Source organism: Flavobacterium tegetincola DSM 22377 (assembly GCF_000425485.1).
Classification (GTDB): Bacteria; Bacteroidota; Bacteroidia; order Flavobacteriales; family Flavobacteriaceae; genus Flavobacterium; species Flavobacterium tegetincola.
This window is the reverse complement of the sequence record NZ_KE384388.1, coordinates 1-115,343: the sequence shown is the minus strand read 5'-3', so window position 1 is coordinate 115,343 and position 115,343 is coordinate 1. Positions and strand designations below refer to the sequence as shown.

Below are 115,343 nucleotides of genomic sequence, written 5' to 3'. Positions count from 1 at the left end.
TTCAAAACAAGCTAAGTTTCCACAATCCGCAAAGATAGGAGATTAGACCTTAACTTGAAACGCTTGTAATCAAATAGTAAAAGATAATTTTTGAGGAGAATTTTTAATAGATTTCTTTATATTTGTCTACTTACATGTAATGAGTCAATAATGGAATTTGGATATAAGAAAAGTAAAATATTAGGAGATTTATTGTTTGGATTTCTTTTTTTAATCTTTACCATTTTTATTTCTATTATGATTTTACAAACCATGATTATTAATTGGAATAAATCTGACACACAGCAAATTTTGTTTTCAATAATTTCAATAATTTTGTTTTCGTTTTTAACTTATCTTATATTAAGAACTGCATTTATTCGCAATAGTTACTACAGACACAATTTAAAAGTAGAAATAAAAATCGATGCTCAAAAAAAGAAAATAGTAGTAATCAATAAATTGAATTTATCTGAAACCGAAATACAATTTGATGAAATAGAATCAGTCGAATTGTATTATTCTTGGAACACTAATACTTTTTCTTCTGATTTAGGATACAGTAAATTGAATCTCTTTAATAATGAACGCTCAATAATTATTACTCAAAATAATTTGAATCAAAGTATAATTCATAAAATACTGAAAAATAAAGTAGTTAAAAATAAATCGAACTTTACGAATTCTTTAAAACTGTAAAATACACTTTTAAAAAATACTAATTATTATTCTGTTACAATACCCTTCACAACCCCTTTGCGTCTTCGCGACTTTGCGAGAAAACTAATCTTCTTTCCACAAAGAAATAAGCATCCCAAATAAAAGCTTAAACAACTATTAAAGTTCTAAAAACTATAGATCACAACCATTTAATTCGCGTATTTTTACACACCCAAATTTATTTCAACACGTGGATTACGATAGAGTTAAAGAAAAATTAGAAATTCTTGCAGATGCTGCAAAGTACGACGTGTCTTGCTCTTCGAGTGGTAGTAACCGTAAGAATAAAGACAAAGGTTTAGGCGATGCTTCTTCGTCAGGAATTTGCCACACTTATACTGAAGACGGAAGATGTGTCTCTTTACTCAAAATTTTACTCACTAATTTCTGCATTTACGACTGTGCTTATTGCGTCACCCGAAAAAGCAATGACATTCAACGCGCTGCTTTTACCGTGGAGGAAGTCGTAGATTTAACCATGAATTTCTACCGTAGAAATTATATCGAAGGATTGTTCCTAAGTTCCGGTATTTTCAAAAATGCCGATTATACGATGGAACGTTTGGTTCGAGTGGCAAAAAAGTTGCGTTTGGAACATAATTTTAATGGTTACATTCATTTGAAAAGTATTCCCGGAGCTAGTGACGAATTAATGCGTGAAGCCGGATTGTATGCCGACAGATTAAGCATGAATCTAGAAATCCCCACGGAAAGTGGTTTAAAATTATTGGCTCCCGACAAAGACCACCAACAAATGATTAAACCAATGGGTTTTGTCAAAAATGAAATCAGTTTATACAAAGACGAACGGAAGAAGTTCAAGTCGACCCCAAAGTTTGCACCAGCTGGGCAAAGTACCCAAATGATTGTGGGTGCCAGTCCCGAAACCGATTTGCAAATTATTCAAGTCGCCGACCATTTTTACAAAAACTTCAGCATGAAACGCGTGTATTATTCGGGCTATGTTCCCGTTTCTAATGACGCAAGATTACCTGGATTGGGGTCGCAAGTTCCGCTTGTTCGAGAAAACCGTTTGTACCAAGCCGATTGGTTGATGCGTTTTTATGGATTCAAAGCCAATGAAATTTTAGCCAAGAACAATCCATTTCTTGACTTGGAAGTCGACCCGAAATTAGGTTGGGCTTTACGAAACATCACTGATTTTCCTGTAACGTTGCAAACCGCTTCTTTAGAAATGATTCTTCGTGTTCCCGGAATTGGTGTAAAATCAGCTTACAAAATTGTGAATGCTAGAAAGTTTCAAAACCTAACTTTAGAGCATTTGCAAAAAATGGGCGTTGCAACTAATCGGGCAAAATATTTTATTGTTGTGGCAAATTCCAACAAGAACTTGGTCCACTTAGATTCCGTGCATTTGAAAAGTCTGATTGTTGGCGATACCAAAAGCAAATTCGAAAATCCATTCAGCAACCAAACTTCCCTTTTGAATGACGATACTTTTTTACGATAAAACATTCGAAGGATTTTTGACGGCGGTTTTTGAAGTTTTTGAATTCAAGTACCAAGACGTTCAGATTGTCCATGAAGGGACTTTTCAAAACTCCTTCTTTGCCGAACCTATTGAAATCATCACCAATCCCGAGAAATCCGACCGCGTTTTAAAGAAGTTGGAAAATCAATTGGGGAAAAGTGGTATTCAGCAAATGCTGTATACTTTTCTCTCCGAAGATGCTTCTCGCGAGATGATTTTATTGCAAGTCATTACGTATGCTGTAGAAAATCCAAGTAAAGACATTCTTAAAGATTATGCGAATCCTTTCGTGATGCAACTCTCAAAATGGGTCAAAAGCGTCAACCGCGAACGCCACAGAATGAAAGCGTTCATTCGTTTTGAACTATTGAAAGACGGCATTTACTTTGCTGAAATTTTTCCAGACTTTGACGTGTTGACTTTAATCATTACCCATTTCAAAAACCGTTACCAAGACCAAAAATGGTTGATTTATGATTCCAAAAGAGGTTATGGCGTGTATTATGATTTGAATGTAGTGGAAATTATAACTTTAGATGATACGAGTGTTTTTGGCGGAAGCCAAAAGAACGATATGTTGCACGACATCGAAATCAATTACCAAAAATTATGGATTGAATATTTTGACCACACCAATATTAAGGAACGCAAAAACGACAAATTGCATAAGCAACATGTACCAAAAAGGTATTGGAAGTATTTGACGGAGAAGAAAATATTGTAGGCGTCGGTTTTGAACCATTAAGGAATTAAGAAATTTAAGTGGGTTTTAAATACAAGACTGGTTTTGTATAATGATTTCTATTAGTTTCAAACGCTTTGCGAACTTTTAAATACTTTCCACAACTATCATTCTAATAAACTTTGCGAACCTTGCGGTAAAACTTAATGAGACTTAATATCTTAATGGTTCAAAGAATTAAACGGTGATGAAACTTATAAATTTTAAAATTGTAAATTTGCACCCAAAATGCACTAAATGGTCAAGATAGGCAACATAGAATTACCGGATTTCCCTTTATTATTAGCTCCAATGGAAGACGTAAGCGACCCGCCGTTTCGCAGGTTGTGCAAACAGCATGGAGCTGATTTGATGTATTCGGAATTTATTTCTTCAGAAGGATTGATTCGGGATGCGATAAAAAGTCGGCAGAAGTTGGACATTTTTGATTACGAAAGACCTGTTGGAATTCAGATTTTTGGTGGTGATGAAGAAGCGATGGCGATGTCGGCAAAAATTGTGGAAACGGTTAATCCCGATTTGATTGATATTAATTTTGGTTGTCCTGTTAAAAAAGTGGTTTGCAAAGGAGCTGGAGCGGGCGTTTTAAAAGACGTAGACTTAATGGTTCGTTTGACAAAAGCAGTTATTCGAAGTACTTCTCTACCCGTAACTGTAAAAACCCGATTGGGTTGGGATGAAAATTCTATTAATATTGATGAGGTTGCCGAACGTTTGCAAGATATTGGAGTGCAAGCTTTAACGGTTCATGCAAGAACGAGAGCTCAAATGTACAAAGGACATTCGGATTGGAGTCACGTGGAACGAATCAAAAATAATCCTCGAATTACGATGCCAATTTTTGGAAACGGCGATATTGATTCTGCTGAAAAAGCATTGGAATACAAAAACAAATACGGTTTGGACGGCATGATGATAGGTCGTGCAGCAATTGGGTATCCATGGATTTTTAATGAAATCAAGCATTTCTTTGAAACGGGAACGCACTTGCCAAAACCTACAATTAGTCAACGTGTAGAAGCTGCAAAAAATCATTTGCAATGGGCTATGGATTGGAAAGGCGAGAAACTAGGAATTTTAGAAACACGTCGTCATTATACAAATTACTTTAAAGGACTTCCCAACTTTAAGGAGCATCGAATGAAAATGGTTTCAAGTGAAGACCCTGAATTTATCTTTGAAACTTTTGCTGAGGTATTAGGGATTTACGAAGGAATCGAATTGGTATAGAAACTGAAATAAATTCAGTTTGACAAATTTTTCTCCCGCAGCTTTCGGTTTATTAAACAATAAATGAAATTGCTTCGTTCCTCGCAATGACTTATGCACGTCATTGCGAGGAACGAAGCAATCTCATAAAATATACTTTTATAAATTATGAAACCAGGCTTTATTTATATCATAACCAACTCTAATAATACTACATTATATATTGGTGTAACTTCAAATTTGCCCCAGAGAATTTTAGAGCATAAGGAAAAACTTTATCCAAATTCATTTTCAGCAAGATACAATTTAAATAAATTGGTGTATTTCGATCAGTTCCAAATGATTGGAGATGCTATTGCTAGAGAAAAGCAATTAAAAGGTGGTTCGCGACTTGCAAAATTCACGCTGATTGAAAAGACAAATCCTTTATGGAATGATTTGTTTGATGAAATAAAAGATATAATGATTATATAAGACACCACGATAGTTTAGCAATCAGCAATTGAGATTGCTTCGTTCCTCGCAATGACGTACACACGATTTGCAAAATTCACGTTGATTGAAAATACAAATCCTTTATGGAATGATTTGTTTGATGAAATAAAAGATATAATGATTATATAAGACACCACGATAGTTTAGCAATCAGCAATTGAGATTGCTTCGTTCCTCGCAATGACGTACACACGACTTGCAAAATTCACGTTGATTGAAAAGACAAATCCTTTATGGAATGATTTGTTTGATGAAATAAAAAATATAATGATTATATAAGACACCACGATAGTTTAGCAATCAGCAATTGAGATTGATTCGTACCTCGCAATGACTATTATAGCGTTCTTTCTTGTATTAGGGATGGAAGCGGAGCTCTTAATTGCTTTGTAGAAAGCAATTAAAGCGGGAGTGTACAGCCCGGGTCCGGAGTTTTTACGAAGGACAACACCCAAAAAATGACGCAGAGAAGCTGAAATAAATTCAGCGTGACAAATAAAAGGTTTCGGACTTTTATAAAATAAAAAAGGCGGAAATGAATCCACCTTTTTTGCCCCAAATCTACCATAAACTTAACCTACTAATATTATGGTAGTGTAAATATATACTGTTGTATTTCATTCTACAACAAAATCAGATGAACTGCTCATTTATCCGATGAATTGTCCATTTAGTGTTAATAAGCTCTAGCGTCGTTACCTTCATAGAAATTAATAAACGCACGATTCACCACTCTGTTTCCACCTGGCGTTGGATAGTCTCCTGTAAAATACCAGTCGCCCAGATTTTTTGGACAAGCAACGTGCAAGTTTTCAACTGTTTGAAAAATAATCTTAATTTTTGCATTAACTTCTGGCGAACCTAACATTTCTGCAATTTTATCTGAAATTTCCTGAGGCTCAAATGGCGCATAAATTTCGGTAACAAAATTCACTACTTCACTGTCTTGCAAACCTTCTTGGCTTTTACATTTTTTATACACTTCGTCCACGATGTGAAACATATCACGTTCCTTAAGTAATGCTAAAGTTGCTTTGAATGCTACCAATCCTTCCAATTTTGCCATGTCAATTCCGTAACAATCTGGGTAACGAATTTGTGGTGCTGAAGAAACAATTACGATACTTTTGGGCTTCAAACGGTCCATCATTTTGATGATACTCATTTTTAAAGTCGTTCCACGAACAATACTATCGTCAATAATAACTAAATTATCTTCGGGCTTAATTACGCCATATGTTACATCGTAAACGTGCGCCACTAAGTCATCACGACTACTATCTTCCGTAATAAATGTACGAAGTTTGGCATCTTTAATAGCCACTTTCTCTGTACGGATTTTAACTTCAAGAAGTTCTTGTAAAGACTCTTTCGTAAGTTTATTTCTGTTTTTTAGTATGTAATTATTCTTTCTTTGGTTTAAAAAGTCTTGAGCCGCTTCGACTAATCCGTAAAAAGAAGTTTCTGCTGTATTTGGAATATAAGAGAAAACTGTGTTATCTGTATCGCTGTCAATAGCTTCTAAAACGGCTGGAAGAATTAGTCTTCCTAGCATTTTACGTTCTTGGTATATTTCGGCATCACTTCCTCTTGAGAAATAAATGCGTTCAAAAGAACACGCTTTTTTGGCAACAGGAGTTATGATTTCCTCTTCGGTAACCGTTCCATTTTTCTTGATAATTAAAGCATGACCGGGTTGCAATTCCTTTATTTGCTCAAAATCAAGATTAAACGCCGTCTGAATAACTGGGCGTTCCGAAGCTACCACTACAATTTCGTCATCTTCGTAGAAATAGGCTGGTCGAATTCCTGCCGGATCTCTAAAGACAAATGCATCACCGTGACCAAAAAGTCCCGCCATAGCATAACCGCCGTCCCAACCTTTGGATGCTCGTTTTAAAATTTTCTTTACGTCCAATCGTTCTGCAATAACAGGCGAAGCTTCTCTTTTGGAAAGTCCTTCGTTCTTGCACTGAAAGTACAAATCCGTCACCTCATCGTCCAAGAAATGTCCAATTTTTTCCATAACAGTTACGGTATCGGCCAACTCTTTTGGATGTTGCCCCAACTCCACTAAACTGTTGAAAAGTTCGTTAACGTTGGTCATGTTAAAGTTTCCAGCAACAATAAGATTTCTGTGCATCCAATTGTTCTGACGTAAAAATGGATGTACGCTTTCAATACTATTTTTACCAAAAGTACCGTAACGCACATGACCTAAAAACAGCTCTCCCACATAAGGAAGGTGTTTTTTTTGCAAAGCAATATCGTTTGCATACTCTGGATGTTCTTTTAATTCTTCACTGATTCGTCCGTTTATTTGGGTAAAAACATCTTGAATGGCGTGTTGGTCGTTGGATCGCACCCGGCTGATGTAGCGTTCTCCAGGTTCAACATCCAATTTGATGCTTGCAAAACCGGCTCCGTCTTGTCCACGGTTGTGCTGCTTTTCCATCAACAAATACATTTTCTGTATCGCGTAGAACGCCGTCCCGTATTTTTCCTTATAAAACTCGAGTGGTTTTTTTAATCGTAAAAGTGCAATTCCACATTCGTGTTTAATTGAGTCGCTCATTGTAATGTTGTTGTGTTGTTGTGTTGTTGTTGTTGTTGTCGGGACAAGTGGCGACTTGTCCGTACTGTTGTTTATTCTATAAAAAACGCCCCGTTTCCGAGGCGTATTTATTTATTGTAATTCTATATCAAACTGCGTTAATGCTTTGAATTGTTTCAAGCGGTCAATCACTTCATCATGTTTCAAGTGTTCCATTCGTTCTGTTCCAAATTTCTCTACACAGAACGAAGCTAGATTTGAACCATAGATTACTGCATTTTTCATGTTTTCAAACGAAATGTTTTCGCTTTGCGTAATAAATCCTGCAAAACCTCCTGCAAAAGTATCTCCCGCTCCAGTTGGATCAAAGACTTCTTCCAACGGTAAAGCTGGTGCAAAGAACACTTCTTTTCCTTGGAAAATTAACGCTCCGTGTTCTCCTTTTTTAATCACCACATATTTTGGTCCCATGGTATGGATTTTAGCAGCCGCTTTCACTAACGAATATTCGCCTGATAATTGACGGGCTTCTTCATCATTAATCGTGATGACATCCACTCTTTTAATAACGTCCATTAATTCAGGTAAAGCACAATCCATCCAGAAATTCATCGTGTCTAAAACTACTAGTTTAGGCTGCGTTGTCATTTGGTCTAACACACTGCTTTGAACCATTGGGTGTAAATTTCCCAACATAACTACGTCAGCATCTTTGAAATCCTGAGGTACTTTAGGTTGAAAATCAGCTAAAACATTAAGCTCTGTAGCCAATGTATCGCGAGAATTTAAATCGTTATGGTATTTTCCACTCCAAAAGAATGTCTTTCCACCTTCAACAATTTCCAAACCAGAAATATCGATGTTTTTACTAGTCAATAAATCCAAATGTTCTTGAGGAAAATCATCACCAACAACCGATACGATTGCTGATTTCAAATTAAAAAAGGAAGCGGAAAGTCCGATGTAAGTAGCAGCTCCACCTAATATTTTATCTGTTTTTCCAAAAGGTGTTTCGATGGCATCGAAAGCAACTGTACCGACAATCAACAATTTATTCATTTGTGTAATTTTGAATTAAGTTGCAAAGATACTTTATAAGTTATAAAGTTGCAAAATTTTAGAATTGTAAAATACAAATCGGTTTGCGTGCAAAAGTAATAAGTCGAATTTGTAAATTTGTACCTATGAGCAAACTTTTAACTCTTATAATTATTCTATATACAATCACTTCTTGTCAAAAGAAAGAACAAAATTTTTCTGATACGATGTTAGAAAAATTAAATATTGACACCAATGAAATTCCTTCACAATATGGTATTGACTTATACTTGAAAACTGATGATAATCGAATATTTCTGACTAATAACAACTACCTCTTTACGATGTATCAAAAACATTATAAGAAGGAATTTCCCACATTTAAAGCATTCTTAACCGAAATATTGAACAATGATTACATTATCAATACCCCTGAAATAAAAAATTTTATTTATGATAGTTCTAAATTGAATTCAAAGATAAATGAAGAATATGCAGAACTTGGTTTTGAAGCTTTATTTAAAAAATACGCTAGTGAAATTAGTAGCGGAAATATTAGACTCAACAAGTCTTTAATATCAGAAGATGAATATTTGACTGTTGGTTATCTCTTTTATATAAATAATTTTGACATCTCGAGAGATGATTACATTGGAATAGATTACGTCGTGAGACGAGAAAAGACGTTTGAATAATCAAAACAACTTCCCTTGCTCCTTTTCATAAAAAGCATCTACGTTCAAGTTCTTGGATTCTGCAGCAAAAACGGCCAATTGATCACATCGCTCGTTTTGCGGATGACTGTTATGTCCTTTTACCCATTTAAAATCGACTTGATGCTGGCGGTAAATTTTCAAAAAACGTTTCCATAAGTCTGGATTTTTTTTTCCCACAAAGCCTTTTTTTTCCCAACCGAATACCCATTTTTTTACCACCGAATCTATGACGTACTTGGAATCAGAAGTAACTAAAACACTCATGTTTGGATTTTTAAGCTTTTCCAAAGCTACAATAACAGCCAGAAGTTCCATTCGATTGTTAGTTGTATACCGGAAACCTTCATAAAATTCTTTTTTATGAGGCGTTCCTACCAGTTCCATGACCACGCCATAACCGCCGTTTCCGGGATTCCCTTTTGCCGCTCCATCGGTATAGATATGTACTTGATATGTTTTCAACTTATAACTTTTGAAGAAGTTGTGCTATAACCTGTGGAAAATATTCTTGTTCCAACTGGTGGACTTTATCGGCCACTTCTTCGGGAGTACTGCATTTTTCGATAGAAGTTGTTTTTTGAAAAATTATTTGTCCTTCATCATAATTCGCTGTAACATAATGAATTGTGATACCTGTTTCCGCCTCCTTATTTTCCAAAATCGTTCGATGCACGTTCATACCGTACATTCCTTTGCCACCGTACTTTGGCAACAATGCGGGATGAATGTTAACGGTGTTGGGAAATTCCTGAATTATGCGTGTTGGAAATTGCAATAGAAAACCTGCTAAGACAATCAGATCAGGCTCATAGAATTTAATTTTATCTAAGACTACATCTGAATGAAGTGCTTCTTTTGAAAAGACATAAGTGGCCACATTTAAACCTTTCGACCGCTCTAAAACTTTAGCATTAGGGTTGTTACAAAAAACTGCTGTAATTTCAGCGGTGTTTTGATCTTGAAAATAACGAATAATATTTTCAACATTAGTACCCGAACCCGAAGCAAAAAGAAGTATTTTTTTCATCATGAATAGTATTGTCACGCAAAAAAAAGAATAATATTTGAGAATAAGTCGATTTTGAACTGCTTTATAGAATAAATTTTATAATTTAGTATTTATATTTACAAACAAATGGATGGTTATAAGATAAAGTTTTTTATTTTTGCCAATCAATTAAATTTAAAATTAAAGATTATGTCAGACATTGCATCAAGAGTAAAAGCGATTATCGTAGACAAATTAGGCGTTGACGAGAACGAAGTTGTATTAGAAGCAAGCTTCACAAATGATTTAGGAGCTGATTCATTAGACACTGTTGAGCTTATTATGGAGTTCGAAAAAGAATTTGACATTCAAATTCCAGACGACCAAGCAGAAAACATCGCTACTGTTGGTCAAGCTATTTCTTACATTGAAGAAGCTAAAAAATAATAATTTACGTCTGGATTACTAGTAGTCCAGACGTTTTTTATTTTTCTGTGAAAAATTAAGCATAGGTAAAGCAATTTGCCATTTGCAACTATAAAAGTAGCGTTTAATACCTTTGTCTTTTTTATGATTTCCATAGAAGAACACAGGTATTATTTGTTTTAGTACAAAATTAAATAATTACGTATGGAATTAAAGCGCGTTGTGGTTACGGGTTTAGGTGCTCTTACTCCGATAGGAAATTCAGTAGAAGAATACTGGGATGCCTTATTGAGTGGTAAAAGCGGTGCTGCTCCAATAACTTATTATGATACTGAAAAGCATAAAACGAAATTTGCTTGTGAAGTGAAAAACTTCAATATTGAGGACTACATGGATCGTAAAGAATCACGTAGGCTTGATAAATTTGCACAATATGCAATTGCAGCAAGTGACGAAGCTATTAAAGACGCTGGATTGACACTTGAAAATGCTGATAAGGAACGTATTGGTGTTATTTGGGGTGCGGGAATCGGTGGATTAGAAACTTTCCAAAATGAAGTGATGTATTACGCTCAAGGCGATGGTACACCAAGATTTAATCCGTTTTTTATCCCTAAAATGATTGCCGATATTGCTCCAGCTCATATTTCTATGAGAAATGGTTATATGGGACCCAATTATACAACAGTTTCAGCGTGTGCCTCATCGGCAAATGCTTTAATTGACGCATTTAACTACATTCGTTTAGGTATGTGTGATGTAATTGTTTCAGGAGGTTCTGAAGCAGCGGTTACTATAGCAGGTATGGGTGGATTTAATTCTATGCATGCTTTATCCACTAGAAACGAAAGTCCAGAAACGGCTTCTAGACCATTTGACGCCAATCGCGACGGATTTGTTTTAGGAGAAGGTGCTGGTGCATTGGTTTTAGAAGAATATGAACATGCAAAAGCGCGTGGTGCAAAAATATATTGTGAAGTTGGAGGTGGCGGAATGTCATCAGATGCTTACCATTTAACTGCTCCACATCCGGAAGGAATTGGCGTAATTGCGGTAATGAAAAACACGTTGCGTGATGCGGGAATGACTCCTGATCAAATTGATCACATCAATACACACGGAACTTCAACTCCATTAGGAGATGTAGCAGAATTGAAAGCAATCACAGCTGTTTTTGGCGATCATGCAAAGAAAATCAATATCAATTCTACGAAATCGATGACTGGACATTTACTTGGTGCTGCAGGTGCGATTGAAGCAATTGCTTCCATTCTTGCTATGAAACACAGTATTGTTCCTCCAACGATTAACCATACTACCGTAGATCCAAACATTGATCCTACTTTGAATTTGACTTTGAACACACCTCAAAAAAGAGAAGTTAATGTTGCCATGAGTAACACTTTTGGTTTTGGAGGACATAATGCGTGCGTTTTATTTAAAAAATTAGTAGACTAATTTAGCATGAGCATTTTTAAAAAAATATTTTCAAAATCCCGTGCTCAAGAAGGCGGGATTTTTTTTGATACTATATCAAAAATGGTTGGATTCAAACCTGACGTGCTCGACTATTACGAAAGAGCTTTTACACATCGTTCATTGAACAAAATGGATGCTAATGGAAATCCTATAAGTTATGAACGTTTAGAATTTCTTGGCGATGCCATGCTGAGTTCTGTTATTGCTGCGTATTTATTTTTAGAAGTTCCAGCAGGCGACGAAGGCTACTTGACTAAAATGCGCTCAAAAATTGTGAGCAGAGAGCACCTGAACGAGTTGGGTCGGGATTTGAATTTAATTCAATTTGTAGAAAGTAAAGTTCCCGTACAGCATTTTGGCGACAATATCCATGGAAATATCTTTGAAGCGCTAGTAGGTGCTATTTATTTGGACAAAGGCTATTTGACTTGCGAAAAATTTATTCAGAAAAAAGTCATTACTCCTTATGTAGACATTTCAAGATTGGAAGGAAAAGTAATCAGCTATAAAAGTTTGATTATTGAATGGTGCCAGAAAGAAAAAAAGTCTTTCAACTTTGATATTTTTGAAGACAATGACAGTTCAGGCGAACGTTTATTTGGCGTCAAGCTGAGTATAGATGACAAAGTAATTTCAAAAGCGCGCGCCAGTTCGAAGAAAAAAGCTGAGGAAAAAGCGTCCCAAAGAGCCTACTTTGCTTTGCAAGAAAAAATGTTAGTAAAGTAAGTCAGTTGACGAGCCTATAACGTTTTCGTTAATAAATTATCGTTAAGATACCGCTTGAAACTATTATTTCAAGTCTATAAATCTTATATTTACATCTTATTTGGAAAAATAATGACGGTCCGTAAATTGTCTTTGAGTGATTTTGATGCGATTGATTATGAATTAATTGCCCTCCATACTTCTTTAGAAGATTATCGCTTAGCGTATTTCCTTAATCGAAATCTCCCCATTCTTTTAAGCAAAAGCAATGAATTTGTTGAATTTAAAACTTCAAATGGTGTAGCTTTTTTTTCAAAGTTTTCTTACGTAAAAGAAGAGGCCGATGAGGCATGGACTTTAATTGAAAATAAAGATGAAGTAGAAGCACTTGATCGTAATTCTGTTACTGATTTATTTTCCGAGAAACATGAAAAAATAACGACTCATATTTATTTGCTGCCTGAGTTAAAGAAAGTCAATTATTTTCTAAAAATAAAAAATAGTCTTTTAGACGCACAAGAGATCGTATCACAATTAAATGCGATAACACAAATTTCTACCGCTTATTTGGTAGATGTAACTCCATTAAAATCAAAAAACAATTTAATTTTTTAACCCTATGCCGACGAATAAAAAAACCAAAATTGTAGCCACGTTAGGACCTGCATGCAGTACAAGAGAAGTCTTGAAAAACATGATTGATGCAGGTGTAAATGTTTTTAGAATAAACTTTTCACATGCCGATTATACAGACGTTACAGAAAAAATTAACCTCATTCGAGGTCTAAACGAAGAATTTGGTTACACCACTGCTATTTTAGCCGATTTACAAGGACCAAAACTCCGTGTTGGTGTAATGAAAGAAGATGTGGTAGTACATCCTGGTGATTTAATTACCTTTCAAACGGCCGAAGACATTCCGGGAACTGCCAAGCGTGTTTACATGAATTACAAAGAATTTCCAAAAGATGTAAATCCAGGGGAATTGATATTGCTTGACGATGGAAAATTAATGTTTGAAGCCATTGAAACCAATCGTACCACCGAAGTGCTTTGTAAAGTAATTCAAGGTGGACCTTTGCGTTCTAAAAAAGGTGTAAATTTACCAAACACAAAAGTTTCACTTCCTGCTTTGACAGAAAAAGACATTAGAGATGCTATTTTTGCCATTGGTCATAATGTGGATTGGATTGCACTTTCTTTTGTAAGAACTTCAAAAGATTTAGAGGAATTGCAAGACTTAATTGCAGAGCATTCTGATCATAAAATTCCTATTATTGCAAAAATTGAAAAGCCAGAAGGTGTTGAAAACATTGATAAAATTGTTGCTTTCTGCGACGGTTTAATGGTGGCTCGTGGTGATTTAGGAGTAGAAGTTCCAGCGCATGAAGTTCCATTGATTCAAAAGAAATTAATTCATAGAGCAAAAACGGCTCGAATTCCAGTAATTGTGGCGACACAGATGATGGAAACAATGATAACAAGTTTGACACCGACTCGTGCAGAAGTAAATGACGTGGCCAACTCTGTAATGGATGGAGCGGACGCGGTAATGCTTTCCGGAGAAACTTCTGTTGGAAATTATCCTGTTCAGGTTATTGAGAAAATGACACAAATTATTGAAGCAGTAGAAGATAGTCCACTGATTCAAGTGCCACAAAATACACCACAGATTCGCACTAAACGTTTTATTACCAAAACCGTTTGTTATCATGCCTCATTAATGGCCAATGCTATAAAAGCTAAAGCAATTTGTACTTTAACAAATAGTGGTTACACTGCGTTTCAAATTTCGGCATGGCGACCAAAAGCACATATTTTAGTATTTACTTCGAACAAGAGGATGTTGACGCAACTGAATTTACTTTGGGGTGTGAAATCATTTTACTACGACAAATTTGTCAGCACGGATGATACCGTAACGGATGTAAATCAAATTGCACAAGACAAAGGTTTCGTTGAAAAAGGTGATTTCCTTATCAATCTTGCCGCAATGCCGGTTACAGAAAAAGGAATGGTGAATACATTGAGAGTTTCTGAGATAGAATAACAACATTTCTTTTTATAAAAAAAGGCGATTTGAAATTCAAATCGCCTTTTTTTTATGAGATAAAGTTCTAACTTCTTCCCTCCCATTCTTCATAAAATTGCTCTAAAAACAACTCCATATATTCGTGTCTTTTGTTTGCGATTTTTTTTCCAGACTCGGTATTCATTTTATCTTTTAACAACAACAACTTTTCATAAAAATGATTAATTGTTGGTGAGTCAGAATTTTTATACTCTTCTTTTGACATAGTCAAACTAGGCTTGATTTCTGGATTGTAAATGGTTCTATTTTTAAATCCTCCGTAATTGAAACACCTTGCAATTCCAATCGCTCCAATAGCATCTAAACGGTCTGCATCTTGAACTACTTGCAATTCAATTGAATTGAATTGCTTTTCAAAATTACCTCCTTTAAATGAAATATTTTTGATGATTTTTATAACGTGCTCAATCACTTCTTCGGAAACCTTTTCACTTATCAAAAAATCCCGTGCCGTTTTTGGTCCGATTTCTTCATCTCCATCGTGAAATTTACTATCGGCAATGTCGTGCAATAAAGCTCCAAGTTGGCATATCAATAAATCGCATTGCTCTTCTTTGGCAATAGCCAAAGTGTTTTTATACACGCGTTCAATATGAAACCAGTCATGACCTCCTTCAGCGTTTAGTAGTTGTTGCTTTACGAATACTATTGTATTTTGAATTAATTTATCGTTTTCCATTTTGTTGAAATAAAAAATGTTGGATGCAAAATTCACTTTTACATCCAACATTATATAAAATACTTATGTTACTTAAATTCGAGCAGGATTCACCCATTTAAAGATATAGGATTCTTGTGGAATTACCAACCTTTCAGAAATTCGTGTCATCCTTGCAGGCAATTTCATCAAGAAATCACGCGCTTTTTCTGCTTCATCAGTCAGATTAGTCACTTTATCAATTTCCCATTTGTCGTTCAACTTTTGCAGAATATCAACATAATCTGCAGCTGTATATACTCCAATTCGTTGTGCAGAATCAGAGAAGTTTTCAAATGCTGAACTGATAGTTTGCCCAGACTCTCTCAAAAAGTGAGCTGGCATAACAATTTTTTGCTTCATCATGTAAGCGAAAGCCAACATCATTTCACTTGGGTCTACTTTAAAAATTTGCGTTACAAATTCGCTGTAAGCCATGTGATGACGCATTTCATCTCCAGCAATTAATTTACATATTTTTGCAAGTTTTCCATCACCGTGCTTTTTCGCAAGTTGAGAAACGCGGTTGTGCGAAACGTAAGTTGCTAACTCCTGAAAACTGGTATAAACAAAGTTTTTATAAGGATCACGACCTGTTCCAATGTCAAAACCATCGGCAATTAAATGCTGTGTTGTCATTTCAATTTCCTTCATATTGACGCGACCTGATAAATACAAATATTTGTTTAACAAATCTCCGTGACGATTTTCTTCCGCAGTCCATTGACGCACCCATTTTGACCAAGCATTTGGCTGCATTTGATCTACACCTTCCACGTCCATCAACCAAGATTCGTATGTTGGTAACGCTTCTTCTGTAATGGTGTCTCCAACTAAAGTTACCCAAAAATCATAAGGTAAATCTTTAGCAATTTCACGTAACTCTCTTACTTCCTCAAAGAAATTCTCTCCTTCCGAATTGGGTAACAAATCGGATGGTTGCCAAATTTTCTCAACAGGAATCAAAAAATCATCAACAAAACCGTTGACTTTTTTCTCCAAAAATTGCATTACTTCTAATCTCACGTTGTGTATTGACATTTTTGTTTGTTTTAAAATTTAAAAATAGAATTTTTTGCAAAAATACAAATTATTACAATTCAATTGAATTGACAATTGTTTGCTCTGTTTTCTGCATTAATTCATCAAAAGTATAGTCTTTTACTGCTAAAGCAGGGTGTATTGTAAAGGTAAGGCGATTTCCCAAACCAAAGGGTAAAAATCCGTATTTAACAAACTTCCAAGAGTTGTTAATCGTTATTGGAACTACATAAGCCGAAGGTGCTGCTTTACACAAAATCTTCAAACCTGTTTGTGCAAATTCTTTTGGCTTACCTGTTTTACTTCTGGTTCCTTCAGGAAAAATAACTGCCGAACGGTTATTTTTTTCAATGTACTTTCCTAATTTCGTAATTGTCGGAATGGCCTGTTTTGGGTCTTTACGGTCAATTAAAACAGAACCTCCGTGCCTTAAATTATATGAAATACTTGGAATTCCTTTTCCCAATTCTTTCTTACTGACAAATTTTGGGTGCGATTTTCGTAAAAACCAGATGATTCCGGCAATATCATATAAACTTTGATGATTGGCTACAAAGATAATCGGCACTCCTTTGGGTACCAATTCACGACCTGTAACCTTGTAAGTATTGCCTAAAAGATGTCCAATTCGCAATAAAACCCAATTCAGATAATCTACACTTTTTTTATGTGCCTGATAACCAAAAACATTGAAGCAAATCCATTGTATGGGATGAAAAATCACCAAAGCAAGCAAGAATAACATCATGCTGAATAATGAAATGGGATACGATATGATTTTCTCCATGAAACGAAATTAATAGACAAAAATACAAAATTCCTGAACTATTTCTAACTAAAAAACTTTAGAAAATACATACATTTTTGTCAAGACATGCATGAATATTCACTATTTTAATATTTCATACTTTAATCAGGGCAAATTCTTATATAATAATTTGTGCTAATTAGTGTCGAGAATTTTCTAGAGTTTCTAACCTTATGTTATTTTCCCGTAAAAACTGGTTTTCTTTTTTCTAAAAATGCGGTGGTTCCTTCTTTGAAATCTTCGGTACCAAATGATTTTCCGAAATTCTTAATCTCGGTTTCAAAACCATTTACTCCATCTTTAAAATTCGCATTAATCGACTTAATCGCTTTTGAAATTGCAATCGGCGAATTTCTTAAAATTTTAGTCGCAATTTCAGTGCAAAAAGGAATTAATTCAGCAGAAGAAACTACATGATTTACTAATTTCCAATCCAAAGCTTCTTCTGCATTTAGCATTCCGGCAGTCATAATCAATTCCATAGCTTTTCCTTTGCCAATAAGTTGAGGCAAACGTTGTGTTCCTCCATAACCAGGAATTACACCTAATGAAACTTCAGGCAAACCCATTTTAGCATTTTCAGAAGCGACTCTAAAATGACATGACATTGCCAATTCTAATCCGCCACCCAGAGCAAATCCATTAATTGCAGCAATCACAGGCGTTTTTAAATTCTCTACAAAGTCAAATAGTAACTCCTGTCCTTGTGCAGAAAGTTGAGCGCCTTCTTCCACTGAAAAATGTGCAAATTCAGAAATATCAGCTCCGGCTACAAAAGCTTTTTCGCCTGAACCTGTTAACAAAATTACATTTACATTTTCATCCGATTCGGCATTTTTAAATGCTTCGTGCAGTTCATGAATCGTTGCTTTATTCAACGCATTCAGTTTTGTTGGACGGTTTATAGTTATAGTTGTGATTTTATTATCGGTTGCCACTAAAATATTTTCGTAATTCATGATCTTGATTTTTAAATTTAATTTTTAATTAGAGGAAGCGTAACGGTAAATGTAGTTCCTAATCCAATTTCGCTTTCAAAAGTAATCGTTCCTTTATAATTTTCGATGATATTTTTGATAATTCCTAGTCCCAGACCCATTCCGCTTGTCTTGGTGGTAAATTTCGGTTCAAAAATTCGCGGGATATTTTGGCCATCAATTCCGCTTCCATTATCAATTACTTTTATTAAAACGAAATGGGAATCTTTCTTTACACTAATTTTTACTCGTTTTTCTTTGTAATCTTCAGGAATGGCTTGAATGGCATTTTTAACTAAATTGGTAATGATTCGGATGAGTTGTGTTCGGTCCATCAACGTGATAATTTCCTTTTCATCTGCTTCGAAAAGTATAAAATCTTCATTAAAAATTTCCAGCGCCAATTCAATTACAGACACCACATTTAAAGTTTCATTTTGTTGGGCTGGCATGGACGCAAAATTAGAAAAAGCCGAAGCCACTGAACTCATGGTATCTATTTGCTGAATCAAAGTATCCGAATAATCCTTAATTTTCTGCTTGATTTCCGGGTCATTTGCGTCAAATTTTCGTTCGAAACTTTGAACCGTCAATCGCATGGGAGTTAATGGATTTTTAATTTCGTGTGCCACTTGCTTTGCCATTTCGCGCCAAGCTTGTTCACGTTCGCTTTGTGCCAAAAGTAAGGCGCTTTCCTCCAATTGATCCACCATTCCGTTATAAGCGTCAATCAAGAGACTTACTTCACGACTGCTATCATCCGTTTCAATTTTTTCATTCTTTTTGTTCAAAGTAGTTGAAATAATCTTCATTGAAATGGACTTCAACGACTTTGTAATGTAACTGGATAGAAAATAGGCCAAAGCAAAAGCAATCAGCAACATAAAACTGTAAACCTGTCCTAATCGGATCAAGAAATTGCGCAATTCTCGCTCATAAAAACCATCGTCTTGAATGTACGGCAAATTCAAAATCCCCAACGGTTTAAATTTTAAATCTTTAATTTGACTGAACGATGCACGGTATTTTTTATCGTCAATAGTTTTTACATCCACATATCGTTTATCAATCGAAGATTGAATCAATCCTAAAATGTATTTTGGAATGGGTGGCGCGACGGTATCAATTGAAAAAGAAGCCTTTGACGACTTTAGCAATTTGCCTTCAAGGCTGAAAATATTAATTTGAAGACTGTGAATATCCGATAATTCATGGATTTTATCTTTAAAAATTAAAGGTAAATTTTTCTCCGTCAAAGGATAAGTAGTAGTCGCTAAAACGAAATTTATGTGTTCCTTAATCGCGTTTTCCTTACGTTCCAAACGTTCTTGGTGGTAATCTTTGGCTTCCCGTTTGAACTGGTAAATGGAAATGGAAGCAATTAATATCGAGGCAATTAGGGTCAACAAAATCATCGAAAGGAAAATTCTATTTCGAAGTGAAATTGTTCTTATTTTGACTCTTTTAAGCATACTTTACGATTGATTTCGCTCCCGAATTTTCTTGTAGAATTTGAATCCCAACATTATTATTATTGAAAACAAAAAGATTCCGACAACACCATAAATCCAATTTACGGCATTTTTTAAGATTACCAAAAAGACTACGGCAAATAAAATAATTGTAGCACCTTCATTCCAAAGTCGCATCCAAGTATTGGAATATTTCACGGTATCTTTTTGCAATTCATTGAAGATAATTTGGCATTTCCAATGGTATAAATAAAGTACAAAAACGAAGCCAAGTTTGACATGCATCCAAGGTTGATGCAACCAAGCTCCACCTCTTTCTGTAAAAAACAGTAGCCAAAATGCAAATATACTTGCCAAAACTGCCGATGGCCAAGTGATAATGTACCACAATCGGTACGTCATTATTTTATATTGCTTCTGTAAAATTTCCTTTTCTGGAGATTCCTTTTTAGAAGCCTCAATTTGATACACAAATAAGCGAACGATATAAAACAAACCTGCAAACCAAGTAATTACAAAAATCAAATGTAACGATTTTAAGTAGTCGTAATAGTAATCCATTTAGTGTGTCTTTAAATGCGTTTTCATTTCTCGGTTTAGAAAATAATAGGTAATTGTGGTGGACAAAACATCAGAAATAGGAAATGCAATCCAAACGCCAAAAATACCAAAAAAATTGGGCAATAGTAAAACTAATGGAATTAAGAAAAAACCTTGCTTGGTCAACGTCAAAAATAATGCTTTTTTCGCCTTTCCTGCAGCCTGAAAATAAGCGGAACCAATCAATTGAATAGCAATAATTGGCGACGCTGCAAAAACCCATCGCAACGCATTTGGTGTTTCGGCTAATACAGTAGTGTCATTTGTAAAAATAGCGACAATTTCTTGTGTAAATATTAAAATGCCAACATAAATAATCGTAGCTAAAATTGCGGCATATTTGATGGAAATAAAAATGGCTTCCTTCACCCGTTTATGGTTATTTGCTCCGTAATTATATCCCGCAATTGGAATAAATCCTTGGGTTATTCCTAAAACAGGAAACAAAGCAAACATCAACATCCGACTGATAATTCCGTAAATTATCACCGAATGTTCGCCTCCAAAAGTATACAAAGTGTGGTTCAGAATAATGGCCAAAATACTTACCACGCCTTGTCTAGAAAACGTCACAAAGCTTAAAGAAGTTATTTCTTTAACCAAAGGAAAATCGAACTTGAGATGGTGCCATTTGAGACGCAATTCACTTTTGTAAATAAAAAACCAAACTATAAATACGAAGCATGTAAAATAGGAAATGGCTGTAGCCAAAGCTGCTCCAAACATTCCCAAATCCAAATACTTTATGAATAAAATGTCTAGCAAAATATTGGCGAATGCCGGAATAATCATGGCAAACATGGCAAACTTCGCTCTTCCTTCTGCCCGAATTACAGTATTTCCCATCATTGACAGTGCCAAAAATGGTACAGAAACAATAATTGGAAAAAAGAATTCCTTTGCCGGTTTGACAATATCGCCTTGAGCACCAAAAAGTAGCAACATCTCGTCACTAAAAAAAATACCCAAAAGCACAAATACCGAAGCCAAAACGAACGTCATCAAAATTTGATTCCCAAAAGTTTTTTCAGCTTTTTCTTTATTTCCTGAACCTAAAGCTCTCGAAAGTACAGAGCTTCCTCCAATTCCAACCGCCATTCCTAAAGAGGAAATGAAAAAAGTCATAGGCAAAACTACGGTAACTGCAGCAATTGCTAACGAACCAATCCATTGTCCAACGAAAATAGTATCCACCAAAATATTGACCGACATAAACAAAATTCCGATTGATGCCGGAACCGCTTGTTTTATCAGTAATGATTTAATGTCCTTATTTCCTAACTCTTCGGAAGTAACCGCCATTGATTAGTTGGTTTTTTGGAAATCAGAAATCCAATTGGTTACCGTTTGAATCCAAGCATCGTCGTCATTTAAACAAGGAATTGCCAAGAATTCCTCTCCGCCTTTTTCTTCAAAATCTTCTTTAGCTCTCATTGCAATTTCTTCTAATGTTTCTAAACAATCCGTAACAAAAGCAGGAGTTACCACAGCGATTTTCTTAATTCCTTTACTTGGCATTTTGTCAATTTCGGTATCGGTGTAAGGTGTAAGCCATTTATCTCCAGCCAATCTTGATTGAAAAGTTTGCATGTATTTTCCTTCTGGAATTTGCAATTGCTCCACCACTAATCGGGTTGTTTCGTAACATTGGTGACGGTAGCAAAATTCATGAGCTGGTGAAGGTGTGTTGCAGCAAGAACCGTCAATTTTACAATGTGATTTAGTTACATCCGTTTTGCGAATGTGTCGTTCTGGAATTCCATGGTACGAAAACACCAGTTGGTCGTACTCGTAACCTTCTAAACTTGCTTTAATTTTATCTGACAAATTCTTGATGTAATCCGGTTTATTATAAAACGCTGGAACATCGGTAAATTTCATATTTGGATATTTTTCGGCTCTGATTTTTTCGGCTAAAACCAAAATTGTCAGCGTCGAAGCCATTGCATATTGTGGATATAATGGAAAAAGCATCACATTAGTAACGCCTTGGTCGTGCAATTCTTTTAATCCTTTTTCAATAGACATTTCGCCATATCGCATCGCTAAAGCAACGGGAATATTCACTTTTGCCTGCACTTTTTTATGCATTCTTTCAGAAAGTACGATTAATGGAGAACCTTCGTCCCACCAAATTTGCTTATAAGCGTGAGCCGAAGCTTTTGGTCGGGTTCTTAAAATAATTCCTCGAACCAGCAAAGCTCTTAACAAATAGGGAACGTCAATTACGTATTTATCCATTAAAAACTCGTCCAAATATGGCTTAACATCTTTAGGTTCTGGACTTTTTGGCGAACCAAGATTTACTAATAATACTCCTTTCATTATGGTAATTGATTTTTACAAAAGTAACAAAGTCAAATTTTGTCAGCCTTTGGATTAACTATATTTTGTTTATTGTTTAATTACGAAAAACTATCGATTATGTATTTGGATTTATCGACATTAAGTATTTTTTGGGTGTTGTGGCATATTTTTTCTTAAAAGCAGCGATGAAATGACTTCCGGTGCTGTAGCCAATTTTCAAGCCTACCTCATTGACATTATACGAACCAGAATCGAGCAACTTTCGGGCATAATCCATTTTATAATCAAATAGAAAACCGTAAACCGTATCGCCATAAATTTGCTTAAAACCCATTTTAAGTTTCTTTAAATTCAAACCTACTTTATCTGCTAATTCTTGTAATCCAGGAGGTTCAGCTATATTACTTAGAATAATTTCTTTCGCTTGGCGAATTTTCATCACATTTTCTTCGTCAATCAAAAACGGACATTGTTCTGCATTTGGGTCTTCAGTTCGGTTGAAATACAAACTTAGCAATTCATATCCTTTTCCTCGGTAATATAAATTCTTAATTGAAGGATTTAAGTTGAAATGAAAAATTTGACTCAAAACAATCGACATCGACGGACTGATTTTTCCATCGTTGTAATATTTTTTATCTTGATTTTCACTACTTAAAAACGGAATGTATTCAGCTTCTGTAGAAAATAAAGTGTGAAATTTTTTAATAGAAATAATCACGGAAATTACCCAAGTATTTGGTGCCAATTCCAAGTTTAGAGGCAGTTCTTTTTGAGGATTATAGAGTAGTAAAGATTGTTCTTCCTTTAAATCTAAAGCATAAGTCCCTTGATTAAACACAAATTTTGCTTTTCCTTTAATACCAAAATGAAACTGTATTAACCCTTGATCAACAGGCCTTTTAACCAACATATTATCATTTTCATCATTCTGAAAACGGATTAAAATAAAATCTTCTTCAATTTTTATTACTTCTTGAGAACCCATAGCGATATTTTTTCGTAAATGTTCTAGAGTACTTACTTCGAATTTATTTAGAATTGTTCTACATAAGACAGTTGCAAGGACTTGATTTCAGTGCAAATTTATAAGAAATAACGCTGAAATCCGCATTTTATAATAAAATATCTCAAAGCGACACAAATAGTCCTTTAAGCGTTACTTTTATAAAAAGCTTAGTGATAATTTTGTCGAACATTTTGGAAGAATGTATATTATGGAAAACAACAATACTTTAAAGCCTCAATATTTTTACTCCGTAGGATTGAGTTACAAGAAAGCAGATGCAGTGGTAAGAGGGAAATTTAGCCTAGATGCTAAAGCCCAAAACAACTTATTACTTCAAGCCAAAGAGGAAGGAATTCCAAGTTTGACTATTACTTCAACTTGCAACCGAACTGAAATTTACGGTTTTGCTGAACATCCTTTTCAATTGATTAAATTGATTTGTGAAAACAGTAATGGAACGGTTGAAGAGTTTCAAAAAGTAGGTTTTGTCTATAAAAATCAAGAAGCCGTAAACCACATGTTTCGTGTAGGAACTGGTTTAGACAGTCAGATTTTAGGTGATTTTGAAATTATTAGTCAACTAAAAAACAGTTATGCTGAATCAAAAAGTCACGGTTTAATCAACACGTATTTAGACCGATTGATTAACACGGTAATTCAAACTAGCAAAAAAATCAAAAACGAAACCGAAATTAGTAGTGGTGCAACTTCCGTATCTTTTGCAGCCGTTCGATACATTATGAATAATGTAGAAAACATTTCGGATAAAAACATTTTACTTTTCGGAACAGGAAAAATCGGTAGAAATACATGTGAAAATTTAGTAAAACATACTAAAAATGAGCATATTACTTTAATTAACCGTACGAAAGATAAAGCAGAAAAATTAGCAAGCAAACTGAATCTAATTGTTAAAGATTATTCAGAATTGCATGTTGAACTTCAAAAAGCAGATGTTGTTGTTGTTGCAACTGGAGCTCAAAACCCTACAATTGACAACGCTATTTTAAACTTAAAAAAGCCTTTGTTGATTTTAGATTTGTCCATTCCTAAAAACGTGCATGAAAATGTATGCGAGAATGAATTTGTCACTCTTATTCACATGGACCATTTGGCAGAAATGACGGATGAGACTTTAGAAAATAGAAAATTACAAATTCCAGCAGCTGAACTTATCATTGAAACGTATAAAGAGGAATTCATGACTTGGACGAAAGCACGCAAATTTGCTCCAACGATTCATGCCTTGAAAGAAAAACTCAATGCAATTAAGTTATCTGAAATGGATTATCAAAGTAAGAAAATTGCTGATTTTAACGAAGCTCAAGCGGAAATCATCAGTAACAGAATTATCCAGAAAATCACTACTCACTTTGCCAATCATTTGAAACACGATGATACAATGGTCGATGAAAGTATTGGTTGGATTGAAAAAGTGTTTCAGATAGAAGCACGATAATTTAAATATACAATCAATTTTCAAACTTCTGAAAATTGACATAAAAACACGTATTTGTGGTAGAAAAAGTAATTAGAATTGGGACTCGCGATAGCGAATTAGCATTATGGCAAGCCCATACCGTTCAAAAGAAAATAAATGATTTAGGTTACAAAACAGAAATTGTCGCGGTGAAAGCTCAAGGCGATATCATGTTAGACAAACCGCTTTATGAACTGGGAATTACTGGAATTTTCACAAAAACATTAGACATCGCAATGCTTAACGGCACGATTGATATCGCAGTGCATTCCATGAAAGACGTTCCAACAGCTTTACCTCACGGAATTGTTCAAGCAGCCGTTTTAGAACGTGCCAACTCGTTAGATTTATTGATTCACAAAGGAAGTTTAGACTTTTTAAGTCAAGATGGAATTATTGCAACTGGAAGTTTGCGTCGTCAAGCCCAATGGTTCAATAAATATCCTTCGCATAAAGTGGTGGATTTACGTGGAAATGTAAATACAAGAATGCAAAAACTACACGACAATCCTTGGAACGGAGCTATTTTTGCCGCTGCCGGATTAGAACGCATCAATTTAAAACCAGAGAATTTCTTGAATTTAGATTGGATGATTCCAGCACCTGCTCAAGGAGCTATGGTAGTTGTTGCAATGGAAAATGATTCGTTTTGCAGAGAAGTTATTGGGAAATTAAATCACGAAGCTACAGATATTTGTACAAAAGTAGAACGCGATTTTCTTCGGACTTTAGAAGGTGGTTGTACAGCACCAATTGGCGCTTTTGCAACGATTAAAGATGACACCATCGAATTAGAAGGAATCTTGCTTTCTATTGACGGACAAACGAAAATTGAAATAAAAAAACAAACTACACTCTCCAATCATAAAAATTTTGGCGTTCTTTGTGCGAAAGAAGTTTTAGAAAATGGCGGTACCGAATTAATGCTTTCCATTAAAATAGCTTTGGGTACTCAAAATAAGTAAAATCATTTCCCGTGGAAAAAGATTCTATCCTAAAATTCATCTATCGATTTTTCGATATCTTCGTCTTGGCCTTCTTGGTTTTTGACTTTGGATATAGTGTAACTGAAATTTACAAAACACCTAAATTTATAGGGTTAGTCAGTATTACTATAGCAATACTAGTCTTTAATATTTTTAAATTTTATTATTACACCACCACAGGCAAAAAGCGAATTGCCTTCTTCAATTCCGCTATTTTAGCGCTACTCTTATTAATATCTGCTGTTGTAGCTTTGGTCAATTTAGACCTTTATTACATTGATGTTTTCAAGAAAATAACGACTATTATAGAAGCAGGTTTGTTTTTGTACTTCATTATCAGGCTAATGCTTTTGGTACGGTACATTTACCAAGTCTATTACAATCCCGCAATTGTTTTTATAGGAAGTTTCTTCGTGATTATTCTCGTAGGGACGATTTTATTATTACTTCCTACAGCAACTACAGGAAGCATTACCTTCACCGACGCTTTGTTTACGGCTACAAGTGGTGTTTGCGTCACGGGTTTAACCGTAATCAATGTTTCAAAAGAGCTGACAATTGTTGGCCAAACCATTTTACTTTCACTTATACAAATTGGTGGTCTGGGAATTTTAACTTTTACCTCTTTCTTTTCATTCTTTTTTAGAGGAAGTTCTAGCTTTCGCGAAGGCTTGAATGTAAAGGATTTTACAGCACAAGAAAACTTAAAAGACGTTTTAAAAGCAGCATTAAATATTGTTGCATTTACTGTTTTTATTGAAGCAATTGGAGCACTATTTATCTATACATCTATCATGGATAAGCCTGAAATAGTTGACAAAGTATATTTCTCCATCTTCCACTCAATTTCGGCATTTTGTAATGCAGGATTTTCAACTGCAGCAAATGGCTTTGGCGAAAGCTATATAAAATTTGACTACTATTTGCAATGGATTGTAATGCTTCTTATCATTTTTGGAGGTTTAGGATATACCATTATCTTTAATTTTGCGCAGTTTGTTAAAACATCTGTGGTGCAGTTTTTCCAGCAAGCATCTGTTCCTAAAAAAGTGCGATTATTATCCGTAAATGCTAAAATTGTATTGATTACGACACTCGTTTTGCTTGTTACAGGTTTTGCATTTTTCTACATTGCAGAACAGAATAATTTGCTACTTGAACATAGAACGTATTTTGGAAAAATTACTTCAGCTGCCTTTCATTCTGTAACACCTCGTACAGCAGGTTTTAACACCGTTGATTACAGCGACATGAAAGTGCCTTCCTTATTATTTATGATTTTCCTAATGTGGGTTGGAGCTTCTCCAGCATCAACGGGTGGTGGTATAAAAACAAGTACCTTTGCATTAGCAACTTTGAACATTGTTGCCGTAGCTAGAGGTAAAAATAAGATTCAAATTTTTGGACGCCGCATTTCAAGCGAATCTACACATCGAGCTTTCGCTATTTTGTGTATATCATTAATGGTTATTGGAGCAGCAATCATTGCAGTTTTGACTTTTGAACCTGCAGGAACTGATGTTCTTAAAGTAGTATTTGAATGTTTTTCAGCCTATAGCACCGTTGGATTGACACTTAATTTTACAGATACGATGACCGAGCCGAGTAAATATGTAATTATTGCTACAATGTTCATCGGACGAATCGGAATGCTCAATTTAATGATTGGTTTGCTGCGTGAAGTCAACCATCAATTTTATGAGTATCCAAAAGAAAATATTTTGATTAATTAAAATCGAAAAAGCATGAAAATTATAGTTTTTGGTTTGGGAAACTTCGGAATGTCATTGGCGATAAGCCTTACTGAAACAGGAAACGAAGTGATTGGGGTGGACAAACAGATGGATAAAGTGAATTTAATTAAAGATAAAATTTCACACGCCATTTGTATGGATTCCACTAACGAATTAGCATACAGTGCACTTCCTTTGAACGATTCAGACAAAGTTGTAGTGGCGATTGGTGAAAATGAAGGTGCTGCAATCATTACAACGGCAATTATCAAGAAATTATCGGATGTAAAAATCATCAGTCGGGCCTTATCTCCTATTCACGATACGGTTTTAGAGGCGATGGGAATTTACAGCATCGTCCATCCAGAACAGGAATCAGCAGACCGATTGACGAAGCAAATCAACTTCAAAACTACTTTAGAAAATTATCAATTAGACAATAATTATACGATTTCTGAAGTAAAATCAAAGCCCGAATTTCACGGAAAAACACTTGCCGAACTGAACTCAATTGACAAATACCATTTGAATTTAATTACGATTATTCGCAAGAAAGAGAAGACAAATTTGATAGGAAAAAAATCGATTATTAAGGAAACTATTGGACTTCCTAAACCCGATACCATTTTACTAGAAGACGATATTCTCGTTGTTTATGGTGAAAATAAGAACATCTCATTTTATTGTGATTGCAAAATATAAGCAGAATGAAAGAACCCATCCGCATCCTTTCCACTAAAAAATTACTGGTCAATCAAAAACAGTTTTTGCTTAACGCCAATATTTCCCTCGTGGAAGCTGATTTTATTTCAATTAAGCAGCAGAAAGTAGCCGTTGAAACTATAAATGAAAACCTGATTTTTACCAGTCAAAATGCTGTTTTAAGTTTGGTTGAAAATTTAAAAGATTCTGAAACGCTAGACGTGCTTCGGAAGAAAAATGTATTTTGCGTAGGCATGAAAACCAAAGGCCTTTTAGAGGAAAATGGTTTTAATGTCATTGCCTATACAGGTTATGCTGAAGATTTAGCCGAAATTATCACGCTCATTTATCGCAGTGAAAAGTTTACCTTTTTCACCGGGAATTTAAGACGTGATACACTTCCTGAAGCATTATCAGAAGCTAAAGTTGTGTTCAATGAAATTCAAGTGTATGAAACAAGCCTTACGCCACAAAAGGTAACGAGTAAATTTGATGGAATTTTATTTTACAGCCCTTCTGGAATTCAGAGTTATTTGAAAAACAACAAAATAACCAATGAAACTTGCTTCTGTATTGGCACAACCACGGCAGACGCGTTAGAAAATATAACAAATAATGTAGTAATTGCGAACCAACCTACGGTAGAAAACGTAATTATTCAATGTATAAATTTTTTTGCCCCCTAACCCCCAAAGGGGGTATTTAGAAAAGCTAAAATAGAAGACACACCAGTTTTCATAAAAAATATTAAGAAACATAATTATGATTAAGAACGACCTATTTTTAAGAGCATTAAAAGGTGAAACGGTTCAACGTCCGCCTGTTTGGATGATGCGTCAAGCCGGAAGATATTTACCTGAATTTATTGCTTTACGTGATAAATACGATTTTTTTACGCGTTGTCAAACGCCAGAATTAGCTGCTGAAATCACGGTTCAACCGATAAGAAGAATTGCTCCCGATGCCGCAATTTTGTTCTCTGACATCTTAGTAATTCCACAAGCAATGGGAATTGATGTAATAATGAAACCTAATTTTGGTCCTTTTGTTCCTCATCCAATTCGCACCATTCAAGACGTAGAAAAAGTAATCGTACCAGATGTGCACGAAACTCTAGGATACGTTTTTGACGCTATTAAGTTGACTAAAGAAATGTTGAACGACGAAGTTCCATTAATTGGTTTTGCAGGTTCGCCATGGACCATTATGTGTTATGCTGTAGAAGGACAAGGTTCTAAAAGTTTTGATAAAGCCAAAGGATTTTGTTTTGAATATCCAGAAGCAGCTCACGTTTTATTGCAAAAAATCACAGACACAACAATTTTATATTTGAAAGAAAAAGTAAAATCGGGTGTGAATGCAGTTCAGATTTTTGACTCTTGGGGCGGAATGCTTTCTCCAGTTGACTATCAAGAATTTTCTTGGAAGTACATCAACCAAATCATCGAAGCTTTGGCAGACGACGCTCCAGTTATCGTTTTTGGAAAAGGTTGCTGGTTTGCCCTTGGAGAAATGGGAAAAAGTAGAGCTTCGGCAATTGGAGTAGATTGGACTTGTTCGCCAAGAAATGCTAGATATTTGTCAGGTGGAAACATCACTCTGCAAGGAAATTTTGACCCATCAAGATTGTTGTCGCCAATTCCTGTGATTAAGAAAATGGTACACGAAATGATTGATGAATTCGGCAAAGACAAATACATCGTGAATTTAGGACACGGAATTTTACCTAATATTCCTGTGGATCATGCAAAAGCGTTCATTGATGCGGTAAAAGAATACAATCAATAAATTACAATTGAATCGCAGTTTTCATACTATTGGAAACTGCGATTTTATTTTAAACACTACGTAAATGCCTTTAAATAAAAGTTTACGCGACGAAGAAAAAGAACGCATTAATGCCATTTTAAAAAAATTGGTAGAACTGCTTTATGTTCCTGATTTTGAAAAAACAACAATAGACGAACAACTAAAAAGTCTTGGTTTAACAACTGAAATTCTTTTGACTTCATCGGGAACTGACTTAATTGCACATTTAGGAAAACTAAATTTTGATTGGGAAAACACAGAGAAGTTCGCGGATTATTTAATAAATTTAGCAGAGAAACTTCCCGCTGAAAAAGCGAATCTAATTGAAAAAGCATTGTTGATTTACAATTATATTCAGAGTGAGAGTAAGACGTTTTCGTTTGAGATATTTGGGAAGATTTCTTCCATAAAATAAATTTAATCTATTAAAGTGGGATGAATTTATAGGCAAATTATATTTTAAAAAATTATTCTAAATTAGCATATGTGGTAAAGCATTTTATATGACAGAACAAGAATTACATAATTATTTACAAATTAACTATCCAGTCGAAAATGAAAAATGCGAGTGGAAAGAGTTTAAGTCGCTTAAAAATGCTGTTGCTGGAAATGAAAGAAATGATATAATTTCATATATATCTGCTATTTCTAATATGCAGGGAGGTAATTTAATTATTGGAATTCAAGATAAAACTTTAAATATCATAGGAATTCAAGATTTTTCAGGATACAATATTGACAACATTAGATATCGTATTAATGGAAATTGCACAAATTTAGATATTGAGAATTTCCATGTAAAAGAATTTCAAGCGTCCGACACAAATAAAACGATTTGGGTTTTCAATATTCCTAAACATCAATTTAGATTGCCCGTTTATGCACATAAAAAAACCTGGCAAAGAATAGACGATAATTTAGTTGAAATGACTAAAGCAAGATTAGATGCCATTTTAACACAAATTCAAATAAATGAGGATTGGTCTAAAGTTATCATTAATGAAGCAACTATTGAAGATTTAGATAAAGATGCAATTGAGAAAGCTAGAGTTGAATTTAAAAAAAGAAATCCTAAATACGCAACAGAAGCAGATAATTGGAATAATTATGATTTTTTAAATAAAGCCAAACTGACTATAAAAGGGAAGATAACTAGAACTGCTCTCATACTTCTCGGCAAAGATGAATCGGAACATTTTTTAGATTCATCAGTAAAAATTCGATGGAATTTAAAAACAGTAGATAATCAAGATAAAGATTTTGAAATTTTTTCCATACCGTTGTTACTTTCGGTAGATGAAGTCTATAAAAAAATAAGGAATTTAAAATATCGGTATTTGCGTGATGGAACTCTCTTTCCTGATGAAGTACTTCGTTACGAACCGTTCAACATAAGAGAATCCTTAAATAATGCGATTGCACATCAGGACTATTCTAAAGGAGCTAGAATTAATGTCGTAGAGTTTGAAGATGACCATTTAGTTTTTTCAAATTATGGTTCTTTCCTGCCTAAATCTGTTGAAGATGTAGTTTTGAACGACACACCTGAAGAAGTTTATCGTAATCCATTTTTAGTAGAAGCTATGAAAAACCTTGATATGATTGAAACTCAAGGTGGAGGTATTCGAAAAATATTTAACTTTCAAAAACAGCGTTTTTTTCCCTTACCAGATTATAACTTTAACGATAATAGGGTTAAAGTAACTATCATAGGGAAGATTTTAGATGAAAATTTTGCTAAAATTTTAATTAAAAATTCATCTCTTGGTTTGGATGAAATCATTCTTCTAGATAAGGTTCAAAAACAAAAAGAAATTACAGACGAGGAATTCAAACATTTAAAAAAATTAAATTGTATTGAAGGCAGGAGGCCTAATATTTACTTGTCTTATAATATAGTCGGAACTACAAATGATGAAAGTTTACAAGCAGAATATTTAGCTAATCGCAGTTTTGATGATGCACACTTTAAAGAAATGATTATTGAATATCTTAAAAAGTGGGGGAAAACTAAACGAAATAAAATTGACAATTTAATTATTCCCAAATTATCCACTGCACTTACTGCGGAAAAGAAGAAAAACAAAGTAACTAACTACTTATCAGCATTAAGAATTGAAGGCAAAATTGTAAATGTCCCAGGATATTATTGGGAAATAGTTTAAACACTTTTAAACGCTTTTAAACGCTTTTTAAACACCTATATCAATTATGAAAAATAAATTTTACACCTACATACAAAAACTACAAGACCAAATTGTAGCCGGATTAGAAGCCGTTGACGGCCAAGCTAAATTCAAAGAAGACATTTGGGAACGACCAGAAGGCGGTGGCGGACGAACTCGCGTAATTGAAAACGGAAATGTTTTTGAAAAAGGCGGTGTTAATATTTCTGCGGTTCATGGAAAACTACCCGATTCGATGCAAAAACTTTTCAACGTGGGAGAAGCTGATTTTTTTGCGTGTGGATTGAGTTTAGTAATTCATCCCAAAAGTCCAATGGTTCCAACGGTTCACGCGAATTGGCGCTACTTTGAGATGTATGATGACAACGGAAATGTTATCAACTCCTGGTTTGGTGGTGGACAAGATTTAACACCTTATTATTTGTTTGAAGAAGATGCAACCCACTTTCATCAAACCTGTAAAACAGCGTGCGACATACACAATCCCGAATTTTATCCGAAATACAAAAAGCAATGTGACGCCTATTTCTGGAATGCACACCGTTTTGAAGCACGAGGAATTGGCGGATTATTCTTTGATTATTGCAAAGCAACCGAAGACATGCAAATGGAAGATTGGTTCAACTTTGTTTCCGAAGTTGGGAATAGTTTTCTTGAAGCCTATGTTCCAATTGTAGAAAAAAGAAAAGAATTACCTTACACAACCGAGCAAAAAACATGGCAAGAAATTCGCCGTGGTCGTTATGTGGAATTTAATTTGGTACACGATAAAGGAACGCTTTTCGGACTAAAAACAAACGGTAGAATCGAAAGTATATTAATGAGTTTGCCACCACATGTTCAGTGGGTTTACGACCATCATCCTGAAAAAGGAAGTGAAGAAGAAAAATTAATTCAAGTATTAGAAAATCCGATTGATTGGATATAAGCTATATCAAAACTTCGCTTTGCGTCTTTGCGTCTTTGCGAGAAAAACCTATAAAACTATGTTCCCATTACACCGAGGTCGTCGTTTAAGAGTAAACGAATCCATCAGAAGTTTAGTTCGCGAAACCAGTTTGAGTCCAAGCGACTTCATGTTTCCCATGTTTATTGCTGAAGGCGAAAACTATAAAACAGAAATTCCATCGATGCCCGGTATTTTCCGTCGTTCGATAGATTTGACTGTGATTGAAGTACAAGAACTTTTCGAACTTGGCATTCGTGCCATCAATATTTACGTAAAAGTCAGCGAAGATTTAAAAGACAATACCGGGAAAGAAGCTTGGAACGACAATGGATTGATGCAACAAGCCATTCGCGAAATCAAGAAAGCCTGTCCCGAAATGATTGTCATGCCCGACGTAGCTTTAGACCCGTATTCGATTTACGGACACGACGGAATCATTGCCAATGGCGATATTGAAAACGATTCAACGAATGCCGCTTTAGTTAAAATGGCCGTTTCTCACGCAAAAGCCGGAGCCGATTTTGTAGCTCCAAGCGACATGATGGACGGAAGAATCCTGCGTTTGCGTCAAGGCCTAGACGAAGCTGGATTTCCACACGTGGGAATCATGAGCTATTCGGCAAAGTATGCTTCGGCATTTTACGGTCCTTTTCGCGATGCTTTAGATTCGGCACCCGTCGATAATCAGGAAATTCCAAAAGATAAAAAAACCTACCAAATGGACTATGCCAACCGCATCGAAGCCATCAAAGAAGCCGTTTGGGATGTAGAAGAAGGTGCCGACATGGTGATGGTTAAACCAGGATTGGCGTATCTCGATATCGTTCGTGAGGTAAAAAATGCGGTCAATGTTCCCGTAACGGTTTTCCATGTTTCGGGTGAATATGCAATGGTAAAAGCCGCTGCCGAAAGAGGTTGGCTCGACCACGACAAGATCATGATGGAACAATTAATGTGCATCAAACGGGCTGGAGCGAGTTTAATTTCGACTTATTTTGCCAAAGAAGCAGCAATTTATTTGAAGAATAATAATTAGAAGCGAATGGCTTGGGCTTTTTCAGCGTTCCATGTTCCCGCCATCCTTCCGCATCTCCCGTAGATTGCTTCGTACCTCGCAATGACTACGGGAGGATGCTCCTTCCTGTCGGGGCTATTAAGTTTTTCATGTTACCTTTTGCAATGATTCAAAATTAAAAATACTACATCCAAATGCTTTATACCGGACAAATAAACGAGTTTCTGCGATTGGACGAAGTCGGTGCTCAAAACTGTGCACTTTTAAAAGAGTCCATTTCAGAAGGATTAAGCATTATTTGGACCATTGATGAATTCATCATAAAGGTAGACGGTATAGAGAAAAAGTTTCAACCCAACGAGATTATTTTCCTAACCGAATTTCACAACATCGAAATCATTAAAATTGAAAAGGTGAGAGTCATCCGATTTAACCGTGCTTTTTATTGCATTTCTGACCACGATAACGAAGTGGGTTGTAAAGGAATTCTCTTCTTTGGTGCTTCACAATTACCCAAAATCGCGATTCCCGAAATTGAGTTTGAGAAATTTGAAACCTTGTGGAAAATGTTTTCCATAGAAATGGAATCCATTGACGACTTGAAAAACGAAATGCTTCAGATGATGCTGAAACGGATGCTCATTCTTTGCACCCGACTTTATAAAGAACAAACCGAGCTTACTACTTTTGATAGAAATCAATTGGATGTGATTCGGGAATACAATTATTTGGTAGAAAAACATTTCAAGACAAAGCATCAAGTGGCGGATTATGCCGAATTGCTTCATAAGAGTCCTAAAACACTTTCCAATCTCTTCAAAAAATATGGAAACAAATCTCCTTTACAGATTATCCAAGACCGAAAAATACTAGAAGCCCGTCGTCTTTTGCAATATTCAGATAAGTCAATAAAGGAAATCGCTTATGAAATTGGCTACGAAGACCTGCAAACCTTCAGCCGATTTTTCAAGAAAATAGAAGGCATTTCGCCCTCTAATTTCAAAAAATAAGGCCCTCGGGAAATATTACCTACTCATCAGGAAAAACAGTCTATAAAGTACCTCTTGTTTTATTACACCTTTGTACCGTCAAGTAATCGCAACGACTAAGTTGGATTTTAGCGACACAAATTTTAATAATAATAAAACAATTTAGACATGGAAAATTTTTCAGTACCTACAAAAAACGAAGTTTCAGAAAACAATCAAGCTATTTTTAACAACCTTGAAAAAGGCTTGGGATTCGTACCCAATTTATACGCTTACTTTGCAAAAAGCGATACTGCATTAGCTGATTATCTAGCCTTACAAAACAGAAAAAGTTCGCTTAAAGCAAAAGAAAGAGAAGTGGTTAATCTGATTACAAGTCAAATTAACGGTTGTAAATATTGCCAATCGGCTCATACAGTTTTAGGAAAAATGAATGGTTTCTCTGACGAGCAAGTACTTGAACTGCGAAAAGGAACGGCTACTTTTGATGAAAAATTAGATGCCTTAGTAAAGTTTACCGCTTCCGTTGTTGAGAATAAAGGAAATGCATCACAAGTTGCGAAAGATAAATTTTTCGCTGCAGGTTACACAGAAATCAACATGATTGACGTGGTAGTTATCATTGGCGATAAAATCATCAGCAACTACATTCATAATTTGACTGGATTTGCTATCGACTTTCCATTAGCACCAGAATTGTAAAAACCAATAACCTTTAAAATATAATTTATGAAAATAGGAAGCATTATTATCAGAATTGGTTTTGGACTTTTATTTGTTTGGGGCGGATTAGAGAAGTTAATCGAAGGCTTTTTAGGAGGCGTGGGCTTAGACAATATGGCGGCATTATTAAAATCCACCGGGTTGGGGTTTCTTGGAGACTCAGGAACTTACGTTCTAGGTGCTGTTTTAGCACTAGTAGAATTGGCTGCTGGACTACTTTTATTTGCCAATAAACAACTGTTTTACGCATACGGAATTTTAGCAATCATCATGTTAGTGGCTTTACTTTCGGTACATATTCCTTCAGGAAACTGGATGTATATCATGATTCATCTGGCGTTATTCACCACTTTATTAGGTCTCGCTTTGGAACAAAAAGAGGAAATCAGTTTAAAATAAACGGCTTCCATTTATAATAAGTACAGAAAAACCCTTCCGTTAAAATTTTTAATTGAAGGTTTTTTTGCGTTCTATAATTGTATTTTTGGCAAAAAACTTATGAAATATTTGCTTCCACTCTTTTTAGTATTCTCGACGAGTTGCATTGCTCAAAATGCCACCACTGATGCTTTTTTAGAAAAATGGAACAACTCTAAAACCTATCTTTTAGAGGTTGCCAATGCCATGCCCGAAAATTTATACGCTTATAAACCTACGGAACGCGAAATGACTTTTGGCGAGCAACTGTTGCACATCAAAGACAATATGGATTGGTTAGGCAACACGTATTTCACAGATAAAGAATACAAAAAAGCGAAGCTAGACAAGCACCTTTCAAAGAAAGAAACGATTGCTTTACTAGAAAAATCATTCGATGCAGTGTATGAAATAATCAAGAATTCCGACCCGAAATTATTGGATTCAAAGGTAGAATTCTTTGCAGGACCTAAGACTAAAATTCAAATCCTGAACTTACTCCAAGACCATGTGACCCATCATCGCGGCCAACTTTTAGTGTATCTGAATTTGAATGAAATCAAACCGCCAAGCTATGTAGGTTGGTAATATAATTTTCCTAAAATGCAAACCATTTACATCAAAACACCTCTTGGAACTGCCGAAATTACCGGCGATGTAAACGGGGTTTCTGCTATTTCAATTTTAGATGTTGAACGAGAAATTTCAAATGAGATTCCTGATTTCCTAATGCTTGCCGTTTCTGAACTCAACGAATATTTCGATGATAAACGAACCCATTTCACATTTAAATTACAACCGCAAGGAACTGCATTTCAACAAAAGGTGTGGCACGAACTTCAAAATATTCCTTTTGGAAAAACCGTTTCTTATTTGGATTTGGCCAAGAAATTAGGCGATGCAAAAGTCATTCGTGCCGCCGCTTCTGCTAATGGTAAAAACCCGTTGTGGATCGTAATCCCGTGCCATCGCGTGATAGGTAAAGACGGCTCGCTCACAGGATATGCTGGAGGATTGTGGCGAAAAAAATGGTTATTGGAGCATGAAAACCCGTCAAATCAGCAAACATTGTTCTAGCACTTAAACTTTTATTTTTGAAAAATTTTTCCAAAGGTCTGCTAGTGATTCAATAGTCTCGATAAAAGAGAAAATCCTCCCGAAGTCATTGCAAGGCACGAAACATGAACTATGATAGTTTGCAACGCTAGCGGAAACATGAATTGGTCAATTACAACTGTGATTCGCTGCTGAAAATAGAACGCCACTTGGCATTCGAAATGTATTTTTATGTAATTTAGCATACACCCAAAAATATTTTTCATGCGTTTTATTAAAAATTTTCTAATCTGGTTTGTAGGTATTTTAGTTTTACTTGTTGTTTTGATGTATGTTTTTAATGTTGATTATTTGCTAAAAGCGGTTCGGACGATTTACTTAAACGGCCATACCACTGCTTTTCTTGAGGATTACAAACATTTTGACAACCGAGAAATCAAGACAGGCGTTGCACAGCCTTGGAATGTTTCCAAGGAATATAATGCTGCGAAACCTACTGCAGAATTGGAAGCTTTGCACAAAAAAATAGGTACGGTGGCGTTTTTAATCATCAAGAACGACAGTATTTGGAACGAAAGTTATTACGATAATTATACGAAAGATTCAAAATCCAACTCGTTTTCGATGGCTAAAAGTATGGTTTCGGCATCTTTGGGTAAAGCGATTATGGAGGGAATAATTAAGAGTTTAGACCAAAAGGTGTCTGATTTTTTTCCTACCTTTAATGATGCGTTTTCGGCTCAATTAACGGTGGGCGATTTATCGTCAATGTCGTCAGGATTGAATTGGGACGAGAATTATTACAGTCCGTTTTCCATCACGACACGTGCTTATTTTGATACCAATTTGAAGTCGGTAATCTTAGGTTTAAAAGGGATTACTACTCCCGGAAAATCCTACAAATACTTGAGTGGCGACACACAATTGCTAGCCATGTGTATTGAAAAAGCCACAGGAATGAGTCTGGCAGATTATGTTTCTGAATCGTTTTGGAAACCTATGGGAGCCGAAAATGAAGCGCTCTGGCAAACGGATTCTGAAGATGGAATGGTAAAAGCGTATTGCTGTGTGGCAAGTAATGCAAGGGATTTTGCCCGTTTTGGAAAGCTGTACAAACAACACGGAAAGTGGAATGGCGTTCAAATTTTAGACAGTGCCTTTGTGGCAAAATCTACACAACCACGTTTTGCCGATGCACCACAATACGGGTATGGATGGTGGTTGGGCGATTATAAAGGCAAGAAAATTTTCTATATGCGAGGACATTTAGGGCAATATGTAATCGTGATTCCCGAGGACGATTTAATCATCGTGCGATTGGGCCATCAAAACGCGCCAAAGACGAACGGAACGGCACATAGCGATGATTTTTATGTGTATATTGAGGAAGCGTACAAGATGCTTGAATAATTTTGTAGTATTTTTGACTACTTTTTCTAGTTCACTTTTCAAATGAAGCATTTACATCACATTCTTGCAGCCATTATAGTATTGGCTTTTTCCAATTCCTATGGTCAATTGGGCTTTTGTTCTGGCAGTAAGGGAGATCCGATTTTTACAGAAACTTTTGGCAGTGGAACTGATTATGGGCCCGCTCTAGCCGCTGGAATTACAACATATCCTTTTGTAAGCGGAGCTCCTCAAGATGGTTTATATACTTTATATCATCGTACTAATTTACTTCAATCGTGGCATAATTCACCCGACCACACACCTGATGAAATTGATGGACCCTACGGAAAATCGCTGATCGTAAACGCCAATAACAACGTGTCTGGTGCTTTTTATAAGCGAACCGTAACAGGATTATGTATAAACACTACATTTGAATTTTCAGCTTGGGTTTTAAATGTCTTTAATAGAAATTCTAGTGCTTGTACAACAAATGAAATTCCAATTAATGTAAAATTTGAAATTTGGAATGCCAATCAAACTGTTCTTTTAGGTTCTGGAGATACTGGAGATATTTTCAGCGAAACTTCAGCAGTTTGGAAACAATTTGCTTTGGTTTTTACCACCACAAATCAAACTTCTGTTGTTCTAATCATGAAAAATAATGGTATTGGAGGTTGCGGAAACGACTTAGCAATTGACGATATTTCCTTTAAATCCTGTGGCGATTTAACCACGGTTTCAAATCCTAGTTATCCTACCAATATGTTTATCACTTGTAATTCGCCAACGTCTATCGTACTTAATGCGTCAACTAGCGGAGGTTCAACTTACTTTTACCAATGGCAATCGAGTACCGATAACGTGAACTGGACAAACATTGCTGGACAAAATAATGCTACATTTACGAGTGTTCCTGTTACAACCACTACCTATTACAGAACGAGAATTGCACAAGATGTCGCTAATATTAATTCGGCGTTTTGTTCGACAGTTTCCAATGTTTTTACGGTTGAAATTTCAAATGGATTACCTCCTGCCACAAGTAATGGCAATCAAAATAGTTGCACCAATCAACCCAATCCAGCACTTTCTGTAACTACAGATGCTACGAATTCTGTAAGCTGGTACGACCAAGCAACCAGTGGAAATTTATTGCTTGCGAATTCAAACAGCTATACTCCTACAACTTCTGGAACGTATTATGCGGAAGTTTACAATGCATCAAGCAACTGTTATAGCACAAGTAGAACGCCTGTAACTTTGACCATTGCTCAAGTACCAACGGCAACTTTTACTGGAAATACAACGTATTGTTCAGGCGAAGACACGAACATTACTTTGCAATCGAATGTTGCAGGAGCTATCTTTTCTTGGACTGTAATTGCTACTGATGTTGATGGTGCGGTTGCTGGAACAGGAAATACAATTGCACAAAACCTTACTGCAAATGGTGTTTCGGGAAGTGTAACTTATGTTGTAACTCCAGCATTTGGTGGTTGTGATGGGAATCCAATTAATATTGTGGTTACTGTTTCACCAACTCCAGTGCCACTTATTCAAGACGGTCAAATTTGCGTTTTGGGTTCAGGGATTTTTGGAATTCCACCGTATGTATTGCAAACGGAATTGAGCAGTACCAATCATACTTTCGAATGGTTTTACAATGGGAATCCGATTGCAGATGCTTCTGGAGCTACTTTTTCTGCCAATCAACTTGGAGCATATGGCGTTATTGCAACAGATATTAATTCAGGATGTGTTTCCGATTTAACAGTTGCAACAGTAAGTGAAATCCCAAAAGCACAGAGTTTGACCATCACGCAGTCGCAAGATTTTAGTTCTAATTCTTTTATTAACATAGAAGTTTTGGGAGGTCAGCCGCCGTTTTTATATCAAATTAATGATGGTGGATTTCAACCTTCGAATACATTTAGCAATTTAAGTCCCGGGATTTATGAAGTTGAAGTGACTGATGGTTTCAGTTGTTCCAATTTAAAATCACTAGTTACCATTATTAATTATCCCAAATATTTCACGCCAAATGGCGATGGTTACAACGATACTTGGACGGTTTTAAATCTTGATGACAAAGCAAAAATCAGAATTTTTGACCGCTACGGGAAATTTATAATTGAAATTAATTCAAAAAGCGAAAGTTGGGACGGAACATTTAACGGACAACAATTACCTGCTGATGATTATTGGTTTACCGTAAATTACAGCCTCAAAGGCATAACACACGAATATAAAAATCACTTTTCGTTGAAGAGATAAATTTTTTATTGTGTAGTTTATTTGAATGTGAAATTAATTATCTTTAACATTAATTCTTGTAAAGAAAAATTATAATCCATTTAAAAAATTCAACATGATAGAAAAAATCAACCTCGCCAACATCCTCTTTTTAGATATTGAAACCGTTCCTGAAACGGACGATTACCGCTTACTCGACAATGATGTGCAAAGCTTGTGGGAACACAAAACGCAATACCAACGAAAGGAAGATGTTTCGGGCGAAGACTTTTACGACCGAGCGGGCATCTGGGCAGAATTTGGTAAAATCGTTTGTATTTCAGTGGGCTATTTTACGTTTAAAAGCGACATTCGGCATTTTAGGGTGACTTCTTTTTTTGGTGAAGAATCTAAAATACTGCATGATTTTAGCAACCTTATTAACAATCATTTCAATTTACCGCAACATGTTTTGTGTGGACATAATTCCAAAGAATTCGATTTGCCCTTTATCGCAAGACGAATGATTATCAACCAAATAAAACTTCCTGAAAAGCTGAATCTATTTGGCAAAAAACCTTGGGAAGTCCCTCATTTAGATACGTTGGAGTTGTGGAAGTTTGGCGATTACAAACATTTCACTTCCCTAAAATTATTAACAAAAGTCTTGGGAATTCCTTCTCCAAAAGACGATATCGACGGAAGTCAAGTCGGACACGTTTATTATGTTGAAAAAGACATCGACCGAATTGTAACCTATTGCGAAAAAGATACGATTGCGGTTGCACAAATATTTCTGCGTTTGCGACGAGAAGATTTATTGGTAGACGATGAAATAATACACATATAATACCATTCATTTTTCTAAATTAAACATTCATATCTGGTATAATGCCGATATAGTATGAAAAGAGTCCAATTTTTATTGGACTTTATTGAATACATAATCGGTGTAAAATTCCTATTTTTACGCAATGAGCGAACCGTTGTTGAAAATAGAAAACTTAGAAATTTCTTTTCAGAAAGAGAAAGTCTTTGCACCCGTAATTCACAAAATCAGTTACGAATTATTTCCCAACGAAATTCTCGGAATCGTAGGCGAATCAGGTTCAGGGAAATCGGTTTCTTCCTTGGCAATTATGGGTTTGCTTCCAAAAAATATCTCAAAGATTTCCAACGGTTCGATTGTTTTAGAAGGGGTAAACATCACACAATTCGACACAAAAGCGTTCCGAAAAATCCGTGGAAAGCAAATTGCGATGATTTTTCAAGAACCCATGAGTTCCTTAAATCCATCGATGAAATGTGGTGCTCAAGTGGCTGAAATGCTAGAACAACACACTAAATTATCTAAGAAACAAATTACTACAGAAGTACTTTCTTTATTCGAAAAAGTAAAATTACCCGAACCCGAAGTAATTTTCAATAAATACCCACACGAAATCTCGGGCGGACAAAAACAGCGGGTAATGATTGCAATGGCGATTGCCTGCAAACCACAAATCTTAATTGCCGACGAACCTACAACTGCTTTAGATGTTACGGTTCAGAAAGAAATCATTTTGTTGTTGAAAGAGATTCAGCAAGAAAATCAGATGAGTATTATTTTTATTTCGCATGATTTGGCTTTGGTTTCTGAAATTGCAAACCGAGTAATGGTGATGTACAAAGGCGAAATTGTAGAACAAGGAACGGTTGAAACTATTTTCAACAATCCAAAACACATTTATACCCAAGCTTTAATTAATTCCAGACCTTCCTTAGATACTCGACTTGTACGCTTACCCACTATCCAAGATTTTTTGCAAGAAAAGGTGTCGAAGGAAATTGTTACTTCTGCTGAACGAGAAGCTTTTCATAAAGATTTATATGCGAAAGAACCGCTTTTGGAAGTCAAAAATGTCGAGAAAGAATACCTTTCATCTGCTGGACTTTTCGGTAAAAAAAATAGTTTTAAAGCGGTAAATGATGTGAGTTTCAAATTATACGAAGGCGAAACTTTGGGATTAGTAGGCGAATCCGGTTGCGGAAAATCGACTTTAGGAAACGCCATTTTGCAATTGGACAAAGCTACGGCGGGAACAATTTTATACCGTGGACAAGACATCACAAAATTAGAAGGAAACGATTTACGAAAACTGCGTCGTGAAATTCAGATTATTTTTCAAGACCCTTATTCTTCATTGAATCCGAGAATTCCGGTTGGACAAGCAATAATGGAACCCATGCAAGTGCATAAATTATATGCTTCTGACAAAGAATGCAAAGCGAAAACTATTGAGATTCTAGAACGTGTTGGTTTAAGTGAAGAACATTTCAATCGATATCCTCACGAGTTTTCAGGCGGTCAACGGCAACGAATTGGCATTGCCAGAACTATTGCATTACAACCAAAATTAATCGTTTGTGACGAATCGGTTTCGGCATTGGATATTTCGGTTCAAGCACAAGTGTTGAATTTGTTGAATGAGTTGAAAGAGAATTTCGGTTTTACTTATATATTTATTTCGCATGATTTGGCAGTTGTGAAATACATGAGCGACCAAGTTTTAGTGATGAATAAAGGCAAGATTGAAGAAATTGATGATGCTGATGAAATTTATGCGAATCCAAAAACAGAATATACGAAGAAGTTGATTGCAGCGATTCCGGTGAAAGATTAGTATATACTAATTTTATAATGAATAGGTAAGTCCCACCGTAATTTGTCTAGGACGTAGTTCAAATTGAGTTAAATTGATACCGTTTCCACTACTATAAGTTGTGGCAAAAGTGGAGGTATTAAAAACATTAGCAACCCCTGCTTTCAAAAAAAGTTTTTTAGAAGGTTTGTAAAAAAAACTCATGTTGAATATTGTATTTCTATTTTTTTTGGAAGTAGAAATCGAAGCTTGTGTAGATTCAGCTCCCAAATGAAGTCGGGTAGAAGAGCTGGTATAAAAATCTAAATTAGCTGTATGAAATAAAAAGGGGTTGGTTATTTTATCCTTTTCTATAACAGTACTGCTGAAATTATAATCTGCTTTATATTCTAGCGAATACCAACTCCCATTGTCCCAAGTAAAACCTAGATCGATTCTATGACTGCGATTAATTGCTTTAATAAAATCATTGTTAAAATACATGTCACTATCTGTAAAATTTACCGTGTAGGATAATTTAGCATTAATAGAACCCAAAATACCTTTAGAAAGGTTTAAAGACACGTTTTTATTCTCAATGGTATTAGATTGATTTAGAACATTTATTATTGTAAAACCAGCATTGTTGAGTTGGTAAGAAAAAGTTACATCAGATTGTGTTTTGTTAATGCTTCCTTTAAATGTAAAATAAAAACTGTTAATAATATCGCTATATGAGACAAAGGGAGTAATTGATTCATCGGTTGTTTGGTTAATAATGGGAGGATTTTGAACAAGAGAATTATAACTTTTTAAGATTACCGCTTGATATAGTTGATTAAAATCAGAAATACTTTTTGTGCAAGTGTAACTCACTCCCGAATCCCACTTTCTATTAAATTTATATTTTGCCACAATCATAGGTTGTAGAAATAAAAATGAGTCATCGGAAACAGCATTTTCTGCATCCCTTTCCTTCGTATGTACGGAACTATAATTCGCTGATAAACGCCAAGTAATTTGCATTTTACCTAAAGTCAATTTAGAAGAGATTGTTGATAATGAAGTTAATTTTTGAAAGTTCAAGTCACTAAAAAAAGGGAAATTATCTAAACTTGGTGACGGAACCTGATTTAGTTGGCTTTTAAATTTAAAATAATTGTACTGTAGTGTTTGATTTAAGTTCCATTTTAAGCGTAACCAATTAAACGTATATTCGCTAAAACCACCAATATTAAACTTGCTTAGTTCTACATTTTGTTGGGTTGCAATACTTGAATCATCATTACCTAGAAATTGTTCGTAAACGGGTGGCGTGACTTTTAATTCTTCGAACTGTTTTTCATATTCAAGTAATATACCGCTTTGTAGAATGTTATTTTTACCGAAAACAGATTTAAGAAGAGTACTGTTATTGAATTTTGTTTCAAAGTTTAAATAATTTGCTTGGATTGGATTTTGGTTAAGAATACTATATTCAATTCCTTTGTCATCCGAATATTGAAAGTTAGTTTTGTTTTTAAGATAAAAATTACGTTTGTTAATTTCTTGATTTACACCTATTTCAAAACGTTGGGATCGTAAGCTATTTCTGTTGATATTAGTTACAACTGTTGAATCATTTTCTAAAATATAAGTATTGGTAGTGCTTTTATTTATCTTACTTAACTCGTTTGCATAATTAACATTCCATTTTACCAAAGTACTATCATTAATTTTATGCAAGGCATCATTTGTTACCGCATAAGATTCATTGTCAAGCCAATACTTATTCGATAACATGGTTCCATTCACATTTGTTGGCTGTATGACACTGGTCTCATTCATCTTTAGTCTAAAAAGATTATAGTCATCCACCGTCAACGAACTAGCATTATCTATTACTGTTTCGCCTATGTTATTGAATTTAACGCTACTAATATTCTGAAAATTATTCTTTAAATAAATTGGGGTGGTTTCCATAAGTCCGGTAATAAGCGGTGTCCCCGCCTCGTTTTTACTGCTTCCAAAAACTACGCTCTGGTTTTCTTTAATTTTTAAGTTAAGGGAAACTTTATCACTCTCTGTTCGTCCTATATCAATACGTTCATGATTGTGCCGTGTCAATACATCAATGTCTTTTACTGCATCAGCGGGAATACCTCGTGTAGCAATTGAATATCTGCCTTCAAGTAAATCTACACCATTGATATATAAATGACTTATTGCTTTTTCTTTATATTGAATTTGTCCGTTATCCTTGATGGTAATGCCGGGTATTCTGCTAATAACTTCCTCTATTGTGTAGTCCTTTTGTGCTTTCAATCCCGCAACATTATAAGTAATTGTATCCCCTCGTACCTTAACAATCTTTTGAGACTCAATGAGCACTTCTTTCAACTGTTCTACTCTTGGATATAGTATTACATTTTTTATACCATTTTGCAATGCTATTTTTATGTGAAAGCTACTATAAGCCATGTGTCGTACATTCAGAAATATACTATCTAATCCTGATTCCTTTATGATAAGATTGTAATCTCCAGATGCATTGGAATTTGTATAGGCTAAAATATCATCTGCTGCATCTTGGGTTTTAGTTACTGTAATTATAGTGCTATTTATAGACACCCCTAAAGAATCAGTGATAGTACCGCTGATTTTAAACTCCTGACCCATCGAAAAAAAAGGCATTCCTATAAGAAATGCCCATACTTTTATTTTTTTAATCATCCTAAAGTTTGCTTTAGTCGTATTTTTCAATAAAATTTTTTGTTTTTGGTTTACGATTAGGATTTACTTTTTCACCATTTAGAGTAGTTATCTCCATACTGTAAACACCATCTTCACCTCTATTCATATACTTTATACTCTCGTTCATAGACATTTTATAAAACTTTTTCCTTACATCATGAAAATCTTCTTTTTTAATATCTTGAATTGTATTATCACCGTCTGAAATAAAATAATTACTTGTGTTTGAATCTACTGTAAAATTACCACTTTCCATACTTTCAACAGAGAAATTAAACAAACTTTCGCTATCAGAAATTTCAAGTATTAAGCCAGGCAAACCATAGAATTTATAAGGTCCTGCATTTAACGGAATTTCATCTGAATACCACGCAGTCCATTGTCTTCCTTCGAAATCTACCGTTGCCTTCTTACAGTTATATTCTCTAATAATCTTTTGTCCAGCGACTAATTTCCAATCAAATCCTAATTGTTCACTATACTTAAGCAAATCATTCCCTATAAGTTCAAAATGTGTAACTTTATTACCTTTTCGTTCAATCAAATAATAAAGGGGCGACCTGTATAGCATAATATCTGTAATGTCAAGAGATCTAACCTTTTGAATGCTATCAAGTCCCATCATTGTTTCAAACATAAAGTAAGAAGTCCCATCAGATTTTAAAATTAAAACCTGATTTTCAAGTGCTGTTTTATCACTACTAGCAAATTTTTTGTAGTTTAATCGATATGAAGCTTTAAAATCAATCTTATCAACTCTTGTAGCAGATTGCGCAAAACAAAGTATAGAAAAGAGAACAAATGTAAAAACAAAGAAATTTTTCATAAAGTTAATCACATAATGCTTCTAGTTGATTGAAAGAATTAATGAGCTCTCTTGCATTAGGCTTTCTATACATGGTGCCGCCAGAACTGTCCATAAGTCCATTATCTACTTCCATAAAACCTGTAAGTTGCATTTTAACAGTAACACAATAACTTTGCCCACATGATGTATTAACTTGTGTTGATTGAGCATTACATTGTGCAGCAGCACTAAATGAAAAGGCCATAAATCCAATTGCAAAAATAATTTTTTTCATAATAAAATTGTTTATAATTAGATTATAAAAGTATAAAAGTATAAAAGTATTACGAAATATCCTACAATAATTGCTTGAGATTTATTTTTTCATTTCAGAGTGTTTAATTAACACAAAAGCCCTGATTTCTCAGAGCTTTATATCATTACTTTAAATTAAAATTTATTCAATCACCATCTCAGGAATTTCTCCATCGATAATTAATTCTGCTTCTGTAGAATTAATGATATGTTCGACTGAAACTCCCGGAGCACGTTCTAAAAGTTTAAAACCTTTTGAGGTAACTTCTAAAACGGCGAGTTCGGTAACTACTTTTTTTACACAACCTACACCTGTTAAAGGCAATGTACAACGCTTTAAAATTTTAGATTCTCCGGCTTTATTAACGTGCATCATGGCAACGATAATATTCTCGGCAGAAGCCACTAAATCCATCGCACCACCCATTCCTTTGACCATTTTCCCTGGGATTTTCCAGTTGGCAATGTCGCCATTTTCGGCCACTTCCATGGCTCCAAGGATGGTTAAATCTACTTTTTGAGAACGAATCATTCCAAAACTAAAAGCAGAATCAAAAAAGGAAGCACCTGGTAAAGTGGTAATGGTTTGTTTTCCGGCATTAATAATATCGGCATCTTCTTCTCCTTCAAAAGGAAAAGGTCCCATTCCTAGAACGCCATTTTCACTCTGAAATTCTACTGATATATCGGTACGAACATAGTTTGCCACTAAGGTCGGAATTCCGATTCCTAGGTTAACGTAAAATTTATCTTGTACTTCTTTCGCAATACGTTTTGCAATTTGGTTTTTATCTAATGCCATAATTACTGTCTTTTTCTAGTTGTCCGTTGTTCAATTCTTTTTTCAAATTTTTCTCCTTGAAAAATACGTTGCACCATAATTCCTGGAATGTGAATTTCATTTGGGTCTAAAACTCCTGGAGCTACTAATTCTTCTACCTCAGCAATGGTAATTTTTGCAGCACCTGCCATATTTGCATTGAAATTTCTAGCAGTTCCTTTGAAAATCAAGTTACCAGCTTCGTCGCCTTTCCATGCTTTTACAATGGCAAAATCCGCTTTGAAAGCTTCTTCCAAAATATGCATTTTTCCGTTGTATTCTCTGGATTCTTTTCCTTCGGCTACTTCTGTTCCGTAACCAGCTGGAGTATAAAATGCGGGAATTCCGGCTTGAGCTGCTCGGCATTTTTCGGCTAATGTTCCTTGTGGAGTTAGTTCTACGTCTAATTCTCCAGACAGCATTTGGCGTTCAAATTCGGCGTTTTCTCCTACGTAAGAAGAAATCATTTTTTTGATTTGTTTTTTTTGTAATAATAATCCCAAACCAAAATCATCTACACCTGCATTGTTTGAAATACACGTTAAATCGTTTACATTTTTAGTTACTAGTTCGGCAATTGAGTTTTCTGGAATTCCTGAAAGTCCGAAACCTCCAAGCATTATTGTCATTCCGTCTTCAATTCCTTGAAGTGCTTCTTGAACGTTGTTTACTTTTTTATTAATCATAACTGGTTAAAATTTTAAAAATAAATGATGTTGTTTCCTTGAATCCCTAGCCCAGATAGCAGTGAAAATCCTTTATTTTTTTTCTTTAAAAAAATAAAGATTGCAACGTATAGCTGGAAATAGCTCCTGAAAAAATTACAAATTAAATTCGTCTGTATCTTGTTCTAAATCTACTGCCGTGGTGTCTTTCACTTTTGGCACCCAACAATCGACTTTTATAGCTAAATTGGGTGGACGTTTAAAGGCTTCTTTAGAGACTGTTAACGTTTTATCTTGATAACATTTTTTCATGTACATACCAAAAATTGGCAAAGCCATTGTGGCTCCTTGACCGTAAGTGATGCTTTTAAAATGTGCAGAACGGTCTTCATTTCCTACCCAAACTCCGGTAACCAAATTAGGCACCATTCCCATGAACCAACCGTCAGACTGGTTTTGAGTTGTTCCGGTTTTTCCTGCAATTGGATTGGTCAATGAATAAGGATAGCCCGTTACACGATTGTAACCGTTTCCACCACCTGATGTTCTCAAACGACCTCCTGAACCAATTTCAGTTACACCTTCAAGTAACTTGACTACTGCATAAGCGATATCTTTGTTCAGAACATCATGAGATTCTGGCATGGTTTGATACAGAATATTTCCGTTTTTATCTTCGATTTTGGTAATTACTTCCGGTTTGATGTAGATTCCTTGATTGGCAAATGTTCCGTAAGCGGCCACCATATCGTGTACAGTAATTTCTACCGCTCCTAATGCGATGGAAGGTTGGGCAGGAATACTTGACTTTACGCCCAATTTTTTAGTCAATGCCACTACAGCTTCGGGACCGACACGGTCAATTAACTTAGCCGATACGGTATTTATGGAAAGTGCCAATGCTTGTTTTAAAGTAACCATACCACGATACGAATTACTCGAATTTCGAGGCGTCCAACTTTGCGTTACATTATGACGGCCCTGGGGAATTGTAAACGGAGAATCAATGATGGAATCACAAGGTGAATAACCTTGTTGCTCTATTGCTGTGGCATACACAAAAGGTTTAAATGTGGAACCTACTTGTCTTGCACCTTGATTTACGTGATCGTACTGGAAATGTTTGTAATTAATTCCACCGACCCACGCTTTTACATAGCCCGTTTCAGGATCCATGGACATTACACCACTTTGTAAGAAATGCTTGTAGTATCGGATGGAATCGTTGGGAGTCATAATCGTATCGCGCTCGCCTTTCCATGAAAAAACTTTCATTTTAGTCTTTACGGTAAACGATTTTAAGATGTCTTCTTCACTTTTTCCTTCGGCTTTCATGATGCGGAAGCGCTCTGAATTTTTTCGAGCACGATTCATCAAGCTTGTGGTTTCTGCATCAGAAATATTGACAAAAGGAGCATTTTTATTATTTTTAGATTGAATAAAAAACTCTTCTTGTAAGTTGGCCATGTGTGCATAAACCGCCTCTTCGGCATAGTTTTGCATGCGCGAATCTATTGTAGTATAAATTTTTAAACCATCTCTATAAATATCATAGTCACTACCATCAGGTCGTTTATTTTCTCGAACCCAACCTTTCATAAACTCCCTTAAATATTCACGGAAATACGTTGCGATTCCTTCTTTATGGGTTTGCAATTTAAAATCTAGAGTTATAGGAAGCGCACTTAATTTTTCACGTTGGACTTCTGTTATAATGTCCGACTTAACCATTTGTGAAAGCACTACATTTCGACGGTTTTTAACTCCTTGTGCATTTCTAGTTGGATTGTATAAAGACGAATTTTTAAACATACCAACCAGCATTGCCGATTCATCAATCGTTAAATCCTTGGGCAATTTATTGAAATAAGTTTTTGCTGCAGAACGGATTCCAACCGCGTAATTGTTAAAATCATATACGTTAAAATACATTGCAATGATTTCATTTTTAGTATACTGACGCTCTAAACGAATGGCGATAATCCATTCTTTTATTTTTTGAAGAAGACGTTGAAAGATATTCTTAGAACCTTCCCCGTGAAATAATTGTTTTGCCAACTGTTGCGACAACGTACTGGCTCCTCCACTTGTTCCTAAATTAGTTACCGCACGTAAAGTTCCTCTAGCATCAATTCCAGAATGCTCGTAAAAACGTTCATCTTCAGTTGCAACCAAGGCATCTACAAGATGTTTGGGAAGTTGTTCATAGGTAATTGAACTTCTGTTCTCGTTATAAAACTTTCCAATTGTCTCGCCGTCTGCAGAAATAATTTCGGTAGCCAAATTGGATTCTGGATTTTCCAAATCGTTAAAAGAGGGCATATGTCCTAAAACCCCGAACGAGGCTAAAAGAAAAAGTAGAAATACACTTCCTATTCCTATTCCAAAAATCTGCCAAAAACGTTTTACGTAAAGAGAAAAACCTGCTTGAGCAGATTTATTGTTTTTTTTGACTGCCATATCTTATTCTATTGTTTCAATTCTAAATCCGACTTCTGTAATTCCTTCTAACGCTTGCACTCCTTCAACTTTTCCATTTTGACGAACGGCATGTTGGATATTTACTTTGTAATCTCCGATGGTATCAAACCTTAAATTCTCTTTATAAAATAATTTACTTTCTTTAATATCTGAGAATCCATCCCCTAAAAGCGATCCATCTGGATTGGTCATTTGGTATTGCAAAGTATCTACTTTTGTCAAGCCTCCTGGACGCTCCATTGAAACGATTACGTATAAGTTATTGAACTGATACGCTTGATTTGCCCTTAAGTTTACAAATAAGTTATACAATTTTGTTGTGTCTTCTTGCTTAAAATCGAACGTAACAATACTGTCTTTTACCCAAGCCTTTCCCACCGACTTATAATCGTCAAAGACTCTATTTTTATCACACGAAATGAGACAAAAAAGGATTAAAATAAATAAGAAACTACTCTTTAGATTCATTTTTTTTATTCGGAATTATTCGGTTATCAGGCTTTGGCTCGTTTGGGTTTCTCTCGGCTGGTTTTCTATTTCCAGAAGGTTTCCTCTTGTTCTTTGGACGATTATTTGGCTTTTTGTCCGTTATCGTTTGCTCTTTAACATCATTTGGTAACGCACTTGCTGCTTTCGGCTTAATTAGCACAGGCTTTTTATCCAAAGCAACTGAACTATTTGCTTTTATAATATTGGAACCTGCAGGTTTATTAGCAACAATTGCATTTTCTGTCGGTTTTTTCTTCTTGGTTGGTCGTTTTTTCTTTTTTGGTTGGTCAAAGCGAGTCAAACTTTCTTGTCCCATTGCATTATTGAAATCTTTTTCAGGAAGAGGCGCGTCTTCAATTGCAAAATCTTCTAATGCCGAAACCTTGTTTTTCAACTTGTTTTCTGCAATGATTTCATTTACTTGCTCAATTTTCAGTACGTGCCAATTTGAAAAATTATTAGTGTATGCAAACCACATCAATCCTTTAAAAATATCTTGCTTCTGGCAAATGGCATCTCCTTTTTCAGTTACCAAACGCGTTTCAAATGCTGGAAAATCTTTTAACGCATCCATGTACGTATCTAACTCGTAGTTCAAACAGCATTTTAACTTACCGCATTGCCCGGCTAATTTTTGTGGATTTAAAGACAATTGTTGGTAACGCGCTGCGGAAGTATTTACACTTCTAAAATCCGTTAACCAAGTGGAACAACACAATTCGCGTCCACAAGAACCAATTCCGCCTAAACGGGCTGCTTCTTGACGGAAACCTACTTGTTTCATTTCAATTCGAGTACTGAATTCCTTTGCAAAATCTTTAATCAATGCACGGAAATCAATTCGATCGTTTGCAGTGTAGTAGAACGTTGCTTTTGAACCATCTCCTTGAAATTCAATATCAGAGATTTTCATCTCAAGCTTCTGAGCAATAGCCAATTCACGAGCGCGAATCTTCATTGGCTCTTCACGTTCTCGAGCTGCTGCCCAAATATCAATATCTTTTTGTGACGCTTTGCGATAGATTTTAGTAATTTCATTACTTTGATGATTCACCCCTTTTTTCTTCATCTGAATCCGAACTAATTCACCCGTTAAGGTAATAATTCCGATATCGTGTCCCGGCGAAGCTTCTGTAGCAACGATATCACCGATGCTTAGCGTAAGATTTTCGGTGTTTCTGTAAAACTCTTTTCTACCATTCTTGAATCTAATTTCCGCACAATCAAATGGTTTTTCGCCATTTGGTAAACTCATGTTAGAAAGCCAATCAAAAACTGTCAATTTATTGCAGCTACCTGTGCCGCAATTTCCTTTATTTCCGCAGCCTGCTGGTGCACCACCATCAGACGTTGAACAACTTGTACAAGCCATAATTTTATATAGAATGTTATCTAAGATAACTTAAGATTCGTAAATATATTTGGAGGTAAAGATAGGAAAATTTAATTTGTCGTTTGAAAGCGGAATTGCATAGAAATTCTTAAAAATAAACAAACCCATTTTACGGATGTAAAATGGATTTAGTAGTTGTGTGAATATTTTATTTTTGAATATGTTTGAATAACAATCCCACGTTTAAAACCATGGAAAATATTTGAGGAGAGCAACAAATATAGTTTATAGTTTAGGATTAAATCTCATCTTAAGTTGTAGCTATAAGTAATCATAACATAGACAAGGTTTTAATCTTGGTGTAAAATAATTAATCTTCTAACAATCCATATATCCGAACATAGGTATCAAATTCCTCCTGAAACGATTGTTTCAAATGATGTGCCTTTTGATTCTTTATATACTCAAAAACTTTTTCAACTTGTGATTCACTAACAGAATAAGCTGCGTATCCTGATTGCCATGCAAATTTTTCAAGAATCAAATCATTTCCATTTATTGAATGAGATGAACTTCCTTTTATCTGCTTCATTACGTCTGCAATGGATTTATTTGGGTTCAATAAGAATAATGCATGAACATGATCTGGCATTCCGTTAATGATTCGTACCGGACAACCTAACTCGACTAGCTCTTGATAGATATAATCATATACTATTTTCTCAATAGAGAAGTCAATCAGTTCAGCTCGTAATTTGGTTGCCCAAATAGCATGAATCCAAATTTTACAGTAAGATTGTGGCATATATTTTAAGTTAAGATTATAAATTCAAATATAATTAAATTCTCTCATAGTTTAATGCAAGAGTAATCCTATAGTTCTAAAAAACAACGCTTATTGTAATCAATAATTTAAACATTACCATAACATTGGCCACGGTTTTAACCGTGGTGTATTTTTCTATTTTATATAATAAACGCACGGTTGAAACCGTGGGCGATTTTGATATCATTAAATAGAATTTATGGATTAACTCAAAATACACGGTTGATCTCATGTTTTAAAAATTACCAAAACATTGGCCACGGTTTTAACCGTGGTGTATTTTTCTATTTTATATAATAAACACACGGTTGAAACCGTGGGCGATATTGATATCATTAAATAGAATTTATGGTTTAATTCAAAAAACAAGGTTGATCTAATGCTTTAATTATTATCAAAACATTGGCCACAGTTTTAACCGGTATAATTTTCTATTTTATATAATAAACCCACGGTTGAAACCGTGGGCGATAATGATATCATCTGCTTTGTTTTTTATGAATCAGCTCAAAACCTTATATAACTTATCCGACAACCGCACTCTAAACGGCACTTCAAAGGTAACTTTATCGCCAACTTTTGCATGAGGTGTTGCTACACCATCTACCAGCATTTTTTCAAGAATTAATTCTTCGTTACCGGTGGTTGGTCCTGCAATAAGTATTTTGTCGCCAATGTTTAAGTCGTGGTTTTCAATAACAAAAAGGGCCACTTTCGCTTTAACATAATAGTGAGTTGCATGTGCCAATAAAACTTTCTTAACTTTTACTTTTTGGCGAATGTCTTTCTTTGGTAAAACCGCCGCTAAAGGCTTGTCTGAAAGTTCTCCTGAATGTTTGAATCTTAAATTCTCCGATTTTCCTTTGCGAAACACTTTATTTCCAACGTCTTTTCCGGTACGCAATTTTACTTGTTCGGCTAATGGTAAATGTGTGGTTTCTAAACAAGTAGTCGAACAGCAGTTTTCCATTAATGCTTGGCATTCGTCGCATTGAATGAACAATAAATGGCAACCGTCATTAGCACAATTGGTATGGTTATCGCATGGTTTTCCGCATTGGTGGCATTGCGAAACAACGTCGTCTGTGATTCTTTCTCCCAAACGATTGTCAAAAACAAAGTTCTTTCCGATGAATTTGCTTTCTAAACCTTCCTCCTGGATTTGCTTGGCATAATTAATAATTCCACCTTCCAGTTGGTATACATTTTTAAATCCTTGGTGTTTGTAATAAGCCGACGCCTTTTCGCAACGGATTCCACCGGTACAATACATTACTAGGTTTTTATTTTCTTTAAAATCCTTAAGTTGTTCGTTAATGATGGGCAATGATTCTCTAAACGTTTCCACATCTGGAGTTATGGCGTTTTTGAAATGACCCACTTCACTTTCGTAGTGGTTTCTAAAATCAACCACAATCGTATTTGGGTCGTCTAGGATGGCGTTAAATTCTTTTGCTTTTAAGTGAATTCCTTTTTTGGTCACGTCAAAAGTTTCGTCGTTTAAACCATCCGCTACAATTTTATGGCGAACTTTTATCGTTAGTTTCAAGAAGGAATGGTCGTCTTGGTCTACGGCTACATTGAGGCGAATGCCTTGCATGAAATCGTAAACTTCTAGTGTTTCGCGAAAAGCTTCGATGTTTTCGGCAGGAATACTCATTTGAGCGTTTATTCCTTCATTGGCAACATAAATTCGGCCTAAAGCATCGAGTGCGTTCCAGGCTATGAATAATTCGTCACGGAATTTTTTTGGGTCTTCAATTTTTGCGTACTGATAAAAAGACAACGTAAGGCGTTGTTTGCCGGCTTCGTCAATGAGTTGGGCTCTTTCGTCGGCACTTAAGGTGTTGTACAGTTGCATGCTATAAACTTTTTAAGTCGAGAAATTATTTTCTGCGGCAAAAATACGGATAATTTTACGGGTTTAAAAATGACAATTGTCAGGTTCTTTTGTTTTCACTTTTTCTTTAATGAGCATTTAAAAGATGCCGAAAGATTGTATCTAGCCCCGACAGGAAGGAGCATCCTCGCTTTTTTTAAGCGAGATGCGGGAGGATGGCGGGAATATGGATTAAAAAACACCCAAGCGATGTGCTCCAAAATCTTTTAAATGGCTTGAAATAAAAAACCCTTTTAAAGTTGGAAACTCTAAAAGGATTAATTTATAAATGCTGAAAAATTTTAGCAGTGCTCGTTGTAAGCGTCTTGCAAGTTTTCTGCGATTAGTTCGGCTGGGCGACCTTCAATGTGGTGACGCTCTAGCATGTGAACCAATTCGCCGTTTTTGAACAAGGCCATACAAGGCGATGATGGAGGAAAAGGGAACATGTGTTGACGGGCTGCATCAACGGCTTCCTTGTCTACTCCTGCAAAAACAGTGATTAAATTATCTGGCTTTTTTGCTCCTTCGATACTCATTTTTGCTCCTGGACGTGCGTTTCTTGCTGCACAACCACAAACGGAGTTGATGACTACAAGTGTTGTTCCTTCTGCTTTTAATGCGTTATCTACATCTGCAGCAGTGTGTAAATCTTGGAAACCTGCCGTTGTAAGTTCCGCTTGCATTGGTATTACCATTTCTTCTGGATACATATCTTTATATTTATGAATTATGATTTATGAATTATGAATGGCAAAGTTACGAAGATTATGTGGTGGAAAATCGCTGGGTTTCATAAAGATTTGTTATCGTGGGATAATCAGAATAATCTTTTTAAAACTGCTTTTATAAAAGGCATTTTTGGGCATTGCCAAATCACTTTTAGATCTTCCCATAAGGAAGTTTCCTCGTCTAGAAATTTAAATAGTAATGCCGCTTTTGATTTTCTAAACATAGATGCAAAAATTGTTGAACCTATTTTATTATTATGGTATAAAATATCGATGAGTAACAAATCGTAAAAGTAAAATTTATCCTTTTTATGAAATTTTCTAAAGTCGGAATGATTTTGTAAAAAGCGAATTACTTCCTTTGATTTCTTAGTAGTATTTTTAAACGTATAACCCGTACTTGCTTTTGTCCATCCGCCTGCAGATCCAATATGAAGCACATTTTGAGTATTGTGTTTCCAAAAAGGATAGCACGTCATGGGAATATTCCCGTGTTCTTTCTCAAGAATTTCATATTCTGTAATACCTAGAGCTTTTATGTAGTCTAGAATTCCCTTTTCATACGCTTCTTTCTTGAGCAAATCGGGCGAAAACAATGTATATTCTAATAAAGCTTCTGTTTTTGAGGTTGGCAAGACATACATAAAACGTGTAGTTTCTTGCTGACTGATGGAAAAATCCATGAATGTTGCCGTTTCTGTAGTAAAAATTGGCTCCTTTGTTTTTATAAACCAACCCACAAAGTGCTGTTGTACTAATGGATATTTGGTTTGTAAAGCTACAAGGTTTGGATTGTAAATGCTGTTAAACAATTTTTCGCCATGAAAATTCCCTGCTGAAGTTTGCACTTCTACCCCGTCTTTTGATTCTGAAAATGTGGTGATTTTTGCTTGTAGAAAGGTTACGTTAGATTGTTGACTTATCAAATCAAATACACTTTTGTAAAAATCCACGCCTCGGATGGACTTGTAGGTATAAGGCTGCAACGCTAACTTGCGTGAATATTTTTGACTTTTAAAAAAAGCCGATTCATATTTTTGAGTAACGATTGCATCAAATTCGCCTGACACTTTTTCCCAAAAACTCCAAGTCCGATCATTGGTTTTTTTGGGATCAATATCAATTAAAAGTAGTTGCTGCTCTGAGAACAATCCAGATTGAATCATTTCATAAACCGTCATCAATGACGACAATCCCGCTCCAGCAAAAATAAAGGTGTACTTTTTCATTCATCAAAAATAAAGAATAAAGTGAACACCAATTACACAAATTTGCACAGATTTTTAGTTTGATAAATAGTTTAACAACTCTTTTGCATTAATAAACGACTTAAATTGCGCATCAATTGCATAATTAGGATTTAAAATGATTAGAGTTGGATAGGTTTGATTTGATAACGCTTCTGCCAGTTCGTGAACACCAGAATTTCTTCCTTTTGGCTTGTATTTAAAAGTATGGTTTTTAAACGAAATGTCGTTTTTGTCTTCTGCATCAAACGATATAAAGTAAAAATTATCGTTTAATTTTTGAATGACTTCTTCATTTTTAAAAGTAGAATTTTGCATCATCTTGCAATATTTGCACCACGATGTATGTATGAAAACAACAAACGGCTTTGGATTTTCCTTGGCAAACTTTTCGGCTTGTTCGAAAGTGTGTATTTTCAACTGTGCAAAATTTTGATAAGCTGTTAAAAGAAGAAATAATAAGATGGTTTTTTTCATATAACACCGATTTAAATGATCTATTTATGTCCTTACTATGCCTTATATTTTATTTATTTCAATACAAGACATGTAAGATCCATATAAATTGTTTTACTTTAAAGTATATCGCAATCCAAAAAAGCTTCTAATTCCTTGATTCGGACCGTAAACATAAGCAGGATCAAATGTCAAACCATAAGGATTATCAGGCGTTACCATTGCTTTTCCGCTTGGATCAAATTGCACATTTTTATCAAACGGATCATTGGCTCTGGCAATAATAAACGGATTTCCATTATTTGGCGTCCAATTTAAAAGGTTTTTTATTCCCGCATAAATCTCAAAATTCTTAAACTTATTAAACGTAAATTGAATATTTTGAATACTAAACGTTGGCGAATATTCTTTTCTTGGGTCAAGTTCACCCAACAATGGCAAACGCATTGGTCCATACACATTTCCTGTATAATCTATATCGATAAACAATTTAGGCAAACGATACGAAATAGCCCAAGTTCCTGAGAATTTTTCGGTTAAAATTTGACGTGTTTTAATATCGTCCTCTGTTTTGGAAACATCCATATAGGTCGCTCCTAAAATTAGTTTCAGTCCGTTTTGAAAAGTCATATCCACATTTGTACTAATTCCTTTTGTAACAGCGAAACCATCCAAATTTTTATAGATAATTTGATTCGGATTTGTATCATAATCAGGAATTATCGAATTGGTAAAATACGTGTACCAAGCTGAAGTTTCGATACCAATGAAATTTCCATTTCCTGTATACATTTTCTTCAAATAATTTAAATTCACATTATAGGATTGTTCCGGCTTTAGGTTTTCCAGCACAATAACATCCCTAGCACCAGTTAAAGCCGCATGTTCTTCTGTAAAAAGATTTACAACTCTAAAACCAGTACCTGCATTTAGACGAATAATATCATTGGCAGTCGCTTTATATTTATATGCAAATCGAGGTGTGAAAATCGAACCATGGCTGCTGTTATAATCGTATCTCGCACCAAGCAAAACGCTATTTTTTTCGTTGAATTTGATTTCGTCCTGAACAAAAATACTCGGAATCCAACTCTCATCAGCTGTTACAGTTGCCGTTGTATTATCGTCGTAAAAATTATAGCGAATGGCAGTTCCAAAAAGCAAATCGTGGTTCTTTATTTTCTTGTCCCAAGTGAGTTGCGTGAACCCAATTTTTTGACGAGCTAGATATTTTGTGTTTCCATAAACCGAGTTTTGGTCGTGATCTGTATAAGAAAACGAAAGCAACATTTTTTCTTTTATAGGAAGTTCATAAGCTCCTAACAGTTCGTATCTTTCGGTATAAATACTTTCTCCATACACTTCATCACCACCTCTAAAACTTTTATTCCATTGCATTTCGCCACCCCAACGGTCTTCATAAAAGTAACGTCCGGCGAGTGAGAATAGTTTGTTACTTTTTCTGTTGAAATTCCATTTTTGAAAAACAGAAATACGTTCTTGTAGCGTTACATCCGTAAAATTATCGCCGTTATTATCAATAGGATTATCGTAATTAAAGTAATTTGTTCCGACTAAAACGGTAGCCGTTTTTCCTACATTAGCTTTAAAACCTAAATCTAAATTCGCTTCGCCCCAACTTGTCGTAAAACCATCCGCTGAAAATACAGGTGCACCTTTTGGATTTTTGGTAATAATGTTAATCAAACCACCAACCGCTTCACTTCCGTACAAAGACGAAGCCGGACCTTTCACGATTTCGATTCGTTCCAATAAAGAATTCGGAATTCCCGACAATCCATAAACTGTTGAAAGTCCACTAACGATAGGCATTCCATCTATCAAAACCAATGTATAAGGACCTTCGAGTCCGTTGATGTGAATGTCGCCCGTATTACAAACATTGCAATTGAGTTGTGGTCGAACACCGTTTACATTTTGCAAAGCTTCAAAAATATTTGATGTTGGATTTTTTTTGAAGAAAACAGGTGAATAGGTTTCTACAGGAACTGGACTTTCTGAACGACGGACGGCTTTTAAAGTACCGGTTATTACAACTTCGTCTAAAAAATGGTCTTCATTTTCTAAATAAAAATCTTGTTGAAAATTTACATTTTGAATTAAAACGATATTTTCTTGGATTGTTTTTTTTCCGATGTACGAAACCCGAATTTTATACTTTCCAGGTGTCAATTTTTCAAACATATAATTACCTAAACTGTCTGTAATTGTAGTTCTTGATGTTTCTACAATTTTTATTACAGCTCCATTTACTGATATATCATTTGAGGAAACATTTCCAGAAATACTAGCGTTGTCTTGAGCATTACTAATTTGAGCAATTAAAGCTAGGGCGATATAGATTATTTTTTTCATGTGTGCTAAATTAAAATTTAGACAAAACTAAAAATTATTTTCAGAAAACAGAATTTTTATTCGAAAATAATTAAAACTTTAATTTCTGTCGACCACTGAAATTTAATTTACCTTTGTGTTTCGCTATAAATAAAACAGAAACGCATGACTTTCTCAGAAGAAAATTATCTCAAAACGATTTACCACCTTACGACACATTTGAATACCGAAATAAGCACCAACGCCATTGCTGAAAAAATGGAGACCAAAGCTTCATCGGTTACAGATATGCTGAAGAAACTGGCTGAAAAAGATTTGGTAAATTATAAAAAGTATCAAGGCGTTTCATTAACCGAAAATGGTCAATTGGCTGCAAAAATGATTGTTAGAAAACATCGTTTGTGGGAAGTTTTTTTAGTCGAAAAATTGGATTTTTCTTGGGATGAAGTGCATGATGTAGCCGAGCAATTGGAACACATCAAGTCAGAAAAATTAATCAATAAATTAGATACATTTTTAGGAAACCCAACCGAAGATCCTCATGGTGATCCAATTCCAGATGCAAACGGAAATATTATTAAAGTTGAAAAACAATTACTTTCTGAAATTGGCATTGCCAAAAAAACCATTTGTGTTGGCGTAAGAGATACTTCTACCGAATTTTTACAGTATTTGGACAAACAAAAAATTGCCTTAGGATCAAGTATTGAAATCCTTTCAAAGGAAGAATTTGATGCTTCACTGCATTTAAAAGTAAACAATCAAGAGTTAGTAGTTTCAAGTAAAATTGCCGGAAATCTATATGTACAGTTGATTTAGTGGCAACTTCCACAAGAATCGTCAGTGCCGCAGCCTTTTCCTCCTTTTTTCTTCCAAAAGAAGGTTCGCACTAAGAAAAAGATAGCGGCAAATAAGACCATAAAAGCGAGTATTTCCTGAATATCAACCATATTATTTAAGGATTTGATAGGCGATTAAAGCAACACAATAAGCCAAACCAGTCATAAATACGAGTTGGATAACCGGCCATTTCCATGAATTAGTTTCCTTTTTAGTTATTGCCAATGTTCCTGCACATTGCATGGCAAAAGCATAAAATAAGAGTAAAGAAACTCCTGTGGGAAAGTCAAATATCTTCTTTCCAGTTTCAGCATCTACTTCGGCGTCCATTTTATTTTTGATCGTATCTTCGTTATCCGCATCACCCACACTGTAAATTGTAGCCAAAGTACCAACAAATACTTCTCGAGCTGCAAAGGAAGTGATCAATGCAATTCCAATTTTCCAATCATAACCAAGTGGTGAAATCACTGGTTCAATAGCGTGGCCCATCAATCCAATGTAGGAATTCTCCAATTTTTCTGAACTGATTTTTGAATCGTATTCTTCATCACTGAAATTTTCAAATTGTGGATTGCTTTTTACACTATTTTCCACATCGTTAAAAGCCGCTCCTGGTCCGTAAGAAGCAAGAAACCACAGGATAATAGAGATTGCTAAAATTATTTTTCCAGCACCCAAAACAAATGCTTTGGTTTTTTCTAAAACGTTTATAACTACATTTTTAAAAATGGGTAACTTATAATTTGGCATTTCAATGACAAAAAACGTTTTCCCTTTAATCTTTAAAATTTTATTCAAAATATGAGCAGAAGTAATTGCTGCTGCAAAACCAACTACGTACAAAAACATAAGAGTCAATCCTTGCGAATTAAAAATGCCAAAGATGCGGGTTTTAGGAATAACTAATGCAATTAAAATTGTGTACACGGGTAATCTTGCCGAACATGTAGTAAAAGGCGTAACTAAAATGGTAATCAGACGTTCCTTCCAATTTTCAATATTACGGGTTGCCATGATTGCTGGAATTGCACATGCGGTACCTGAAATTAATGGAACAACGCTTTTTCCGCTTAGGCCAAATTTTCGCATGATTTTGTCCATTAAAAATACAACACGACTCATATAACCACTCTCTTCTAGAATGGAAATGAACAGGAATAGAAATGCAATTTGCGGTATAAAAATAACAACTCCTCCAATTCCTGGAATAATTCCTTGAGATATCAAATCTGTTAAAACTCCGGCCGGCAAATTATTTGAAGCCCATGCACTTAAATTAGCAAAACTTTCGTCAATAAAATCCATTGGATAACTTGACCAGTCAAATATGGATTGGAAAATAAGCAACAAAATTGCAAAGAAAATAACGTAACCCCAGATTTTATGTGTTAAAATTCGGTCTAATTTTCCTTGGAAATCAGTAGCTTTAGCTGTATCAACCGTGCGACCTGTTTTTAAAACATCGTTGATGAACTGATATCTTTTAATCGTTTCCTTTTGCTGCAAACGCTTTAATTCGGAATTGGGTTTCGCAAAATTATTGGTGTCTACAACGTTTTTATCTACTTTGGAAAAATTGACGTCTTGCGTAATTACCAACCATAATTTATATAAAGATTGACTTGGAAATGCTTTTCTCAAACTATCAAAGTAAGGAACATCAATGCTGGAAGCATTCAAACACGGTTGTGTTGAAAGTTTCTGATATTCCACAATCATCATTTTCAGATTGTCAATTCCAATCTTTTTTCTAGAACTAATTAAGGCAATTCGGGTTTTGAACTGTTTTTCCAGGAAAGGAATGTCCAGCGTAATTCCCTTTACATCCATACGATCCGCCATGTTGATGACTAGGATTGTAGGAATTTCTAAATCTTTAATCTGCGTAAAAAGTAATAAATTTCGTTTTAAATTTTCAACATCTGTCACCACAATCGCAACATCTGGAAAAAGCAGGTCATTTTTATTGAGTAAAAGTTCGATGACTACATTTTCATCCAGTGAACTTGCATTCAAACTGTAGGTTCCTGGCAAATCTAATATTGTGGCTTTGCAATTTAAAGGCAAATTCAGCGAACCCATTTTCTTCTCCACGGTAATTCCGGGATAATTTCCAACTTGCTGGTTTAATCCGGTCAATAAATTAAACACAGACGTCTTTCCCGTATTTGGATTTCCGATTAAGGCAACTTTAATATTTTGATTGGACATACCGTTTTATGCTTCAGAAGTTTCAATAAATATATCTTTGGCCATTTCCATCCGGATGGCAAGCAAACTATCGTTAATATTCAAAAATAAGGGATCTCCCAAAGGCGCTTTTTGAATCAAAACAACTGAATTACCAGGCAAACATCCCATCTCAATTAATTTAAGCGGAATTACGTTGCTGTCAAAATCAGAAATTATGGCGTGCTCCCCGATGCGAAGTTGTGCGATGGACTTTTGCAAAGCTTATTTAGATTAAATTTAGATTGCGAAAGTACAAATTATAAACTAAATAATTCGTTAATTTTCATTTTCAGACAACCATTTAACGTCTTCAATGAGTCGTGTTATATCTTCTGTTTTGGTTCCGTCGTAAAATCCACGAACACGGCGTTTGGTATCTATTAAAATGAAATTTTCAGTATGCACCATATCATACAATTCATCTGGACTTCCGGTTTTTACTGCTAAATAGGACTTTCTGGCAATTCCATAAATTTCCTTTTTATCTCCCGTAACAAGATTCCATTTTCCATCAATAACTCCTTTTTCAGTAGCATATTGACGCAAAACGGGAACTGAATCTGTGTCAGGTAAAACGGAGTGGGAAAGCAACATTACTTTAGGATCATTCAAAAAAGCTTTTTGGATCTCAACCATATTTGAAGTCATTCTTGGGCAAATGGTTTGACACGTTGTAAAGAAAAAGTCAGCTACATATATTTTGCCTTCGTACTCTTTTTGGGTAATTGTTTGTCCATTTTGATTGGTAAAAGAGAAATCAGGAATTGTATGGTATTTGCTCACGTGTTGAACAGTGCTGTCCACTAATTCTGGATTTACATCTGCAGGATTCATGATGGGCAAGCGTTTTTTAGGCGTCAAGGCATTCATAAAAAGCGAAACACTTATTGCCGAAAAAATAAAAATGATGAGAAAAAAGACTTTGTATTGTTTTAGTATTTTAAGCATGTGGAGATTTTGGCACAAAAATACAAAATCTTACAATTTTGTTTGACTTACAATTGTTATCTAAATCTTAAAATAACCAATTATTGGACTGAAAATGATATTTTTGTTATACAATCAAACTTAAATTACTTATGAAATATTATTTAAACAAAAAATTGCTTTTTGTACTTCCAGCAATTATTGGATTTACAGAAATGCAAGGCCAAAACCAGCCCACAAAAACGCCTGGAATTGACATTACATTAATGGACAAAAACGTGCGTCCTCAAGACGATTTTTTCAACTTTGTTAACGGCGATTGGTTGAAAAAAACCGAAATTCCTAGCGACAGAACCCGCTGGGGTAGTTTTGATGAATTGCGTCAAAATACAGATAAAGATGCATTAGCAATTTTAAAAGAAGCTGCTCAAAATCCAAAATACACTTCCGACACAGATCAAGGTAAAGCAGTAGGTTTATACCAAACTATTTTGGATACAGTAACCCGAAACAAACAAGGAATTGGTCCATTGAAACCGTATTTGGCAAAAATCAACAGCGTAAAAAACGTAAAAGATCTACAAGCTTTATTGATTGAGATGGAACCTGTTGGTGGTCTGGGATTTTTTGGCGTTGGCGTTGGCGCTGATGCAAAAAACTCGAATCGAAATGTGGTTAATGTTGGTTTAGGTGGACTGGGATTACCAGACCGCGATTACTACCTCTCTGACGATGCAGATTCTAAAGAAAAAAGAGCAAAATATGTGACTCACGTAGCACGAATGTTGCAGTTTTTAGGTGAAAAACCCGCTAAAGCCAAAACGGACGCTGACAAAATTTTAGCATTAGAAGTTGAGATGTCTAAACCACGTTTGGACCGTGTGGAACGTCGCGACAGTAGAAAAACGTACAATCCAATGACCGTTGCAGATTTGCAAAAATTAACACCGTCCATCAATTGGAATACTTTTTTAAGTGAAGTTGGCTTAAAAAACATTGATTCTGTAATTGTTTCGCAACCAAAATACATGACTTCTTTGGAAACGCTTTTTAAAGCAAACAAAGTAGAAGACTGGAAAGCGTTTATGAAATGGAATCTTTTGCGTACATCGGCTTCGCAATTATCCACTGATATTGAAGCTGCCAACTTTGATTTCTACGGAAAAACATTGACGGGTACTATCAAACAAAGACCACGTGATGAAAGAGCTTTGCAAGTAGTAAACGGTGCTACAGGAGAAGCTTTAGGGAAATTATACGTAGAGAAAAAATTTCCAGCTGAAGCGAAAGCAAAGGCTGAAAAGATGATTAAAAATGTATTTCTTGCTTTTGAAAATAGAATCAACAATTTGCCGTGGATGAAAAAAGCGACTAAAGTTGCCGCGGTCGAAAAATTGCATAAATCAAGAGTGAAAATCGGGTATCCAGACAAGTGGAAAGATTATTCAGAATTGACAATCAAAGCGCCAAGTGAAGGCGGAACGTACTTTTCAAACAGTGAAGCAATTGCCAAATGGAGTTTTAAAAAGAACATTGAAGACTTAAATAAACCTGTAGATAAAGACGAATGGTTTATGTCTCCTCAAACAGTAAATGCATATTACAATCCTTCTTATAATGAAATTGTATTTCCAGCAGCGATTTTGCAACCGCCATTTTACAATTATCAAGCCGATGAAGCTGTAAATTATGGTGGAATTGGAGCAGTAATTGGTCACGAAATTTCACATGGGTTTGATGATTCCGGATCGCGCTTTAACGCAGATGGAAATCTAATTAACTGGTGGTCGGACGAAGATTTAACATTATTTACTGGTTTGGGTGGTGCTCTTGCAGACCAATACAGTATGTTGCAACCTTTGCCTGGAACTTATGTGGATGGAAAATTTACCTTAGGTGAAAACATTGGAGATTTAGGTGGTGTAAATGCTGCATATGATGGATTGCAATTGTATTTAAAAGAAAATCCAAACCAACCATTAATTGATGGATTTACGCCAGAACAACGTTTCTTTATCTCTTGGGCCACTATTTGGAGAACGAAGTCACGTGACGAAGCGATTAAAAATCAAGTAAAAACAGATCCGCATTCTCCTGGAATGTATAGAGCTTATGTTCCTTTACAAAATGTAGATGCATTCTATAAAGCATTTGATATCACAAAAGCAGATGGAATGTTTGTTACTCCAGAAAACAGAGTTAAGATCTGGTAGTCAATTAAATATAAGCTGTCTTCATCGCAGTATTTAGAAGAAGCCTCGAAATTCAGTTTTCGGGGCTTTTTTTAGAGATGTATTGGTTCAATATGAATCAAAATATTGGCCAACTCGGGCATTTCTTCCATCAATTTATCTTTTGCTGCATGCGAAATTTCATGGCCTTCAGTTACCGATAAATCTCCATTAACTAACAAATGTAAATCCACTAAATAGGACATGCCTGTTTTTCGTACAAAGCATTTTTCTGTTCCTTCCACACCTTCTACTTGTTCGGAAATGCGTCTGATTTCATTTATCATATCATCGTAAAGATGTTCGTCAAGAATTTCACCTAATGCAGGACGGAAAATTAAATACGCATTGTAAACAATAAAAAACGATGCAAATAATGCAGCCCAATCGTCTGCAGTTTCGTAACCGGGACCCATCAGAATCGCAATTGAAATTCCGATAAAAGCCATAAGCGACGTTATTGCGTCACTTCTATGGTGCCAAGCGTCCGCTTTTAAGGACGAACTGTTTAATTCCTTTCCTTTTTTAGAAACAATACGATAGAAAATTTCTTTTGTAACAATTATAACTGCTAAGACAATTAGCGTATAATGCTCAGGCGTTTCATGCGGCGTTTGGATATTAGCAATACTTTCATAAGCAATGAATGATGCAGAAATCAATAGAAATCCGACTACCAAAAACGTTACTAGTGTTTCTGCCCGACCGTGACCGTATGGATGATTGGAATCGGCTGGACGTGTTGAATATTTGATTCCGAACAATACTAATGCAGATGAAAACACATCCGTCAACGACTCAATTGCATCTGCCACCAAAGCATACGAATTTCCGAAGACTCCCGTAATTCCTTTGGCTATAGCCAAAATTAAATTTCCAAAAATACTTAGGTATGTTGCTTGGATTGCCTTTTGAATTTTGGATTTCATGAAATTTTTTTAGAGTTGCAAAGTTATGCCCTTTTTTCAATGAAGCATAAAAAAAGCGGTCTAATTAAGACCGCTTTACTTTTTTTAACCTCCCATGTATTCTCCATCTTCTCCACCGCTTTCACCTTTTGGGCGTTCACGATCGGTTTTCTTTCTGTTGAAACGGTCAATAAAGAAAAAATGTTCATGCATGATACCGTTTTATATTAATCGCCCTTTTTTAATTTTGCTATTTTTAGTTTTAGATATTTCCGAATTAATACATATAAATCTAAAAGCAAGACTAGCGCCAGGACGCTTAAAATTGTTGGCATCAGCATTATTAAAATCTCTATCATAATACATGTTTTGTAAACTTTTTTAATTTATGAATAATATATTCCTACGTCGTTCTTACTCACTCAAATACAATGCGTTTATTTAATTTTATAATTTTTGCAAAAATATCATCGCTAATTCTAAGCAGACTTTATCTTAAAATTGTTATATTAGATTAATACGAGTTCCGTATACAATACTATTTCTAGCCTTCTGTTTTTATTCCACTGTTTTTAGGTACTAAGCATCTAAAAAAAACCGTATTCCAATTCACTTTCTTTCCAAGTAGTGCACAATTTTTTTATATAATTTCACAAGATAGTAAAGTATAAAAACTAAAAACACTACAGAAAATAATTGTGTTACTACTGAAAACCACCAAGTAGAACTTTCAACGACGGGTGTGACATTTTCCATTTTGAAGAATTTTTAAGGTAATTGAATAGCAGAAATAATATTTCCAGTTGGTTTATCTGTAGCAAGTTGATAATGAAGATCAACTGTAACTGATAAACCATTGAATGTACCAATTGTAACACCGTATGTTAATTTTCCATAAAGATCAATTGTTGCTGTGCTTCCAGAATGTGAAGTTACAAAATTAGTTTGATCCCACGATAATAAAAATGTTATTCCTGTTATGTATGAATTGACTGAAACCACTTTATAAGAAGGTGCTGTTTCTTGCTTTATTTCTGCTTTAATACTATAGGTCCCATACCCAAATTTTGTTGATGCAAGTTTTTCATTTACTTGTTGCAATAATTCAAAATCAGTACCAACTGAATTTTGATTTGTGTTTAAAAAATTTTGAAATTCCTGAACATTATTAAAGTGTAAAACATTAGATGGACTAGCAGAAGTGCCTACAACAAAAGTTAGATTATTTGTAATTCCCAAATTAAACAAGTTTAAAAGAAACTGCTGTGCACTTGGATAAATTAAAGTAGATTGCTGTCCTAAACTTCCTACCAGTGTACTAGAATTATTTCTCAAATAATTATCAAAACTAGATTTGTTAGCATTATAAACAGCTAATTGTGCAGTTGTCAGAGTACTTGTGAAATTATTAATTGCAGCAATTACGACCGGAGAAAATGAATTGCCACTTGTGAGACCTCCACCATTTTGACTAATTAAATTTTGTGGCGTATCCGTAATGCTTAAAAATTCCTTCTCATCTACACCACTTACTACTGTTCCTAAAGAAATACACTGTTCGCAGCTGTCGCAAGGTCCGTCAGCACATAAGCCAGTTTTTGTACAATGAAATAATATCTTCATCTTCCATATGACATCTATTCTTGCACCTACATCAACCATTCCGTTATTAGTTGTTTCATTTAGCAATTCTGTTACTTCAACATTTTCTTCTGTCTTTTCAAACTCTAATATTGACCATTGATAAGCTTCTCCAACTTGATGAAAAACAATGTTGTAGTAAAAATTTGGGTTGTTGGGGTAAGGATTAGGAATTACAGGTAGTGTAAAAGTAGTTTCACCATTTTTTACTAATTGTTTAACCGTAAGTGTGTCTACTGTAAAGCCTATAAATTGCAAATCTTCTGAGGATCTTCCTAGAACATCGCTTTCCACTGCCACAGGTTTAATATTTACATCAAACTTTTTAATTTTAGTCTTCTTTATAAAATCATTAAAACTGATTTTATTGCTGTCTTCGTGTTGGTGCGCTTGCGAATCTTGCGGCACATCATCTGTATCACAGTTTACAAAAAGTAAGAAAGTACAACTTAGTAAAGCTACTTTCAAAAGGACTTTTAATCTTTTCATTTTCATTTGGTTTAAGGTTGGTTAAATGACATACAATAACTATTTATTTTGCATTTTTCAAATTACCAGCATTTACTTGAATAAAATCATAGTGTATTTCCAAGCGATTCGATATTTTTGAGCATGCAAAACCATTAATTAGTTACATCTTAGCAAAAATTATCATTATCTTGCTAAAACAAGTCCAATTTGTCGATAACATTTTTCAATTTGTCGATATTTTTATATATTTGAAAAAAAATACATGACCGCCATTTCAAAAAACTTAAGAAAATTCAGAGAAAGAAATACTAAATATCAACAAAAAGATATTGCAGAATTATTGGGCATTAAGCAGAGTACTTACTCTACATGGGAAAGCGGTGAGTGTGATGTGAAAAGTGAATATATTCCAAAAATTGCAGCACTTTTGCAGGTAGAAATTAGAGAATTATTTGAAAACGCTTCTACTACTGTAAAGATCAATCAGTTTAATAAAGGCAACCGAGATCAATCTATAAATCAGGGAATGGTTTTTATCATAACAGATGAAAATTCAATTGCTAAAATAGTTTCTGCTATAAAAGAGAGCGGGAGTACTTTAGAAAGTAATGGTTTTTAATTACTGTATGATATTTTTTTTGCTGTTGAAAGAGCAGATGTTACTTCAGGAAAAAGCATAAAAAAAGCGGTCTAATTAAGACCGCTTTACTTTTTTTAACCTCCCATGTATTCTCCTTCTTCTCCACCGCTTTCACCCTTAGGGCGTTCACGATCGGTTTTCTTTCTGTTGAAACGGTAGGTAAATGATAGATTTACTTGACGCTCACGCCACTGCATTTCTGATGAAACATTTTGAGAGGGCAATTCGGTATCCATAACTCTTTTTCTAGAATTAAATACGTCGCTCACATTTAAAGCAATGGTACCTTTCTCTTTAAGCACATCTTTACTAAACGACAGATTCATACTTGCAATTCCATCTGAACGTCCTTGAGCACTATCTTGAGGAGCAATGTAAGTACCGTTAGTTTGCCAATCAATTCCGTAAGGTAGTGAAACTTTAGATGTAACTCTAGCAAACCAAGAAAGCGCTGTATTACTAAAATCAATTGTTTCAGGCGTATTATTCAGACCAAGATAAGTGTAATTTCCTTTAGTTTGATTTTTAAAAAAATTGAAATTTCCGTTTAATTTCCACCACTTATATGCATTGTAAGACAACGTAAATTCAAATCCGTATTGATCTTGAGAACCAACATTTATGGGCGAAGTTACTAAAACATTAGTATTATTGATTACTTCCGTACTTCTTACAAACTGTACCGCGTCTTTGGTTCTATTGAAATACATAGACGTGTTAAATGTAAATTTGTTGAATTTCTTCAAATACCCCAAATCATAAGAGTCGGTCAGCGATGGATCTAAGTCTGGATTTCCTCTAAAGATATTAATGTTACTAGATAGGCTAGAAAATGGATTAATAAAACGAGAACGTGGACGCGAAATTCGTTTACTGTAACTTAAAGAAACGTTTTCAAAGTCGCCCAATTCATAGGTTAAGAACGCACTTGGAAATAAATTACTGTAGCTTTTGTTATTAAAGGACGCTTGTGTAAATTGGTTGACGTCAATATTTGAATTTTCATAACGCAAACCAACTAAGTAAGAGAATTTGTCCACTTTAGAGCCAAATTGCGAATATACTGCATGTACTTTTTCTTTGTATTGCAGTGCATTTGTAAATTGTTCGTTATTTACAAATATGCCGCCTTCTAAATCTTCAACCCTGTAATCTGTAGTTAAATCTGTAATATTAAGTCGGTAACCTGCTTCCAATCGGTATTTATCAGCAAATGGCAATACGTAATCGGCTTGGACTAATACTCTTTTCTGCTTTTGAAAGCTTTCCGTAGTTTGCTGATTGAAAATTGTATTATTGGTAATTAAATCATTCGAGGTACTGTTGATCAAAGCATTTTCATCCTCCTTATTTTTGGAATAAGAAGCATCGATTGACAATTGATGACCATCCGTTTTAAACTTCTTGACAAAATTAGTTGCATATTCCATGTCTTCATCATCACTAAATTGATCATTGAAACGAGATGTTTGATTGGTCAAATTAAAGTCAGCGTCGTAGAATTTTTGGGATACATTATCCGGATTGTCACCGTTACTTTTTCTGTACGAAAAGGTGTTGGTCCAACTAATTGAAGGAGTTACGTACCATTCAAAACCTACATTTCCGTTGTATCCTTTATTTAAACGCTCATTGCTTCGTCGTTCATCTAAAAAACTTTCCGTCTCTCCTGAAGGCGAAAAATACTCTGCAAAACTATTTGAATTTCCTGGGCCTTTTCTGTAGCTGTACCCTTGCGTTGTAAAGTAATTTACTTTTTTAGTACGATAATTGAAAGTACCATTTAGACCAAAATTATCTGGATTACCTGTAGTAGCAGTTACTGTTCCATTTATACCAAGATTTTTTCCTTTTTTAAGGACAATATTAATGATTCCTCCTCCACCTTCAGCGTCATAACGAGCAGATGGATTGGTAATTACTTCCACTTTATCAATTGTTTCCGCTGGAATTAATTTTAGCGCTTCTGCAATATTAATTCCACCAAGACCAGAAGGTTTGCCATCAATTAAAATCCTTACGTTATCATTTCCTCTTAAGCTTACGTTTCCTTCCACATCTACGGAAACAGAAGGCACATTGTCTAAAACGTCGCTAACTGTTCCACCTTTAACCATCATATCTTGACCTACATTGTAAACTTTTTTATCTAATTTAATTTCAACTGTAGATTCTTCCTTTCTAATTTCAACAGCTTGAAGCATTGTAGCATCTTCTACCAAAGAAAAAGTGCCCAAATTCACATCATTTTGAATTGAACGATTTTTGATTTCAATAGGTTTGAACGAGATAAACTCAACTCTAATATCATAATTCCCTGTTTTCATTGTGAAATCAAATTCACCTTTAGAATCAGTAATTCCACCAGAAACTCCACTTGGATTTCCTACTTCAATAAATGTGATAGTGGTATATTCTAAAGGTTGCTTAGTAATCTTGTCTAAGACTTTTCCTGAAACTTTCACGTTTTTCACTGTTGGCTGCTGTGCAAAACTGAGGGTTGTAAAAAATAAGGCAAAAACAAAAACGAAGTAATGTGTGAATCGCATGAAAAATAATTTTAAATTCTATTATTAGACTGCAAAAATACCCTTACGTTACAAGCCAATTTCCCAAAGATGTGTTAAAACAATCCTTGGCTAGATTATCTAAAATGAATAAAATTTGTCGAAATACAATCTTATAAATTACGCGATTTATATACTAAAGTGCTACTGAAGCATGGGTGTAACTTATTAAAATGATTACACCAATTTTCTAAGCGTACACTATGACCTATCAAAAACACATTACCAATACTGAATCTATTATTTTACTACCATTATTTAAAATGATTGCCGAAAAAAAAGTAAATTAGTACTAAAATCCAAAATCCAATAGAAGTATGTACATTGAACAATTACAAGATAAAAAAACTAGTTTACTGACTTACCTTCCTATTCCGCTGTGTTTTTTTGCGTTTATGATTTTCAATTATATCTCTACAAAAGATATTGACACGGACGCTGTAATTAAAAACATAATCGAAACCGTAGGAGTAAATACTGCATTCGTTTTATTGGTTGGACCGCTATCAGTGATGTGTATTGGCTTGCTTTTCTGGGTAAAATATGTGCACCAACAAAGTTTGCGAAGCTTAACCACGTCACGAAAGAAAGTAGATTGGAACCGTATCTTTTTCTCCTTCTTCCTTTGGGCTGCATTTCTCATTGGAACAATTTTAATTGCTTACTATTATAACCCCGAAAACTATATCTATAACTTTAAACCCGTTCCCTTTTTTATATTTTTATTTTTAGCAATCATTCTCATTCCGTTGCAAACAAGTTTTGAAGAGTATTTTTTCAGAGGCTACTTAATGCAGGGAATCGGTTTGGCAACAAAAAGTCGGTGGTTTCCATTTGTGTTTTCTTCCCTCGCATTCGGATTGATGCACATCGGGAATCCTGAAGTTGGAAAAATGGGCTACATCATCCTGATTTATTACGTAGGAACCGGTTTCTTTTTAGGAATTTTAACGCTAATGGACGAAGGATTGGAATTAGCATTAGGCTTTCATGCTGCTAATAATCTTGTTGGCGCTTTACTTTTAACATCGGATTGGTCCGCCTTCCAAACGCACTCTGTGCTAAAAGATGTTGCAGCACCTTCTGCCGGTTTTGATGTACTATTACCCGTTTTTATTATATTCCCAATCCTTCTCTTTATCTTTAGTAAAAAGTACAAGTGGAACGATTGGCAACAGAAGCTTTTTGGCAAACTAAAAGATCCACAACCTCTAATTCCATAAATTTTATCCTATGAAAGAACCAACATACCTTGAGATACATCCCAAGTTCAAATTAAACGGACATAACTTGTCTAAAGATGATTTATATATCGTTGCTTACAGCTACATTAAGGAAGGAAACGCTTCCGAAAAAGGTGTAGGTCAGTTTTTATTGGATTGGCTTGACGATCATCCTTACATTGAAATGCATACTTCCGGGAGCACTGGAATTCCGAAATTGATCAGAGTTTCTAAGCAATCTATGGTTAATTCTGCTATAGCTTCAGGTAAATTTTTTGACTTACAGGCTGGTGCAAAGATTTTAAATTGTTTGCCGATGAAATATGTGGCAGGCAAAATGATGTTTGTTCGAAGCTTTGTGCTAGGTTTAGAAATGGATTTTGTTCCGCCATCGCTTCAACCGTTGCTGAAAGTAGTTAAATGCTACGATTTTTGTGCAATGGTTCCGTTACAAGCTCAAAACTCATTGAAAGAATTGCATTTGATTAAGCAACTGATCGTGGGTGGTGCAAAAATTAATGCAAAGCTAGAAAAACAATTGCTGAAACTAAAAAAAACAGCTTGTTATGAGACTTTCGGAATGACTGAAACAGTATCTCATATTGCAGCCAAAAAAGTAGGCGAGAAAAACTTTAGATTAATGCCTAATATTTCCATCACAGCTGACGAAAGAAATTGCCTGATCATTGACGCGCCCAAACTACTTGATTACCCTATAATTACTAATGATGTGGTAGAAATAGTAGAAGGGAATCAATTTCGATTTCTTGGAAGGCTAGACAACGTAATTAATTCGGGTGGAGTTAAAATCAATCCAGAACTAGTAGAAGAAAAGTTGGTCCATAAAATTAGCCCACGTTTCATGATTTATGGCAAACCCGACACCGATCTAGGAGAGAAAGTTGTCTTACTAATTGAATCAGATCCCTTTGCATTGGACGATGTCACTTTTAATGTGCTCGAAAAATATGAAAGGCCTAAAGAAATACATTTTCTAAAGCAATTTAAAGATTCTAGTAATGGTAAATTACTGAGAAAAGAAACCATAACACTTATCTAATGAAAAATTTTGAACACAAAAAAAAACCTGATTCATGTGAATCAGGTTTTTTTAATTTATATATTTCAAAGATTATTTAATCTTGAATGTAACTCTTCTTACGATGCTACGTGCGTCTTTAGATGCTTTATTAACTGAAGCGTCTTCTCCGTTTGCTACGATATTTAATCTTGAAGCACTGATTCCTGCGTCAACTAAAATCTTTTTCACGTTATTAGCACGTGCTTCAGACAATGAATTGTTGTAAGCATTGCTTCCAATTTCATCTGCATATCCAATTACATCTGCACTAGCTGAAGGATTAGCATTTAAGTATCTAACCAAAAAGTTAATACCGTCAACTGATTCCTTGTTTGGCATTTTGTCATTAAAGTCAAAATAAACGTTAACATAACTTTCGTTAATCAACCTCTTGATATCAAACTCTGATCCTGGTTTTCCAGCAAATTTAGAATCAAAATAACGCTCTAATTCATCTGCAACACCATTACCATTACGGTCAATAGTTCTACCTTTTGAATCAGTCATAACTCCAGCCATTGTATTAGGCTCAGCGTCAAACATATCAGCAATACCATCTTGATCAGAATCCATTAAGCCTTCTTCAATACTAGCTACTTTTTTCTCAACTTCATCTAATCTTTCTTCTAATTTAGTATCCATTGCATACCAGTCAGCATGAACATCATGTTTTCCTAAGTAGAATGTCAATCCTAATGAAGTATTGATCATAGAACCAGATAAGTTATTTGAGTCTGCAGAATAAGAACCATCCCAGTTAAAGTGTTGTCTTACATTACCTAAATAAGTAAAATCACCAGTTAATACAATTCTATTAGAAATTCTGAACTGAGGCGTTAAACCTAAAATGATTCCACCATTATCTTCATCTCTTCCTTCGTTCACGCCTAATCTAGCTTCTAAACGAGATACTTGAATACCTGCGTGAGCTAAAATTCCGAAACGACTTGTAAACGTTTCAAATTTCATTATTCTTCCAAGATTGGCTACACCTTGTAAACCAATTCTGAATTGTCTTGTTTCAAAAGGAAGCGACTTAACTCCGTCTTGATTTTCAGCACCAGATTGATTTTTAACGAAATCGTAACCAAAATCTAGTTTTGCTCCAAAATTTGGATTAAACATATATCTAGCTCCTAAATCGAAATGGTTAACATCACTAAAATTAAAATATTTTGAAGGGTCTGCAGAAAAATAACCAGCAGCAAAAGGCTTGTCTGCTTTGTTCTGACCAACATTTAATTCAACGGACCACTTGTTGTATTCGGAACCTTTAGTTTCCGCGTCCTTACTATTTTCATCAGTCTGGGCATATGCCGAACTTAATGCTAGAACACTAGTTAATGTAAGTAAATACTTTCTCATAATTTTAACGATTAATTAGTTTGCAAAATAACGCAATGTTTTTGACTCAAAAAAATATTTTGACATAAATTTTAATAAAATCTATATTGTTGTTTGCGAATAATTTAGTATACCGTCAAAATCGTAGGCTAAATCATAATATTTAAACATAACGTCCTTTCCCCTAACTTACTACCAATGCAAACGCACTCTTCTCCAGATTTTATTTCTAGTCAAATTTATTCAATTTACTCCTATATCCGATTTGCAAACGTGTTATCTTTGCGTAAACAACTAAAAACTTTACGAATATGCGATTTCATACACGGAAATGGGTTAAACCCGAAGACTTAAACCCTAATTTAACTCTCTTTGGAGGCAAATTATTGGCATGGATTGACGAAGAATTAGCACTATATTCGATTATCCAACTGGAAAACGCCCGAGTAGTTACTAAACACATGTCAGAAATCAACTTCAGGAGTTCAGCGAAGCAAGGTGATATCATTGAAATTGGTATTGATGTGGTGAAATTTGGAAACTCATCCTTAACTTTAAAATGCGAAGTGCGTAATATTATGACTTGGGATACCATTATCTCAATCGACACCATCACAATGGTAAGTTTGGGCGAAGATGGAAAACCAAAAGCGCATGGAAAAACCGAAATCGAATTTGTACGCAATCGAATAAAACTGGACAAATAAAAAAACCCATACCTCTAAATAAGGTATGGGTTTTAAATTAAAATAGTTACTCTTTAATTTCCGCCACCTAAGGCACGGTAAAGTGTAATAATTGCGCTATACTGATTGTATTGATTGTCAATCAAATTCAACTCTGTGCTTAACGCTTGATCTTTGGCAGTTAATACTTCTAAGTAATTGACCAATCCATATTCTAACAATTCATCTGAAAAACCAGCCGCAGACTTTAATGATTCCACTTGCTTTTTGCGAATATCAAGCTTTGTCGTTTCATTATTATAATCTTGCAATGCATCAGAAACTTCTCTTCCTGCTATTAACAAAGTTTTCTGAAATTCCAAAAATGCTTTTTCTTGATTGGCTTTCGCTACTTCAAACTTTGTTCTAATTTGACGTTTATTAAACAAAGGCTGGGTCAATCCCGTTACCACATTGGCAAACAAAGAATTCGCACTAAACCATTCTTTTAAGTCAATACTTTGTAAACCTCCGGTTGCTGTAATTTTAAAGGAAGGATAAAATTCACTTCTTGCAACATTGGTCATTTCAAAATTTGAAATCATGTTGTATTCAGCAGCTATCACATCCGGACGTTTTCTTAACAACATTGTAGGTATACCCACTTTTATATCAGCAGAAACATTTTGAGTTTCCAAAGTGGAACGATTTACTTTTTTTGAACCTTCACCTAATAATATGTTGAATGAATTTTCCAAAACCACAATCGAATTTTTCAAATCTTCCTTAATCAATTGGGTTGTGTACAATTGAGCTTCGGTTTGACGAACACCCACTTCCGTTACACTTCCAGCATCTTTCAAGGCTTTAATCACTTCAATACTTTCTGAACGGTTTACTAATGTACTGTCCACCACTTTTAATTGTGCGTCAAGCGACAACAATTGGAAGTAATTTTTAGCAATACTGGCAATCAATTGCGTTTGAACTGCTTGTTTTGCAGCTAAAGTTTGAAGGTAAGATGCACTTGTTGCTCTTTTATTGCTTCGGATTTTTCCCCAAATGTCTGCTTCCCAAGAAAGGTTTCCTGTTAACTGATATTGGTCGGTATTTCTGTCTTGCAACAACGCTCCGAATTGTGAATTCCTTGACAACTCATTGTGAGTCCAATCAGCACCAAGTCCAATAGACGGAAAATAACCTGCTTTTCCTTGTTTCATGTAGGCTTCCGATGCAGCAATATTTTGCATGGCAATGCGAATGTCCAAATTGTTTTGCAAACCATTAGTAATATGCTCTTGCAAAATCGGATCCGTAAATAAATTATTCCAAGCCAAGTCTCCTAAAGAAGTCGTGTCTGTAGAAACGGTTTCCATTCGATACAAATTATCTGTTTGCACTTCTGGACGTTCGTATGTTTTTGCCGTAAAACAAGATTGCATTACAAGAGCAACCAAGACGGGAAGTACGATTTTATATATTCTCTTATTCATTTTCATTGCATTAAAGTATTTCAACATCTGTTTCTTCTGGTTTACCTGAAATTCGTTCTTGCAATCCTTGAAAAATTACAAATAGAATTGGAATTACGAAAACTCCAAAAACAGTTCCTACTAACATTCCTCCTACAGCACCCATTCCGATGGAACGGTTACCAACAGCACCTACTCCTGTAGCCAATGCCAATGGCAAAAGTCCGAAGATAAACGCTAAAGAGGTCATCAAAATTGGTCGCAAACGTGCTTTTGAACCTTCAATCGCAGCTTGCATTAAATCCATTCCATGTCGACGTCTTTGTATTGCAAACTCTACAATCAAAATCGCATTTTTGGCTAATAATCCTATCAGCATGACTAACGCGACTTGGAAGTAAATGTTATTTTCCAATCCGGCGAGTTTCACAAATCCAATCGCTCCAGCAATTCCTACAGGTAATGAAAGAATTACAGAAAGTGGGACCAAGTAACTTTCATATTGAGCACTTAGTAAAAAGTAAACAAATATCAAACTCAACAAGAAAACACCAATAGCTTGATTTCCTGCTAAAATCTCTTCACGTGTCATTCCAGAAAATTCATAAGTATATGATTTTGGCAAATGTTCTGCCGCTACTTCTTGAACTGCTGCAATTGCATCTCCTGAACTAAATCCTGGGTTTGCTTTACCATTTACATTTACCGCTTTTAATAAATTAAATCGGGCAACCGCTTCTGGACCATAAATACGTTTCAAGCTTACAAACTGACTAATTGCCACTTGTTGACCCGAAGCGTTTCTGATGTAAATGTTATTTATAGACGATTCATCCGCTCTATCTTCAGGTTTTGCCTGAATCATTACACGGTATTGTTTACCAAATTTATTAAAATCAGTGGTATACAATCCACCATAATATCCTTGCATCGTGTTGAAAATATCCGTCAAAGAAATACCAGCATCTTTAGCACGTTCTACATTGACATCCATTTCATATTGCGGGAAAGATGGGTTAAAATTCGTCATTGCATATTGAATCTCTGGACGTTGCATTAACGCTCCTAAAAACTCATTAGACACTTGACTTACTTTCTGCCAACTATCATCACCTTTATCCTGAATTTTCATTTCAAAACCATCCGCTGAACCAAAACCTTGTACACTTGGAGGTGTAAAAAACAATGCTTTTGCATCTTTAAAGTGAGCTGTTCGTCCAAATAATTCTTTCACAACCGCATCTACCGATTGATTATCGTCTTTTCGCTCGCTCCAATCTTTCAATTTGATTACTGTAAAAGCGTACGAACCACCATTAACTTGATTTAACAAACTAAATCCAACAACACTCATTCTTGCTTCAACAATATCCATCGAAGCTAAAATAGAATCTAATTCCATTACCGCTTTTTCGGTTTTCTCCAATGTAGTTCCTGGAGGTAGTGTTAAATCGGCCATGATAATCCCTCTATCTTCATTCGGAATAAATCCTGAAGGAGTGGTTTGGAATAAGAAAAAAGTAATTCCACTAAAAACAATTAATCCTGTTACAGCGATCCATTTTTTGCGACCTAAAAATCGTAATGATTGAACGTAACGATTGTTCATTCTATCAAAATTTGTATTGAAGGCGATGAAGAAACGTTCTTTTAAATTTTTCTTGGCATGGACTGAATCTTTGTGCGGTTTCAATAACAAAGCACATAATGCCGGACTTAAAGTCAATGCATTAATTGCCGAAATTAAAATTGCCACTGCCAATGTGATTGCAAACTGCTGATAGAAAACTCCTGATGGTCCACTTAAAAACGAAACCGGAATAAATACCGCCGCCATTACTAATGTAATCGAGATAATGGCACCTGTAATTTCGCTCATCGCTGAAATAGTCGCTTCTTTTCCTGATTTAGCACCTTCATCCAGTTTAGCATGTACCGCTTCAACGACCACAATTGCATCATCGACGACAATACCAATTGCTAGAATCATTGCAAATAGCGTCAACATATTAATCGAGAATCCAAAAATTTGCAAGAAAAAGAACGTACCAACTATGGCTACGGGAACTGCGATTGCAGGAATTAATGTAGACCTAAAATCTTGTAAGAAAATATAAACTACCAAGAAAACCAATAAAAAGGCTTCAATCAATGTTGAAATTACTTTGTCAATGGAAGCATCCAAAAATGTCTTTGTGTTATACGGAATCACATAATCAACTCCCGGAGGAAAACCTGGTTTTGCTTCATTTACGATTTCCAATACTTCCGTAATAATATCTTGTGCATTTGAACCTGACGTTTGAAAAATTCCAATAGCCACACCTTGTTGACCCATTGCAATATTTTTAGTTCCGTAGTTAAATCCACCTAATTCTATTTTTGCAACATCTTTCAAATACAAGAAATTTCCATTTCCTGTGGCTTTGATAATGATGTTTTCGTAATCACTTATTTCTGATAAACGACCTTTGTATTTGATTACATATTCATAAACACCTTCAGCATTTTCTCCAAATTTACCAGGAGCTGCTTCCACATTTTGTTCTACTAAAGCCGCTTGAATGTCTTTTGGCGCAATATTGTAACTCGCCATTTTTTCTGGGTCAATCCAAATTCGCATCGAGTAATCTTTGGCACCAAAAACATTCACTTGTCCAACACCTTTTACACGTTGTAACTTTGGAACCAAATTAATTTTAGCATAATTCTGAATGTACGTTTCATCGTATTCCTTGTTTTTAGAATACAAAGCCATAAACATCAAAGCACTTGTCTGACTTTTTACAGTTGTAACTCCTGTTTGAATAACGGCTTGTGGCAATTTCGAAGTCGCTCTAGCCACACGATTTTGCACATTTACTGCTGCAATATCTGGGTCAACACCTAATTCAAAATAAACTGAGATTTTAGCCGAACCGTCATTTGCTGCAGAAGAAGTCATGTAAGTCATTCCTTCCACACCGTTGATTTCTTCCTCTAATGGAATAACTACACTATTCAAAACCGTTTCGGCATTAGCACCCGTATAAGTGGCACTAACTTGAACCGTTGGTGGTGCAATTTCCGGATATTGCTCTACCGGAAGAGACATGAGCCCTAAAACACCAAGAATGGTAATCAGGATTGAAATTACGGTCGATAAAACCGGTCTTTCGATAAACATTTTTAACATCTTGAATTATTTTTTAATTGGAGTTTCTGTTTTAGCTACTGAATCTGTAGCAGTTTGAGGCTGTGGTGTTTTTCCTTGAGGTACAATTTCCATATCGTCTTTCAATTTCGAAGCACCTTCTACAACAACAACGTCACCTTCCGAAAGTCCGTCGGTTACAATAAAGTTCATCCCTGAAACTCCATTTGTTGTAATGATGGTCGATTTTACTTTGTTACCTTCACCAACCACGTAAATAAGTTGTTTCCCTTGTACTTCAAAAACAGCATTTTGTGGTACAATAATTACATCTTTTTGTACAATTGGTAAACGAATAATTCCCGTACTTCCGCTACGCAAAAGTCCTTCTGGATTATTGAATTCCGCTCTAAATTCTGTAGTTCCCGTCTGTGGATTTACTAATCCGTTTATGGTTGCAATTTTTCCTTTAATGCTATATTCTGAATCATCAACTAACAAAAGAGAAACTTCAGGAACATTTTTTAATTTTTCAACTGTATTTGCACCTTTAAAAATTCTATTGAAAGAAAGCAATTGCTTCTCATTCATTGTGAAATAAGCTCTCATCACTTTCGAATCTGAGACTGTAGTCAAAGGCATTTCGCTTGTTGCACTAACTAAACTTCCTTCGCGGTAAGGTAAACTTCCCACTACACCATTAACGGGCGAAGTGATTGTTCCAAAACCAATAGTTGCAGCTACACTTCCGTAAGCACTTTTGGCTTGAGCCAATTTTGCTTTAGCAGTTTCTAATTGCACATTACTGATAATTTTTCGATCAACCAAAGGTTTCAATCGGTCTACCTCTACTTGAGCGGCTTGAACCATTGCTTTTGCAGCACCTGCATCTTGCGATAAAGTTTCTGTTTCTAATTTGAAAAGCAACTGTCCTTTCTTAACCATTTGTCCTTCATCTACATAGATTTTTTGGATAAATCCATTTACTTTCGGACGAATTTCTACGTTTTGTTGCCCTTCTAAATTGGCAGTATATTCTTCATAAACTGTGGCATCTTGTTTCGCTACCGTTTCTACCGGAAATGGAGCTGGACCTTGAGGCGGCATTTGCTGGTCTTCTTTCTTACCACAAGAAACAAGTACTAAAGCAAGTATAAATGAAGTTATTAAAATCTTTTTCATTTGAGTATTATATTTGATTTTGGTTATTATTATGTTCAATTTCTTTAAATCTCTGGATGGTATTCTCTAAAAGTGATTCAACCGTCAATATGTGTTTTTTATATTCTTGCATGTTTTCAAGATTGCAACGTTCTTCAAAACATGAAGCGGTTTTTTCGCGATAGCCTAACATCTTTTCAATTATCGTTTTCTCAAGAGCAATCATTTTCAAGTAGGTTTGTAATCGATTACTAAAAGGGGATGGTTTATAATATTTTTTCCTGTCGCCTGAAAGCGTATAATAAGTGATTTTCTCCGATTTTAGCAAAAGATTTAAGCTGGTAGAAACCGTACTCTTACTTGCCGCCATTCGCTCCACTAGATCCTCGAAAGTCAAACCAGTTTTACATCCGTCTAGAATTAAATTTCCTAAAATTCGTGAGGCCAAAGGTGGTAAGTGATGCGTGTTTTCAAAAAAAACGCCAAACATCTCAATCAGCTCCGCTTTTTCTTTTTCTATTTCCATCATAACTAATTTTTTTGCAAAGTTAGGTCAGGTTCGGATAAATACGAACCAAACGAACCTAATCTTTTGTTAATTTTTATTTCCCGAAAAATGAAGCATAAAAAAAGCCAGTAAAAACTGGCTATTTGATAATTTCTATGATGACAGTGAGAACACCGTGGTTTTTATTGTCGGTAATTTGCATAAAAGCTTCTTTTGATAAATCGATATCACGCGATTTAATAAAAGGGCCTCTATCGTTAACGGTTACAATCACCGACTTTTTATTCGCTACATTGGTCACTTTAAGTTTGGTTCCAAAAGCTAATTTTCGATGAGCGGCTGTTAATTTACGGTTACTAAACCGTTCGCCACTTGCAGTTTTACGACCGTTGAACTTATCTGCATAATAAGAAGCATGTCCTTTTTTATTAATAACTTTTCCGGAAACATTTTTTTTTGAGGAACAACTTAGTAGCAATAGTGATGAAAGCAAGATCACCAACCACTTATTTAATTTCAACATAATTTACTTTATCACTTCGATAGTTACTTTTAGATTTCCTGCATTTTTATTTGCAGCAATATCCATAAAGGCTCGTCTTGTTAGGTCAATTTCTCGTCCTCTTGTAAATGGACCTCGATCTGTAATCGTTACGATAACCGACTTTCCGTTTACTTCATTGGTCACCTTAACTTTAGTTCCAAATGCTAGCTTTCTGTGAGCTGCTGTATACTTGTCATTGTCAAATTTGGTTCCACTTGCCGTTTTTCTACCATTAAACTTATTGTGGTAATAGGATGCGTGGGCGTTTTTCTTGTGCAGTGTTAAACTTAGGTTAGTGGCTAAGCCCAAACTGTCTGCTATTGCAACATTTTTCTTAATTGTATCTTGAACCACTTTTTTAGAGTCTTGAAAATACAATTTGCTTGTGGTAAAACTACTTAAAAATAATCCTGTTGAAATCAGTAATAATAATATAATAAATTTCTGTTTCATATATTGTTTTGTGTTTTTAAATCAGATGAAAGCCATTCCATCTAGAAATACTGTTTTGAAAAGACAGTCTTAAACTGATTTGTTATTTGCCTTGGCAATGCTGTTAAGAGCAATTATTATACCTTAAAATTGCGGTATTAATTGCATTGCAAGATTATGCAGTTAGTTCAACCACATTTTCCAAGGAATTCTAGAAAGAATTAAAATCAACCCTAATGCATAAAATATTGTAAAAGTCTTGAATTTTGCATGTGAAGTTGTTAATTTTTTATGTTTAGACCATCCAATTGTAATTAGTGCAATTGCAATAATATTAATTAGTGGATGTTCTAGCGATGTTAAACGCAAAGCGGGATCTTTCATCTGTCCTAAAACTGCTTTTCCCAATGGAGATACAAAATATAAAATTAGTCCAAACAATAGCTGAATGTGTGTAAATATCAACCCGAAAAGTCCAAGCATTCGGTCTTTTTTAGTAAACTCACTTTTAGAATTGAGTCCGATTACTGCATTTATTACTGCAATTGCTAAAAAAATAAGTGCTAGATAAGCCCAGCCAGAATGCGCCTTTTGAATAATTTCGTATGTACTCATAATGTATATTGTTTTTTTTTGGAAATCAAAGATAGTTAAAAATTAGCACAAAAAAAGCCTTGCATTACTGCAAGGCTTTCAATTATAATAAATTTAATATTTATTAGAAGTTGTAACGGATTGATGCGTTCCAAGTTCTTCCTAATCCTAAGAAACCTTGATTGGCATCAGCAACTCCTAAGAAAGTTCTATCATTATCTTGGTACGTTCCAACTGATGGATTAGTTCCAACTGCTGGAATGTTATCGTCAGCTTTAATGTTTGTTCTCAATTCTGACAAATACAATTTGTCAAAAAGATTGTTTACGTTAATTCTGAAGTTTACACTGTTACTTTTAGTTTTACCTACTAACATTTTGTAAGAAAATCCTAAATCAGTAATATGGTAATCTGGCAATTCAAGATTTTCTTTTACTGCTCCAACATTAGAATTTAATTGATCGTAAAATCTCCAATCTGCATCAACAGAAACTCTTGTTGCAATAGTGTATTTAAATCCTAAACCAGCTGTAAATTGAGCAGCATCTCCAACTTTTCCACCGTCTACGTCTACGTCAGTAACAGACAATACATTTCTGTCTTGATCTCTTAAAGTAGTACGTGCTTCACCTTGGTATTCCCAATTTCCTGAAGATACAAATCCTCGTAAATCTAAAGTGCTTAATAGTTTTGCAACAAAGTCTAATTCAAGACCCATGTGTAATTGCTCTACACCTTCATTCGTTCTAAAAATCTCATTTCCTTGTAAAACAACGATATCACCATATGTTTCATCTGCAACTGTTACTCTTGAGCTTGAAACTACTCTATCTTTCCAAGAAGTTCTGTAAGCATTCACGTTAGCAGTGAAGAATTTTGAAGTAAAACTGTAACCCGCTTCAAGACCTAAGATTTTTTCGTTTTCAGTTAAAGGATTTAACTGATTAGAATAGTTCAAATAAATGTTATCATGGTACGGCTGACGAGAATAATATCCTGTATTTACGTAAAATGCATTTTGCTCATTTACTCTTAAGCTACCACCTGCTTTTACATTGTATCCAACGTTACTCACTTTTTCTGAATCTTCAGCTTCTGACAAATAATCGTATCTGTCAAATCTTTGGTGCGCTTGATTAGAAACTGCTCCTTGAAAAAACGCTGAGAAAAGATCTGTTGAATATTCTAATTGAGTAAAAACTCCTCCATAAGTAATACGTTCACTGTTATCATAATCAATTCTTTGATCTTCACCAATAGTATTGAAAGTAGCATTGTACGGACTCACACTTGGAGATTCTGTTACTGTGTTAAATACTGGACTACCTACGAATGCATTATCTGCATTTCTTAATGTTCTGCTTTCAGTCCAATTATTTAATCCTAAGAAGTTTGATACTTGACGGAAGTGAGTTCCGTAGTACGTTCTTAAGTCAAATCCAGCATTCCAAGATAAATTTTCTGTAAGTTGTTTCTCTAAGTTCGTTACTAAACCGTACCAGTTATGATTGTTCATAGAAGATCTGATCAAATACGATTTATTATCTCCTTGTACACCATCACCAACAGCTACGTTTCTATCGTAAATAGCATCAAAGTCAATTCTACCTTCTGCAGTACGAATAGATCGTGCACCATAGTTACCAGTTCCTCCACCGCGTCCCCATGAAGCGTACACTACTGTAGATAAATCTGTATTGTCATTAATTTTCCAATCCCAGTTTAAGTTAGCAACCGGTTTGTGGTAAAAGTTATTTCTTTCTGTTACAAAACTACCGTTTAAAAGGCCCCAGTTATTGTTGTATTTTCTACCGTATTTTTTATAGTCACCAATTTGTTTGGTGAAATTCTGATCGTGATCTTGTGGAGCACCAGTAATCAAGAAGTTTAAGTTATGGTTTTCACTTGGTTTGTAACCAAAAGAGATGAAATAATTCTGTCCCTTTCCAGCAGTTCCTTCATTGTAACCGTCACCTTGCCAGTGCGTCAACATCACACTCATACCAAAACCATTTTTGTTCATTCCAGTGCTGTATGCTGCAGTAGTTTTCAAGAATGAATCGTTACCTACACCTGTAGAAACAAATCCACTTTCTCTCATATCAGTAGCTTTAGTAATAAAGTTAACTGTTCCACCTACAGATGAAATAGCAAGTTTAGAAGAACCTAAACCTCTCTGAATTTGAATTCCATTTGCAATATCTGACATTCCAGACCAGTTAGACCAATACATCAAACCATCTTCCATTCCATTAATAGGTTGTCCGTTTAATAAAAAGGCTGTGTTGTCTTGACCAAATCCACGAACAAGAATTCTTGAATCTCCAAATCCACCGGATTGACCCGCAACATAAATAGACGGAGAGTTTACCATTGTTTGAGTGATATCAGAAGATCCCACTTTTTCAACAATCTCAGCTGATTTAATTGTAGTTACAGCAATTGGTGTTTTTCTGTCGCTAGCTAAATCGATGATTCCTCTACCTACAATAATTACTTCTTCCAATTGACTTGCGTCTTCTGTTAAATTGATTGTTCCAACATTTACTGTTTTCCCACTTTCTACAGTAAAATTAACTGTTGCTTTTTCAAATCCTACGTAAGTAAAGACCAATTGACCTTTAGCCACTTTACTTTCAATAGTAAATTTTCCGTCAATATCGGTGGAAGTTCCTGTAGAACTACCGTTTACCATAACATTAACGCCTGGAATACCCGATTTCAATTGTGCGTCCACAATTGTACCTGTAATTGTCCCTTGACCAAATACTGTTGAAACGAGCAACAGCAATAATCCTGATAATAACCAATTTGTAGTTGTTTTCATGTTGTAATTTAAAATTTTGGCAAAATAACGACAAATATTTGACATCCACATTAAATTATTATTAAGAAAAACGTGCATTAGTTACTTTACACTAGTAATACCTCAATAGAATACCTCATTTAACATAATATATTCACGCTTTAACTCTTAATAAACATATTGAATTTTCATCCAAAATATGTTAAAAGACAATTAATCGAATTATTTTTGTAAAATTAGTAAAACTAAAAACTGTTATAAAAACTTTAAATTTTGATGATTATTTGGATAAAAAAACTATTTATTTTGTAAAAAATAATGCAACAGATTGGATGTAGAGCTATCGTGTTGCTTTACTTGACCTGAGTTAATCTCCTCTAAAATAGAACTTGCCAACTGTTTACCCAATTCAACTCCCCATTGATCGTAGCTGAAAATATTCCAAATTACTCCTTGAACAAATATTTTATGTTCATACATTGCCACAAGTGCACCTAATCTTTTAGGACTTAATTTTTCAATCAATAACGTATTGGTTGGCTTGTTTCCCTCAAAAACTTTAAAAGGAATTAAAAATTCAGCTCTGCCAGTAGAATAATCTAGCTTTGTAAATTCGGCACGGACTTGATCTTCCGTTTTTCCATTTAATAATGCTTCTGTTTGTGCAAAGAAATTTGACATTAACTTATCATGGTGATTTGTATCACCGTATAAAGGTTTCAAAAAGCCGATAAAGTCAGTAGGAATGAGCTTAGTTCCTTGATGAATCAATTGAAAAAAGGCATGTTGCGAATTGGTTCCCGGTTCGCCCCAAATAATAGTTCCAGTTTGATAGTTGACGATATCGCCATTTCGATCCACACTTTTACCGTTACTTTCCATAATTCCTTGCTGCAAATAAGGCGCTAATTTTTGCAAATATTGAGTGTAAGGAATGATGGCTTCGCTTTCTGCTTCAAAAAAATTATTGTACCATATGCTCAGTAATGCTAATATGACAGGAATATTTTGGTCGAATTCAGCCGTCTTAAAATGGTCATCCATTTCATTGGCTCCTTTTAGTAATGCATCAAAATGATCATAACCAACAGACAAACTAATTGTTAAACCTACCGCACTCCAAAGCGAAAATCGACCGCCAACCCAATCCCACATTGGAAAAACATTGTTTGCATCGATGCCAAAATCAGTCACTTTTTTCAAATTTGTAGAAACTGCTACAAAATGCTTGGCGACATCTTTCTGACTTGCCGATTTTAAAAACCATTTCCGAATGGTTTCCGAATTGGTCAATGTTTCTTGTGTAGTAAATGTTTTTGAAACAATTACAAAAAGTGTAGTTTCAGGATTTATGGTTTTCAATAATTCATGAACATGATCTCCATCAATATTGGATACAAAGTGTACTTTTAAATGATTTTGATAGTATTGCAAAGCTTCCACCACCATAGCTGGACCTAAATCAGAACCGCCAATACCTATGTTTACAACATCTGTAAACGGTTTTCCCGTATATCCTTTTCTAATTCCTGCTGTAATTTCATGCGTAAAATTTTTAATCTTATTTTTTACTTCTAAAATTTCGGGTACTACATTTTTGCCGTCCACTTTAATAACAGCATCATCCGAAGCTCTTAAAGCTGTATGTAAAACCGCTCGATCCTCAGTCTTATTGATAATTGCTCCATCAAAATAACTTGCAATAGCTTGCTTCAGATGCATCTCGTCGGCAAGTTTCAACAATAATTCGATTGTTCCTTCGGAAACTCTGTTTTTAGAATAATCGAGTAAAAAATCATTCCACTTGATCGTGAATTTTTCCGCTCTTGAAGCATCGTCTTGAAACATTTGCTTCATTGATTGCATTTTAATTTCTTGAAAATGATTTTCTAATGCAGTCCAAGAAGCCGTTTTTAAGGGAGAAAAAGTAGCTAAAGCCATGTTGATTTTTTTAAAATAATAAGATTCAAATTTATATTTTTTCATCTCAATGAAAATAAATATTCATTACAAAAAAGCGACAGCTCATTTCCAGAGACAATAGTGAAGACTAACTTTTGAAAATAAAATTTATTTCCCAAAAGGAAAATGTTGCAAAAGGATAAAAAGTAAGACGGCTAGAAAAAAATGGTCTTTAAAAAGATTAATCTTTAAATCTTACACGCGCTGTACTGTCCAATTCCCTTTTCAATGGTTCCATTTCCTTCATGAATCTAGGTTTAAATTTAGCATTCATAGGTTCTGAATTGGGTAATTTTTGCGCCAAAGCATCCACTTGAACACCATTTTTCCAGAAGCGGTAACACACGTGAGGTCCAGTTGCTAATCCGGTACTACCCACTTTTCCAATAACTTCACCTTGAGAAACACGTTGACCGTTGCGAACTAGAATCTTAGACATGTGTAAATACTGTGTAGAATACGTGCTGTTATGCTTCACTTTTACGTAATTTCCGTTTCCAGCAGTGTATCCAGTTCGTTCCACTACTCCAGATGCGGTACTTACGATTGGTGTACCAGTAGCCGCGGCGTAATCCGTTCCTTTATGCGCTTTAAATCTTTTCTGAACGGGATGAAATCTGTTTTTTGAGAATTTAGATGAAATTCTATAACCAAATTTTAAAGGTGCTTTTAAAAACATATTTTTTAACACCTTACCTTCTTCATCATAAAAATCAACACGACGAGCTTCTGGATCTTGTTTAAATGGAAAAGCATAAATCTTTTTTCCTTTGTGCACAAAGAAGGACGCTTCCAGACTTTCTACACCTGCATAAATGGTATCGTTAATGTACTTTTCATTAAACGTAACTGCAAAGCGATCTCCTTTTTGAATCTTAAAGAAATCGACGGAATACGCATAAATATCCGCTAAATTTTGGGCTAAAGAAGGCTGTACACCCGCTTGGTGCAATGTAGCAGAAAGTGATCCATCAATTTCTGTAGCAATAGTTCTTCGCTTGATGGTAATGGGTAGTTGCCTTTTATAAGCGCGAGTAGAATCACGCAAATCTACCACATAGTAATGAGAAATATCGGACTTATATATAAATGCCTTCAACACTTTTGCAGAATCTTTGGTACGCAACATCGTAAAAGCTTTACCTACTCTAATGTTCCTCAAATTAAAAGAATCACGAACTTTTTCGGTTATTTCATGTTCTTCATTCGTTCCCAAATTTTGTGTAGCTAAGATACTTCCAAAGGTATCACCACTTTCAATGGTATCTCGAACCACGTCGTAATCATTAAGTTTGAAACCAAATTCCAACACTATTGGATCTGGCTTTTTTATTGGAATAACTTCTTTTTTCTCTTCTTTTTCGTTACAAGCCACTACTAAAACAAGCAGTAACAATAAGGATGATAGTCTTTTCAAAAGTATTTTTTTATGCAGTTAGTCTATAGTTCTTCGCCCCAATGTTCTAGTTCCTCATGACTCCAAAGTTCTGGGAAAAATATTCTACGTTGGTACTTGGGATGCATGTATTTTTTCCAATCGCTTCCACCGGTTGCATCTCCGTCGCCGATGTATTTTCGTGCAGCATTCAAATGACCCATAACCCATGTAATATTTACGGTATGATCAAAGTGTCGCATCGTTCGGATTAATTCAGGATCTTTCTGACCTTCTTCGGGTAAACTTTTAAATTTTTGCCAAACATTAATCGAATTGTATTCTTCCATATGGCGGAGAAATTCGGCTTTATATTTCTTCTCAAATTCTAACAATAAGAACGATTTCTCGCCAGTAGCATGATTTTTACCAGCAGCCTGCCAATACAAGTGTTCAAATGCATGTGTAAAAGAAGTATCACGATCAATTGAGGTTCTAAAACGATTGTCAATCAAGTTAATTAAATCCGTGGATGAAAATTCAATCAATCGGTATTGTGCACTTTGAAATCCACTTGCTGGAGTCAATGTGTTACGGAATTTCATGTATTGATCAATGCTCATTCCGTCTCCCATAATATCAAAGGAAGTGGTCAACATGTCAAAGTAACGACTGATTCGCATCAACTTCTCAGCAAAATAAGTAGGATCTGGTTTATCGCTGTGACACAACTGCTTCATTTCCCATAAAATCATTTTAAATAGAAGCTCGTTTACTTGATGATACATTATAAACACCATTTCGTCTGGTAACGTGGTCCGTTGCACCTGAAGGTTCAACAAAGCATCCGTTTGTACATAATCCCAGTACGTCATTGGTTTGGACCATAACAATCCTTCCAAATGTACGTCTGTTTTTTGACCAACAGTTTTATATTTTTCTTCTAATTTATTTAATAAATCCTCGCGTTGCGCTGTAATCATTTTATTTTGCTTTTACTGAAAAGGGATATTTCAAGCCTTTGAAAGCTTCTAAATCGGCCTTTAAAGAACCTACTGCTAAACTCGCTTTTATTCTAACTGGCATTTTATTGTCGTCATCAGAAATCCAAACGGTTAAACTTTCCTGTTCTTTAAAAACGCGACCCGCTTGAACATAAGGCCTAAAAATCATCGTTGGAATTGTTCCAAATTTTGTGCTAATATCTTCGTTACCAAGGTATTTTAATTTAAATTTAGTGGTGTCATCGTCAAAAAACATGTCAATGGAGATGGACTCTCCCACTTTCACTTTATCAATATCTGGGTGGTTACGAAGATAATAAAATGTTGATAATATATCTTGTGTATTGGCAGGAACTATAAAACTTTTTTCCGATTTCTTTTTATAATCTTTGACCGTTACTGTATTATTGGATTGATTGAAAAATCCCTCCTGATTCTTAGTATAACCACCTTCGTCAATTTTTCTAACAAACTGGTAAGGGTTTCCTGTTCCTTTATCAAAATAACTTTCATAATCATCATCCACTTTAAAGAAAAACTTAGTCATTCCTGTGGTGTATCCTCGTCCAATGGCATGATACACTTTCTTATTGTTCTTTACAGCTTCTTTAACTTCCATTGTAGCATAACCTGCATTGACAATTCCGTAGTGAATTCTGAACTTAAACCATTCGCCTTCTTTAAAGGCACGTTCCTTTTGAGGAACAAAACTGACCGTCATTAAAAACAGTGCAAATATTAAAATCTTATTCATAGCTTTCTTTTTTCAATACAATATACAACTTTTGTTCCAAATGTATAAAAACAAAAAAGCCCAGTCAAAAATGACTGAGCTTTTATGCTATTAACCAACCAAAAAACTATAAATTATGAAAATTTACATTAAAACAGCAGGGAACCACCCCTCCTTATTTTTCGAGTGCAAAAGTACTTTATCTTTTACGATATAATATAAAAAAAATTGACTTTAACAATAATTTGACAAAAATACCCTTGAATACAGTTCAAAAATTAATTTATCGTTAAAATATTCTAAATGAATTGTAAACTTCCATTTTCAATCAATTCTTTTTATGAAAATTATTAGAGCTAATTTAATGAATTTAATCGAAATCTACTGAATAATTTTTAATTTTCAGAGTGGAAGTTCTCCCACCTTCCTGAACGCTATGAAACCATGCACTTATTTTAAACAATATGAATATACGAATTTTTCAAAAAAAAGATGCGATTCTTTAGAAGAATCGCATCAGATGTAACTATTAATTATTGAAGGACTTATAAAGTTCCTCTTTTTTCTTGTTCTCTTTCGATAGATTCAAATAGAGCTTTAAAGTTTCCTGCTCCAAAACCACGCGCTCCCATTCTTTGAATTACTTCAAAAAACAACGTTGGACGATCTTCTACTGGTTTTGTGAAAATTTGCAATAAATACCCTTCTTCATCTGCATCAATCATAATTCCAAGGCTCATCAATTTATCGATATCTTCTTTTAATTTATGATTATGTGCTTCTAAACGAAACGGCACTGCATCATAATAAGCTTGTGGAGGTGTACTTAAAAATTCAATTCCACGAGAACGCATATCTGCAACGGTTGTTAAAATATCGTCTGTAGCTACAGCAATGTGCTGAATTCCTGAACCTTCGTAAAAATCCAAGTATTCTTCAATTTGAGATCTCTTTTTACCTTCTGCTGGTTCGTTGATAGGGAATTTAATTCTTCCATTACCATTAGACATTACTTTGGACATTAATGCAGAATATTCTGTAGTAATCTGTTTGTCGTCGAATGAAAGGAAATTCACAAATCCCATCACATCTTCATACCATTTTACCCAAGTATCCATTTCGTTCCAACCTACATTTCCAACCATGTGGTCAATGTATTTTAATCCAACTGGTTTTGGGTTGTAATCGGATTCCCATTTTTTGTAGCCTGGCAAAAATTCCCCATTATAGTTTTTACGTTCTACAAACATGTGAACTGTTTCTCCGTAGGTGTAAATTCCAGCACGAACTACTTCTCCGTTTTCATCCGTTTCTACCGTTGGTTCCATGTAGGATTTTGCACCACGTTTCATGGTTTCTTCATAAGCTGAACGAGCATCTTCTACCCAAAGTGCAACGATTTTTACACCATCTCCATGTTTTTTTACGTGTTCTCCAATTGGGGAATCGCTTTTTAAAGCCGTTGTTAATACCAAACGGATTTTGTCTTGTTTCAAAACATAAGAAGCTCTGTCACGAACTCCAGTTTCTAATCCTGCATAAGCATGGGATTGAAATCCGAAAGCTGTTTTATAAAAGTGAGCTGCTTGTTTTGCGTTTCCTACATAAAACTCTACGTAGTCTGTACCTAAAAGTGGTAAGAAATCTTGAGCTCCTTCAAATATTTTTTCTAATCCGTATTCTACGTTTTTAATTTCTTTTGACATTGTAATTGTATTTTTTTTATAACTCTTTTTTATTTTAAGAGTGTTTATGATTTAATTTAATAGCCCCGACTGGTGGGAACATCCTCCCATTTTTCGCGGGAGATGTGGAAGGAAGGCGGGAATAAGGATTGCCCAAAAAGCCCGAGCCATTCGCTCCTAATGTTTATTCGACCCAAGATTTATAATATTTTCCATCATCAAGTCCCATTGCTTCTTCGGTAACCATTAAGGGACGGAACGTATCGACCATAACGGCTAATTCTTCGGTTCCGGTGTGGCCAATGCTTCGTTCCATTGCCCCAGGAGCTGGACCGTGCGGAATTCCTTTGGGATGCAAAGTGATGTGACCTTGCTCGATATTATTTCGAGACATAAAATCGCCATCTACATAATAAAGTACCTCATCACTGTCGATATTACTGTGGTTATAAGGTGCTGGAATAGATTTTGGATGGTAATCGTACAAACGTGGAACGAATGAACATACTACAAATGTAGACGTTTCAAAGGTTTGATGAATGGGTGGTGGTAAATGTACACGACCTGTAATTGGTTCAAAATTGTGAATGCTAAAAGCATATGGAAAGTTATAACCGTCCCAACCTACGACATCAAATGGATGTGTAGCATAAACCACTTCGTGCAACATGCCTTCTTTTTTCATCTTGATAAGAAAGTCGCCTTTTTCATCGTGTGTTTCCAATTCGGTTGGCAATTTAAAGTCTCTCTCGCAAAAAGGAGAATGCTCTAAATGCTGACCTGATTCGTTTTTATATCTTTTTGGGGTATAAAATGGTGCGAAAGATTCGACGTAAAAAAGGCGGTTATCTTCGGTATCAAAATCGATTTGGTAAATAATTCCGCGTGGAACAATTAAATAATCTCCGTATTCGAAAGGAATATTTCCCATCATGGTTCGAAGTGTTCCTGTTCCTTTGTGGATGAAAATCATTTCATCGGCATCGGCATTTTTATAGAAATATTCGCGTAAAGATTTTTTTGGAGCTGCAAGACCTATTACGCAGTCGCGGTTGACTAGCATTGCTTTTCGGCTGTCAAGAAAATCACTTTCGGGTTTTAATTCAAAACCTTTTAATAGTAAAGATTTGATGTTTTTTCCGATGGCAATTTTTGGCTCTACACTAGTTGAGGATAGAATTTCCTTTACTTGAGTAGGGCGATGCACATGATACAAAAGCGAAGAATGACCGCTAAAACCTTCTGTTCCAAAAAGTTGTTCATAGTACAATCCGCCATCTGGCTTCTCAAACTGCGTATGTCTTTTCTGTGGAAAGTTTCCTAATTTATGATATATTGGCATAATTTCTTAATTAGATAATTTGGTAAATAAATTCATAATCAGACAATTATCTTACTAATTATCCAATTGTCGAATTGAATTTCATTCTGGATTTCTCTTAATGAGAAATTTTAGATGTGACAATAATCCTTTCCAAGTCGTTTTCATAACTACAAATATCGTAAAATTTTAAATTTTTTGGTTCACGATGCGCTACAAAATTTATTGCCAAATTATTTTCCTAACATTATTAAGTAATTTTGATACAAAAATCTTAACTTGAATCTTTTATTTGAAGTGTATTTTAACTGTTAAAATAGTAGTGACTCTATCTATTTTGCAAGGTTTTTTTTGATTTTAAATCTTTTTCCAATTGTTTTTTTATCTTTGGTTTTCATTAACAATTTGAAAACCAAAATATGTCAACAGATAAGCAAGCGTGGGGCTCAAGGGTGGGATTAATTCTGGCCATGGCTGGAAATGCAGTAGGATTGGGTAACTTTCTTCGATTTCCCGTTCAAGCAGTACAAAATGGAGGTGGTGCTTTTATCATTCCTTATCTAATTTGTTTTCTATTAATGGGAATTCCACTTCTTTATATTGAGTGGGCCTCGGGAAGATTTGGTGGGAAATTTGGAAACCACAGTACGCCTTATATTTTAGATTCGATGGTAAAAGGTCGTGTATTAAAATACATTGGTGTTTTTGGAATCTTTACCAACGTAGCGGTTGCCGCTTATTACTGCTACATTGAATCCTGGACCATGTCTTATGTTTATCATTCTCTTTCAGGGACTTTTGAAGGAATGAGTCAGAGCGGAATTGCGCAATTTTTCAATAATTACGTTGATATATCTAAGTCAAGCACCGGGATTCCGTATGAAGCCGTTGTGTTTTATATTGCTTGTTTACTTCTTAACACTTTTATATTGTCAAAAGGTTTAAAAGGTATTGAACGTGTTGCAAAAATTGGAATGCCTTTGCTAATTATTTTCGGAGTTATTCTTGCCGTTCGAGGTTTAACCTTAGGTTCAAGTGGTGCTTCAGAATTATTTCCAGATGCCAATGCATGGGACGGGCTTAACTTTTTATGGACTCCACAGTACGATTCAATTTTAGATTTAAAAGTATGGATGGCGGCGGCTGGACAGATGTTTTTTACACTTTCTGTAGGAATGGGAACGATTCATTGCTATGCTGCTTACATGAGTTCCAAAGATGATATTGCCTTAAATGCTGTTTCTGCAGGATTTATGAATGAATTTGTAGAAGTAGTTTTAGGATCCTTAATTGTTATTCCAATTGCTGCTGGATACTTAGGTTTGGACTGGGTTATTGAAAATGCTGGATTTGGAATGGCGTTTCAAACCATGCCGTACTTATTTCAACAATGGGGTCCCGTTTTAGCGGCGTTTGCAGGATTATTTTGGTTTGGCTTGTTGTTTTTTGCCGGAATTACCTCATCATTGGCCATGGGAACTCCGTGGATTGGTTTTATGCGAGACGAATTCAATTGGAACCAAACTAAAGGCGCATGGTCCTTTGGCTTACTAATTTTAGTGATGGGATTGCCAACGGTTTTATTCTTCCAACAAGGTGTTTTTGACGAATACGATTATTGGGCAGGAACCGTTAGTTTAGTCGTTTTTGCCATGTTTGAAACCATTTTATTTTCTTGGATTTTTGGAATGAAAAAAGGTTGGGCAGAAATTACCAGTGGTGCAGATATTCAAGTACCCGGTATTTACAAATTTATAATCAAATTCATTACTCCTGTAATGCTGATCATCATATTTTTAGGTTCTTTATTCAAACCTTTAAATAACGATTGGTCTGGAAATGTTTCAAGTTTTCTGTCTGGAAATGGATGGACTTTAGACAACGGTTCTATCGTGAAAACCATTATGCATGCAGGAATTAAAGAACAAATTTTAGCTGCAACAGACCCAATGATCATCAGTCAATTAGAAGAACGAATGATGTATTTAAACTTTGCCCGATTGCTACTAATTGCATTGTTTCTGTTTATCAGCGCGCTTGTTTACTTTGCGTTCTTGAAGAGAAGAAGAGAAGGTAGAGCCACTTTATAATTTAATAAAAAAACAAAATGAATACAGAAGCATTAATCATGATGTTAACTACTCAAGGACTTGTAACGGCTTTAACCGGATACTTCTTTTACAGAGTTTTAACCACGAAGCCCAAAGCAGAGCCCGATTCATATACAGAGAATGATGAAGAGGAAGAGCGTCAAGCAAAAAATTAAAACCAATAACCAATACTAAACCAACTGTAATGGTCTTTCGTTTCGGGAGACCATGAATGTTTAAATTGAATTGGTCCTAAAATGGTTTCCAAACCATAACCAACGGCATAACCAGAGAAATTAGGTCGTTCAAGCCACGCATCAGAATCAAATAACTTATTGCCTACATTGGCATAATTTGCTGCAAAATTCAAATGGTGCTTTTTGTAGAAGCGATAATCAACAGTTACCGTAGATTTGACATAGCTGTTGCCGAACAGACTTAAATAATCATAGCCGTAAAAGTGATCGAAATTATTAATTCGATTGAAACCGTAACCTCCTAGAATGAAGTCGAAATAAGGATTTGTTCCTTCACCTATAGAAAATCCACCATCAACTTTTCCAATAATTGTAACATTTTTAGAGACAGGAAATGCATGGCTTAATTCGCCTTTAAAATAAGTAAATTCAGTAAAATCTTCCTTTCTCGAAGCATATAAAAACGCTTGAACATTTCCCGAAAAATACCATCCCTCATGCGGAAAATATAAATTATCCAACGAATCATATTTTAAATGCCCAAATACACTTCCAAAGTTATTGCTTTTAAAAAACGAAGTATCGTTATCTATGGTCTCTGATGTAATTTTGATATTTTTTAATTCTATTCCAGCGCCAACAATAAATTTTTGCTTAAAAATGGTTTGCACATACGCTTGGTTGGAAAAATCAGCAAAGTCTAAATTGATAGAATTTAAGCCATCAATACCAAATACAGGACTTGTTTGGACATTTGCCTTAATATTTCGATTAAAGCTGTTGTACCTGGATTTAAAACCAAAACTCCAATAAAAACCATTATCAACATAATAATCTAAGTTGTACCTGATATTATCTCCCAAAATTACATCTAAAGACGCTACGTCATTTTTGAAAATTAATTTTTTCTTAGTGAGATTGAGCAAAACGCCACTCTTATACAAGTCATCGTAATGCAAACCAAAACGTAAAAATGACGTTATTTCATTTTCTACGAGATTCAATTTAAGAAGATCGCCCGACTCTGCAGGTTCAAAACTGTATCCTAAAGCACTAAAGTTTCGCGTAGCATTTAAGTTGTCAATGCCTACTTTTAACCTGTCATACGTAATTGTTTGTCCTGTTTTAAATCCCAATTTACCAATGATATAAGCACGCGTGTAATTATTCAACTTATTAATTTGTATATCATCAATCGTAATTGTGTCAATTCTTCCGTCACACAATTCTAGTTTCGGTTTCTTATAATTGGTTCCCAAAGCTTTTATTTTCTCATAAACTACAAAGCTGGCTTCTTCACCTTTTTTGATAATCTCGGCACCATCATTAAAAGAAATAACATTGTATTCTGAAATATCGGGTTTGATATAAATGTCCGTCCGGGCTTTTTTAACCTCCATTCGGTCCATCATTTGAAGATTGGAAATCTGCACTAAAATCCGGGTCGCATCTTTTAACTCCTCCCGCGACTTGAGTCCGCTCTGAACATCCACGCCAATAATGACATCTGCACCTAATTCTTTAACCTCATCCAACGGATAATTATTTACCACACCTCCATCAATTAAAAGTTTCCCATCAATTAAAACGGGTGAGAATAAAGAAGGAAAAGTGGCACTTGCCATAATTGCTTGCGAAAGATAACCTTGGTTTAAAAGTTCTTGTTTACCCGTTTCAATGTCAGTAGCAATACAAAAAAAAGGAGTAGGAAGATGATTGAAATTCCGCACGTGTCGGGCATTATGAAGCAATTTACTTAATAAACCATAAATATTTAAACCTTTGGAATACGAATATGGAACACCAACTTTCCAATTGTCAAACGGCAAAGTCAATGCATATTTCTCGTCATTTTCCTTTTCATAGAAATTCTTGGAAGAACGTGGAATGTAATCTTTCAACAGCCGATCAAAGTCAGAAACTCTAAAGATTGAATCAATTTGAGCAGCATTATATCCCGAAGCATACAATCCGCCAACAATGGCTCCCATACTCGTTCCGCCAATGTAATCAATTTGAACTCCTGCTTCTTCAATAGCCTTTAAAACACCAATATGAGCCAAGCCTTTTGCTCCACCTCCACTTAAAACTAAGCCTACTTTTAGCCTTTCTTTTTCCTGCGAAAATGATGATTGGAAACCGACTAGCAAAAGCAGTAGTAGAAGAAAATTATTTTTCATAAGTAGGTCACTATTTCTTTATTGGCGAAAATTTATAAATGAAGTCCATTTACTTCTAATGTGTAAATGATTACTCAGAAAACCATTATGTTGTAGAAGTATTGTAAAAGTCGTGAATTTTTTTGGCTTTTGAAACTCCGATGACTTCGGAAATTTCTTTTTCGGTAGCCAACTTTAATCGCTTCACTGATTTGAAATGTAAAATCAAGGTTTGCATCGTTTTTTCGCCAATTCCTGGAATCGCTTCCATCGAAGAATTTAGAGCGCTTTTACTTCTTCTGTCCCTATGGTGCGTAATTCCAAAACGGTGTGCTTCGTTTCGCAACATCTGAATCACTTTCAAAGTTTCTGATTTTTTATCCAAATACAAAGGCACTGAATCACCTGGATAAAACAGTTCTTCGAGTCGTTTTGCAATACCGATAATGGCTATTTTTCCACGTAATTCCAACGCATCCAAACTTTTTAAAGCGGATGAAAGTTGTCCTTTTCCTCCGTCAATGATGATCAGCTGTGGCAAAGGTTCGTTTTCATCTAAAAGTCGTTTGTATCTCCGGTAAACTACTTCTTCCATCGAAGCAAAATCATCTGGACCTTCTACGGTCTTTATATTGAAATGACGATAGTCTTTCTTACTTGGTTTTCCATCTTTAAAAACCACACAAGCCGCCACGGGATTGGTTCCTTGAATGTTGGAATTGTCAAAACATTCTATGTGTCGCGGTTCCTCATGAAGTCGCAAATCTTTTTTCATTTGCGCCATAATTCGGTTGGTATGTCTATCCGGATCTACAATTTGCAATTGCTTCAACTGATCCATTCGATAAAATTTAGCATTTCGAATCGACAGTTCTAAAATTTGCTTTTTATCGCCCAATTGCGGAACAGTCACTTTTACATCTTCGCCTACTTCCACGGGAAAAGGAACAATAATTTCTCTTGATAAAAGTTTAAAACGTTCGCGTAATTCTACAATGGCTAATTCCAATAATTCCTCATCACTTTCATCCAATTTCTTTTTCAATTCCAAAGTATGCGAACGTATGATCGATCCGTGTGCAATTTGCAGAAAATTCACGTAAGCCGCTCCTTCATCTGAAATAATCGAGAACACGTCGATATTATTGATTTTAGGATTTGCCACCATCGAACGCGATTGATAGTTTTCTAGAATTTCTATCTTTTCCTTCAATTTTTGAGCTTCCTCAAAGTGCATTTCGGATGCCAAATGGATCATTTTTTTCTTGAAATCCTTTAAGCTTTCTTTGAAATTTCCTTTCAATATTTCCCGAATCGCCTCTACTTGTTCTTGGTAATCTTCTAGAGTTTCATGGCCTTCACAAGGTCCTTTGCAGTTGCCAATGTGGTATTCAAGGCAGACTTTGAACTTATTGTTTTCAATATTTTTCTCGTTCAAGTCATAATTACACGTTCGCAATGGATACAACTCTTTAATTAAACCCATTATGGTGTAAACGGTTTTAAAACTCGTATACGGTCCAAAATAATCGGAGCCGTCCTTTACCATTCTTCGCGTAGAAAATATTCTAGAAAAAGGTTCTTTTTTAATACAAATCCAAGGATAACTTTTATCGTCTCGCAACAAGACGTTGTAACGCGGTTGGTACTTTTTAATCAAATTATTTTCCAGCAACAAAGCGTCGGTTTCCGTAGGAACTACAATGTGCTTGATGGTTACAATTTTCTTGACCAGAACATTAGTTCGCGCGGTATCGTGGATTTTATTGAAATAAGAAGAAACCCGTTTGCGGAGATTTTTTGCCTTTCCGACGTATAAAATTCGCCCGTCCTTATCATAATATTGATAAACACCCGGATTGTCGGGAAGCGATTGAATTTGTAAAGTTAAAGCGGTTGATGCCATAAGGCAAAGTTAGTAAAAATTGGAAGGAAGCGCGTTTTTCAAAGGGATTTCAACGAGATTTTAACTACTTTTATCCCTTTAACCAGTTATGAAAAATCAGACTCCACTTATCATTCTCAACGAAACCATTTTGCCGGGTGAACGAAAAACCATTTATATGGAAATTGCCAAACTTCATACCGCTACCAAGTTGCGAATTCCCGTAATCATTGAACGTTCTAAAATTGACGGTCCTACGGTTTTACTTTCGGCAGGAATTCATGGCGATGAAATTAATGGCGTTGAAATCGTAAGAAGTATCATTGTCCAGAAAATCAACAGACCCACTCGCGGTACCATTATCTGTATTCCAGTAATTAACATGTTTGGGTTTGTCAATAAATCGCGTGAATTTCCTGACGGCCGAGATTTAAACCGCATGTTTCCCGGAAGTAAGAAAGGTTCTTTGGCGTCAAGATTTGCTTTTCATTTGATAAAAGACATCGTTCCGCACATCGATTACGCAGTTGATTTTCATGCCGGAGGTGCAAGTCGGTTTAATGCTGCACAAATTCGAATTGCCCCAAATAATGAAGAATTAAAGAAACTTGCAGATATCTTTGGCGCACCTTTTACTTTGTATTCTAAAAATATTGCAGGTACTTTTAGAAATGCTTGCGAAAAAAGAAATGTAAAAATGTTGCTATTTGAAGGCGGAAAATCATTAGACATCAATGATACAATCGCGGAAGAAGGCGTAAATGGCGTGAAGAAGTTACTTACCTATTTAAACATGCTTTCGCCAAAACAAAAATTACCACCTCATGTTGAACCTTCGATTTATATTTCAAAATCATCCTGGGTTCGCGCCAGCCGCTCGGGACTTTTTCACGACTATAATAAAATAGGGTGTTATGTAAAAAAGGGTTTTGTACTAGGAAGTATTACAGATCCATTTGGCAAATTTGAGCAGAAAGTAAAAGCACCCAACGACGGCTACATTATCAATGCCAACCACGCGCCAATTGTATATCAAGGCGATGCCATTTATCATATTTCAAACGAATTAATCCACCATGACGAAGAAGGAAGCGCGGATCAAGTATAAAAATTTACGCAAAGAATTGCCGATTGCAGCACGCGACGAAAAGAGCATGGCTATTGCAAATGCGCTATTAAAACTGCCCATTTGGGAGAAGCAGTATTTTCATGTTTTCCTTTCAATTGAAGAACATTTTGAAATAAATACTGAATATGTTTTGCACATTTTAGCTGGAAAAGACAAAGAAATTTTGATTTCCAAAAGTGATTTTGAAACCCGAAAAATGACACATTACTTGCTTACCGACGGTACTAAAATCAAAAAAAACGAATACAATATTCCCGAACCTGTTGACGGAATTGAGGTTCCAGATTCAAAAATTGATGTGGTCTTTGTCCCGTTATTGGCTTTTGACCAAAAAGGACATCGTGTGGGTTATGGAAAAGGTTTTTACGACCGATTTTTATCGCAATGCAAATCTGACGTCATTACGATAGGCCTTTCCTTTTTTGAAGCAGAAAAACAAATTTCAGATGTAAATGAAAATGATTTTGCCTTGAATTATTGTGTAACACCTCTAAAAACCTACAATTTTTAGTTATTTTCGTGAGCAAATGCTTTCTTATTGAATACAATTAAAATACCCACTCCAGTAGAAATTGCCATGTCAGCAATATTAAAAATCGCATTGAAGAAGGTAAATTCTCTACCGCCCCAAATTGGGAGCCAGCTTGGCAAAACATAATCTTCAATGATGGGAAAGTAAAACATGTCTACTACTTTTCCATGAAAAAGTGTGCCGTAAGGTTGATCAGAAAAAAGTGTAGCTACTTGTGTGTGACTTTCGTCAAATAATACTCCATAGAAAACCGAATCAATAATATTTCCAAAAGCACCCGTTAAGATTAACGCTATTGCTACAATAAGGTAACTTGAACCGTGTTTTTTAACCGAATCGTGCATCCAATAGGCAATTCCACCCACGGCTAAAATACGAAATAAAGTCAAAAACAACTTTCCATAGGCTCCAGGAATCTCAACACCCCAGGCCATACCTTCGTTTTCAATAAAGTAGATCTGAAACCAATTTTGTCCCATCACCAAAATCCGCTCTCCGATAACGAAATGCGTTTTGATGTATAATTTAGAAACTTGGTCGATTACTAATAATAGTATAACCAACAAATAGGCTTTCTTTAATGACATTTTTGAAAATTTGAATTGCAAAAATAGCAATTTTATTCATAAAAAACGCCCCTTTCTGAGCGTGAATAATTAATGAGAACTTTACACTTCTTCACAACCCCTTAAAACCGAACTTCCATTTTTAGCAACACATATTTCGGTTGCAATCTAAACTCGGTTTGGCTTATGGCAATATCAGAAATACTGAAATTTCTAAACGTTTCTGTGTTGAAAAGATTATTTCCAGAAAGTAAAAAGGTCAATTTGTTTTCTTTGACGACATATCGTGCTTCTAAATCAAGGAAATAATATTTGTTACTATCATTCGAAAGATTACCAAAGTAATAGCGTTCTGATTGTATTTGAATATTGAACTTGTCACTAAACATCATTGATAAATCCAGAAAACTAACATTGTCTGTAAACGAATTTTCAATCGTGGTTTTGACTTGGTTGTAGTTCCATTTTGAACCAATGTGGTAATTAAAAATACCTCGAAACCCCGAACGCAATTCAAAACCATAGTTAACGCCTAGATTTCGAACTTCCCGTAAGTTAGAATTATTGACAATATTCTTGAAATTTGTTCTCGAAGCACCCAAACTTATTTTCAAATTGGATTTTATGGGTTTGAAATACCTATCAATATTGCTGGAAAGCGATAGAAACTCGCGGTCTTCGATGATGATTTTTTCTGATTGCGAAAAATTTTGGGCTATGATAGAATTGCTACTAAAAAAATCATTGCTTTTGTTGAATATCAAAAACGTATTGGCAAAAAACTTATCGCCCCAGCTGCCGTAGGTATAATTTAAGAAAGCATTGGAACTTGTGAGCTGATTGAATTCTTCCAATCCTTTTGAAAACGAACGAAAACCAGTTTGCACAAATCCCGAATACACATCCAAAACATCCGCATTTGTGGTGTTGTACGAATAGGATGTTTGAATTTTATTTTTAGTATTAATTTCCCAATCTAAACCAACTTTTGGGATGATAAAAAATGGTGTTTGGCTTGATTTTTTGCCCAAATTCTCCAACTGATTGAACAATTGATGAAAATCAGATTGGGTGCGAATTGTAAAATTTTTCACTTTAAAATTATAGGTTGCCGAAAAATACAAATCGTTGGTGGTGTAAGTCAAATTGTTTTGGTAGCCATTTGGCACAGCAAGTGAAGTGGCATTATTGAACAATTCAAATCGGGTATCAAGATTGTCAATTCGCAATTGATTTCCGAATTTTAATTCTAGTAAATCGCCATTTTTCTTTTTGTCCATCAAATGGGCTTCTGCACCTGCAAACTGCATTTTATTTTGGCTAAATTGTTTTGTGTTATTTGCATCTTCGGCAAACAAATCTTCCAAAATAAACTGATTGACGCTATAGGTTTGAGGCGTTTTCTCATTGATGTAACGCCCCGAAAATAGGATTACTTTATTTTCTTTAAATTTATTAGTAAAAACTACTTTTTGGTCAATGAGTTGGTTGTTGCTATTTAGTCTTTCGTTTAATAAATCATCGTTAAACAGCAAATCGCTGCGGTTTTTTTCATTGGTCTGGTTGAACTTTCCGGCATATTCCAGCGTTTTGGTTTTTGAAATATCGTAAATTAAATCTAATTTCCCGAAACCTGTAATTTGTGCTTTTCTGCCTACATAATCTTCGGTGTTTTCAAAATTGGTGTCTCCCACAAAAAACGACTGAAAGCTATTTCTAAAAAAATCAGTTTCATCGGTGTTTAAAAATCCCAACGCTTTGAGCTTTACTTTATCTGAAAGCGTAAAAATACTGTTTAACGAAAGCATTTCAGCATTGTTGAGATTGACTCTTTTTTGTTTTAAATTAGGTTGCGAATTGCCAAGACCTAATAATGTATTTGCAGATTCATCATCACCAATGCTTCCCGGTTCGCCAAACCGAAAAGGTCTAATGAGTTGATTGACGTCTCCTGTGGCGTCGATACCAACATTATTCAAATTGGTCAGAAAATAAAACTTGTTTTTTTTGCCAAAGTTCATTAAGTTGGCGCGAACTTCATATCGGTTTTCTGATGCTAGACCATATCCTGCACTTACATTTCCAAACCAAACACGCTTGGCATCTTCTTTCAAAACCAGATTCAGGGCAACCTTGTCGCTGTTTTCTATTCCTTTGAGGTGTTTATTGTTGGAGTATCTTTGCAATAATTCTACTTTTTCTAGCGGGTTGACGGGCATGTTTTTGGTCAGGATTTTATAGCCTTTTTCAAACATATCATCGCCGTCAATCATTATTTTCTCAACTTCCTGATTGCCTACTTTTATCGTGCCATCGGCTTCCACATTGAGTCCAGGGATTTTTTTGAGCAAATCCTCCACTACTTGTTCATTGCCTTGGAGAAAGGATTTTACGTCAAAAATGATAGTGTCTTTTTTAACAGTAATAGGACGTTCGGTTTGGATAATCACTTCATCCAGCTGTTCGATTTCATCTTCTAATATTACATTTAAAATGTTTTCGCCTGATTGCGGATTCAAGATAAGATCTTTATTTAAAGTTTTAAAATATTTTGCCGAAAATTGTACAATATAATTACCGCTAGTTAAATTCTTAATTATATATCCTCCTTGTAAATCGGCACTAACATATGCTACAATTGTATTAGACAACTGCGATTTAATGATTATAGTCGTGTTAGATATTCCTTCATCATTGATATTTCGGACATGTCCTGACAGTGTAACTTGCGAATTGCCAGGAAAGTATGCTAAAATACAAATACCTAAAATAAGTATTTGTTTAGGTATTTTAATTATTAAAACTTGTATCATTATTTATTTTAATCCTTTAGTAAACAAAATTTAAAACTATAAGTAATTTTATGAATATCTGTTCTAAAAAAAAACCTGTATGTTACCGAGGTATTAATACAGGTTTAAAAGTGCGACTTTCGTAATTATCCGTAGTAGATCTACTTTTTAGCAATCTTAATTATACCAGCATCAACAGCTATAGCTTTAACTTCTTCACAAGTTTCAGCAGTTAGAGTGTATTCGCTTACAGTTGTCGTACCATTAGATGTTTCTCTTACAGTATATGTTATTGAGCATATATCTTTAGCACTTTTAAGAGCAGTAGTAGAATTATCTGATAATTCAATGTCATTAGCAAATAAAGAACTACAACACATCGAAATCACGAATGCAAATGTTAAATTTTTCATTTTATTTGTATTTTTATTTAAGTTTATATTATTTTTCAATACCCTCAATTTTATAATCAATTTTTACGCTCACACCCCTACCGAATTTGGTAACCATTTTAGATTGAAAGTCCTCACTCTCTTTTTCTTGTATTTCTCCGAATTCAGAACTTGTGTAATAATTTTCACCAAATAATATCGGTGCATTTATATCACTCAAATAGGTATTTTTATTACTTTTGCATAAAATGAAACTTGACCTAATTGATCTGTTGCCTCAAGAATCAACCCAGCCAGTCCGTTGAGCTTCCACGGACCAAAAGAACTAGCTATATCCTTGCAATACCATACCGAATAAGTACGTCCTTTGTAATTACACGTAGCTTTATGACACAACAAACCATTTATAATCTTCGTTTCATTAATTAGTATCCAGTCGATTATATCTAATTTATCTTTTATTAAAAAGCTTTTTTTAGAATGAACTCCCTTTCTACTTTCAATAATTTCATCTGTACTTTTATTGATATATATATAAGTTGTAACGCTATCAACCATTGTGACATTGACGTTAGAACCTGAATCAGAATATTCTTCATTGTAAGAAGATTGCTCATCACTTATTTTATATTTGAACAACGCAACTTCATTGTTTGCAACTAGTTCACCATTATACTTAACAATATTTTTAAAATTTAACGTCATATCATATTGTACATAGATTTCAGATACTGGAAAATTCTGGGCACTCAAAACTGGTTGAATACAGATAATAAAATAGATTTTTAAAAATTTTGAAATCATAGGTAAAAATTAAAAACACCTACCATATTCTAGTAGGTGCTTGTTATTACGATGCTAATGCATCCTCTAATTGTTTTTTCATCTTTTTTGCTTCTGCCACTACTGTTTTGCAGTCTACATCTTTTATAGTAACGGTTAATGAAGCATATGTTTGCGACACTCCAACACTTACAGTTACAGTTACATCACACAAAGCTAAATCTAATGGATTGACTGAAAATGTCGTTGTATAGACAACATTAGTATAACCAAATATAACAGTTTCTACGTTAGTTGATAAAATCTCTGATGATTGGAAGGGAAATTTCTCAACGTTATTTCCAGCAAACCCACTTACTGAAAACGCAATTACGGCAATTAAACCAAAAAATAAATTTTTCATAATTTGTTTGTATTTATAATTAAACATTTGTTTTTAATAAAACACTTTATGAATATTCTGATTATCACCCGTGCACTGGTTTTCAGCAAAACAAATATATTTATGTTTTATTAATACCGAAATTAAAAGTTAATCTACAAAACTCTTGCCCGCTTTTTGGGTATTACTGTTCGCATTTTATACATTACAAAAAAACCTTATATTTACGCAAACAAATGTAGCAAAATATGTTAAGTAAAACCATTGGCTCAAAACTTTTAGAACTACGTAAACAAAAAAATTGGAGTCAAGAACAAACTGCTGATTATTTATCCATTTCCCGATCGGTTATCAACGTATTGAAACTGGCGAAGGCTATTCGTGGGCTTGTAATTTAGAAAAAATTTGTAGCGTTTTTGAAATTAAACCCGAAGAATTAATTAAGCTGGATCATCTTGTAATTAACCATAATCAGCAAGGCGGTGGTGGATATATTCAAATTGTTAATCAACTTTCGGACAAACTTATAGAGCAATTTGAGGCTCGTATTAAAGAAAAGGACGCACTTATTGAAAAATTGCAAGAGCGAAAATAAAAAAAATTCCAAATTCCAACGTATTGCAAATGCAACTATTGGAATTTGGAATTTGACTTTTTAAGAATTTGAAAAAATTATCTTTGGGCATTTTTAGCTTCAATACTCATTGTAGCGTGAGGAACAATTTTCAATCGTTCTTTACTGATCAACTTTCCTGTTACTTTACACACTCCGTAGGTTTTGTTCTCTACACGGAAAAGTGCGTTTTTCAAATCGCGTAAAAACTTTTCTTGACGAATGGCCAATTGTGAATTTGCTTCTTTGGACATTGTTTCGCTTCCTTCTTCAAAAGCTTTAAATGTTGGCGAAGTATCGTCCGTACCGTTATTTAAATCATTCATATAAGCACTTTTGATTAAATCTAAATCATTTTGTGCTTTACTCATTTTGTTAACGATAATTTCCTTGAACTCTGCTAAATCAGCATCCGAGTATCGTGTTGTATCCTCTACCATTTTGGCTATTTTATAATTGTTAGTATTGTTTTTATATCGTCAAATTCAATCGGTGTTCCATTTTCTATTGTCTCTTCAAAAATAATTTCCTTAGTCAACGTTTCTGATTGTATATACGTTTCATTTTGACTTACAGCCTTTTCTAAAGCAGGATTTTTTTGCAAATAAACAATAATTTTATCAGTAACTTCAAATCCGGAATCTTTTCTCAAGTTCTGAATTCTGTTGACCAATTCTCTTGCAATACCTTCATCTTTCAACTCTTCAGTAAGGGTTATATCTAGTGCTACGGTTATTGTTCCTGAATTTGCTACTAATAAACCTTCAATATCTTGCGAGCTGATTTCGACGTCTTCTTTGGTTAAAGTTATGCTATTTCCTGATAAGTCAATCACTAGCAGTCCATTTCTGTCCAATTCATTAATTTGATCTTGCGAAAAATCTTGTATCTTTTTGGAAATCAATCCCATATCCTTACCAAATCGTGGCCCTAACGTCTTGAAATTCGGCTTAATTTGTTTTACCAAAATCCCCGAAGCATCGTCAATTAATTCAATTTCTTTGACGTTAACTTCTGCTTTTATAAGGTCAGAAATAGCTTCGATTTCAGCTCTAAAATCCTCGTTAAGTACCGGAATCATTATCTTTTGCAACGGTTGACGTACTTTAATCATTTCCTTTTTACGAAGGGATAAAACCAACGATGAAATGGTTTGTGCCTTACCCATTTTGCTTTCTAACGACTTATCAACAAAGTTTTCAACGTATTTTGGAAACTCCGCCAAATGTACACTATCAAATTTCTCCGTAGATGTCGCTTGCGTTAAATCACAGTAAAGTTTGTCCATAAAGAACGGTGCAATTGGTGCTCCAAGCTTCGAAATGGTCAATAAACACGTGTATAATGTCTGGTAAGCGGCTATTTTATCTTCGGCATATTCGCCTTTCCAAAAACGTCTTCTGCACAAACGAACGTACCAATTGCTTAAATTTTCTTGTACAAAATCAGAAATCGCTCGCGCTGCTTTTGTAGGTTCGTAATCTGCATAAGCGTCGTCTACTGTTTTTATTAGTGAATGCAATTCGGATAAAATCCAACGGTCAATTTCAGGGCGTTTTTCCAAAGGAACTTCCGCTTCTGCATACGTGAAATTATCAATATTGGCATACAAACTAAAAAACGAGTACGTATTGTAAAGTGTTCCAAAGAACTTTCTACGAACCTCAGCAATTCCTTCCAAGTCAAATTTCAAGTTGTCCCACGGGTTTGCATTTGAAATCATGTACCAACGTGTGGCATCTGGACCGTATTCTTTCAACGTGTCAAATGGGTCAGCTGCATTTCCTAAACGTTTGGACATTTTCTGTCCGTTTTTGTCTAGAACCAAACCGTTCGAAACTACATTTTTATACGCTACTTTATCAAAAACTAAAGTTCCAATTGCATGCAAAGTATAAAACCAACCACGTGTTTGGTCGACTCCTTCTGCGATAAAATCAGCTGGAAAGTCTTTATTCTCATCAATTTTATCTTTGTTTTCAAATGGATAGTGCCATTGTGCATACGGCATCGAACCCGAATCAAACCATACGTCAATCAAATCACTTTCGCGTTTCATTGGTTTCCCTGAAGCAGAAACTAACGTGATTTCATCCACTACATTTTTATGTAAATCCACTAAATCGTAATTCGATTCGGCCATGTTTCCAATTTCAAAATCTTTAAAAGGATTTTCTTTTTGGATACCAGCTGCAATGGATTTTTCTATTTCATTGTACAATTCTTCCACAGAACCAATCAAAATTTCTTCGGTTCCTTCTTCGTTTCTCCAAATGGGCAATGGAATTCCCCAATATCTAGAACGCGATAAATTCCAGTCGTTGGCGTTTTTCAACCAATTTCCAAAACGTCCTTCACCTGTTGCTTTTGGCTTCCAGTTGATGGTTTCGTTTAAGTCGAACATACGTTCTTTGACCTCGGTTACTTTGATGAACCAAGAATCTAGTGGATAATATAAAATAGGTTTATCCGTTCTCCAACAATGTGGGTAACTGTGGACGTATTTCTCAACCTTAAAGGCTTTGTTTTCTTCCTTTAACTGAATGGCAATTTCCACATCGGCAGAACGCTCTGGAGCTTCACCGTCGTTGTAATATTCGTTCTTCACATATTTACCCGAATAGTTTCCTAAACCTTGGATAAATTTTCCTTGCAAATCTACCAACGGAACCAAGTTATCATTGGCATCCATAACCAACATTGGCGGAATTTCAGGCGAAGCTTCTTTCGCTACTTTTGCATCATCTGCACCAAAAGTTGGAGCTGTATGAACGATTCCTGTTCCATCTTCAATGGTTACAAAATCACCAGAAATAATTCGGAATGCATTTTTAGCATTTTCGTGTGGCAAAGCCAATTGCATTAGTTGCTCGTATTTGATACCCACTAAATCTGCTCCTCTAAATTCCGTTATAACTTTGTAAGGAATTTTTTTATCGCCTTCTTTGAAATTTTCAAAATCAGCTGCTTCTTCCGATGCAAAGAAATTTTTATTGAATTGTTTTCCAACTAAATTTTTAGCCAAAACAACTTTTATAGGAAGAAACGTATATTGATTAAAGGTTTCCACCAAAACATAATCGATTTTTGGTCCAACGGTTAATGCAGTGTTGGATGGCAAAGTCCACGGTGTGGTAGTCCAAGCCATGAAATGTATATCGCCAAAACCTTGTAGAAACTCAGGTAAAGTTGCTGCAACTGCTTTAAATTGTGCCACAACCGTTGTATCGGTTACATCTCTGTAACTTCCCGGCTGGTTTACTTCATGCGAAGATAAACCCGTTCCTGCTTTTGGTGAATACGGCTGAATGGTGTAGCCTTTGTATAGTAAATCTTTGTTATAAATTTGTTTTAACAACCACCAAACCGTTTCCATGTATTTGGATTTGTAAGTAACATATGGGTCTTCCATATCTACCCAATACCCCATTTTCTCGGTAAGGTCGTTCCAAACGTCGGTGTAACGCATTACGGTTTTCTTACACGCTTCGTTGTATTCTGAAACCGAGATGGTTTTTCCGATGTCTTCTTTGGTGATTCCCAATTCTTTTTCGGTCCCAAGTTCAACCGGCAAACCGTGTGTGTCCCAACCTGCTTTTCGTTTTACTTGAAATCCTTTTTGGGTTTTATAGCGACAAAAAATATCCTTAATCGCTCGTGCCATTACGTGGTGAATTCCTGGAAGTCCGTTTGCAGAAGGAGGTCCTTCAAAAAATACGTACGGCTGGTTTCCTTCACGTGTTGTAACAGATTGCTCAAAGATGTTGTTTTTTTTCCAGAAATCAAGCACTTCCGATGCTACAGTTGGCAAGTCAAGTCCTTTATATTCAGTAAATTTTGTGCTCATTTTGTCGTTTTCTTAAATCAGATGCGAAAGTACTAAATAGTTTTCAGTTTTCAGTTTTCAGTTTTCAGTTTTTGAAAGTGTAATGAGAATTTTTCTTAAACCGAAAATTATCTAAAATTTGACGATAATACAGTAACTTTTTGAAAAACAAGCCAGTTGTGACAGTAGCTAAATTGTAAAAAAAATAATTTCGAGGATCTCTTAAATTAATGATGCCGAAAAATAGACTATTTAAATGAACTATGAAATGCGAAGGAGTTGATTGATGAAAGTGGCTTATTGATTCTCACTGAGCCTATGAGTGAATTGATAAAAATCAGCAGAAAACAAATTAAGAATGGTGTATTTAAAACCAATTAACAAGTGATGTAAAATCATGGCTAAACGAAAGCAAATAATTTGGAGCAGAAGAATGATTTTTGTTTTACTTAGTCGCGTTGCAAACGCTTACAATCTGCTTCAAAAGGTAAGTAGGTACTCGATGCAATCGAGCACCAGAGGGGGTTTTATTTCTATAATCTATATCCAATTCTAAAACCTGTACAAAAGTTAAATAAACTTCCAGAACTTTCCTCTAAATTTAAACCTTTAAAAAGTGGAACTAAATCTGCTCCTGCTCGGAAATCTTTATTAGGATTGTATTGAATGTCACTATTTTTTATACTACGGTTTAATAAACCAAATCCAATAAATGGTTCAAGAATAATTTTCTTCGATATTGAAATTTGAGAACCAATAGTTATATTGAATCCTTTCGCTGTTCTTTTAGTTCCAAAATAATCTCTAAACAATTTTGTGCTATCACTTATTGGTGAATAATCAACAACATTTGTACTTTGGTTTGCTCGGTAAAATAACTGCACTCCTATATAAAGTTCTGCACCATTCGATTTAGTTCTTTTATTTATAAGCTTAAATGGATAAATTCTTCCCTCGATATTTGTTTTAAAACCTCTAGGTTTTAAAAATGTTGTGTCAGCTTTTTTAAAATCATAAAGTTGATATCCAACTTCTGCATTTATACTGAAATATGGATTTATTTTTCTTTCCACTGAAAGTTGTAAAGTTGGATAAGAAAAAACATCTATTAATTGAGTTGTATTTAATTTTAATATCCAATTTGTTTCTTTCAATTCTTGTGAAAATGTGTTCACCGAAAAAATCAATATAATAATTGTTATAATTTTCTTCATTTTCAAATGTTCTTTTAACCGTAAATTTTCTCGTAAACTAGCACACAACGGTTTTGTATATGAAAAGTGCGTGCTAGTGTCAGCGGATTTTCGGACCGAAAATTGGAAGAAAGCAAGTACGCACTTTCCTTTGGTTTAGCACTAAACTACGCATTTTTTCATATACATTGTTGAACTAAACCTTCGGTAGCGTGTCACCTGAAAATGTTAGTCCTTTGTAAAACTAATTAAAAATGAATTACAATGACAAAAAAAAGCAGATGAGTTAGTTGGATCCAACACAATTCTGAGTCGAGCCGTTGCTCAAGTTCCTGAATTTGCAGA

Annotated in this window: 101 protein-coding genes; 41 read left to right on the top strand and 60 right to left on the bottom strand. The window is 35.0% G+C overall.

Annotation, left to right across the window (positions count from 1 at the left end; all coding sequences use genetic code 11):
• Window positions 1-150: 150 nt before the first annotated feature.
• The 5 genes from H602_RS0116525 to H602_RS0116505 all read left to right on the top strand — a co-directional run bounded on the left by H602_RS0116525 (window position 151) and on the right by H602_RS0116505 (window position 4,616).
• On the top strand, window positions 151-678 hold the full coding sequence (locus tag H602_RS0116525) for a hypothetical protein (protein WP_026979015.1): 528 nt from the start codon (window positions 151-153) through the stop codon (window positions 676-678).
• Window positions 679-889: 211 nt separating this feature from the next.
• On the top strand, window positions 890-2,170 hold the full coding sequence (locus H602_RS0116520) for a putative DNA modification/repair radical SAM protein (RefSeq protein ID WP_026979014.1): 1,281 nt from the start codon (window positions 890-892) through the stop codon (window positions 2,168-2,170).
• A complete protein-coding gene (locus H602_RS0116515) occupies window positions 2,148-2,915 on the top strand; it encodes a TIGR03915 family putative DNA repair protein (protein ID WP_026979013.1) in 768 nt (255 codons plus the stop codon). The genes H602_RS0116520 and H602_RS0116515 overlap by 23 nt, the downstream gene beginning before the upstream one ends.
• Before the next feature lie 255 nt (window positions 2,916-3,170).
• Complete coding sequence (gene dusB, locus H602_RS0116510) at window positions 3,171-4,163, top strand: tRNA dihydrouridine synthase DusB (RefSeq protein WP_026979012.1); 993 nt, start codon at window positions 3,171-3,173, stop codon at window positions 4,161-4,163.
• Window positions 4,164-4,310: 147 nt separating this feature from the next.
• Window positions 4,311-4,616 carry a GIY-YIG nuclease family protein gene (locus tag H602_RS0116505; RefSeq protein WP_026979011.1) on the top strand — a complete coding sequence of 102 codons (306 nt, stop codon included), beginning with the start codon at window positions 4,311-4,313 and terminating at the stop codon, window positions 4,614-4,616.
• Between the two features lie 697 nt (window positions 4,617-5,313).
• On the opposite strand, the gene H602_RS0116500 is transcribed toward H602_RS0116505, so the two are convergent.
• Together H602_RS0116500 and H602_RS0116495 are read right to left on the bottom strand one after the other, a co-directional pair.
• Window positions 5,314-7,212, bottom strand: coding sequence for an amidophosphoribosyltransferase (locus tag H602_RS0116500; protein ID WP_026979010.1), 1,899 nt, complete (start codon window positions 7,210-7,212; stop codon window positions 5,314-5,316).
• Window positions 7,213-7,323: 111 nt separating this feature from the next.
• Window positions 7,324-8,250 (bottom strand): PfkB family carbohydrate kinase, encoded by a 927-nt coding sequence (locus H602_RS0116495; protein WP_026979009.1) that lies wholly within the window; start codon window positions 8,248-8,250, stop codon window positions 7,324-7,326.
• Between the two features lie 125 nt (window positions 8,251-8,375).
• Here H602_RS0116495 and H602_RS0116490 point away from each other — a divergent pair, with 125 nt between their 5' ends.
• The gene (locus tag H602_RS0116490) at window positions 8,376-8,924 is read left to right on the top strand and encodes a hypothetical protein (RefSeq protein WP_026979008.1); all 549 of its coding nucleotides are present in this window, start codon (window positions 8,376-8,378) and stop codon (window positions 8,922-8,924) included.
• Here H602_RS0116490 and rnhA read toward each other — a convergent pair whose 3' ends face one another.
• A complete protein-coding gene (rnhA, locus tag H602_RS0116485) occupies window positions 8,925-9,407 on the bottom strand; it encodes a ribonuclease HI (protein WP_026979007.1) in 483 nt (160 codons plus the stop codon).
• Window position 9,408: 1 nt separating this feature from the next.
• On the bottom strand, window positions 9,409-9,975 hold the full coding sequence (gene purN, locus H602_RS0116480) for a phosphoribosylglycinamide formyltransferase (protein ID WP_342663510.1): 567 nt from the start codon (window positions 9,973-9,975) through the stop codon (window positions 9,409-9,411).
• A gap of 168 nt (window positions 9,976-10,143) precedes the next feature.
• On the opposite strand from purN, the gene H602_RS0116475 reads away from it, so the two are divergent.
• From H602_RS0116475 to pyk, 5 genes are all read left to right on the top strand, one after another.
• The gene (locus tag H602_RS0116475) at window positions 10,144-10,380 is read left to right on the top strand and encodes an acyl carrier protein (protein ID WP_014082856.1); all 237 of its coding nucleotides are present in this window, start codon (window positions 10,144-10,146) and stop codon (window positions 10,378-10,380) included.
• A gap of 183 nt (window positions 10,381-10,563) precedes the next feature.
• Window positions 10,564-11,817, top strand: coding sequence for a beta-ketoacyl-ACP synthase II (gene fabF / locus H602_RS0116465; protein ID WP_026979005.1), 1,254 nt, complete (start codon window positions 10,564-10,566; stop codon window positions 11,815-11,817).
• Window positions 11,818-11,823: 6 nt separating this feature from the next.
• The gene (locus tag H602_RS0116460; RefSeq protein ID WP_026979004.1) at window positions 11,824-12,564 is read left to right on the top strand and encodes a ribonuclease III family protein; all 741 of its coding nucleotides are present in this window, start codon (window positions 11,824-11,826) and stop codon (window positions 12,562-12,564) included.
• 132 nt (window positions 12,565-12,696) lie between these two features.
• Window positions 12,697-13,158: an IPExxxVDY family protein gene (locus H602_RS0116455; protein ID WP_245574960.1), complete on the top strand. Its 462-nt coding sequence runs from the start codon at window positions 12,697-12,699 to the stop codon at window positions 13,156-13,158.
• 4 nt (window positions 13,159-13,162) lie between these two features.
• Entirely contained in the window at window positions 13,163-14,593 is a 1,431-nt protein-coding gene (pyk, locus tag H602_RS0116450; protein WP_026979002.1) for a pyruvate kinase, read from the top strand.
• A gap of 67 nt (window positions 14,594-14,660) precedes the next feature.
• Here pyk and H602_RS0116445 read toward each other — a convergent pair whose 3' ends face one another.
• The 9 genes from H602_RS0116445 to H602_RS0116405 form a co-directional block, all read right to left on the bottom strand.
• Window positions 14,661-15,314, bottom strand: a complete 654-nt coding sequence (locus tag H602_RS0116445; protein ID WP_026979001.1) for an HD domain-containing protein — start codon at window positions 15,312-15,314, stop codon at window positions 14,661-14,663.
• A gap of 72 nt (window positions 15,315-15,386) precedes the next feature.
• Entirely contained in the window at window positions 15,387-16,373 is a 987-nt protein-coding gene (locus H602_RS0116440; RefSeq protein WP_026979000.1) for an acyl-ACP desaturase, read from the bottom strand.
• Between the two features lie 52 nt (window positions 16,374-16,425).
• The gene (locus H602_RS0116435) at window positions 16,426-17,160 is read right to left on the bottom strand and encodes a lysophospholipid acyltransferase family protein (RefSeq protein ID WP_026978999.1); all 735 of its coding nucleotides are present in this window, start codon (window positions 17,158-17,160) and stop codon (window positions 16,426-16,428) included.
• Between the two features lie 197 nt (window positions 17,161-17,357).
• On the bottom strand, window positions 17,358-18,140 hold the full coding sequence (locus H602_RS0116430; RefSeq protein ID WP_026978998.1) for an enoyl-CoA hydratase/isomerase family protein: 783 nt from the start codon (window positions 18,138-18,140) through the stop codon (window positions 17,358-17,360).
• Between the two features lie 17 nt (window positions 18,141-18,157).
• Window positions 18,158-19,573, bottom strand: coding sequence for an ATP-binding protein (locus tag H602_RS0116425; RefSeq protein ID WP_084404280.1), 1,416 nt, complete (start codon window positions 19,571-19,573; stop codon window positions 18,158-18,160).
• 60 nt (window positions 19,574-19,633) lie between these two features.
• Complete coding sequence (locus tag H602_RS0116420; RefSeq protein WP_026978996.1) at window positions 19,634-20,191, bottom strand: CopD family protein; 558 nt, start codon at window positions 20,189-20,191, stop codon at window positions 19,634-19,636.
• Complete coding sequence (locus tag H602_RS0116415) at window positions 20,192-21,532, bottom strand: MATE family efflux transporter (protein WP_026978995.1); 1,341 nt, start codon at window positions 21,530-21,532, stop codon at window positions 20,192-20,194.
• A gap of 3 nt (window positions 21,533-21,535) precedes the next feature.
• Complete coding sequence (hemH, locus tag H602_RS0116410; protein ID WP_026978994.1) at window positions 21,536-22,555, bottom strand: ferrochelatase; 1,020 nt, start codon at window positions 22,553-22,555, stop codon at window positions 21,536-21,538.
• A 97-nt stretch (window positions 22,556-22,652) separates the two neighbouring features.
• Window positions 22,653-23,525 (bottom strand): helix-turn-helix domain-containing protein, encoded by an 873-nt coding sequence (locus tag H602_RS0116405; protein WP_026978993.1) that lies wholly within the window; start codon window positions 23,523-23,525, stop codon window positions 22,653-22,655.
• Between the two features lie 229 nt (window positions 23,526-23,754).
• On the opposite strand from H602_RS0116405, the gene hemA reads away from it, so the two are divergent.
• The 19 genes from hemA (at window position 23,755) to H602_RS0116310 (ending at window position 43,881) form a co-directional block, all read left to right on the top strand.
• Complete coding sequence (gene hemA, locus H602_RS0116400) at window positions 23,755-25,005, top strand: glutamyl-tRNA reductase (protein WP_026978992.1); 1,251 nt, start codon at window positions 23,755-23,757, stop codon at window positions 25,003-25,005.
• 56 nt (window positions 25,006-25,061) lie between these two features.
• Entirely contained in the window at window positions 25,062-25,991 is a 930-nt protein-coding gene (gene hemC, locus H602_RS0116395; RefSeq protein ID WP_026978991.1) for a hydroxymethylbilane synthase, read from the top strand.
• A gap of 11 nt (window positions 25,992-26,002) precedes the next feature.
• Window positions 26,003-27,745, top strand: a complete 1,743-nt coding sequence (locus H602_RS0116390; protein ID WP_026978990.1) for a TrkH family potassium uptake protein — start codon at window positions 26,003-26,005, stop codon at window positions 27,743-27,745.
• Between the two features lie 12 nt (window positions 27,746-27,757).
• Complete coding sequence (locus H602_RS0116385; protein WP_026978989.1) at window positions 27,758-28,447, top strand: potassium channel family protein; 690 nt, start codon at window positions 27,758-27,760, stop codon at window positions 28,445-28,447.
• A gap of 5 nt (window positions 28,448-28,452) precedes the next feature.
• Window positions 28,453-29,133 carry a uroporphyrinogen-III synthase gene (locus H602_RS0116380; protein ID WP_026978988.1) on the top strand — a complete coding sequence of 227 codons (681 nt, stop codon included), beginning with the start codon at window positions 28,453-28,455 and terminating at the stop codon, window positions 29,131-29,133.
• A 76-nt stretch (window positions 29,134-29,209) separates the two neighbouring features.
• Window positions 29,210-30,235: a uroporphyrinogen decarboxylase gene (hemE, locus tag H602_RS0116375; RefSeq protein WP_026978987.1), complete on the top strand. Its 1,026-nt coding sequence runs from the start codon at window positions 29,210-29,212 to the stop codon at window positions 30,233-30,235.
• A gap of 64 nt (window positions 30,236-30,299) precedes the next feature.
• The gene (locus tag H602_RS0116370; protein WP_026978986.1) at window positions 30,300-30,671 is read left to right on the top strand and encodes a hypothetical protein; all 372 of its coding nucleotides are present in this window, start codon (window positions 30,300-30,302) and stop codon (window positions 30,669-30,671) included.
• A gap of 88 nt (window positions 30,672-30,759) precedes the next feature.
• Window positions 30,760-32,421, top strand: coding sequence for an RNA-binding domain-containing protein (locus tag H602_RS0116365; protein WP_026978985.1), 1,662 nt, complete (start codon window positions 30,760-30,762; stop codon window positions 32,419-32,421).
• Between the two features lie 46 nt (window positions 32,422-32,467).
• The gene (gene hemF / locus H602_RS0116360) at window positions 32,468-33,370 is read left to right on the top strand and encodes an oxygen-dependent coproporphyrinogen oxidase (RefSeq protein ID WP_026978984.1); all 903 of its coding nucleotides are present in this window, start codon (window positions 32,468-32,470) and stop codon (window positions 33,368-33,370) included.
• Between the two features lie 58 nt (window positions 33,371-33,428).
• A complete protein-coding gene (hemB, locus tag H602_RS0116355; protein WP_026978983.1) occupies window positions 33,429-34,427 on the top strand; it encodes a porphobilinogen synthase in 999 nt (332 codons plus the stop codon).
• A 173-nt stretch (window positions 34,428-34,600) separates the two neighbouring features.
• Entirely contained in the window at window positions 34,601-35,416 is an 816-nt protein-coding gene (locus H602_RS0116350; protein WP_026978982.1) for a helix-turn-helix domain-containing protein, read from the top strand.
• A gap of 147 nt (window positions 35,417-35,563) precedes the next feature.
• A complete protein-coding gene (locus tag H602_RS0116345) occupies window positions 35,564-36,097 on the top strand; it encodes a carboxymuconolactone decarboxylase family protein (protein WP_026978981.1) in 534 nt (177 codons plus the stop codon).
• Between the two features lie 27 nt (window positions 36,098-36,124).
• The gene (locus H602_RS0116340; RefSeq protein ID WP_026978980.1) at window positions 36,125-36,517 is read left to right on the top strand and encodes a DoxX family protein; all 393 of its coding nucleotides are present in this window, start codon (window positions 36,125-36,127) and stop codon (window positions 36,515-36,517) included.
• A gap of 99 nt (window positions 36,518-36,616) precedes the next feature.
• A complete protein-coding gene (locus H602_RS0116335; protein WP_026978979.1) occupies window positions 36,617-37,123 on the top strand; it encodes a DinB family protein in 507 nt (168 codons plus the stop codon).
• A gap of 15 nt (window positions 37,124-37,138) precedes the next feature.
• On the top strand, window positions 37,139-37,612 hold the full coding sequence (locus tag H602_RS0116330) for a methylated-DNA--[protein]-cysteine S-methyltransferase (RefSeq protein WP_026978978.1): 474 nt from the start codon (window positions 37,139-37,141) through the stop codon (window positions 37,610-37,612).
• Window positions 37,613-37,855: 243 nt separating this feature from the next.
• On the top strand, window positions 37,856-39,001 hold the full coding sequence (locus H602_RS0116325; RefSeq protein ID WP_026978977.1) for a serine hydrolase domain-containing protein: 1,146 nt from the start codon (window positions 37,856-37,858) through the stop codon (window positions 38,999-39,001).
• 42 nt (window positions 39,002-39,043) lie between these two features.
• Window positions 39,044-41,260, top strand: a complete 2,217-nt coding sequence (locus H602_RS19500; protein WP_051224610.1) for a T9SS type B sorting domain-containing protein — start codon at window positions 39,044-39,046, stop codon at window positions 41,258-41,260.
• A 94-nt stretch (window positions 41,261-41,354) separates the two neighbouring features.
• A complete protein-coding gene (locus H602_RS0116315) occupies window positions 41,355-42,068 on the top strand; it encodes a 3'-5' exonuclease (protein ID WP_026978976.1) in 714 nt (237 codons plus the stop codon).
• Between the two features lie 124 nt (window positions 42,069-42,192).
• Window positions 42,193-43,881, top strand: coding sequence for an ABC transporter ATP-binding protein (locus H602_RS0116310; protein ID WP_026978975.1), 1,689 nt, complete (start codon window positions 42,193-42,195; stop codon window positions 43,879-43,881).
• Window positions 43,882-43,893: 12 nt separating this feature from the next.
• Here the strand turns inward: H602_RS0116310 and H602_RS0116305 are convergent, their stop codons facing one another.
• From H602_RS0116305 to H602_RS0116235, 14 genes are all read right to left on the bottom strand, one after another.
• A complete protein-coding gene (locus H602_RS0116305) occupies window positions 43,894-46,551 on the bottom strand; it encodes a TonB-dependent receptor (protein WP_026978974.1) in 2,658 nt (885 codons plus the stop codon).
• A 13-nt stretch (window positions 46,552-46,564) separates the two neighbouring features.
• Complete coding sequence (locus tag H602_RS19495; protein WP_026978973.1) at window positions 46,565-47,398, bottom strand: GLPGLI family protein; 834 nt, start codon at window positions 47,396-47,398, stop codon at window positions 46,565-46,567.
• Between the two features lie 4 nt (window positions 47,399-47,402).
• A complete protein-coding gene (locus tag H602_RS0116295; protein ID WP_026978972.1) occupies window positions 47,403-47,654 on the bottom strand; it encodes a hypothetical protein in 252 nt (83 codons plus the stop codon).
• A 162-nt stretch (window positions 47,655-47,816) separates the two neighbouring features.
• The gene (locus H602_RS0116290) at window positions 47,817-48,476 is read right to left on the bottom strand and encodes a 3-oxoacid CoA-transferase subunit B (RefSeq protein ID WP_026978971.1); all 660 of its coding nucleotides are present in this window, start codon (window positions 48,474-48,476) and stop codon (window positions 47,817-47,819) included.
• Window positions 48,477-48,478: 2 nt separating this feature from the next.
• A complete protein-coding gene (locus H602_RS0116285; RefSeq protein WP_026978970.1) occupies window positions 48,479-49,180 on the bottom strand; it encodes a CoA transferase subunit A in 702 nt (233 codons plus the stop codon).
• A gap of 135 nt (window positions 49,181-49,315) precedes the next feature.
• Entirely contained in the window at window positions 49,316-51,619 is a 2,304-nt protein-coding gene (locus H602_RS0116280; RefSeq protein WP_026978969.1) for a penicillin-binding protein 1A, read from the bottom strand.
• A 3-nt stretch (window positions 51,620-51,622) separates the two neighbouring features.
• A complete protein-coding gene (locus tag H602_RS0116275) occupies window positions 51,623-52,108 on the bottom strand; it encodes a gliding motility lipoprotein GldH (RefSeq protein ID WP_026978968.1) in 486 nt (161 codons plus the stop codon).
• Window positions 52,092-53,501: a PSP1 domain-containing protein gene (locus tag H602_RS0116270; protein WP_026978967.1), complete on the bottom strand. Its 1,410-nt coding sequence runs from the start codon at window positions 53,499-53,501 to the stop codon at window positions 52,092-52,094. The genes H602_RS0116275 and H602_RS0116270 overlap by 17 nt, the downstream gene beginning before the upstream one ends.
• Window positions 53,502-53,832: 331 nt before the next feature.
• Window positions 53,833-54,267: an IS200/IS605 family transposase gene (tnpA, locus tag H602_RS0116265; protein ID WP_026978966.1), complete on the bottom strand. Its 435-nt coding sequence runs from the start codon at window positions 54,265-54,267 to the stop codon at window positions 53,833-53,835.
• Window positions 54,268-54,790: 523 nt separating this feature from the next.
• Window positions 54,791-56,149, bottom strand: coding sequence for an oxygen-dependent tRNA uridine(34) hydroxylase TrhO (gene trhO / locus H602_RS0116255; RefSeq protein WP_026978965.1), 1,359 nt, complete (start codon window positions 56,147-56,149; stop codon window positions 54,791-54,793).
• A 320-nt stretch (window positions 56,150-56,469) separates the two neighbouring features.
• Window positions 56,470-56,880 carry a BrxA/BrxB family bacilliredoxin gene (locus H602_RS0116250; protein WP_026978964.1) on the bottom strand — a complete coding sequence of 137 codons (411 nt, stop codon included), beginning with the start codon at window positions 56,878-56,880 and terminating at the stop codon, window positions 56,470-56,472.
• Between the two features lie 107 nt (window positions 56,881-56,987).
• On the bottom strand, window positions 56,988-58,127 hold the full coding sequence (locus tag H602_RS0116245) for a lycopene cyclase family protein (protein ID WP_026978963.1): 1,140 nt from the start codon (window positions 58,125-58,127) through the stop codon (window positions 56,988-56,990).
• 54 nt (window positions 58,128-58,181) lie between these two features.
• Entirely contained in the window at window positions 58,182-58,622 is a 441-nt protein-coding gene (locus H602_RS0116240; protein ID WP_026978962.1) for a thioredoxin family protein, read from the bottom strand.
• A gap of 93 nt (window positions 58,623-58,715) precedes the next feature.
• Window positions 58,716-60,977, bottom strand: coding sequence for a TonB-dependent receptor (locus tag H602_RS0116235; protein ID WP_026978961.1), 2,262 nt, complete (start codon window positions 60,975-60,977; stop codon window positions 58,716-58,718).
• Window positions 60,978-61,121: 144 nt separating this feature from the next.
• Between H602_RS0116235 and H602_RS0116230 the strand changes: the two genes are divergently transcribed.
• Window positions 61,122-61,775, top strand: a complete 654-nt coding sequence (locus H602_RS0116230; protein WP_026978960.1) for a metal-dependent transcriptional regulator — start codon at window positions 61,122-61,124, stop codon at window positions 61,773-61,775.
• On the opposite strand, the gene H602_RS19745 is transcribed toward H602_RS0116230, so the two are convergent.
• Genes H602_RS19745 through H602_RS0116210 form a run of 4 tightly spaced genes read right to left on the bottom strand, consistent with a single transcriptional unit; the run spans window position 61,772 to window position 64,979 of the window.
• Window positions 61,772-61,906 carry a FeoB-associated Cys-rich membrane protein gene (locus tag H602_RS19745; protein ID WP_084404279.1) on the bottom strand — a complete coding sequence of 45 codons (135 nt, stop codon included), beginning with the start codon at window positions 61,904-61,906 and terminating at the stop codon, window positions 61,772-61,774. The genes H602_RS0116230 and H602_RS19745 overlap by 4 nt on opposite strands.
• A 1-nt stretch (window position 61,907) precedes the next feature.
• Window positions 61,908-64,010 (bottom strand): ferrous iron transport protein B, encoded by a 2,103-nt coding sequence (gene feoB / locus H602_RS0116220; protein ID WP_026978959.1) that lies wholly within the window; start codon window positions 64,008-64,010, stop codon window positions 61,908-61,910.
• Window positions 64,011-64,016: 6 nt separating this feature from the next.
• The gene (locus H602_RS0116215) at window positions 64,017-64,250 is read right to left on the bottom strand and encodes a FeoA family protein (RefSeq protein ID WP_026978958.1); all 234 of its coding nucleotides are present in this window, start codon (window positions 64,248-64,250) and stop codon (window positions 64,017-64,019) included.
• Window positions 64,251-64,307: 57 nt separating this feature from the next.
• Window positions 64,308-64,979 (bottom strand): SCO family protein, encoded by a 672-nt coding sequence (locus H602_RS0116210; RefSeq protein WP_026978957.1) that lies wholly within the window; start codon window positions 64,977-64,979, stop codon window positions 64,308-64,310.
• A 131-nt stretch (window positions 64,980-65,110) separates the two neighbouring features.
• On the opposite strand from H602_RS0116210, the gene H602_RS0116200 reads away from it, so the two are divergent.
• Window positions 65,111-67,171: a M13 family metallopeptidase gene (locus H602_RS0116200; protein ID WP_026978956.1), complete on the top strand. Its 2,061-nt coding sequence runs from the start codon at window positions 65,111-65,113 to the stop codon at window positions 67,169-67,171.
• A 71-nt stretch (window positions 67,172-67,242) separates the two neighbouring features.
• Here H602_RS0116200 and H602_RS0116195 read toward each other — a convergent pair whose 3' ends face one another.
• Entirely contained in the window at window positions 67,243-68,118 is an 876-nt protein-coding gene (locus H602_RS0116195) for a cation diffusion facilitator family transporter (RefSeq protein WP_026978955.1), read from the bottom strand.
• Window positions 68,119-68,865: 747 nt separating this feature from the next.
• Complete coding sequence (locus tag H602_RS0116180) at window positions 68,866-70,227, bottom strand: hypothetical protein (protein WP_157505136.1); 1,362 nt, start codon at window positions 70,225-70,227, stop codon at window positions 68,866-68,868.
• A 244-nt stretch (window positions 70,228-70,471) separates the two neighbouring features.
• Between H602_RS0116180 and H602_RS19055 the strand changes: the two genes are divergently transcribed.
• Complete coding sequence (locus tag H602_RS19055; protein ID WP_035759890.1) at window positions 70,472-70,828, top strand: helix-turn-helix domain-containing protein; 357 nt, start codon at window positions 70,472-70,474, stop codon at window positions 70,826-70,828.
• A gap of 95 nt (window positions 70,829-70,923) precedes the next feature.
• Here the strand turns inward: H602_RS19055 and H602_RS0116170 are convergent, their stop codons facing one another.
• Window positions 70,924-73,398 (bottom strand): TonB-dependent receptor, encoded by a 2,475-nt coding sequence (locus H602_RS0116170; RefSeq protein WP_026978953.1) that lies wholly within the window; start codon window positions 73,396-73,398, stop codon window positions 70,924-70,926.
• A gap of 335 nt (window positions 73,399-73,733) precedes the next feature.
• On the opposite strand from H602_RS0116170, the gene H602_RS0116165 reads away from it, so the two are divergent.
• Together H602_RS0116165 and H602_RS0116160 are read left to right on the top strand one after the other, a co-directional pair.
• Window positions 73,734-74,639 (top strand): CPBP family intramembrane glutamic endopeptidase, encoded by a 906-nt coding sequence (locus tag H602_RS0116165; RefSeq protein WP_026978952.1) that lies wholly within the window; start codon window positions 73,734-73,736, stop codon window positions 74,637-74,639.
• Between the two features lie 10 nt (window positions 74,640-74,649).
• Entirely contained in the window at window positions 74,650-75,699 is a 1,050-nt protein-coding gene (locus H602_RS0116160) for an AMP-binding protein (RefSeq protein WP_026978951.1), read from the top strand.
• Window positions 75,700-75,771: 72 nt separating this feature from the next.
• Here H602_RS0116160 and H602_RS0116150 read toward each other — a convergent pair whose 3' ends face one another.
• Window positions 75,772-77,085, bottom strand: a complete 1,314-nt coding sequence (locus H602_RS0116150; protein WP_026978950.1) for an OmpA family protein — start codon at window positions 77,083-77,085, stop codon at window positions 75,772-75,774.
• 290 nt (window positions 77,086-77,375) lie between these two features.
• On the opposite strand from H602_RS0116150, the gene H602_RS0116145 reads away from it, so the two are divergent.
• Window positions 77,376-77,771, top strand: coding sequence for an acyl-CoA thioesterase (locus tag H602_RS0116145; RefSeq protein ID WP_026978949.1), 396 nt, complete (start codon window positions 77,376-77,378; stop codon window positions 77,769-77,771).
• Window positions 77,772-77,824: 53 nt separating this feature from the next.
• On the opposite strand, the gene H602_RS0116140 is transcribed toward H602_RS0116145, so the two are convergent.
• The 14 genes from H602_RS0116140 to H602_RS0116075 form a co-directional block, all read right to left on the bottom strand.
• Window positions 77,825-79,222 carry an efflux transporter outer membrane subunit gene (locus H602_RS0116140; RefSeq protein ID WP_026978948.1) on the bottom strand — a complete coding sequence of 466 codons (1,398 nt, stop codon included), beginning with the start codon at window positions 79,220-79,222 and terminating at the stop codon, window positions 77,825-77,827.
• Window positions 79,223-79,232: 10 nt separating this feature from the next.
• Window positions 79,233-82,376, bottom strand: coding sequence for an efflux RND transporter permease subunit (locus tag H602_RS0116135; RefSeq protein ID WP_026978947.1), 3,144 nt, complete (start codon window positions 82,374-82,376; stop codon window positions 79,233-79,235).
• Window positions 82,377-82,382: 6 nt separating this feature from the next.
• Window positions 82,383-83,516 (bottom strand): efflux RND transporter periplasmic adaptor subunit, encoded by a 1,134-nt coding sequence (locus tag H602_RS0116130; RefSeq protein ID WP_035759911.1) that lies wholly within the window; start codon window positions 83,514-83,516, stop codon window positions 82,383-82,385.
• Between the two features lie 7 nt (window positions 83,517-83,523).
• Entirely contained in the window at window positions 83,524-84,024 is a 501-nt protein-coding gene (locus H602_RS0116125; protein ID WP_245574959.1) for a GbsR/MarR family transcriptional regulator, read from the bottom strand.
• Between the two features lie 118 nt (window positions 84,025-84,142).
• Window positions 84,143-84,526 carry a septal ring lytic transglycosylase RlpA family protein gene (locus H602_RS0116120; protein ID WP_035759884.1) on the bottom strand — a complete coding sequence of 128 codons (384 nt, stop codon included), beginning with the start codon at window positions 84,524-84,526 and terminating at the stop codon, window positions 84,143-84,145.
• A gap of 3 nt (window positions 84,527-84,529) precedes the next feature.
• Window positions 84,530-85,000 carry a septal ring lytic transglycosylase RlpA family protein gene (locus tag H602_RS0116115; protein WP_026978943.1) on the bottom strand — a complete coding sequence of 157 codons (471 nt, stop codon included), beginning with the start codon at window positions 84,998-85,000 and terminating at the stop codon, window positions 84,530-84,532.
• Between the two features lie 162 nt (window positions 85,001-85,162).
• Window positions 85,163-85,594, bottom strand: a complete 432-nt coding sequence (locus tag H602_RS0116110; protein ID WP_026978942.1) for a hypothetical protein — start codon at window positions 85,592-85,594, stop codon at window positions 85,163-85,165.
• Window positions 85,595-85,697: 103 nt separating this feature from the next.
• On the bottom strand, window positions 85,698-88,400 hold the full coding sequence (locus H602_RS0116105) for a TonB-dependent receptor (protein WP_026978941.1): 2,703 nt from the start codon (window positions 88,398-88,400) through the stop codon (window positions 85,698-85,700).
• Window positions 88,401-88,676: 276 nt separating this feature from the next.
• A complete protein-coding gene (gene pgi / locus H602_RS0116100) occupies window positions 88,677-90,320 on the bottom strand; it encodes a glucose-6-phosphate isomerase (protein WP_026978940.1) in 1,644 nt (547 codons plus the stop codon).
• A gap of 202 nt (window positions 90,321-90,522) precedes the next feature.
• Window positions 90,523-91,758 carry a M23 family metallopeptidase gene (locus H602_RS0116095; protein ID WP_026978939.1) on the bottom strand — a complete coding sequence of 412 codons (1,236 nt, stop codon included), beginning with the start codon at window positions 91,756-91,758 and terminating at the stop codon, window positions 90,523-90,525.
• A gap of 23 nt (window positions 91,759-91,781) precedes the next feature.
• Window positions 91,782-92,699, bottom strand: a complete 918-nt coding sequence (locus H602_RS0116090; protein ID WP_035759880.1) for a tryptophan 2,3-dioxygenase family protein — start codon at window positions 92,697-92,699, stop codon at window positions 91,782-91,784.
• A gap of 1 nt (window position 92,700) precedes the next feature.
• Complete coding sequence (locus tag H602_RS0116085; RefSeq protein ID WP_026978937.1) at window positions 92,701-93,474, bottom strand: DUF3108 domain-containing protein; 774 nt, start codon at window positions 93,472-93,474, stop codon at window positions 92,701-92,703.
• Between the two features lie 524 nt (window positions 93,475-93,998).
• The gene (gene hppD / locus H602_RS0116080) at window positions 93,999-95,159 is read right to left on the bottom strand and encodes a 4-hydroxyphenylpyruvate dioxygenase (RefSeq protein WP_026978936.1); all 1,161 of its coding nucleotides are present in this window, start codon (window positions 95,157-95,159) and stop codon (window positions 93,999-94,001) included.
• Between the two features lie 163 nt (window positions 95,160-95,322).
• Window positions 95,323-96,480 carry a homogentisate 1,2-dioxygenase gene (locus H602_RS0116075; protein WP_026978935.1) on the bottom strand — a complete coding sequence of 386 codons (1,158 nt, stop codon included), beginning with the start codon at window positions 96,478-96,480 and terminating at the stop codon, window positions 95,323-95,325.
• A 398-nt stretch (window positions 96,481-96,878) separates the two neighbouring features.
• Between H602_RS0116075 and H602_RS0116065 the strand changes: the two genes are divergently transcribed.
• Together H602_RS0116065 and H602_RS20135 are read left to right on the top strand one after the other, a co-directional pair.
• Entirely contained in the window at window positions 96,879-98,549 is a 1,671-nt protein-coding gene (locus H602_RS0116065) for an SLC5/6 family protein (protein ID WP_026978934.1), read from the top strand.
• A gap of 17 nt (window positions 98,550-98,566) precedes the next feature.
• Window positions 98,567-98,725: a hypothetical protein gene (locus tag H602_RS20135; protein ID WP_169516042.1), complete on the top strand. Its 159-nt coding sequence runs from the start codon at window positions 98,567-98,569 to the stop codon at window positions 98,723-98,725.
• On the opposite strand, the gene H602_RS0116055 is transcribed toward H602_RS20135, so the two are convergent.
• A complete protein-coding gene (locus tag H602_RS0116055) occupies window positions 98,722-100,926 on the bottom strand; it encodes a patatin-like phospholipase family protein (protein WP_026978933.1) in 2,205 nt (734 codons plus the stop codon). The two genes, H602_RS20135 and H602_RS0116055, sit on opposite strands and share 4 nt — an antisense overlap.
• An 85-nt stretch (window positions 100,927-101,011) precedes the next feature.
• Window positions 101,012-102,811, bottom strand: coding sequence for an excinuclease ABC subunit UvrC (uvrC, locus tag H602_RS0116050; protein WP_026978932.1), 1,800 nt, complete (start codon window positions 102,809-102,811; stop codon window positions 101,012-101,014).
• Window positions 102,812-102,899: 88 nt separating this feature from the next.
• On the opposite strand from uvrC, the gene H602_RS0116045 reads away from it, so the two are divergent.
• Together H602_RS0116045 and H602_RS0116040 are read left to right on the top strand one after the other, a co-directional pair.
• Entirely contained in the window at window positions 102,900-103,898 is a 999-nt protein-coding gene (locus H602_RS0116045) for a succinylglutamate desuccinylase/aspartoacylase family protein (protein WP_026978931.1), read from the top strand.
• Window positions 103,867-104,430 (top strand): 5-formyltetrahydrofolate cyclo-ligase, encoded by a 564-nt coding sequence (locus H602_RS0116040; protein ID WP_026978930.1) that lies wholly within the window; start codon window positions 103,867-103,869, stop codon window positions 104,428-104,430. The genes H602_RS0116045 and H602_RS0116040 overlap by 32 nt, the downstream gene beginning before the upstream one ends.
• Here H602_RS0116040 and H602_RS0116035 read toward each other — a convergent pair.
• The 6 genes from H602_RS0116035 to H602_RS0116010 form a co-directional block, all read right to left on the bottom strand.
• A complete protein-coding gene (locus H602_RS0116035; protein ID WP_026978929.1) occupies window positions 104,427-105,038 on the bottom strand; it encodes a lipoprotein signal peptidase in 612 nt (203 codons plus the stop codon). The two genes, H602_RS0116040 and H602_RS0116035, sit on opposite strands and share 4 nt — an antisense overlap.
• A gap of 101 nt (window positions 105,039-105,139) precedes the next feature.
• A complete protein-coding gene (locus H602_RS0116030; protein ID WP_211224096.1) occupies window positions 105,140-107,830 on the bottom strand; it encodes a TonB-dependent receptor in 2,691 nt (896 codons plus the stop codon).
• Window positions 107,831-107,970: 140 nt separating this feature from the next.
• The gene (locus H602_RS0116025) at window positions 107,971-108,222 is read right to left on the bottom strand and encodes a hypothetical protein (protein WP_157505134.1); all 252 of its coding nucleotides are present in this window, start codon (window positions 108,220-108,222) and stop codon (window positions 107,971-107,973) included.
• Between the two features lie 28 nt (window positions 108,223-108,250).
• Window positions 108,251-108,421 (bottom strand): hypothetical protein, encoded by a 171-nt coding sequence (locus H602_RS20010; RefSeq protein ID WP_157505132.1) that lies wholly within the window; start codon window positions 108,419-108,421, stop codon window positions 108,251-108,253.
• Window positions 108,418-109,005: a GLPGLI family protein gene (locus H602_RS19490; RefSeq protein ID WP_026978926.1), complete on the bottom strand. Its 588-nt coding sequence runs from the start codon at window positions 109,003-109,005 to the stop codon at window positions 108,418-108,420. The genes H602_RS20010 and H602_RS19490 overlap by 4 nt, the downstream gene beginning before the upstream one ends.
• 46 nt (window positions 109,006-109,051) lie before the next feature.
• Window positions 109,052-109,387: a hypothetical protein gene (locus H602_RS0116010; RefSeq protein ID WP_157505130.1), complete on the bottom strand. Its 336-nt coding sequence runs from the start codon at window positions 109,385-109,387 to the stop codon at window positions 109,052-109,054.
• A gap of 227 nt (window positions 109,388-109,614) precedes the next feature.
• Between H602_RS0116010 and H602_RS20375 the strand changes: the two genes are divergently transcribed.
• On the top strand, window positions 109,615-109,764 hold the full coding sequence (locus H602_RS20375; RefSeq protein WP_245574958.1) for a helix-turn-helix domain-containing protein: 150 nt from the start codon (window positions 109,615-109,617) through the stop codon (window positions 109,762-109,764).
• 274 nt (window positions 109,765-110,038) lie between these two features.
• Here H602_RS20375 and H602_RS0115995 read toward each other — a convergent pair whose 3' ends face one another.
• The 3 genes from H602_RS0115995 to H602_RS0115985 form a co-directional block, all read right to left on the bottom strand.
• A complete protein-coding gene (locus tag H602_RS0115995) occupies window positions 110,039-110,419 on the bottom strand; it encodes a TraR/DksA family transcriptional regulator (protein ID WP_026978924.1) in 381 nt (126 codons plus the stop codon).
• Window positions 110,420-110,424: 5 nt separating this feature from the next.
• Window positions 110,425-113,826: an isoleucine--tRNA ligase gene (ileS, locus tag H602_RS0115990; protein ID WP_026978923.1), complete on the bottom strand. Its 3,402-nt coding sequence runs from the start codon at window positions 113,824-113,826 to the stop codon at window positions 110,425-110,427.
• A gap of 512 nt (window positions 113,827-114,338) precedes the next feature.
• Window positions 114,339-115,019 (bottom strand): DUF3575 domain-containing protein, encoded by a 681-nt coding sequence (locus H602_RS0115985; RefSeq protein ID WP_026978922.1) that lies wholly within the window; start codon window positions 115,017-115,019, stop codon window positions 114,339-114,341.
• Window positions 115,020-115,343: the final 324 nt, after the last annotated feature.

Excerpts from the sequence above, each read along its gene's own strand:
- H602_RS0116405 (WP_026978993.1), bottom strand. The coding sequence starts at position 23,525 with ATGGGTTCTCAAGAAGTAATAAAAATTGAAGAAGATTTTATTTTAATC.
- ileS (WP_026978923.1), bottom strand. The coding sequence starts at position 113,826 with ATGAGCACAAAATTTACTGAATATAAAGGACTTGACTTGCCAACTGTA.
- H602_RS0116145 (WP_026978949.1), top strand. The coding sequence starts at position 77,376 with ATGCGATTTCATACACGGAAATGGGTTAAACCCGAAGACTTAAACCCT.
- H602_RS0116370 (WP_026978986.1), top strand. The coding sequence starts at position 30,300 with ATGCCTTTAAATAAAAGTTTACGCGACGAAGAAAAAGAACGCATTAAT.
- H602_RS0116240 (WP_026978962.1), bottom strand. The coding sequence starts at position 58,622 with ATGAAAAAAACCATCTTATTATTTCTTCTTTTAACAGCTTATCAAAAT.
- H602_RS0116310 (WP_026978975.1), top strand. The coding sequence starts at position 42,193 with ATGAGCGAACCGTTGTTGAAAATAGAAAACTTAGAAATTTCTTTTCAG.
- H602_RS0116130 (WP_035759911.1), bottom strand. The coding sequence starts at position 83,516 with ATGAAAAAGATTTTAATAACTTCATTTATACTTGCTTTAGTACTTGTT.
- H602_RS20135 (WP_169516042.1), top strand. The coding sequence starts at position 98,567 with ATGAATACAGAAGCATTAATCATGATGTTAACTACTCAAGGACTTGTA.
- hemF (WP_026978984.1), top strand. The coding sequence starts at position 32,468 with ATGAAAAATAAATTTTACACCTACATACAAAAACTACAAGACCAAATT.
- H602_RS0116495 (WP_026979009.1), bottom strand. The coding sequence starts at position 8,250 with ATGAATAAATTGTTGATTGTCGGTACAGTTGCTTTCGATGCCATCGAA.
- H602_RS0116415 (WP_026978995.1), bottom strand. The coding sequence starts at position 21,532 with ATGGCGGTTACTTCCGAAGAGTTAGGAAATAAGGACATTAAATCATTA.
- H602_RS0116105 (WP_026978941.1), bottom strand. The coding sequence starts at position 88,400 with ATGAAAACAACTACAAATTGGTTATTATCAGGATTATTGCTGTTGCTC.
- hemB (WP_026978983.1), top strand. The coding sequence starts at position 33,429 with ATGTTCCCATTACACCGAGGTCGTCGTTTAAGAGTAAACGAATCCATC.
- feoB (WP_026978959.1), bottom strand. The coding sequence starts at position 64,010 with ATGTCCAATCAAAATATTAAAGTTGCCTTAATCGGAAATCCAAATACG.
- H602_RS20375 (WP_245574958.1), top strand. The coding sequence starts at position 109,615 with ATGTTAAGTAAAACCATTGGCTCAAAACTTTTAGAACTACGTAAACAA.
- H602_RS19490 (WP_026978926.1), bottom strand. The coding sequence starts at position 109,005 with ATGATTTCAAAATTTTTAAAAATCTATTTTATTATCTGTATTCAACCA.
- H602_RS0116505 (WP_026979011.1), top strand. The coding sequence starts at position 4,311 with ATGAAACCAGGCTTTATTTATATCATAACCAACTCTAATAATACTACA.
- H602_RS0116345 (WP_026978981.1), top strand. The coding sequence starts at position 35,564 with ATGGAAAATTTTTCAGTACCTACAAAAAACGAAGTTTCAGAAAACAAT.
- H602_RS0115995 (WP_026978924.1), bottom strand. The coding sequence starts at position 110,419 with ATGGTAGAGGATACAACACGATACTCGGATGCTGATTTAGCAGAGTTC.
- H602_RS0116115 (WP_026978943.1), bottom strand. The coding sequence starts at position 85,000 with ATGAAACAGAAATTTATTATATTATTATTACTGATTTCAACAGGATTA.
- H602_RS0116420 (WP_026978996.1), bottom strand. The coding sequence starts at position 20,191 with ATGGATTACTATTACGACTACTTAAAATCGTTACATTTGATTTTTGTA.
- H602_RS0116210 (WP_026978957.1), bottom strand. The coding sequence starts at position 64,979 with ATGCTTAAAATACTAAAACAATACAAAGTCTTTTTTCTCATCATTTTT.
- H602_RS0116435 (WP_026978999.1), bottom strand. The coding sequence starts at position 17,160 with ATGGAGAAAATCATATCGTATCCCATTTCATTATTCAGCATGATGTTA.
- H602_RS0116150 (WP_026978950.1), bottom strand. The coding sequence starts at position 77,085 with ATGAGAAAGTATTTACTTACATTAACTAGTGTTCTAGCATTAAGTTCG.
- pyk (WP_026979002.1), top strand. The coding sequence starts at position 13,163 with ATGCCGACGAATAAAAAAACCAAAATTGTAGCCACGTTAGGACCTGCA.
- H602_RS0116245 (WP_026978963.1), bottom strand. The coding sequence starts at position 58,127 with ATGAAAAAGTACACCTTTATTTTTGCTGGAGCGGGATTGTCGTCATTG.
- H602_RS0116340 (WP_026978980.1), top strand. The coding sequence starts at position 36,125 with ATGAAAATAGGAAGCATTATTATCAGAATTGGTTTTGGACTTTTATTT.
- H602_RS0116380 (WP_026978988.1), top strand. The coding sequence starts at position 28,453 with ATGAAAGAACCCATCCGCATCCTTTCCACTAAAAAATTACTGGTCAAT.
- fabF (WP_026979005.1), top strand. The coding sequence starts at position 10,564 with ATGGAATTAAAGCGCGTTGTGGTTACGGGTTTAGGTGCTCTTACTCCG.
- H602_RS0116325 (WP_026978977.1), top strand. The coding sequence starts at position 37,856 with ATGCGTTTTATTAAAAATTTTCTAATCTGGTTTGTAGGTATTTTAGTT.
- H602_RS0116235 (WP_026978961.1), bottom strand. The coding sequence starts at position 60,977 with ATGAAAAAAATAATCTATATCGCCCTAGCTTTAATTGCTCAAATTAGT.
- H602_RS0116330 (WP_026978978.1), top strand. The coding sequence starts at position 37,139 with ATGCAAACCATTTACATCAAAACACCTCTTGGAACTGCCGAAATTACC.
- uvrC (WP_026978932.1), bottom strand. The coding sequence starts at position 102,811 with ATGGCATCAACCGCTTTAACTTTACAAATTCAATCGCTTCCCGACAAT.
- H602_RS0116125 (WP_245574959.1), bottom strand. The coding sequence starts at position 84,024 with ATGATGGAAATAGAAAAAGAAAAAGCGGAGCTGATTGAGATGTTTGGC.
- H602_RS0116280 (WP_026978969.1), bottom strand. The coding sequence starts at position 51,619 with ATGGCAGTCAAAAAAAACAATAAATCTGCTCAAGCAGGTTTTTCTCTT.
- H602_RS0116160 (WP_026978951.1), top strand. The coding sequence starts at position 74,650 with ATGAAAGAACCAACATACCTTGAGATACATCCCAAGTTCAAATTAAAC.
- H602_RS0116515 (WP_026979013.1), top strand. The coding sequence starts at position 2,148 with ATGACGATACTTTTTTACGATAAAACATTCGAAGGATTTTTGACGGCG.
- H602_RS0116440 (WP_026979000.1), bottom strand. The coding sequence starts at position 16,373 with ATGTCAATACACAACGTGAGATTAGAAGTAATGCAATTTTTGGAGAAA.
- H602_RS19495 (WP_026978973.1), bottom strand. The coding sequence starts at position 47,398 with ATGAAAAATTTCTTTGTTTTTACATTTGTTCTCTTTTCTATACTTTGT.
- H602_RS0116010 (WP_157505130.1), bottom strand. The coding sequence starts at position 109,387 with ATGAAAAATTTATTTTTTGGTTTAATTGCCGTAATTGCGTTTTCAGTA.
- purN (WP_342663510.1), bottom strand. The coding sequence starts at position 9,975 with ATGATGAAAAAAATACTTCTTTTTGCTTCGGGTTCGGGTACTAATGTT.
- H602_RS0115985 (WP_026978922.1), bottom strand. The coding sequence starts at position 115,019 with ATGAAGAAAATTATAACAATTATTATATTGATTTTTTCGGTGAACACA.
- hemA (WP_026978992.1), top strand. The coding sequence starts at position 23,755 with ATGGAAAACAACAATACTTTAAAGCCTCAATATTTTTACTCCGTAGGA.
- H602_RS0116040 (WP_026978930.1), top strand. The coding sequence starts at position 103,867 with ATGACGAAGAAGGAAGCGCGGATCAAGTATAAAAATTTACGCAAAGAA.
- H602_RS0116350 (WP_026978982.1), top strand. The coding sequence starts at position 34,601 with ATGCTTTATACCGGACAAATAAACGAGTTTCTGCGATTGGACGAAGTC.
- H602_RS0116230 (WP_026978960.1), top strand. The coding sequence starts at position 61,122 with ATGACTTTCTCAGAAGAAAATTATCTCAAAACGATTTACCACCTTACG.
- H602_RS0116270 (WP_026978967.1), bottom strand. The coding sequence starts at position 53,501 with ATGGCTTGTACAAGTTGTTCAACGTCTGATGGTGGTGCACCAGCAGGC.
- H602_RS0116065 (WP_026978934.1), top strand. The coding sequence starts at position 96,879 with ATGTCAACAGATAAGCAAGCGTGGGGCTCAAGGGTGGGATTAATTCTG.
- hemE (WP_026978987.1), top strand. The coding sequence starts at position 29,210 with ATGATTAAGAACGACCTATTTTTAAGAGCATTAAAAGGTGAAACGGTT.
- H602_RS19745 (WP_084404279.1), bottom strand. The coding sequence starts at position 61,906 with ATGGTTGATATTCAGGAAATACTCGCTTTTATGGTCTTATTTGCCGCT.
- H602_RS0116305 (WP_026978974.1), bottom strand. The coding sequence starts at position 46,551 with ATGATTAAAAAAATAAAAGTATGGGCATTTCTTATAGGAATGCCTTTT.
- H602_RS0116180 (WP_157505136.1), bottom strand. The coding sequence starts at position 70,227 with ATGAAAAGATTAAAAGTCCTTTTGAAAGTAGCTTTACTAAGTTGTACT.
- H602_RS0116165 (WP_026978952.1), top strand. The coding sequence starts at position 73,734 with ATGTACATTGAACAATTACAAGATAAAAAAACTAGTTTACTGACTTAC.
- H602_RS0116285 (WP_026978970.1), bottom strand. The coding sequence starts at position 49,180 with ATGATTAATAAAAAAGTAAACAACGTTCAAGAAGCACTTCAAGGAATT.
- hemH (WP_026978994.1), bottom strand. The coding sequence starts at position 22,555 with ATGAAAGGAGTATTATTAGTAAATCTTGGTTCGCCAAAAAGTCCAGAA.
- H602_RS0116295 (WP_026978972.1), bottom strand. The coding sequence starts at position 47,654 with ATGAAAAAAATTATTTTTGCAATTGGATTTATGGCCTTTTCATTTAGT.
- H602_RS0116525 (WP_026979015.1), top strand. The coding sequence starts at position 151 with ATGGAATTTGGATATAAGAAAAGTAAAATATTAGGAGATTTATTGTTT.
- H602_RS0116430 (WP_026978998.1), bottom strand. The coding sequence starts at position 18,140 with ATGAATTACGAAAATATTTTAGTGGCAACCGATAATAAAATCACAACT.
- H602_RS0116490 (WP_026979008.1), top strand. The coding sequence starts at position 8,376 with ATGAGCAAACTTTTAACTCTTATAATTATTCTATATACAATCACTTCT.
- H602_RS0116030 (WP_211224096.1), bottom strand. The coding sequence starts at position 107,830 with ATGATACAAGTTTTAATAATTAAAATACCTAAACAAATACTTATTTTA.
- H602_RS0116290 (WP_026978971.1), bottom strand. The coding sequence starts at position 48,476 with ATGGCATTAGATAAAAACCAAATTGCAAAACGTATTGCGAAAGAAGTA.
- H602_RS0116385 (WP_026978989.1), top strand. The coding sequence starts at position 27,758 with ATGAAAATTATAGTTTTTGGTTTGGGAAACTTCGGAATGTCATTGGCG.
- dusB (WP_026979012.1), top strand. The coding sequence starts at position 3,171 with ATGGTCAAGATAGGCAACATAGAATTACCGGATTTCCCTTTATTATTA.
- H602_RS0116075 (WP_026978935.1), bottom strand. The coding sequence starts at position 96,480 with ATGCCAATATATCATAAATTAGGAAACTTTCCACAGAAAAGACATACG.
- trhO (WP_026978965.1), bottom strand. The coding sequence starts at position 56,149 with ATGCAACTGTACAACACCTTAAGTGCCGACGAAAGAGCCCAACTCATT.
- H602_RS0116335 (WP_026978979.1), top strand. The coding sequence starts at position 36,617 with ATGAAATATTTGCTTCCACTCTTTTTAGTATTCTCGACGAGTTGCATT.
- H602_RS0116425 (WP_084404280.1), bottom strand. The coding sequence starts at position 19,573 with ATGATTTTGTTGACCCTAATTGCCTCGATATTAATTGCTTCCATTTCC.
- H602_RS0116200 (WP_026978956.1), top strand. The coding sequence starts at position 65,111 with ATGAAATATTATTTAAACAAAAAATTGCTTTTTGTACTTCCAGCAATT.
- H602_RS0116365 (WP_026978985.1), top strand. The coding sequence starts at position 30,760 with ATGACAGAACAAGAATTACATAATTATTTACAAATTAACTATCCAGTC.
- H602_RS0116120 (WP_035759884.1), bottom strand. The coding sequence starts at position 84,526 with ATGTTGAAATTAAATAAGTGGTTGGTGATCTTGCTTTCATCACTATTG.
- H602_RS0116045 (WP_026978931.1), top strand. The coding sequence starts at position 102,900 with ATGAAAAATCAGACTCCACTTATCATTCTCAACGAAACCATTTTGCCG.
- tnpA (WP_026978966.1), bottom strand. The coding sequence starts at position 54,267 with ATGCCACAATCTTACTGTAAAATTTGGATTCATGCTATTTGGGCAACC.
- hppD (WP_026978936.1), bottom strand. The coding sequence starts at position 95,159 with ATGTCAAAAGAAATTAAAAACGTAGAATACGGATTAGAAAAAATATTT.
- H602_RS0116055 (WP_026978933.1), bottom strand. The coding sequence starts at position 100,926 with ATGAAAAATAATTTTCTTCTACTACTGCTTTTGCTAGTCGGTTTCCAA.
- H602_RS0116250 (WP_026978964.1), bottom strand. The coding sequence starts at position 56,880 with ATGTATCCAGAAGAAATGGTAATACCAATGCAAGCGGAACTTACAACG.
- H602_RS0116110 (WP_026978942.1), bottom strand. The coding sequence starts at position 85,594 with ATGAGTACATACGAAATTATTCAAAAGGCGCATTCTGGCTGGGCTTAT.
- H602_RS0116445 (WP_026979001.1), bottom strand. The coding sequence starts at position 15,314 with ATGGAAAACGATAAATTAATTCAAAATACAATAGTATTCGTAAAGCAA.
- H602_RS0116140 (WP_026978948.1), bottom strand. The coding sequence starts at position 79,222 with ATGAATAAGAGAATATATAAAATCGTACTTCCCGTCTTGGTTGCTCTT.
- H602_RS0116195 (WP_026978955.1), bottom strand. The coding sequence starts at position 68,118 with ATGAAATCCAAAATTCAAAAGGCAATCCAAGCAACATACCTAAGTATT.
- H602_RS19055 (WP_035759890.1), top strand. The coding sequence starts at position 70,472 with ATGACCGCCATTTCAAAAAACTTAAGAAAATTCAGAGAAAGAAATACT.
- pgi (WP_026978940.1), bottom strand. The coding sequence starts at position 90,320 with ATGGCTTTAGCTACTTTTTCTCCCTTAAAAACGGCTTCTTGGACTGCA.
- H602_RS0116025 (WP_157505134.1), bottom strand. The coding sequence starts at position 108,222 with ATGAAAAATTTAACATTTGCATTCGTGATTTCGATGTGTTGTAGTTCT.
- H602_RS0116170 (WP_026978953.1), bottom strand. The coding sequence starts at position 73,398 with ATGCGATTCACACATTACTTCGTTTTTGTTTTTGCCTTATTTTTTACA.
- H602_RS0116135 (WP_026978947.1), bottom strand. The coding sequence starts at position 82,376 with ATGTTAAAAATGTTTATCGAAAGACCGGTTTTATCGACCGTAATTTCA.
- H602_RS0116035 (WP_026978929.1), bottom strand. The coding sequence starts at position 105,038 with ATGTCATTAAAGAAAGCCTATTTGTTGGTTATACTATTATTAGTAATC.
- H602_RS0116475 (WP_014082856.1), top strand. The coding sequence starts at position 10,144 with ATGTCAGACATTGCATCAAGAGTAAAAGCGATTATCGTAGACAAATTA.
- H602_RS0116090 (WP_035759880.1), bottom strand. The coding sequence starts at position 92,699 with ATGATTACAGCGCAACGCGAGGATTTATTAAATAAATTAGAAGAAAAA.
- H602_RS0116500 (WP_026979010.1), bottom strand. The coding sequence starts at position 7,212 with ATGAGCGACTCAATTAAACACGAATGTGGAATTGCACTTTTACGATTA.
- H602_RS0116085 (WP_026978937.1), bottom strand. The coding sequence starts at position 93,474 with ATGAATAAGATTTTAATATTTGCACTGTTTTTAATGACGGTCAGTTTT.
- H602_RS0116275 (WP_026978968.1), bottom strand. The coding sequence starts at position 52,108 with ATGAATCTAAAGAGTAGTTTCTTATTTATTTTAATCCTTTTTTGTCTC.
- H602_RS19500 (WP_051224610.1), top strand. The coding sequence starts at position 39,044 with ATGAAGCATTTACATCACATTCTTGCAGCCATTATAGTATTGGCTTTT.
- H602_RS0116315 (WP_026978976.1), top strand. The coding sequence starts at position 41,355 with ATGATAGAAAAAATCAACCTCGCCAACATCCTCTTTTTAGATATTGAA.
- H602_RS0116460 (WP_026979004.1), top strand. The coding sequence starts at position 11,824 with ATGAGCATTTTTAAAAAAATATTTTCAAAATCCCGTGCTCAAGAAGGC.